This is a genomic window from Rheinheimera baltica DSM 14885 (assembly GCF_000425345.1).
Taxonomy (GTDB): Bacteria; Pseudomonadota; Gammaproteobacteria; order Enterobacterales; family Alteromonadaceae; genus Alishewanella; species Alishewanella baltica.
Map to the genome: position 1 here is coordinate 1 of NZ_KE384352.1, position 110083 is coordinate 110083.

The 110083-nt window shown below is 46.1% G+C and carries 106 protein-coding genes and 1 pseudogene; 96 read left to right on the forward strand and 11 right to left on the reverse strand.

The features are described from left to right. From H595_RS0119775 to pseI, 13 genes are all read left to right on the forward strand, one after another. The coding region (locus H595_RS0119775) for a flagellin (RefSeq protein WP_027672677.1) at positions 1–557 on the forward strand (557 nt) is incomplete at its 5' end. Between the two features lie 496 nt (positions 558–1053). Next, positions 1054–2016 (forward strand): flagellin N-terminal helical domain-containing protein, encoded by a 963-nt coding sequence (locus H595_RS0119780; protein ID WP_027672678.1) that lies wholly within the window; start codon positions 1054–1056, stop codon positions 2014–2016. 64 nt (positions 2017–2080) lie between these two features. Beyond that, positions 2081–2530 carry a flagellar protein FlaG gene (locus H595_RS23655; RefSeq protein WP_156886046.1) on the forward strand — a complete coding sequence of 150 codons (450 nt, stop codon included), beginning with the start codon at positions 2081–2083 and terminating at the stop codon, positions 2528–2530. A 24-nt stretch (positions 2531–2554) separates the two neighbouring features. After that, positions 2555–3955 carry a flagellar filament capping protein FliD gene (gene fliD / locus H595_RS0119790; protein ID WP_027672679.1) on the forward strand — a complete coding sequence of 467 codons (1401 nt, stop codon included), beginning with the start codon at positions 2555–2557 and terminating at the stop codon, positions 3953–3955. A gap of 17 nt (positions 3956–3972) precedes the next feature. Beyond that, a complete protein-coding gene (fliS, locus tag H595_RS0119795; protein WP_027672680.1) occupies positions 3973–4407 on the forward strand; it encodes a flagellar export chaperone FliS in 435 nt (144 codons plus the stop codon). Beyond that, positions 4391–4708 carry a hypothetical protein gene (locus tag H595_RS0119800; RefSeq protein ID WP_027672681.1) on the forward strand — a complete coding sequence of 106 codons (318 nt, stop codon included), beginning with the start codon at positions 4391–4393 and terminating at the stop codon, positions 4706–4708. Before fliS ends, H595_RS0119800 begins: the two co-directional genes overlap by 17 nt. Then, entirely contained in the window at positions 4708–6798 is a 2091-nt protein-coding gene (locus H595_RS23140; RefSeq protein ID WP_051220012.1) for a motility associated factor glycosyltransferase family protein, read from the forward strand. Before H595_RS0119800 ends, H595_RS23140 begins: the two co-directional genes overlap by 1 nt. A gap of 2 nt (positions 6799–6800) precedes the next feature. Beyond that, the gene (pseF, locus tag H595_RS0119810; protein ID WP_027672682.1) at positions 6801–7520 is read left to right on the forward strand and encodes a pseudaminic acid cytidylyltransferase; all 720 of its coding nucleotides are present in this window, start codon (positions 6801–6803) and stop codon (positions 7518–7520) included. A 15-nt stretch (positions 7521–7535) separates the two neighbouring features. Next, on the forward strand, positions 7536–9107 hold the full coding sequence (gene pseG / locus H595_RS23660) for a UDP-2,4-diacetamido-2,4,6-trideoxy-beta-L-altropyranose hydrolase (RefSeq protein ID WP_084153676.1): 1572 nt from the start codon (positions 7536–7538) through the stop codon (positions 9105–9107). Continuing rightward, entirely contained in the window at positions 9104–9787 is a 684-nt protein-coding gene (locus H595_RS0119820; RefSeq protein WP_027672683.1) for a WbqC family protein, read from the forward strand. The genes pseG and H595_RS0119820 overlap by 4 nt, the downstream gene beginning before the upstream one ends. A 20-nt stretch (positions 9788–9807) precedes the next feature. After that, the gene (locus tag H595_RS0119825; protein WP_027672684.1) at positions 9808–10701 is read left to right on the forward strand and encodes a class I SAM-dependent methyltransferase; all 894 of its coding nucleotides are present in this window, start codon (positions 9808–9810) and stop codon (positions 10699–10701) included. Positions 10702–10703: 2 nt separating this feature from the next. Then, positions 10704–11540: a phytanoyl-CoA dioxygenase family protein gene (locus H595_RS0119830; RefSeq protein WP_027672685.1), complete on the forward strand. Its 837-nt coding sequence runs from the start codon at positions 10704–10706 to the stop codon at positions 11538–11540. A gap of 10 nt (positions 11541–11550) precedes the next feature. Next, the gene (gene pseI / locus H595_RS0119835; protein ID WP_027672686.1) at positions 11551–12606 is read left to right on the forward strand and encodes a pseudaminic acid synthase; all 1056 of its coding nucleotides are present in this window, start codon (positions 11551–11553) and stop codon (positions 12604–12606) included. On the opposite strand, the gene pseC is transcribed toward pseI, so the two are convergent. Together pseC and pseB are read right to left on the reverse strand one after the other, a co-directional pair. Next, a complete protein-coding gene (gene pseC / locus H595_RS0119840) occupies positions 12603–13754 on the reverse strand; it encodes a UDP-4-amino-4,6-dideoxy-N-acetyl-beta-L-altrosamine transaminase (RefSeq protein WP_027672687.1) in 1152 nt (383 codons plus the stop codon). The two genes, pseI and pseC, sit on opposite strands and share 4 nt — an antisense overlap. Further along, positions 13751–14752, reverse strand: coding sequence for a UDP-N-acetylglucosamine 4,6-dehydratase (inverting) (gene pseB / locus H595_RS0119845; RefSeq protein WP_027672688.1), 1002 nt, complete (start codon positions 14750–14752; stop codon positions 13751–13753). Before pseB ends, pseC begins: the two co-directional genes overlap by 4 nt. A gap of 200 nt (positions 14753–14952) precedes the next feature. Between pseB and H595_RS0119850 the strand changes: the two genes are divergently transcribed. The 33 genes from H595_RS0119850 (at position 14953) to H595_RS0120010 (ending at position 47628) form a co-directional block, all read left to right on the forward strand. Beyond that, positions 14953–15744, forward strand: a complete 792-nt coding sequence (locus H595_RS0119850; protein ID WP_027672689.1) for a flagellin — start codon at positions 14953–14955, stop codon at positions 15742–15744. 112 nt (positions 15745–15856) lie between these two features. Further along, positions 15857–17320, forward strand: a complete 1464-nt coding sequence (locus H595_RS0119855) for a sigma-54 dependent transcriptional regulator (protein ID WP_027672690.1) — start codon at positions 15857–15859, stop codon at positions 17318–17320. Between the two features lie 107 nt (positions 17321–17427). Beyond that, entirely contained in the window at positions 17428–18537 is a 1110-nt protein-coding gene (locus H595_RS0119860) for a sensor histidine kinase (protein ID WP_084153677.1), read from the forward strand. A gap of 5 nt (positions 18538–18542) precedes the next feature. Continuing rightward, positions 18543–19940: a sigma-54-dependent transcriptional regulator gene (locus tag H595_RS0119865; protein WP_027672692.1), complete on the forward strand. Its 1398-nt coding sequence runs from the start codon at positions 18543–18545 to the stop codon at positions 19938–19940. A 120-nt stretch (positions 19941–20060) separates the two neighbouring features. Further along, positions 20061–20396, forward strand: a complete 336-nt coding sequence (fliE, locus tag H595_RS0119870; RefSeq protein WP_027672693.1) for a flagellar hook-basal body complex protein FliE — start codon at positions 20061–20063, stop codon at positions 20394–20396. 14 nt (positions 20397–20410) lie between these two features. After that, positions 20411–22099 (forward strand): flagellar basal-body MS-ring/collar protein FliF, encoded by a 1689-nt coding sequence (gene fliF, locus H595_RS0119875; RefSeq protein WP_027672694.1) that lies wholly within the window; start codon positions 20411–20413, stop codon positions 22097–22099. Continuing rightward, positions 22092–23126, forward strand: coding sequence for a flagellar motor switch protein FliG (gene fliG / locus H595_RS0119880; protein ID WP_027672695.1), 1035 nt, complete (start codon positions 22092–22094; stop codon positions 23124–23126). The genes fliF and fliG overlap by 8 nt, the downstream gene beginning before the upstream one ends. A gap of 17 nt (positions 23127–23143) precedes the next feature. Continuing rightward, positions 23144–23974 (forward strand): flagellar assembly protein FliH, encoded by an 831-nt coding sequence (fliH, locus tag H595_RS0119885; protein ID WP_027672696.1) that lies wholly within the window; start codon positions 23144–23146, stop codon positions 23972–23974. 2 nt (positions 23975–23976) lie between these two features. Continuing rightward, positions 23977–25323, forward strand: a complete 1347-nt coding sequence (fliI, locus tag H595_RS0119890; protein WP_027672697.1) for a flagellar protein export ATPase FliI — start codon at positions 23977–23979, stop codon at positions 25321–25323. Further along, positions 25320–25775 (forward strand): flagellar export protein FliJ, encoded by a 456-nt coding sequence (gene fliJ / locus H595_RS0119895; RefSeq protein ID WP_027672698.1) that lies wholly within the window; start codon positions 25320–25322, stop codon positions 25773–25775. Before fliI ends, fliJ begins: the two co-directional genes overlap by 4 nt. Before the next feature lie 98 nt (positions 25776–25873). Then, positions 25874–28033 carry a flagellar hook-length control protein FliK gene (locus H595_RS0119900; protein ID WP_027672699.1) on the forward strand — a complete coding sequence of 720 codons (2160 nt, stop codon included), beginning with the start codon at positions 25874–25876 and terminating at the stop codon, positions 28031–28033. A gap of 94 nt (positions 28034–28127) precedes the next feature. Then, the gene (gene fliL / locus H595_RS0119905) at positions 28128–28649 is read left to right on the forward strand and encodes a flagellar basal body-associated protein FliL (protein WP_027672700.1); all 522 of its coding nucleotides are present in this window, start codon (positions 28128–28130) and stop codon (positions 28647–28649) included. Positions 28650–28661: 12 nt separating this feature from the next. Further along, positions 28662–29750: a flagellar motor switch protein FliM gene (gene fliM, locus H595_RS0119910; RefSeq protein ID WP_027672701.1), complete on the forward strand. Its 1089-nt coding sequence runs from the start codon at positions 28662–28664 to the stop codon at positions 29748–29750. A gap of 5 nt (positions 29751–29755) precedes the next feature. Then, positions 29756–30148 carry a flagellar motor switch protein FliN gene (fliN, locus tag H595_RS0119915; RefSeq protein ID WP_027672702.1) on the forward strand — a complete coding sequence of 131 codons (393 nt, stop codon included), beginning with the start codon at positions 29756–29758 and terminating at the stop codon, positions 30146–30148. Next, the gene (fliO, locus tag H595_RS24665; RefSeq protein ID WP_051220014.1) at positions 30148–30678 is read left to right on the forward strand and encodes a flagellar biosynthetic protein FliO; all 531 of its coding nucleotides are present in this window, start codon (positions 30148–30150) and stop codon (positions 30676–30678) included. The genes fliN and fliO overlap by 1 nt, the downstream gene beginning before the upstream one ends. Before the next feature lie 8 nt (positions 30679–30686). Further along, positions 30687–31433, forward strand: a complete 747-nt coding sequence (gene fliP / locus H595_RS0119925) for a flagellar type III secretion system pore protein FliP (RefSeq protein ID WP_027672704.1) — start codon at positions 30687–30689, stop codon at positions 31431–31433. Beyond that, the gene (fliQ, locus tag H595_RS0119930; RefSeq protein WP_027672705.1) at positions 31430–31699 is read left to right on the forward strand and encodes a flagellar biosynthesis protein FliQ; all 270 of its coding nucleotides are present in this window, start codon (positions 31430–31432) and stop codon (positions 31697–31699) included. The genes fliP and fliQ overlap by 4 nt, the downstream gene beginning before the upstream one ends. A gap of 6 nt (positions 31700–31705) precedes the next feature. Then, positions 31706–32479 carry a flagellar biosynthetic protein FliR gene (fliR, locus tag H595_RS0119935; RefSeq protein WP_027672706.1) on the forward strand — a complete coding sequence of 258 codons (774 nt, stop codon included), beginning with the start codon at positions 31706–31708 and terminating at the stop codon, positions 32477–32479. A gap of 15 nt (positions 32480–32494) precedes the next feature. Beyond that, on the forward strand, positions 32495–33622 hold the full coding sequence (flhB, locus tag H595_RS0119940; protein ID WP_027672707.1) for a flagellar biosynthesis protein FlhB: 1128 nt from the start codon (positions 32495–32497) through the stop codon (positions 33620–33622). Between the two features lie 72 nt (positions 33623–33694). Then, positions 33695–35797, forward strand: coding sequence for a flagellar biosynthesis protein FlhA (flhA, locus tag H595_RS0119945; RefSeq protein WP_027672708.1), 2103 nt, complete (start codon positions 33695–33697; stop codon positions 35795–35797). Between the two features lie 10 nt (positions 35798–35807). Then, a complete protein-coding gene (gene flhF / locus H595_RS0119950) occupies positions 35808–37208 on the forward strand; it encodes a flagellar biosynthesis GTPase FlhF (RefSeq protein ID WP_027672709.1) in 1401 nt (466 codons plus the stop codon). Further along, on the forward strand, positions 37201–38079 hold the full coding sequence (locus H595_RS0119955; RefSeq protein WP_027672710.1) for a MinD/ParA family protein: 879 nt from the start codon (positions 37201–37203) through the stop codon (positions 38077–38079). Before flhF ends, H595_RS0119955 begins: the two co-directional genes overlap by 8 nt. Beyond that, positions 38076–38795, forward strand: a complete 720-nt coding sequence (locus H595_RS0119960) for an RNA polymerase sigma factor FliA (RefSeq protein ID WP_027672711.1) — start codon at positions 38076–38078, stop codon at positions 38793–38795. The genes H595_RS0119955 and H595_RS0119960 overlap by 4 nt, the downstream gene beginning before the upstream one ends. Before the next feature lie 52 nt (positions 38796–38847). Beyond that, positions 38848–39219 carry a chemotaxis response regulator CheY gene (cheY, locus tag H595_RS0119965; RefSeq protein WP_205623276.1) on the forward strand — a complete coding sequence of 124 codons (372 nt, stop codon included), beginning with the start codon at positions 38848–38850 and terminating at the stop codon, positions 39217–39219. A gap of 25 nt (positions 39220–39244) precedes the next feature. After that, positions 39245–39997 carry a protein phosphatase CheZ gene (locus H595_RS0119970; protein WP_027672713.1) on the forward strand — a complete coding sequence of 251 codons (753 nt, stop codon included), beginning with the start codon at positions 39245–39247 and terminating at the stop codon, positions 39995–39997. Positions 39998–40012: 15 nt separating this feature from the next. Then, positions 40013–42187, forward strand: a complete 2175-nt coding sequence (locus H595_RS0119975; protein WP_027672714.1) for a chemotaxis protein CheA — start codon at positions 40013–40015, stop codon at positions 42185–42187. 12 nt (positions 42188–42199) lie between these two features. Beyond that, the gene (locus tag H595_RS0119980) at positions 42200–43342 is read left to right on the forward strand and encodes a protein-glutamate methylesterase/protein-glutamine glutaminase (RefSeq protein ID WP_027672715.1); all 1143 of its coding nucleotides are present in this window, start codon (positions 42200–42202) and stop codon (positions 43340–43342) included. Further along, positions 43335–44078, forward strand: coding sequence for a flagellar motor protein (locus H595_RS0119985; protein ID WP_027672716.1), 744 nt, complete (start codon positions 43335–43337; stop codon positions 44076–44078). Before H595_RS0119980 ends, H595_RS0119985 begins: the two co-directional genes overlap by 8 nt. A 5-nt stretch (positions 44079–44083) precedes the next feature. Continuing rightward, positions 44084–45052, forward strand: a complete 969-nt coding sequence (locus H595_RS0119990; RefSeq protein ID WP_027672717.1) for a flagellar motor protein MotB — start codon at positions 44084–44086, stop codon at positions 45050–45052. A gap of 1 nt (position 45053) precedes the next feature. Then, positions 45054–45830 (forward strand): ParA family protein, encoded by a 777-nt coding sequence (locus tag H595_RS0119995; RefSeq protein ID WP_027672718.1) that lies wholly within the window; start codon positions 45054–45056, stop codon positions 45828–45830. Between the two features lie 3 nt (positions 45831–45833). Next, positions 45834–46652 (forward strand): chemotaxis protein CheW, encoded by an 819-nt coding sequence (locus H595_RS0120000; RefSeq protein ID WP_027672719.1) that lies wholly within the window; start codon positions 45834–45836, stop codon positions 46650–46652. A 29-nt stretch (positions 46653–46681) separates the two neighbouring features. Continuing rightward, positions 46682–47176, forward strand: coding sequence for a chemotaxis protein CheW (locus H595_RS0120005; protein ID WP_027672720.1), 495 nt, complete (start codon positions 46682–46684; stop codon positions 47174–47176). 8 nt (positions 47177–47184) lie between these two features. Then, positions 47185–47628, forward strand: coding sequence for a DUF2802 domain-containing protein (locus H595_RS0120010; RefSeq protein WP_051220015.1), 444 nt, complete (start codon positions 47185–47187; stop codon positions 47626–47628). Here the strand turns inward: H595_RS0120010 and H595_RS0120015 are convergent. Together H595_RS0120015 and H595_RS23670 are read right to left on the reverse strand one after the other, a co-directional pair. Further along, positions 47625–47933 carry an EscU/YscU/HrcU family type III secretion system export apparatus switch protein gene (locus tag H595_RS0120015; RefSeq protein WP_027672722.1) on the reverse strand — a complete coding sequence of 103 codons (309 nt, stop codon included), beginning with the start codon at positions 47931–47933 and terminating at the stop codon, positions 47625–47627. The two genes, H595_RS0120010 and H595_RS0120015, sit on opposite strands and share 4 nt — an antisense overlap. A 9-nt stretch (positions 47934–47942) precedes the next feature. Beyond that, positions 47943–50210: a flagellar hook-length control protein FliK gene (locus H595_RS23670; protein WP_051220016.1), complete on the reverse strand. Its 2268-nt coding sequence runs from the start codon at positions 50208–50210 to the stop codon at positions 47943–47945. Here H595_RS23670 and ccmA point away from each other — a divergent pair. Genes ccmA through H595_RS0120070 form a run of 10 tightly spaced genes read left to right on the forward strand, consistent with a single transcriptional unit; the run spans position 50209 to position 58049 of the window. Continuing rightward, entirely contained in the window at positions 50209–50982 is a 774-nt protein-coding gene (gene ccmA / locus H595_RS0120025) for a cytochrome c biogenesis heme-transporting ATPase CcmA (RefSeq protein ID WP_240474958.1), read from the forward strand. The genes H595_RS23670 and ccmA overlap by 2 nt on opposite strands. Then, positions 50976–51641 (forward strand): heme exporter protein CcmB, encoded by a 666-nt coding sequence (gene ccmB, locus H595_RS0120030; protein ID WP_027672724.1) that lies wholly within the window; start codon positions 50976–50978, stop codon positions 51639–51641. The genes ccmA and ccmB overlap by 7 nt, the downstream gene beginning before the upstream one ends. 1 nt (position 51642) lies before the next feature. Beyond that, positions 51643–52380: a heme ABC transporter permease gene (locus H595_RS0120035; protein WP_027672725.1), complete on the forward strand. Its 738-nt coding sequence runs from the start codon at positions 51643–51645 to the stop codon at positions 52378–52380. Then, positions 52381–52581, forward strand: a complete 201-nt coding sequence (gene ccmD / locus H595_RS0120040) for a heme exporter protein CcmD (protein ID WP_027672726.1) — start codon at positions 52381–52383, stop codon at positions 52579–52581. Continuing rightward, positions 52581–53081 (forward strand): cytochrome c maturation protein CcmE, encoded by a 501-nt coding sequence (gene ccmE / locus H595_RS0120045; protein WP_027672727.1) that lies wholly within the window; start codon positions 52581–52583, stop codon positions 53079–53081. Before ccmD ends, ccmE begins: the two co-directional genes overlap by 1 nt. Next, positions 53082–55046 (forward strand): heme lyase CcmF/NrfE family subunit, encoded by a 1965-nt coding sequence (locus tag H595_RS0120050; protein ID WP_027672728.1) that lies wholly within the window; start codon positions 53082–53084, stop codon positions 55044–55046. It begins immediately after the preceding gene. Further along, positions 55039–55611 (forward strand): DsbE family thiol:disulfide interchange protein, encoded by a 573-nt coding sequence (locus H595_RS0120055; RefSeq protein WP_027672729.1) that lies wholly within the window; start codon positions 55039–55041, stop codon positions 55609–55611. Before H595_RS0120050 ends, H595_RS0120055 begins: the two co-directional genes overlap by 8 nt. Then, positions 55608–56069 (forward strand): cytochrome c-type biogenesis protein, encoded by a 462-nt coding sequence (locus H595_RS0120060; protein WP_027672730.1) that lies wholly within the window; start codon positions 55608–55610, stop codon positions 56067–56069. Before H595_RS0120055 ends, H595_RS0120060 begins: the two co-directional genes overlap by 4 nt. Next, the gene (gene ccmI, locus H595_RS0120065) at positions 56066–57259 is read left to right on the forward strand and encodes a c-type cytochrome biogenesis protein CcmI (protein ID WP_027672731.1); all 1194 of its coding nucleotides are present in this window, start codon (positions 56066–56068) and stop codon (positions 57257–57259) included. Before H595_RS0120060 ends, ccmI begins: the two co-directional genes overlap by 4 nt. Before the next feature lies 1 nt (position 57260). Continuing rightward, a complete protein-coding gene (locus tag H595_RS0120070) occupies positions 57261–58049 on the forward strand; it encodes an MlaA family lipoprotein (protein ID WP_027672732.1) in 789 nt (262 codons plus the stop codon). A gap of 21 nt (positions 58050–58070) precedes the next feature. Here the strand turns inward: H595_RS0120070 and H595_RS0120075 are convergent, their stop codons facing one another. The 4 genes from H595_RS0120075 to H595_RS0120090 form a co-directional block, all read right to left on the reverse strand. Then, on the reverse strand, positions 58071–59612 hold the full coding sequence (locus H595_RS0120075) for a methyl-accepting chemotaxis protein (RefSeq protein WP_027672733.1): 1542 nt from the start codon (positions 59610–59612) through the stop codon (positions 58071–58073). A 103-nt stretch (positions 59613–59715) separates the two neighbouring features. After that, positions 59716–60945, reverse strand: a complete 1230-nt coding sequence (locus H595_RS0120080) for an ABC transporter permease (protein ID WP_027672734.1) — start codon at positions 60943–60945, stop codon at positions 59716–59718. Continuing rightward, positions 60942–61691 (reverse strand): ABC transporter ATP-binding protein, encoded by a 750-nt coding sequence (locus H595_RS0120085; protein WP_027672735.1) that lies wholly within the window; start codon positions 61689–61691, stop codon positions 60942–60944. The genes H595_RS0120080 and H595_RS0120085 overlap by 4 nt, the downstream gene beginning before the upstream one ends. Before the next feature lie 2 nt (positions 61692–61693). Next, complete coding sequence (locus tag H595_RS0120090; RefSeq protein WP_037055641.1) at positions 61694–63130, reverse strand: efflux RND transporter periplasmic adaptor subunit; 1437 nt, start codon at positions 63128–63130, stop codon at positions 61694–61696. Positions 63131–63288: 158 nt separating this feature from the next. Between H595_RS0120090 and H595_RS0120095 the strand changes: the two genes are divergently transcribed. From H595_RS0120095 to H595_RS24050, 4 genes and pseudogenes are all read left to right on the forward strand, one after another. Further along, a complete protein-coding gene (locus H595_RS0120095) occupies positions 63289–63930 on the forward strand; it encodes an energy transducer TonB (protein WP_051220017.1) in 642 nt (213 codons plus the stop codon). Between the two features lie 54 nt (positions 63931–63984). Further along, on the forward strand, positions 63985–64563 hold the full coding sequence (locus tag H595_RS0120100; RefSeq protein ID WP_051220018.1) for a sigma-70 family RNA polymerase sigma factor: 579 nt from the start codon (positions 63985–63987) through the stop codon (positions 64561–64563). Next, the gene (locus H595_RS0120105) at positions 64550–65158 is read left to right on the forward strand and encodes a hypothetical protein (protein WP_027672739.1); all 609 of its coding nucleotides are present in this window, start codon (positions 64550–64552) and stop codon (positions 65156–65158) included. The genes H595_RS0120100 and H595_RS0120105 overlap by 14 nt, the downstream gene beginning before the upstream one ends. 154 nt (positions 65159–65312) lie before the next feature. Further along, positions 65313–66488 (forward strand): annotated as a pseudogene (locus H595_RS24050) (serine hydrolase domain-containing protein). 11 nt (positions 66489–66499) lie between these two features. Here the strand turns inward: H595_RS24050 and rlmA are convergent. After that, positions 66500–67303: a 23S rRNA (guanine(745)-N(1))-methyltransferase gene (rlmA, locus tag H595_RS0120115; RefSeq protein WP_027672740.1), complete on the reverse strand. Its 804-nt coding sequence runs from the start codon at positions 67301–67303 to the stop codon at positions 66500–66502. 103 nt (positions 67304–67406) lie between these two features. Between rlmA and H595_RS0120120 the strand changes: the two genes are divergently transcribed. Beyond that, a complete protein-coding gene (locus H595_RS0120120; RefSeq protein ID WP_027672741.1) occupies positions 67407–67730 on the forward strand; it encodes a DUF440 family protein in 324 nt (107 codons plus the stop codon). 90 nt (positions 67731–67820) lie between these two features. On the opposite strand, the gene H595_RS0120125 is transcribed toward H595_RS0120120, so the two are convergent. Both H595_RS0120125 and H595_RS0120135 read right to left on the reverse strand, forming a co-directional pair. Beyond that, the gene (locus H595_RS0120125) at positions 67821–69377 is read right to left on the reverse strand and encodes a peptide MFS transporter (protein WP_037055644.1); all 1557 of its coding nucleotides are present in this window, start codon (positions 69375–69377) and stop codon (positions 67821–67823) included. A gap of 145 nt (positions 69378–69522) precedes the next feature. Then, complete coding sequence (locus H595_RS0120135; RefSeq protein WP_027672743.1) at positions 69523–69828, reverse strand: DUF6170 family protein; 306 nt, start codon at positions 69826–69828, stop codon at positions 69523–69525. Between the two features lie 103 nt (positions 69829–69931). Between H595_RS0120135 and wecB the strand changes: the two genes are divergently transcribed. The 35 genes from wecB to H595_RS24340 all read left to right on the forward strand — a co-directional run. Next, positions 69932–71068, forward strand: a complete 1137-nt coding sequence (gene wecB, locus H595_RS0120140; RefSeq protein WP_027672744.1) for a non-hydrolyzing UDP-N-acetylglucosamine 2-epimerase — start codon at positions 69932–69934, stop codon at positions 71066–71068. Between the two features lie 17 nt (positions 71069–71085). Beyond that, complete coding sequence (locus H595_RS0120145; RefSeq protein WP_027672745.1) at positions 71086–72090, forward strand: SDR family oxidoreductase; 1005 nt, start codon at positions 71086–71088, stop codon at positions 72088–72090. A 46-nt stretch (positions 72091–72136) separates the two neighbouring features. Then, entirely contained in the window at positions 72137–73414 is a 1278-nt protein-coding gene (gene tviB, locus H595_RS0120150; RefSeq protein WP_027672746.1) for a Vi polysaccharide biosynthesis UDP-N-acetylglucosamine C-6 dehydrogenase TviB, read from the forward strand. Between the two features lie 172 nt (positions 73415–73586). Next, entirely contained in the window at positions 73587–76382 is a 2796-nt protein-coding gene (locus H595_RS0120155) for an SLBB domain-containing protein (protein ID WP_051220021.1), read from the forward strand. A gap of 29 nt (positions 76383–76411) precedes the next feature. After that, positions 76412–76834, forward strand: a complete 423-nt coding sequence (gspG, locus tag H595_RS0120160) for a type II secretion system major pseudopilin GspG (protein ID WP_240474959.1) — start codon at positions 76412–76414, stop codon at positions 76832–76834. An 11-nt stretch (positions 76835–76845) separates the two neighbouring features. Continuing rightward, on the forward strand, positions 76846–78543 hold the full coding sequence (locus tag H595_RS0120165; RefSeq protein WP_084153678.1) for a GspE/PulE family protein: 1698 nt from the start codon (positions 76846–76848) through the stop codon (positions 78541–78543). Beyond that, entirely contained in the window at positions 78543–79733 is a 1191-nt protein-coding gene (locus tag H595_RS0120170; protein ID WP_027672750.1) for a type II secretion system F family protein, read from the forward strand. Before H595_RS0120165 ends, H595_RS0120170 begins: the two co-directional genes overlap by 1 nt. Then, on the forward strand, positions 79720–80139 hold the full coding sequence (locus tag H595_RS0120175) for a pilus assembly FimT family protein (RefSeq protein WP_027672751.1): 420 nt from the start codon (positions 79720–79722) through the stop codon (positions 80137–80139). Before H595_RS0120170 ends, H595_RS0120175 begins: the two co-directional genes overlap by 14 nt. Next, complete coding sequence (locus H595_RS0120180) at positions 80108–80494, forward strand: PulJ/GspJ family protein (RefSeq protein ID WP_027672752.1); 387 nt, start codon at positions 80108–80110, stop codon at positions 80492–80494. The genes H595_RS0120175 and H595_RS0120180 overlap by 32 nt, the downstream gene beginning before the upstream one ends. Further along, complete coding sequence (locus tag H595_RS0120185) at positions 80491–81183, forward strand: PulJ/GspJ family protein (protein ID WP_027672753.1); 693 nt, start codon at positions 80491–80493, stop codon at positions 81181–81183. Before H595_RS0120180 ends, H595_RS0120185 begins: the two co-directional genes overlap by 4 nt. Continuing rightward, positions 81167–82057 (forward strand): type II secretion system minor pseudopilin, encoded by an 891-nt coding sequence (locus H595_RS0120190; RefSeq protein ID WP_027672754.1) that lies wholly within the window; start codon positions 81167–81169, stop codon positions 82055–82057. The genes H595_RS0120185 and H595_RS0120190 overlap by 17 nt, the downstream gene beginning before the upstream one ends. Then, positions 82057–83136, forward strand: coding sequence for a PilN domain-containing protein (locus tag H595_RS0120195; RefSeq protein WP_027672755.1), 1080 nt, complete (start codon positions 82057–82059; stop codon positions 83134–83136). The genes H595_RS0120190 and H595_RS0120195 overlap by 1 nt, the downstream gene beginning before the upstream one ends. Continuing rightward, positions 83123–83671, forward strand: coding sequence for a hypothetical protein (locus H595_RS0120200; protein ID WP_027672756.1), 549 nt, complete (start codon positions 83123–83125; stop codon positions 83669–83671). Before H595_RS0120195 ends, H595_RS0120200 begins: the two co-directional genes overlap by 14 nt. Further along, complete coding sequence (locus H595_RS0120205; RefSeq protein WP_027672757.1) at positions 83668–84174, forward strand: hypothetical protein; 507 nt, start codon at positions 83668–83670, stop codon at positions 84172–84174. Before H595_RS0120200 ends, H595_RS0120205 begins: the two co-directional genes overlap by 4 nt. Before the next feature lie 12 nt (positions 84175–84186). Further along, entirely contained in the window at positions 84187–86187 is a 2001-nt protein-coding gene (locus tag H595_RS0120210; protein ID WP_027672758.1) for a secretin N-terminal domain-containing protein, read from the forward strand. 296 nt (positions 86188–86483) lie between these two features. After that, entirely contained in the window at positions 86484–88442 is a 1959-nt protein-coding gene (locus tag H595_RS0120215) for a hypothetical protein (protein WP_027672759.1), read from the forward strand. A gap of 156 nt (positions 88443–88598) precedes the next feature. Continuing rightward, positions 88599–89507, forward strand: a complete 909-nt coding sequence (locus H595_RS23160; RefSeq protein WP_051220022.1) for a Wzz/FepE/Etk N-terminal domain-containing protein — start codon at positions 88599–88601, stop codon at positions 89505–89507. A 12-nt stretch (positions 89508–89519) separates the two neighbouring features. Further along, on the forward strand, positions 89520–92060 hold the full coding sequence (locus H595_RS24500) for a glycosyltransferase (protein WP_051220023.1): 2541 nt from the start codon (positions 89520–89522) through the stop codon (positions 92058–92060). Next, a complete protein-coding gene (locus tag H595_RS23685) occupies positions 92053–93144 on the forward strand; it encodes a glycosyltransferase (protein ID WP_051220024.1) in 1092 nt (363 codons plus the stop codon). The genes H595_RS24500 and H595_RS23685 overlap by 8 nt, the downstream gene beginning before the upstream one ends. A 2-nt stretch (positions 93145–93146) precedes the next feature. Beyond that, entirely contained in the window at positions 93147–94436 is a 1290-nt protein-coding gene (locus tag H595_RS0120235) for a hypothetical protein (RefSeq protein WP_027672760.1), read from the forward strand. Positions 94437–94455: 19 nt separating this feature from the next. Further along, positions 94456–95211, forward strand: a complete 756-nt coding sequence (locus H595_RS0120240; RefSeq protein WP_027672761.1) for a WecB/TagA/CpsF family glycosyltransferase — start codon at positions 94456–94458, stop codon at positions 95209–95211. After that, positions 95208–96173: an NAD-dependent epimerase/dehydratase family protein gene (locus tag H595_RS0120245; RefSeq protein WP_084153679.1), complete on the forward strand. Its 966-nt coding sequence runs from the start codon at positions 95208–95210 to the stop codon at positions 96171–96173. Before H595_RS0120240 ends, H595_RS0120245 begins: the two co-directional genes overlap by 4 nt. Positions 96174–96246: 73 nt before the next feature. Next, a complete protein-coding gene (locus H595_RS0120250; RefSeq protein ID WP_027672763.1) occupies positions 96247–96567 on the forward strand; it encodes a DVU3141 family protein in 321 nt (106 codons plus the stop codon). Positions 96568–96620: 53 nt separating this feature from the next. After that, a complete protein-coding gene (locus tag H595_RS0120255) occupies positions 96621–98381 on the forward strand; it encodes a polysaccharide biosynthesis/export family protein (protein WP_037055650.1) in 1761 nt (586 codons plus the stop codon). 5 nt (positions 98382–98386) lie between these two features. Beyond that, positions 98387–99181, forward strand: a complete 795-nt coding sequence (locus H595_RS0120260) for an ABC transporter permease (RefSeq protein WP_027672765.1) — start codon at positions 98387–98389, stop codon at positions 99179–99181. Then, complete coding sequence (locus H595_RS0120265; RefSeq protein WP_027672766.1) at positions 99178–99840, forward strand: ABC transporter ATP-binding protein; 663 nt, start codon at positions 99178–99180, stop codon at positions 99838–99840. Before H595_RS0120260 ends, H595_RS0120265 begins: the two co-directional genes overlap by 4 nt. Beyond that, positions 99837–100919: a KpsE/RkpR family capsule polysaccharide export protein gene (locus H595_RS0120270; protein ID WP_027672767.1), complete on the forward strand. Its 1083-nt coding sequence runs from the start codon at positions 99837–99839 to the stop codon at positions 100917–100919. Before H595_RS0120265 ends, H595_RS0120270 begins: the two co-directional genes overlap by 4 nt. Then, positions 100912–102720 carry a capsular polysaccharide export protein, LipB/KpsS family gene (locus tag H595_RS23690; RefSeq protein ID WP_051220025.1) on the forward strand — a complete coding sequence of 603 codons (1809 nt, stop codon included), beginning with the start codon at positions 100912–100914 and terminating at the stop codon, positions 102718–102720. The genes H595_RS0120270 and H595_RS23690 overlap by 8 nt, the downstream gene beginning before the upstream one ends. Positions 102721–102734: 14 nt before the next feature. Next, complete coding sequence (locus H595_RS23180) at positions 102735–103877, forward strand: glycosyltransferase family 4 protein (RefSeq protein WP_037055652.1); 1143 nt, start codon at positions 102735–102737, stop codon at positions 103875–103877. Continuing rightward, positions 103874–104935, forward strand: coding sequence for a dTDP-glucose 4,6-dehydratase (gene rfbB / locus H595_RS0120285; RefSeq protein WP_027672768.1), 1062 nt, complete (start codon positions 103874–103876; stop codon positions 104933–104935). The genes H595_RS23180 and rfbB overlap by 4 nt, the downstream gene beginning before the upstream one ends. After that, positions 104936–105856, forward strand: a complete 921-nt coding sequence (gene rfbD, locus H595_RS23185) for a dTDP-4-dehydrorhamnose reductase (RefSeq protein WP_037055654.1) — start codon at positions 104936–104938, stop codon at positions 105854–105856. A gap of 76 nt (positions 105857–105932) precedes the next feature. Beyond that, the gene (gene rfbA / locus H595_RS0120295) at positions 105933–106811 is read left to right on the forward strand and encodes a glucose-1-phosphate thymidylyltransferase RfbA (protein WP_027672769.1); all 879 of its coding nucleotides are present in this window, start codon (positions 105933–105935) and stop codon (positions 106809–106811) included. A 12-nt stretch (positions 106812–106823) separates the two neighbouring features. Then, the gene (gene rfbC, locus H595_RS0120300) at positions 106824–107366 is read left to right on the forward strand and encodes a dTDP-4-dehydrorhamnose 3,5-epimerase (RefSeq protein WP_027672770.1); all 543 of its coding nucleotides are present in this window, start codon (positions 106824–106826) and stop codon (positions 107364–107366) included. A gap of 48 nt (positions 107367–107414) precedes the next feature. Next, positions 107415–109040 carry a coiled-coil domain-containing protein gene (locus H595_RS23695; protein ID WP_051220026.1) on the forward strand — a complete coding sequence of 542 codons (1626 nt, stop codon included), beginning with the start codon at positions 107415–107417 and terminating at the stop codon, positions 109038–109040. 15 nt (positions 109041–109055) lie between these two features. After that, a partial coding sequence (locus tag H595_RS24340; RefSeq protein WP_037055656.1) for a hypothetical protein occupies positions 109056–110083 on the forward strand: 1028 nt, incomplete at its 3' end.

Below are 110083 nucleotides of genomic sequence, written 5' to 3' on the forward strand. Positions count from 1 at the left end.
TGCTTGATGGTACTTACAAGGCATCATTCCAGGTAGGTGCAGACGCGGTTCAAACTATTGGTTTTAGTATGAGAAGCGTGGGTGGTACTGCTGCGAACAGAAGTTTAAGTTCAAACGGTGGATTTACATTGTCAGGTATTGCCAGCATTGCATCGGCGGTGGGTGGACAAACACTGGCAAAACTGGCCTCGGGCATTTCAGCGATTGGTACACCAACGGCAACAACGTTTGCAACGTCGTTCCGTGCAACAAGTATAAGTGTATCAAGTCAGGCGAACGCACAAAACGTGCTGGCAGGTATGGATGCTTTAGTTGCGGTGGTGGACAAAAAGCGGGCCGAGTTGGGTGCGGTACAAAACCGTTTTCAATCAACTATCCGTAACCAGTCAAATATTTCTGAGAACTTATCTGGCGCTAAGTCACGTATTAAAGATGCGGATTTTGCAGCAGAAACTGCAATGCTAACGCGTAACCAGATTTTACAACAGGCCACAACAACGATATTGTCACAGGCAAATCAGCGTCCGCAAGCCGCATTGAGTCTGTTACAGGGCTAATAAATTAATACGCTAAGCGCGGAGTGGTCAGCTAACGAAGATGCCTTCAGCATGGGGTAATGTTGAAGGTATCAATGCAGATTGCACCGTTGAAATAGTGGCAAGGCTAAGTGTGTTTTGTTTTGAAACATCTGATCTAACCACATAGAGTGAAAACCTTCATTTGGTGATTTGGTGCCGACTCCCGGTAGAAATATTTTTTTAAAGTGGTGCCTTCAAGTTTTTAGAAAGTTTTATGTTAGTTAAGTATTTGTTTTGTAGCTATATTCCTTCCTACTTTCCGCCTTTAAAATAAAATCAAAAAAAATTAAAAAAAATCCTAAAGGTTTATCTTGTCTCGCCGATACAAGTTATAGGGAAACTGTATTAGTGACCTTGTATTAACCGGATGGCGGGGTAACCAGCCGGATTAATTCATAAGACTTATGCTGTTTAACTCAGTGGTGGGGTAACCGCTGAAGTACAAAGCAGTAATGTTTAATATTGGAGGCTACATATGGCTTTATATGTCAATACTAACGTGAGCTCGTTAAACGGCCAGCGCCAACTGATGAACAGTGGTACTGCATTAGATACGTCGTTTAAACGTTTATCATCAGGTCTGCGCATTAACAGTGCCGCAGACGATTCTGCAGGTTTACAAATCAGCAACCGGTTAACTGGTCAAATCAATGGTTTGAACCAAGGTATCCGAAATGCTAACGACGGTATTTCATTGGCGCAAACGGCAGAAGGCGCGATGGAAGAAATTACATCATCGTTCCAGCGTGTACGTACTCTGGCGCAGCAAGCGGCTAACGGTTCTAATACTGATACCGACCGTTTAGCTATTCAGGACGAAATTCGTAACCTGATGTCTGAAGTGAACCGTATCGCAAAAGACACCACATTTGGCGGTCAGAATATTCTTGATGGTTCATATAAAGCCACCTTCCAGGTGGGTGCAGATGCTGTCCAGACTATCGGTTTCAGTATGAAAAACGTTGGTGGTACTGCCGCTGGTCGTAGCGTAAGTTCAAACGGTGGTTTTACACTGTCAGGTATTGCAAACGTGGCATCTACGGTAGGTGGCAATACGTTAGCAAAACTGGCGTCAGGCGTCTCTGCTATCGGGACTCCTTCTACCACAACCTTTACTGCATCGTTCAGAGCAACCGGTATTAGTGTATCTAGTCAAGCCAATGCGCAAAACGTATTAGCCGGTATGGATGCGTTAATTGGCGTTGTTGATAAAAAGCGGGCAGAGTTGGGTGCGGTGCAAAACCGTTTTCAATCGACTATTCGTAACCAATCGAATATCGCGGAAAACTTATCTGGTGCTCGTAGTCGTATCCAAGATGCTGACTTTGCCGCTGAAACGGCTGCATTAACGCGTAACCAGATATTACAACAGGCCAGTACGACTATCCTGTCACAGGCTAACCAGCGTCCGCAGGTAGCGTTGTCACTGTTAGGATAAGCTATAGTTATATAGTAAGTTGGCCAGTGTTATACTGGCCAACAGTTTTATTCTGGAGGTTTTTATGACTGTTGAAACTTTAGTTAGCAAAGACCCTCGTCTGGCAGACATTTTGCAAGAAAGAAATGCGCTGAACAAAGTGGCGGTTGATGAGTCTGTAGGGCGTGAAACTTTGCAACAGATATTGGCGGTGAAAACCGTAAAGAATGAACAAGCTGACAACGAAAAAGCAGTAGCGCAGGAAGAGGTCGAGGCTCCCGTGGTAAAATTTGATAACAATCAAATTCGTGACACGTTGGAGCAGATTAATAAAGTGATCCCGATAGCAAACACAAAATTAATCTTTGAGTTTGACGAGCTGGGCGATCCACCAATTATCAAAGTTATTGACAAAACCAGTAACGAGCTTATTCGTGAGATCCCGTCACAAGATTTAGTTAAAGTGGCTCAAGCTTTCAGTGAAATGGCCGATAACTTAACTAAGGCAGGCGCGTTAATTAACTTTCAAGCCTGATAACGAATACAGGAGCATGCTGTTATGGCGGCAATAACTTCAGCGGGTGTAGGTTCAGGGCTAGACCTGGAAAGCATTATCCAGGCTACCGTTAATGCCGAGGATCTGCCTCGGGTTCAGCGTTTTGAAACAACGAAAACCCGCCTGTCTGTTGAGTTGTCTGGTCTTGGTGCTGTTAAGTCCTCTTTGTCTGCTTTTCAGGATATTGTAAAAAAGCTGGCTGAACTTGAAAACTTTACCAAGCGTAGCAATACCATAACGCAACCTGCATCAGGTAGTGTGATTTCTGTCGCATCTAATGATACCGCCACTCCGGGTAACTTTAACATTAAGGTTAACCAATTAGCTCAAGGCAGCCGTGCTACGACTAATGCCGCTTTTACTTCTCCTTCAGATGTTGTTAGTGCGAACGGCGGAAAGTTAACTATTGCTGCAGGTGCGAAAACTTTTGATATTGATATTGCTGCTGGCGCTACCCTTGAGGAAGTCCGGTCTGCAATTAATAATTCAGCAGACAATTTTGGCGTATCAGTCAATATCATTAACACCGGTGGCGCATCGCCAGAGTCTAAGTTGGTGATTACATCAAGTGTTACCGGTGCAGGAAATGACTTAACCATCACCAGTGATACTGCAGAATTAGATAATTTGTCTACGACCGCATTTGCCGGTGGTACACCCGGCCTGACAATTGCAGCAGCAGATATTGCGAAAGACGCAATTATCGAAGTTGATGGCATTGCCATAAACAGTAGCTCTAATGTTTTTAAAGATGCTATCCAAGATTTGACCATCACGGCAACGAAAGTCAGTGAAGGTACAGAAAGCGCAAAGTTAACCGTTGATTACGATAAAAGCGGTGTAGAGAAATTACTCGGCGAGTTTATTGACGCATATAACAATGCTATTGGTACTATCGATTATCATACGCAAGTCGGTGCAGCTCTATATGGCGACTCGTCTATTCGCAGTCTCAGAAGTCAAATGACAAGCTCATTGTCTACCGTTGTATCAAATGCAGGTGGGTTTGAAACGCTTTTTGATGTTGGAATTGGTTTAACTAAAGACGGTACGCTAGAGAAAAGTTCTTTAGTGCGCAGTGTTAGTGATGCGCTGACATCCAATTACACTGGCGTAGGTAAGTTGTTTGCCAGTGAAAATGGTGTGGCAAAAACATTTGAGTCATTCTTAGAGACACACCTTGAATCAAAAGGCAGTTTTACATTTCGGGAAGACAATTTAAATAGATCCCTGAAACAATTAGAAAATGATCGTGAATCACATGATTACAGAATGACTCAGCTAGAGTCCGGGCTGCGTGCGAAATATGCGAGTTTAGATGTATTAATTGCTCAAATGCAAAGTACAGGTAGCTATATTACACAGCAATTGGCATCACTGCCGGGCTTTACCAGCAAAAAATAATCTGAAGGAGTAAACCAATGAGTAGCGCAAAATTAAAGTTTTATCAGAAAGAAGCGACAAAAACGCGGATGGCTGATGCGTCTCCTTACCAAATTATTCAAATGCTTATGGCTGGCGTAATGGACAATCTAGCGTTAGCTAAAGGTGCTATTCAGCGCAAAGATTATGAACTAAAAGCAGCAAGCCTTTCTAAAGCTTCGGCAATTTTTGAGTCATTGCGTTCTTGTTTAGATGAGTCTGTGTCACCTGAGTTGGGCCAGAATCTTTATGCTTTGTACAGTTATATGATTGAACGCTTAATTGATGCGAGTGTTGAAAAAGAAACTACGACTGCGATTGATGAAGTGGCAAGTTTGTTTCGTGAAATAAAATCAGCCTGGGATGAAATCCCGCTAAGTGCACAGCAACAGGCAGAAGCAGAGCGTAGTATGGCACATGCTAACGTTGGATAAATTAGATCAGGCAGAGCAGCTCCTCGCTGCTCTGAAGCAGAGTATTGCTGCTGAAGACTTCACCGCATCGGCACAGCAACTAAACTGCCTAAATGAACAAATAACTCAGCTATTTATAGCACCAACTGACCTTGCCCCTATTAACTATCCTCGGCTGCAGGCTCTATCAACTGATTTTGCGAAGCTAATAGATACGTTGTCGGCACAACGTTACCAAATTAAAGATAGTATCTCGCAACTGCGTGGCGTAAAGTCTGACAACAAGATCACAAGAACGTACAAGATAGAAAAAGACAAATGATGGATGTAGAAAAAAGTCTGGCTGAAGCTGAGTCTGCGTATAGTCAATTAGTTGAGCAAAAACAGCGCGAGCTTGATTTCAATCTAAGCTCTAAACAGACCTTCAACGCTAATATTCGGGCATTTGAGCAGTACTATCCAGAGTTAGCCTCATCAATGAAAGCTTATAAGCCTAAAGCTGGTTTTGAGTTGCTGGTTACCCGCACAGGCATGGGGAATTTCATTCCGCAGGGGCATAGTGTGCCGCTTTATGCTGATGATCCCATTGCTCAGGTTAGCGAACAGGTAAGCAAAAACACAAAGAAAGGCTATTACAGCTACACCAGCTATGGTTTTGGCGGGCACACCACAGATAAACGCATTCATATGCAGTTTATGACAAAGCTTGACAACCTTATTGCTAGTTTAAATGCTGAAAAACCTCAGTTTATAGAGCAACTGCCTGCACATTTTCCCAGCTCAATAATTTTTGGTGTTGGCCTGGGTTACCACATACCCATTTTACTAAAGCAGCACCATTTTGATTATCTGTTCATTTGTGAGCCTGATATTGAGCTATTTTACGCTAGCTTATTTTGCACTGATTGGGCGGATATCATTCATACCGTTGAAAACAATGATGGTGCGTTATTTATACAGGTCGGATTATCCTATAAAGATTTTTTTGATTCATTGCACGGTATAGCGGGTGATATTGGTGCATTTAGTTTAGTTCGGAGTTTTTGTTATCAACATTATCCATCTAAAGATGTAAACCAACTGATTAAATCTTTTTTTGAACGTTATTTTGAATTGCAATCCGGTTTTGGTTTTTACAATGACAACATAGATGGCTTGGCTCATGCGATACATAATATAGAAAACGGCGTGTCATTCTTTGTTGCTGACAGCGAATTAAGAAAACCGTATCAAAAGCTTCCTTTATTTATTGTTGGAAACGGCCCTTCACTGGACTCTTCCGTTGAGTTGCTAAAAGAGGTGCAAGATAGTGCGATTATTCTCGCCGTCGGCAGTGCCTTGGCATCTTTATTAAAGGTTGGTGTTACGCCAGACTTTCACGTAATTGTAGAGCGTACCAAAAGTACCTATGACGTGCTTTTAGATACCTTGCCATTAGAAGCATATAGAAATGTCAACCTGCTAACCGTTGATGTCATGTACCCTGAAATTCCAAAATTGTACAAATGGGCGGGAATGGGGTTGAAAGGCCCTGAATCTGCAACGGTTTTTATACAGCTACAAACATTGAAAAAATATCATCAGGCATTACCGTCACTACCATCTTGTGGTCCGGTTGTGTCAAACACCGCATTGTCGTACGCAGCAATGATGGGATTTGAAGAGATTTATCTTGTCGGAGTAGATAACGGCAGCAGGCAGAATGTTACACACTCAAAGCACAGTTTTTATTATAAAGAAGGGGTTCAGTATCAAAGCCCGTTGGTTACTGGTGCTAAGCATGTATTGCCCGGCAATCTGGGTGAAGATGTGTTGGCCACTGATTTACTGATGATCTCTAAAAATCATCTTGAAGCGATTATTGCTGCTAATCCGAAAAAGTTTTTTTACAACGTTGGGCACGGTGCAAAATTAGAAGGTGCGTATCCAATTACTGAGCAGTCGGTGCTGATTGGTAAACCTATAGAAAATAAATCTCAGATTATAGAACAAATAAAAGCGGATTTTTTTGTTAAAGATCTTGTGCAGTTTGATGTGGCGACTTTAGAGTTTGAACAATTTGATGTGATTTGTGACGATTTAATTGAAATTGGTAGTAGGTCTTTTGATAGTAGAGAAAGTGCCGCAGGCTTACTTAAAAAGCAAGCGCGCTATTTGTTCTCTTATAAAAAAACCAAGTATGCCCATTTGTACTATCTGCTGCGTGGCTCTTTGCTATATGTACATTGCCCTATGTTAACAATGCTGTACTCTTATCAGGACGATGCGTTGACCTTAGGCTATTTTGCCAAATTTATGGCACTGTGGAATGAATATGTTTTAGCCGTGAAAAAAGATTTTAGAGTTAATTATTTGACAACCTGCGGCTATAGTTTGGAACAAGCTATTAGTGAACTAAAGGCTCAGTCCTGACCATGCGTATCGCTGTTATTCCAGCCAGAGGCGGTAGTAAACGAATCCCGCGTAAAAATATTCGTTTTTTCGAAGGGCAGCCGATAATAGCCTGGTCGATACAGGCTGCAATAACTAGTGGTTGTTTCGACAAAGTTTTGGTATCAACCGATGACGAAGAAATTGCCGCAATAAGTCGGCAATACGGTGCTGATACGCCATTTATTCGCCCTTCTGAACTGGCAGATGACTTTTCAGGTACCGCTGACGTTATGCGCCATGCAATACAAAGTGTAAATGCTGCAGCCAATTCTATTATGTCTGCGTCATCAGGGGTGACTGCGGCATGCTGTATTTACGCTACGGCCCCGCTAATTTGTCCAGAAGATATCGGTATGGGATTAAAACAGCTTAACAATGGCTCATGCGATTATGCATTGGCGGTCACGGAGTTTGAGTTTCCCATACAGCGAGCAGTGCGACTGGACGAGAATAACCATCTGGTGATGCTCAACCCGGAGTTTTCAGGAACACGTTCGCAGGATTTAGTGCCTACTTTTCATGACGCTGGCCAGTTTTGCTGGGGAACAGCAGAAGCCTGGTTACACGCGAAACCAATTTATAACGGCATGACAGCGGCAGTTTCTATCGAGCGCTGTCGCGTACAGGATATCGATAACGAAAATGACTGGCAGCGTGCTGAGTTGATGTTTCGCGCCAGTCGATCTCAAAACTCACGTTAGGTACAAGAGGGCATCGTGCTGAATAGGGTGAGCAATTCTTCGTCGGATTTAAACATCGTATTTAGGTTAGATTCAAGTTCTGTTATTGGTTTTGGCCACTTAATGCGCAGTCTGACGCTGGCTGCTGAATTTAAACAGCGCGGAGCAAATTGTTTTTTTATTTGCCGGGACCTGCCCGGGAATAACAGCAGCCTTGTTATTCGCGCTGGGTTTGAACTGCTGCGTTTACCGATTCATCACGTTGCCACAACTGAGTTTGATCAGAGTGATATCAGACATCATGCGTGGCTTGGTACGACATGGTTAAACGATATTAACCAATGCACACCTTATTTTCGAAAGCTAAAGCCGGTATTGATTGTTGTTGATCATTACGCGCTTGGGGCAGATTGGGAAACACGAGCGAAGTTTTTTTGCCAGCGGCTTGCGGTGATTGACGACCTGGCTGACAGGCGACATGAATGCGATTTTTTGCTCGATTATAATTTAAGCGTAAGCCAGCAAGATTATTCAAGCCGGGTTGGAAAGCACTGCTTGCGGTTGTTCGGCGGTAAATATGTGCTGCTAAGGCAAGAGTTTGCTAATTGGCGCTCGCAAAGTATTGCCCGGCGTAAAGACAATACATTGTCGCGTATTCTGGTGACTTTTGGCGCAACTGATTCAGATAATAATTCAGAACAGGTTCTTAAGGTTCTCAATGCTGTAAATCTGCCCGCATTGACACGTATAGATGTTGTTATAAGTTCAAAAGCGCCCTGGTTAGCATCGGTTAGAGCTTATGCAAGCACCATGGCGGTGGAAACACATTTGCACACCGATATCAGTAATATGGCTGAGCTGATAACTGCGGCAGATTTGGCTATAGGCTCCGGTGGCGGCAGTACATACGAGCGACTTTTTTTAAAATTGCCTTCACTTTTAATGCCTATCGCCGATAACCAAATAACACCACTGCAGCGAATGAGCCAAGATGGCTTGTTTGAACTTTTTTATACATTTGATGAGCTTTGGCAGAAGTTGATGAAATATCACACGCTGCCATTACCTAAAGTATCTGCTTCAGTGTTGTTTGGTGCGCCTTTTGTTAGCGCTTTGCTGTTGGCAGAAACAGTGACACTAGCCGACGTAAAGCCTTGGGATGTGCGAAGAAATTACCATTGGCTGCAACAACAATCATTAAGGCAGCAATTTGTTTTGTCAGCCAAGCCTGAGCGCAGTAATCACATTAAGTATTGGCGACATTTACTGGCAGCACCTGAGCAATATGTGTTCAGTATTTTGTCTAACCGCTGCCATGTTGGTAGCCTTGGCGTGAAAAATATTGATGAACAGGCAAAAGAGGCCGAAATTTGGATTTACCTTGGTCATTCGGATGAACGCAACCGTGGAGTAGGCTCTAAAGCGCTGTTATTGTTAGAGGCGTTTGTTAAACAAACTTTGTTGATGCAAAGTATAGTATTACATGTTGCGAAAGATAACACTCACGCGCAATCGTTTTACTACAAGCACCACTATAGGCTTAGCAATACTGCGCTACCCGATGCATTCAAAGGTAAAGATGTGCTGCAAATGAGAAAAAAATTATGAAATGCGCCATTATGCAGCCTACATTCTTACCCTGGAGCGGTTACTTTAATTTGATGGCAAGTGTCGATGTGTTTGTATTTCTTGATGATGCGCAGTTTCAGAAAGGATCTTGGCACAATAGAAACCGCATTCCGTTAAATGGCAAACCGCATTGGTTAACGGTGCCTGTGAAGCACAACACATTGTCACAAAGTATTTTGCAAACCGAAATTAATATGCAGTCATTATGGCGGGAAAAGATGGTGCGACAGCTACAGCAAGTGTATGCCCGACACCCATTTAGCTCTGAACTGATGGCCTTTACGGATGTGATTAATGATACGAGCTACATATCGCTGGCAGAGTTGAATATTGCATTAATTCAGATGGTTAGTAATAGAATTGATATAAACTGTCAGATGCTACGCTCAAGTGAACTAAAAATAAAAGGCGTGCGCACTGAACGCTTGCTGGCAATGTTAAACGCTATTTCAGCCACACATTATTTATCGCCGCAAGGTGCTGAATCTTATTTAACGGCTGACGGTTTTAGTCAGCAAAGTGAGGTTTCGCTGGCTTATCAAACGTTTGAACCGCAGTATTATCCACAGAAAAAGAGCACGGATTTTATACCAAAGCTGTCTATTCTGGATGTTGTAATGAATATGGGGTGGCACGGTGCTAAAACGTATATTAAATGATTCCTCTGGGTGGTATTAACATGAACGATAAAGGTAATTATTCACTTAAACCACATGAAAAGTATGGTTTTTTACAAGTAAAGCCCACGCCGACCGCCGAGGAGATTAACCACTTTTATGCCAACGAGTTTTACTCTGGCGACTACAAAAATTTTAATAATTCCTCGTTGCAGGTTCAGCTTGCCGATCAGCAATTTTGGGAGGGAACCTGGAATGATCAGGCAAAAGTTATTCAGTCTCAATTGGCAAAACCTTTTTGCGAACTTGAAATATTAGATGTTGGTTGTGGTTGGGGGCAGGCTCTATTGCATTTTAAAGGGCTAGGGGCGAGTTGTTATGGTTTTGACCCTGCGGCCGAGGCGGTTGAATATGGCGTTAGCCAAGGATTAAATATTAAACACTGCGGCGTCGAATCGATGGATGTTTTTGCCGGAAAAAAATTCGATGTTGTGATGCTAAACAATGTGTTAGAGCATTTAGCTGAACCGGTAAGGGTGATACAACAGATCCGCCAGCATGTGCTAAAAGATGGCGGCTTGTTAATTGTTACCGTACCAAATGAATTTAATAAGTTTCAGGTTGCTGCTCAGCGCTTGCATAATTTGGAACCCTGGTGGGTAACGCCACCTGCGCATCTGAACTATTTTAGCCGAACGTCCTTGCAAGCCCTTCTAAGCGGCTGTGGTTTTCACAGTGAGTTGGCGGTAGCGTCATTTCCGTTAGAGCTATTTTTGTTAATGGGAGAGAACTACGTTAATGACAGAGATATTGGCAAAATATGTCATGCAAAAAGAGTCCAGTTTGAACTGAATTTACGTCAGCTTGGCGAGGACGATGCGATACAGCAGTTTTATAAAGCATTGGCTGATGCCAATTTGGGCCGGCAAATTACCTGCTATGCCAAGGCGATTTAACTATGGACTCAGTAGAACACTTTTTTAAACACGGCTACGTCGTTGTGCCAAATTTACTGAGCGCCGAGAAATGTGCGTATTTTCGGCGACTACTGGAAAGCAACTATACGGATTACGCCGAACATTACGCAACGGCGTCGTCAGATAAGGGCACCTTGTCGGACAAATCGAATGAGAAGGTTGTATTTAATCTTCATAACAAATCAGTCGATTGGTTTGAGCTGTTTGAGCATCCGCGCATCTTAGCTATTGTATCAGCCGTTTTGCAGCAAGGTTCTTATCAACAAAACGAACCTTATTACCTAAACAATATTTCTGCCCGCTGCCCATTATTAGGCTACCCCGGCCAACAGCTGCACATAGACAGCGGTTTGCCGGGGGTTAATTATTGCCTTAAAGCTAACGTGGTATGGTTATTAGATGATTTTACTGCGTTAAATGGTGCAACACGAATTGTACCTGGTAGCCATAACTGGACGTCTTTTCCTCCCGATGGCCAACGGCATCCGGATGAAGTGTTAATTACCGGCTCGCAAGGAAGTGCGTTAATCTTTAATGCAAATTTATGGCACGGCGGCGGCGCTAATGTAACTGATAATAGTCGCTGGGCATTATTACTCGGTTATGCCAGATGGTTTATTAAGCCGTCATTTGATTTTCTACAAAACACACCGGATGAAATTTATCAGCAGTTAACTGACGCGCAAAAACGATTGTTAGGCTTTCACTTAATACCACCTAAAGATGAGTTTACCCGATTGCGCCGTATTTCTGCGCAGCCAGCGCAACCAGCACCTTATCAGTTGCCACAGCATAAACAGATTTATAAAGGATCGTAAAAGGTTAATTATGACAAACCCTGTTATCACTATCTCTGGCCGTGCTATAGGTATCGATTATGCTCCCTATATCGTTGCAGAGCTGTCAGCCAACCATAACGGCAGTTTGGCGCGGGCAAAAGATATTATCGCGATGGCGAAACGTTGTGGTGCCTCGGCGGTTAAGCTGCAAACGTACGCTGCACATACCATTACGCTGAACTCAAGAAACGAAGATTTTATGATTCGGGGAGGCTTATGGGACGGTAAAAGTTTATACGAGTTATACCAATGGGCACAAATGCCATGGGAGTGGCACAAGCCTTTGTTTGATTATGCCAGGCAACTTGAACTAACCATTTTTAGCTCTCCCTTTGATACCACCGCAGTCGATTTGTTAGAGGATTTAAATGCGCCTGCATACAAGGTTGCGTCGTTTGAAGCCATTGACATACCTTTAATTAAATACATTGCTGCGACTAAAAAACCGATGATTATATCAACAGGTATGGCCAACGCTGAGGAGATTGCTGAGGCAGTCGATGCGGCCCGAAGTGGTGGCTGCGAACAACTAGCTCTGCTGCACTGTGTCAGTAGTTACCCTGCGCCATCATCTGAATACAATCTTAGAACTATTGTCGATATGGCAGAGAAATTTGGTGTGGTATGCGGTTTGTCTGATCACACCGTCAATAATACAACCGCGTTAACTTCTGTGGCATTGGGCGCGGCAATTATTGAAAAACACGTTACGCTGGATCGCAATGCAGGTGGACCAGATGACAGTTTCTCGTTAGAAGAAGCCGATTTACACAGTTTGTGTGAGCAAGCAAAAATAGCCTGGGAAGCACTGGGCCGTATCGATTATTCGCAACAGGCCAGCGAAAAAGCAACCGTAAAATATCGCCGATCGCTGTATTTTGTAAATAACAAGAAAGCAGGCGAGGTAATAAATGCCAATGACATCAGAAGCGTAAGACCGGGGTTTGGTTTGGCGCCAAAATATTATGATTCCCTGATAGGCCGTAAGTTAATTACAGATGTCAGTGCCAATACACCGACAAGCTGGCAGCTAATTGAACACTAAGTTAGCAAGGCCTGTTGTAAGATGTCAGCAACATATTGTTGTTGCTCTGAACTAAGCTCCGGAAACATCGGTAAACTGATAATCCGTTCGTAAAAGTCTTCAGCAGCAGGAAAGTCTCCCCAGTCAAAACCAAGTTGCTGATAATACGGCTGAGTATGGATGGGAATATAATGCACGTTTACGCCGATGCCCGCTGCACGAAGTGCATCAAATACCAACTTGCGCTTGCTTTTGTCGTTAAGGCGAATAATAAATAGATGCCAAGAGCTGAGGTTCTCATCATCCAGTGCCGGTAACCTAAGCGGTAAGTGGGCTAGCAACTGATGATAGTTCGCGGCAAGTAGCTGGCGCTTTTGTACCATTTGTACCAAGCGCATACTCTGGCTTAAACCTAAAGCAGCCTGAATATCGGTCATTCGATAGTTAAAACCCAGCTGCAATTGCTGATAATACCAATCGCCATGGCTGGGTTCAGTCATTAGTTTGTTGTCGCGGCTAATACCATGACTGCGCAATAAACGCATTTTATCTGCCAGTGCGGCATTATTGGTCATCGCCATACCGCCTTCTGCGGTGGTTATAATTTTGACGGGATGAAAACTAAATACGGTAATGTCGCTGTAACGGCAGTTGCCAACCGTTTCATCCTGATACCGAGCACCGATAGCATGAGATGCATCCTCAATGATGCTAAAACCGAACTCACTTGCTAAAAAGCGTATTTGTGCCATATCGCAGCTGGCGCCTGACAAATGCACCGGTATTACGACATTTGGTAGCGTATCGTGGTGACGCGCGTGTTCAAGTTTTTTACGCAGCTTATCAATTGCCATGTTACCGGTGTTTTCATCAATGTCGACAAAATGAATGTCTGCGCCACAATATCGGGCACAATTTGCCGACGCAACAAAACTGATTGGCGAGGTCCAGACTTTGCTGCCAATACCAACGCCCAACGCCAGACAAGCAATATGCAGTGCTGAAGTTGCACTATTTACCGCTATGGCGTGTTGAGCACCAGTAAACTCGGCTAATCGTTTTTCGAAAGCAGGAACTGCGGGGCCCTGGGTTAAAAAATCACTTTGTAAAACCTCAGTGACCGCATCAATATCTGCTTGGTTAATATGTTGGCGGCCGTAGGGGATCATAACATCGCATCCTGATTAAACTGGCGCATCTGCTCTATGGATAAAAAATCTGGATTAGTATTTGATACATACTCATATCCGTGGGGAACCAGGCGTCCGTTTTCCAGCAAGGCATTTGTGGAAAAATCATTGCTGCGGTTAAAAAACTTAATTGCCGGAGCAATAACAAAGTGATCATCGAATTCATGTGTATGATAGGACATATCGCCCGGACACATCATCTCATGCAGTTTTTCACCCGGACGAATACCAACAATTTTTTGCGGTAAGTCAGGTGCCATTGCTGTGGCTAAATCAGTGATACGGATCGAAGGAATCTTGGGAACAAATATTTCTCCTCCAAGCATCCGTTCAAAATTCTTCAAAACAAAATCAACACCTTGTTGCAGGCTTATCCAAAATCTTGTCATATCTTGATGCGTTATAGGGATGTGATCACAACCGTTGTTAATAAGCTGTTGGAAAAAAGGTACCACTGAGCCTCGTGAACCTACTACGTTACCGTAGCGTACCACCGAAAAGCGTGGTCGGCTGCCACCTGTCATATTGTTTGCAGCAATGAATAACTTATCTGAAGCAAGCTTGGTGGCGCCGTATAAATTCACCGGATTTGCAGCTTTATCTGTAGATAACGCGATGACTTTTTCGACATTCGTTTCAATGGCGGCGTTAATAACATTCTCGGCACCATTAATATTGGTGCGAATACACTCTGTTGGATTGTACTCTGCCGCCGGTACTTGCTTTAATGCGGCGGCATGAATAACAAAATCCACGCCATGCATAGCGCGGATTAATCGTTTTTCATCCCGTACATCACCAATAAAATAACGCATACAGCTAGCGTCAAATTTTTGCTGCATTTCGTACTGTTTTAACTCATCCCGAGAATAAATGATTATCTTTTTGGGCTTGTATCGTGTCAGCAATGTTTCGGTATATTTGTGACCAAACGAGCCGGTGCCGCCGGTAATAATGATTGTTTTGCCGTTAAACATAAGCTGACCTCTGGAATCACGTAACTCGTAAAAACGATTATAAATTACCTTAGCATAATCTGTGCCGACACCGCTAAGGTATTAAGTGTAAACGATAATCTATAAAAGTGTACTTCGTTGCGCTTAAATGACGATTAATGGCATTCTAGGGTGGATTTGTCTAAACTATAAACACGTATTTTTATATCACGGGTAGCGTTATGAAAATTAACAATCAAGTGGCAAATGCGTCGTTAAATACTCTGCAACAAGCCCAGCAAAAGCAATCAGAGCAGCTTGCCAGCGGTAAACGTATTAATCGTGCGGCGGATGATGCTGCAGGATTGTTGATTGCTAATCGCTTGAGCAGTGATATCAACGCAACAACGCAAGGCCAGCGCAATTTGTATGATGGTATTGGCTTGGCGCAGGTATACGAGCAAAATCTCAGCAATATATCGACGTCGGTAATGGAAATGCAGCAGTTAAGCGTTGCTGCCGGGAATGGCGCTTACTCAGATGCTGATAAACAAGCGTTGCAGCAGCAGTATGAGAGTAAAGCACAAGAGATTCAGGCGACGATAGATAACGCCAGCTTTGCTGGTCAGCCTCTTTTTGATGGGAATTCGGTGCAGTTTAATACGGGAGGGTCTTTTACCGCATTAAAAACCGGTGATGTTGCTGCTGAATTAACGACACAAAATGTGTTTAGCGCCGATCTTTCCACGCAAGCAGGAGCCGCTGCTGCGGCCGACAGTAGTAAAAATGCACTGGCGTACCTTGACCAGTTGCGTTCAGAAGCGGGTGCGGCTATTAACGGCTTTGCCAGCCAGGCGCGTAATTTAAACAATCAACAAGTTAACGTATCGCAAGCGCGCAGTGGTATTCAGGATGCCGACTACGCTAAAACCAGCAGCGATAAAACAGCAACCGATATTTTAGCAAAGGCCTCAGTCAGTGTGGCGTTACAAGCTAGAATTTCACAACAGCAAGCGCTTAATTTATTGTCTTAGTCACGTCAGTTAACGCTATTTTTTTGACACAGTGTCAAAAAAATAGCGTATTACCTTGCAAGCTGCTTGATGCGAAGTACAATGCAGTAAAAAGTATAATAAAAGCAGCGGTATGTCTATTACTCCTTCACTGTACATTGTTGACGAGCAAAGCGCCCGCAGTAGCCGGTTAAGCACGGTGCTGAGTTTTATTCATGAACCTCACCAAATGCTGACTTACCAGGAATTGCTGATACGACTTAATAGCGATCAGCCGGCGGTTGTGTTGCTTGGTGCGCTTGATAATCAACAGCACGCCGAATTATTACTTCGCTACCCGGCGACGGCATTTTTGTTGTTAGGTGAAACCCTGCAATCGTTATTAGAGTATGGTAATGCGGTGGGGTTGCTAAGTGAACCTTTCTCGTACGCCTCACTTACCCAATTATTGCGCGACAGCCAGCAGTATCACCGATTGTTGCCATTGCAACGTCAGCAAGAGAATACGGTTAAGTTTGATGGCATGGTAGGCAGTTCAGACTCGATGCAACAAGTCCGTTTTCTCATTCAACAGGTGGCAAAAACAGAAGCTAATGTGTTGGTACTTGGGCCATCGGGCACAGGAAAAGAAGTTGTCGCGCGAAATATTCATTTGTTGTCGCATCGTCAGGCAGGCCCTTTTGTGCCTATTAACTGCGGTGCTATACCGGCAGAGTTGTTGGAAAGTGAGTTGTTTGGTCATGAGAAAGGCGCTTTTACTGGCGCGATTTCGACCCGAAAGGGGCGGTTTGAATTAGCGCAAGGTGGCACCCTATTTCTGGATGAAATAGGTGATATGCCTCTACCAATGCAGGTAAAATTGCTGCGGGTATTGCAAGAACGCACCTATGAGCGTGTCGGTGGGACTCAGGCTATAAAAGCAGATGTCAGAGTCGTTGCAGCCACCCATCGCGATTTAGAACAGATGATTTCTGACGGTAGTTTTCGTGAAGATTTATATTACCGTTTAAATGTTTTTCCAATTGAAACACCGGCACTAAGTCAACGCGCAGACGACATTCCGTTATTGATTAGTGAATTGCTTAAAAGGCAAGAAAAAGTCAGCCAGGCAAAAGTTAAATTTACTGAACATGCGATGCAAAGTATGCAGCTGCATGCCTGGCCTGGCAACGTGCGCGAGCTGGCTAACTTACTTGAACGCATGGTAATAATGTACCCGGATCAAGTTGTTGATGTGGCTGAGCTGCCGCTGAAATACCGCCATTTAGATGTAGAAAGTTACATGCCTCAGTATCCTGAAGGTTTACAGGAACGCGATTTAATTAACGAACTGTTTCAGTCGACCGACGATGATAGCGATACCGATACCGATACCGATACCGATGTTGCACGAGTATTCGACATGGATGCACCGCAACATTTGCCCGAGCAAGGCTTGGATCTGAAAGAGTATCTGGCTGAGCTGGAAATCAGGTTTATTTCCCAAGCCCTGGAACGACATGAGTTTGTGGTGGCACGCGCCGCTGAAGTATTGGGATTACGTCGTACCACCTTAGTTGAAAAAATGCGTAAATATAACCTCGGTAAAGACGAGTAAATGTGCTTGTCAGAGAATTGACAAACATAACTATATAAAAAATAACACGATTATACTGGCACAATGCCTGCATTAACCCTACTGAATATGTTGTTTCAGGGGGACTTATGACATCAGTTAATGCTATGCACTTCTCGCCACAACGCTTAAAAGGCAACGGCGTACCCGATGCTGTTTCTGCTGTACGTCCATCACTGCAATTATTAACAACTTCTGCGCTGGACCCGGTGTTGCAGGTATTGCCCGCAGCAGTGATCTTGTTAGATCAGCGTGGTGTGGTGTATCAGGCTAACCCGGCTGCAATTGCGATGCTAGGTGAGCCTCTTGTGGCACAAGCCTGGTTTACCATTATAAGCCGTTGTTTTAGTCCTCGCAGTGATGATGGCCTTGAAGTGTCACTAAAAGATGGTCGCCGGGTTAAACTGCAAATTAGTGCCTTACTAACACATACCCAATATACCCAACCTGGTCAGTTGATCATGCTGACCGATTTAACTGAAACACGAGAATTGCAAAGTCGATTAGGCCATATGCAGCGTTTATCCACGTTGGGTAAAATGATGGCCACGCTGGCACATCAAATTCGGACGCCACTCTCAGCGGCGATGCTATATGCTCAAAACCTGGCTAATCCGCGCGCTACCATGCAAGTGCAGCTGCAATTTCAGCGGAAACTGCAGTCACGCTTGCAGGATTTAGAACAGCAAGTCAACGATATGTTGTTATTCGCCCGAAGCGGCAGTGCGCAGCAGGTCAGCGTCTTTACGCTGCAAAAGCTTAACGAACAATTAAATACTGATATTGAAGCCTTGCTATTGCAGCATCAGGCTAAACTAACGCTAGAGTGCGAAGATGCCTCATTGTGTTTACTCGGCAATGTCACTGCATTAAGTGGTGCGTTACAAAATTTGGTTCAAAACAGCATTCAAGCAGTGAACGGCGAAGCCAATATAACGCTAACGCTAGCACCCAGTCAGAAACACCCTGGTATGTTATCAATTCTGCTGAAAGACAATGGCCCTGGGGTTCCGGCGGCTTTGCAAAAAAACTTATTTGATCCTTTTATTACCGGGCGTGCTCAAGGCACTGGTCTTGGGTTAGCGGTGGTGCAGGCGGTAGCACATTCGCACCAGGGATCGGTAAGGTATATCCCATCAGAGCACGGAGCTTGTTTTGAACTGTTGTTGCCATTACAGCACGAAGATAAGCAGGAGTAATGCATATGACACAACGCATATTGTTAGTGGAAGATGACGCGGGACTGCGCGAAGCGCTGCAGGACACCTTAATGTTGGCGCATTATCAGGTACTTTTAGCTGAAAGTGCAGAAAAAGCCTTGCTGTTACTAAAACAGCACAAAGTGCAGTTGGTAATAAGTGATGTGCAAATGCAAGGTGTATCAGGGTTAGTGTTACTTAAAACCGTGCGAGAGCAGTATCCGCAATTGCCTGTGCTGATGATGACAGCCTATGCTACTGTGCAAGCCGCTGTTGAGGCTATTCAGTTAGGCGCTATTGATTATTTGGCTAAACCCTTTTCATCAGAGGTGTTGCTTAGCACCGTTGGACGTTACGTTAGCTCCGATCCGGTCAGTACAGTTGAGCCGGTTGTCGAAGCGCCTGGCAGTAAACAACTGTTAGCGTTGTGCGCCAAAGTCGCCCGCACTGATGCCAGTGTCATGATCAGTGGTCCAAGTGGGTCGGGTAAGGAAGTGTTGGCACGTTATATTCATCAGTTGTCCGAACGCAGCGGCGGCCCTTTCATTGCCATTAATTGTGCGGCCATACCTGAAAACATGTTGGAGTCGACCTTGTTTGGCTATGAAAAAGGTGCTTTTACCGGCGCTATCAATGCCTGCCCCGGAAAGTTTGAACAGGCACAACAAGGTACTATTTTACTGGATGAAATAACCGAAATGGATTTAAACCTGCAGGCCAAATTGTTGCGTGTATTACAAGAGCGTGAGGTTGAACGTTTGGGTGGGCGTAAAACCATTAAGTTGGATGTTCGCGTGCTGGCAACCAGCAACCGCAACCTAAAACAAGCAGTGGCACAAGGAGAGTTTCGTGAAGATCTGTTTTATCGGCTTAATGTATTCCCATTGGTATGGCCTGCACTAAGCCAGCGTCGGGAAGACATTGTTCCTTTAGCGCAGCATTTATTACAACGGCATTGCAAGCAGGGTGGTCGTAGCATGGTTAACTTAACTGCCGCGGCAAAACAACGTTTACAGCAGTATGACTGGCCGGGCAATGTTCGAGAGCTAGACAATGTAATGCAACGGGCGCTTATTATTGCACAAACCGACAACATTGATGTGGATGACATTATGCTTGAGCTTGCTGACATGCCGATAGCTGAGCCGGTGAACACTGCTGCGTGTCAACCGCTATCAAGCCGCGCAGAACCTATCGAGGAGGCCAACGATTTAACCGAGCATGACGGTACCACGCAGTTTAAGCACAGTGTGCATGAGCAAGAGCACCGTATTATTCTTGCAACCATGAAAGCGTGTGATAATAGACGTAAAGACGTTGCTCAAAAGCTGGGTATCAGCGACCGTACTTTGCGTTATAAATTAGCACGCATGCGCGATGTCGGTATAGAACTTCCTGCCTAAGCAAAAATAAACCCTCTTTCGAGGGTTTATTTTTATAAAAATCAACAACTTAAAACTTGGCATAACTCCTGCTTTATTCACGTTAATCTAGGTCGCAGCATTTTTTTGACAGGTAACGCTATGAATATCAAAGGTCAGGCTCTTTATGCTGAAATGCAGTCACTGGTTGGTCAGGCGCGAGGCGCTGGCACCGAGCTGAAGGTGCAAAATACTGAGCAGGTGAATCCCAGTCAAAGCGATTTTAGTTCTATGTTAACCAGCGCGTTAAGTCAGGTTAATAACCTGGCTCAAGAAACCGGAAGAATGCGTTCTGCTGTCGAAATGGGTGATCCTGGCGTGTCTCTGGCGCAGGTAATGATTGCCAGTCAAAAATCTTCACTGGCGTTTGAAGCCACAGTGCAAGTGCGCAATAAGCTGGTTGAGGCTTATAAAGAAATCATGTCGATGCCGGTGTAACGGAGGAATAAGTTGTGGCTGAGAATCAATCCACCGAATTGGCACTGACTGCAAACGATTATAGCAGTGGTGAAGAACAGGAACAGAAACCGGGCTTTGTTGGCTCACTGGGTGGCATGGATCTGGTACGTCAGATCACACTCATTGTCGCCCTTACAATTTGTCTGGCAATTGCCATTTTAATTATTATGTGGGCGCGTCAACCTGAATTTCGCCCGTTAGGCACCTATGCGACACAAGAATTAATTCAGACGCTGGATCATCTGGACGCCGAGAAAGTGGACTACAAGCTTGAAGGTAATGTGATTTATGTACCTGAAGATGAGTTCCAACGTATCAAGCTGTCTTTATCACGCGCCGGGTTGTCAAAAGATCCCTCAACAGGCACCGAGTTTTTATTACAAGACAGTGGTTTTGGTGTAAGTCAGCGATTGGAGATGGAGCGTTTAAAGCATAGTCGTGAGCAACAGCTGTCTCGCACTATTGAAGAATTACAAAGTGTAGCCCGTGCCCGGGTATTATTGGCCATTCCTAAAGAAAATGTGTTTGCCAGAGTAGAAAAACAGCCCTCAGCAACGGTACTTGTAACGGCCCGTGGTGGTACGGTGATCCGGGATAGCGAAGTTGATGCTATTGTCGATATTGTTGCTTCTGCAGTGCAAGGTTTATCGCCATCTAAAGTAACAGTAACGGATCAAAACGGCCGGTTACTTAATAGTGGCTCACAAGATGCCAGTTCGGCCCGTACCCGCAAAGAATATGAACTACAGCGCACGCGGGAAGAAGAGTATCGTCAGAAAGTTGACTCTATTTTAATGCCAGTGTTGGGATACGGTAATTACACGGCTCAGGTTGACTTACACATGGATTTTACCGCAACTGAGCAAACGCAAAAACGGTTTAATCCTGATTTACCTGCAATACGCAGCGAAATGACAATTGAAGAAAATAGTGTAGGAGGCTTAAGCGGCGGTATCCCTGGCGCCTTGTCAAACCAACCACCGCTAAATTCAACTATTCCTGAGCAAGCTAATGGTGGCGATGCCAAGCCTGTAGTACCGGGACGTAATCACAAAGAAGAAACCCGTAACTATGAGTTAGATACTACTATCAGCCATATTTCTCAGCAAAGCGGGGTTATTCGTCGTTTAAGCGTTTCGGTTGCGATTGATTATGTTGCTGGCGAAAATGGCGAGCCCCAACCTATGGATCAGGCTGAACAAGCTAACATTCGCCGGTTATTACAAGGCGGTATTGGTTTCGATGCGCAACGTGGCGATATGATTGAAGTTATTTCTGTTCCCTTTATTAAAGATGAAGCCGTTGTAGCCGTAGTGCCTGAGTTTTATGAAGAAGAATGGTTCTTGCGGGTTGTTCGTTTGGCTATTGGTGGCTTGATTATTATTGTGCTGATACTGGCGATAGTAAGGCCAATGCTGAAGAAACTGATTTACCCTGAAGATACTAAAGAAGCTTATGATGAAAATGCGCTGAGTGCTGGCCTGGATTTGGGTGACGACACCATTGACATGCTAAGCTCTACTTTTGATGAAAACGCTGTGGGTTTTGCACCCGATGGTACGCTAATGCTACCTGATTTACACGGCGACGAAGATTTATTACGTGCGGTTCGGGCATTGGTCGCAAATGAGCCTGAACTATCCTCTCTGGTAGTGAAAAACTGGTTGGCTGAAGATGAGTAGCATAGAAGCAACAAAGCCTGCTTTTGATGTAGGCAAACTGGACGGTGTTGAGAAAGCCGCCATCTTATTGCTGAGTTTATCAGAAGAAGATGCTGCGCAGATTTTAAAACACTTAGAGCCAAAGCAGGTACAAAAAGTAGGTCTGGCGATGGCGCAGATGACCGATCTGAACCAAGCAAAAATTTCAGCAGTTCATCGGTTGTTTATAGAGCAGATCCAAAACTTCAGCACCATTGGCTTCCAAAGTGAAGAGTTTATTAAACGTGCGTTAACCGCGGCATTGGGTGAAGAAAAAGCAGCAAACCTTATTGATCAAATTGTATTGGGCGGCGGTGCGAAAGGCTTGGATTCGTTAAAATGGATGGATTCAAAACAAGTAGCCAATATTATTCGCAACGAACACCCGCAGATCCAGACCATCGTGTTGTCTTACCTTGAACCGGAGCAATCTGCCGAGATTTTATCGCAATTCCCAGAAAAAGTGCGACTTGATCTCACCATGCGTATCGCCAATCTGGAAGAAGTACAACCAGCAGCATTGCAGGAGTTGAACGAGATAATGGAGAAACAATTTGCCGGTCAAGCCGGAACACAGACCGCTAAAATGGGCGGCTTAAAAGCTGCAGCGGACATTCTGAACTATATGGATACCAATATTGAAGGCCAGCTGATGGACTCTATCCGTGAGCATGACGAAGAGATGGCGCAGCAAATCCAAGATCTGATGTTTGTGTTTGAAAACCTAATTGATGTGGATGATCGTGGTATTCAAACCATATTACGTGAAGTGCAGCAAGATGCTCTAATGAAAGCGCTGAAAGGCACAGATGAAAACTTAAAAGAAAAAATCTTGAAAAACATGTCTAAACGGGCGGCAGAGTTACTGCAGGATGACCTGGAAGCCATGGGGCCAGTGCGCGTGAGCGATGTAGAAGCTGCGCAAAAAGAAATACTGTCAGTTGCACGCAGGCTGTCAGATGCGGGTGAAATTATGCTGGGTGCCGGTGGTGGCGATGACTTCCTATAAGCTGAATGAGACGGCTAATGACAACTGATTCTTTTAAGTATAAACGGCCATTTTCGCCGGATGATGATACTCAAGATCAGCTGCGGCACTGGCAAACGCCTGAGTTGACTGACGAGCGAACATTAAAGACCAGCCGGACTAACGCGTTAAACAAAACCCAGCCAATAGCAAAGACAGTTCGGGCGCTGGAAGAGGACGAGTTGGTTATAAAGCCGTTAACTGCAGACGATATTGAGCAAATTCGGCAGGCGGCATACGACGAAGGTGTTACCGAAGGTAAAGAAGACGGTTTTAGCAAAGGTTACGCAGAGGGACGCGAGCAAGGCCAGCAAGATGGATTCAACCAAGGCCAGGCAGAAGGGAAAAAACAAGGTTTAGTCGAGGGGCAGGACGAACTCAACGCACGCTTAGCACAACTCACCAGCCTGTTAGATCAGTTGCAAAAACCATTGGCGCAGGTGAATGAGCAAGTGCAGCAGCAGTTGGTGCAGTTAAGTCTGGCGATGGCGCAAGCGGTTATTGGCGTAGAGGTAAAAACTAACACCGATGTTGTGTTAAAGGCGATAAGTGAGGCTACAAGCGCCTTGCCGCTGGATGCAACGCAAATGCTAATCAAATTAAACCCTGCAGATATCAATATTGTTGAGCAGTTTTACAGTAAGGATACTTTAAACGAGCGCGGCTGGCAGTTACGCGAAGACCCGGCTATTGAACAAGGCGGCTGCGTTGTCCAAAGCAGTCGTTCCAGTGTTGATAGAACGTTATCACAGCGGTTGCAAGGCAGTTTGGAACATTTTTTACAGCTGCAACAACACGAGCAACCCCAGCCATCGGATGCTAAGGAATAAGCATGTATAGCAGCGATGCACTTAGCCAATTTCTACAGCAACAGCATAGCTATATTCACCGCGCTAAACCTGCGGTGTCGGGCCATTTAGTCAGGGTTGTCGGTTTGACGTTAGAGGCGGTGGGGTGCAGCGCGGCTATTGGACAGCCTTGCAGTGTAGAAACCGCGCGTGGTGACATTATGGCTGAGGTAGTTGGTTTTGCTAACGATCGCATATATTTGATGCCCAAGGACGATGTGTCTGGTGTGGTCCCTGGGGCCAAGGTTACGCCTTTACTCAATTATAAAGGTGTGCCATTAAGTATGAATTTACTTGGACGTGTAATTGATGGTGTTGGTGCGCCGCTTGATGGTAAAGGGCCTATAGCAGCGCAGCACTATGCTGGTAGTAAGGGTAAACCGATAAATCCGTTGCATCGCAGGCCTATTAAGCAACCCTTGGATGTTGGCGTGCAGGCCATCAACAGTATTCTTACCGTTGGTAAAGGTCAACGTATGGGGCTGTTTGCTGGCTCAGGCGTGGGTAAAAGTGTGTTGTTAGGCATGATGACGCGTGGTACCTCAGCTGACGTTATTGTTGTCGGCTTAGTGGGAGAGCGTGGTCGTGAAGTAAAAGAATTTATTGATGAAATTCTGGGCGAAGAGGGTAAAGCCCGGTCGGTTGTTATTGCAGCACCAGCCGATGTTTCGCCACTAATGCGGTTAAAAGGTTGTGAAACCGCGGTTCAGGTGGCAGAGTATTTTCGTGATCAAGGTATGGATGTGCTGCTCCTTATAGATTCTATCACGCGTTATGCTCAAGCGCAGCGTGAGATTGCTCTGGCCGTGGGGGAGCCGCCAGCAACCAAGGGTTATCCGCCATCAGTTTTTGCCAAATTGCCAGCATTGGTGGAACGCGCGGGTAATGGTAGTGGTAGTCAGGGGTCAATTACTGCATTTTATACAGTTTTGTCTGAAGGTGATGACTTGCAGGATCCTATTGCAGATGCATCACGCGCCATACTAGATGGCCATATCGTGTTGTCACGAGCGCTTGCAGACGCCGGACACTTTCCTGCTGTCGACATTGAAAAATCTATCAGCCGTGTTATGCCTGCCGTGACCAGTGCCGAGCATCAGCAAATGGCGCGAAGTATTAAACAGTTATATTCCAGCTTTCAGCAAAGCAAAGATCTTATTGCGATTGGGGCTTACGTGCGTGGCAGTGACCCACAACTGGATAAAGCCATTAGCATGATGCCAAACATCAACCGTTTTTTACAGCAGGGTATGCACGATGTGGTGGCGTACGATGACAGCTTATTGTCGCTTAGCCAGTTGTTACCGGCAGCTCGGAGTAACGGCTTATGATTAACCCACGTTTTAGTATGTTAATTAAAATTCAGCAGGAACGGGAAGAAAAACTGCAGGCACAATTTGTTGCCGCTCAACAGTTTTTTCAGCAGTCTGAACAAAAGTATCAAGGCCTGGCTAATTATCGTACTGAATATATTCATCAAAGTCAGCAACAGGGTAGTGCAGGTTTGCAAAGCCGGCAATATACCCAGTTTGTTAGTTTTATTGGTAAGTTGGATCAGGCGTTGTTACAACAAGGACGTGCGGTAGCGCAAGCAAAAGCCGCCGCAGAGCAGCGCAAGCAAAGTTGGCTTGCCATGCAGAAAAAGCGCAAAGCGCTCGAGCTGTTGGTTGAACGCAGTAATATGGCTGAACTACAGAAGCAATTACAACAAGAGCAACGCAATGCTGACGAATTTGCCAGCCAACAGTTTATGCGGCGCCTATTTACGGCCGAACAAGATTAAAAGTGGCCTGAAAATTGAATGGAATATTACTAATAACGTAACGCGCGCAGTGACACCAGCTTGGAAATAACAGTAACGCTGGTTAACGGGAGAGTGGTATGACGCAAGGCTTACAAATATCAATATTGATGACGGGGACTGATCTGGCCCTGAAGTCTGATAATGCTTGGTCTGGCGCTGACAGTGACAAGCCTGACATCATGTTCGGTGACATCTTGAGCGATGCGGCGCAACCGGCAAAAAACAGCCCGGCTAATTCGGCGCTACGGCAGCTCCCTGCCGGTATCAGTGTGTTATCTGAGATAAGTCAGGCGATACTGGGCGATGTACCTCTTACCGATGATATTAATAGCGAAGGCGCTGGCGCACTCACTGCAAGCATACTTGGGCAAATTGCGCTAAAAGACAGAACACTAGCAGCTGCTAATGCAGCAGCAAAGCCTGATGTAAGCGCTGAAGATGATACCTTGTTGAACAACAGCGAAGCTGATGTTGTGGAACATCTTGCAGAGGCTAGCGATAATTCGAATGAGCTAGCCGATGAAGCCGTGTTAAAGCAAGCCTCCACCGCAGCGCAAGATGCGCAGAACAAAACCCAAGCTACTACTGCGACTCAAACTGATAAAATACTGAGCAATAGCGCACAGCAACAGATTGCTGGCGATAAAACGGCTAAGTTAACCAGTGATGAAAGTGTCAATATGGCAGCAATAGATAGTGCTGCCAATGCTAAGGCAAACCAAAGTAATGCAGTTAATGACGCCGCCGATAATGAAGTAGAACGTCAACAGGCATTATCAGCTGCTAAAACGCAAGCAAATGCCGGCGCGGTAAAGGATAATTTAACGGAATTGCCCAGTGATACTGCAGATAACAACACAAAGAATCACGACACCGATAAATCATTGGTTGACCGCAATGAACTAAAACAGACGTTGGCATCGCTAAAAGGCAAAGTAGAGACACTTAACGCTGAGACGGGTGCAGAGCATAAGAAACCAGTTTCTGCTGCAGATTTAACAGCAACATCGCAACAGACTATTCTATCTGAGTCAGGCACAACAGCCACTTCAGAAAGCGATGCTGTGCAGCAAAGCAAGGCTGCGCAACAGAGCGGCGAAGCACAGCATCAAACAACAGCGTCAACCGTTAGTTCGCGATACGCTCAGCCGCTTATTAGTAAAAACGGCAATTCTGAGTCGGTCTCGCCAATAAAAGTAGAGCAGCGGCTAACTGCTGCATCGGGTGAGCAAGACGCGGCATTGTCTGCACTGCAACTGACCACCGAGCAAATTGGCAGCGAGAACGATTTGCCGTTAGCAGAGGCAGCGATAGATGATGTCAAAAAACCGTCGCTTATCGAGCAGGATACGCCCGGCGCACGCGCTCAAATGCTAAATAGCGCAGAATTAGTTGCTAGCCAGTCGGTTGAAACAAATGCACCGACGATAGCAGCGCAAATAGCTAAAGCCGATGTAGCGGGTCAGGCTGGTACAGAAGCTAAACCAGGCAACAAAGCAGGTGCTGCGCTTAGCGCTGAAGCCAATGTTAATTTATCGGTTGGCAATAAAGCGTCTGAACAATCGGCGCAGCAACAAAATTCGCAGCAGCAACAAGGGCAGCATGGCAACACGGCACAAATATTTGAACAATTGCAAACCGCAGCCGAGCAGCATCAACATAGCGCCGCTAAACTGACATCAGAGCCGGTAACACCCCGCCAGGATGTGCTCTTTGGTAGCAGTTTGCAGGCGGCGGAGTTGCGACAGCAATCTGCCATACAAAAATCAGCAGCAAAATCGCCTGCTGAGCAATTAAAGCAAAGTTTGAACTTGCAACAAACTGATGCAGCCGGTCAGTTGCGTGAGCGGGTTAGTCTGATGGTGCGGCAAAATATTCAGGTAGCAGAAATACGTCTTGATCCGGCCGGGCTTGGCCAGATGCAAATTAAGATAGATATGCAACAAGATCAGGCCTCAGTTCAGTTTGTTGTGCAACAACCACAAGCAAAAGAATTGTTAGAGCAACAGCTACCACGTTTACGCGAAATGCTGCAACAGCAAGGCATTGCCTTAACCGAAGGTAATGTGCAGCAGCAATCTCAGCAACAAGATAGACAAATGGCACAGCGTGATAGCCAAGATGGCAATAGCAGGTCACAGCAAGCCGGTTCAGACGCGTCAGATATTAATGGGCCATCAGAGACTGTGCAGATTACCACCAGTATCAACGAGCGTTTGGTGGATTATTACGCATAAGATAGGTTGCACAGTGAATTTAACCGGCGATGATTTACATTACGCCTTACAGATGAGCATAATAAAGCCAGAATAATTAACGGATAAACCAATTATGGCCGCAGAGAAAGATTTAGTCATCGCAGAAGGTGGCAGTAAAAAGAAATTGCTATTTATCATCGGTGGCGTGGTGTTGCTACTTGTACTAGGTGTAGTTGGCTTTTTGATGATGTCCGGTGGTGATGATTCCACAGGGAATACAGATGCAGGCAGTAACGCTGGAGCTGGTGCAGTAGCCAACGGTACTGAAGCTAAAGGTTCGGCCTTGTATGTGCCGTTACCCAGGCCTTTCGTTTTTAACGTACCTGGCGCTTCACGCGATAGGATGGTGCAAATTAAAGTGCAGCTTTTAGTGCGTGGTAGTAATAATGAGATCATCGCGCTGCGTCATATTCCGCTGATTGAAGGCAGTTTACTGGAAACCTTCAGTGCAGGAAATGCAGATGAAATGGTAACGGTAGCAGGCCGCGATGCTTTGAAAAACAAAGCGTTAAGCGATTTGCAACAAGCAATGATTGAAGTGGTAGGTTCGGTGGTGGTCGATGAAGTCCTTTTCACCGGTTTTGTCATGCAATAAGAGTGAGCAGCCGTGACCGATTTACTGTCACAAGATGAAATTGATGCGCTACTACATGGTGTCGATGACGTTGAAGAAGAAGAAATAGACGAATCCGGCGAAGGCCGGAGCCGTTCTACCATGGAATACGATTTCTCATCGCAGGATCGTATTGTGCGTGGCCGTATGCCTACGCTGGAAATGGTGAACGAACGTTTTGCCCGTCATATGCGAATTAGTTTGTTTAACATGATGCGACGTACCGCTGAAGTATCTATTAACGGCGTACAGATGATTAAGTTTGGCGAATATGTTCACACCTTATTTGTACCCACCAGTTTGAATATGGTGCGGTTCAGGCCGCTTAAAGGCACTGGCCTTATTACGATGGAAGCGCGGTTAGTCTTTATTTTGGTGGATAACTTTTTTGGCGGTGATGGCCGCTATCACGCAAAAATTGAAGGCCGGGAATTTACGCCAACTGAGCGGCGCATCATCCAGATGTTGCTCAAATTGATTTTTGAAGATTACAAAGAAGCTTGGGCACCGGTAATGGATGTGTCGTTTGAATACCTCGACTCAGAAGTTAACCCGGCGATGGCAAACATTGTTAGTCCGACAGAAGTTGTGGTCATTAGCTCTTTTCATATTGAACTTGATGGCGGAGGGGGTGACTTCCATGTCGCGTTACCTTATTCCATGCTTGAGCCAATTCGTGAGCTATTAGATGCTGGTGTACAAAGCGATAAAGAAGATACGGACCTGCGCTGGAGTAAGGCGCTGCGTGATGAAATAATGGATGTAAAGGTAGATTTGACAACCAAAATGATGGATGTCGATTTAACGCTGCGTGAAATCATGGAGCTTAAAGCGGGCGACATTATACCTATTGAAATACCTGAACATATAACCGTGTTAATTGAAGATTTACCCACCTACAGGGCGAAACTTGGCCGTTCACGTGATAATGTGGCACTTAAGATCACCGAAAAGATCAAGCGGCCAGAGTCGGTTAAATCTGAAATGCATGTGTTCACCAAGGGCGGACGTCGGCTCGACAGCGATGCCGATATTTCTGAATTAGAGGCCGATCTGAATTTATCAGATCGTGATAGAAGGTAACGAGAATGGCTGATGATAAAGACACCATGGACGAATGGGCAGCTGCGATGGCAGAAGCTGAAGGCGGTGGTGACGGTGCTGAACCGGTAGAGTTGGAAGAGTTGCGGGATGAAAAAGCCGACATTACTGTAGATGAAAAACGTAAGCTCGACACCATTTTAGATATACCTGTTACCATTTCAATGGAAGTGGGCCGGGCAAAAATTAGTATTCGTAATCTACTGCAATTAAACCAGGGCTCCGTGGTTGAGCTGGAGCGCGTTGCGGGTGAACCTTTAGACGTGTTGGTTAACGGCACACTAATCGCTCATGGTGAAGTGGTTGTGGTGAATGATAAATTTGGTATTCGCCTGACGGACGTTATTAGCCAGATTGAACGGATAAAGAAATTACGCTAATGCGCATATTTATGTTTGTTTTACTGTGCTCGCTGTTGTTACCAGGCTCGCTGCTTGCGCAACAGGCCGTTACCGACACTGACAATAGCGAAAAAATGGCCGATACAGCGCAGAAAGCTGAACCTGTGCCGGCTGAAATACCGCCGGCAGGAGCTGTTATCCCTGCTGAAAACCCCATGATAAAATCGCCGGTTAACAGCGAGAGCAAAACATCTCGGCCAAAGGCGGGTCTTGGTCTTGGAAAAATGGCGTTATCGTTGGCTATTGTCGTCGCTGTAGTACTGGCACTGGGGTGGACGTTCAAAAAATTGACACTACGTATGCCAGGTAGTCGGCATATTAAAATTATTTCTACTATGCCACTAGGCCCAAAAGAACGCTTGTTAGTCATTGAAATGCAAGGAAAACAGCGTGTTTTGGGTGTCACGGCACACAGCATAAATTTGCTATTTGAACTAGAAAATTCATTACCTGAAGAAAAGTTGGCATCAGACTTTCATACACAGTTACAATCTTTGCTGAAAAAATAGTGTGAATTATGTTGCGACTGTTGTTTGTGGTGCTTGCCCTGCTGTTAAGCCCCGATGTTCTGGCTGATAATGGCACCTTATCTGCGGTAACGGTAACGACCGGTGCTGATGGTTCTCAGCAATATAGCGTAACATTGCAAGTGCTGGCATTAATGACAGCACTCAGCTTTATTCCCTCCATTGTTATTATGATGACCAGCTTTACCCGCATTATTGTGGTGTTAGCCATCTTGCGGCAAGCTATTGGTCTTCAGCAATCACCGTCTAATCAGGTATTGATCGGTATAACACTGTTTTTAACCTTTTTTATAATGGCGCCGGTGTTTAAAACCATTAACGACACCGCAATTCAACCGTATCTCAGCGAAGAAATTTCGCCGGTACAAGCATTGGATGCTGCCATTGTGCCGATGAAAGCGTTTATGTTGCATCAAACCCGCACCAAAGATTTGGATACCTTTGCCCAAATTGCGGGGTTAGACGTAGCAGAGCAGCCGCAGGATTATCCCATTACCGTCGTTATTCCGGCGTTTATTACCAGTGAGCTGAAAACTGCGTTTCAAATAGGCTTTATGTTATTTATTCCGTTTTTGATTATCGACTTAGTTGTCGCCAGCGTGCTGATGGCGATGGGTATGATGATGTTGTCCCCCATGATTATCTCGTTGCCATTTAAATTAATGATGTTTGTTTTAGTTGACGGCTGGATATTGGTGATGGGTACCTTGGCAACCAGCTATGGAGTAGGTACATGAGCCCGGAAATTTTTGTCGATGTACTACGTGATGCACTGTTTTTGGTTATTTTGCTGGTCAGTGCCATTATTCTGCCATCCTTATTCGTAGGCCTTATTGTTGCGGTGTTTCAGGCGGCGACGTCAATTAACGAGCAAACATTAAGTTTCTTACCCCGGCTTATCGTTACATTGCTCGCGTTGATGTTCGGTGGCCATTGGTTTACTCAGGTGATTATGGAATACACCCACGAGTTGTTTCTTAGTATTCCTACGATAGTCGGGTAAGTTTCGATGGACTTTCCGCTTAGCATTTTAATGCAAACTATCGCGGATTACTTGTTACCACTATGCCGGGTAACAGGCATGTTTTTGATCATGGCGGGCTTAGGTGTGCGTAATATCCCTATGCGGATAAAAACCGGCTTAGTTGTTATGATTACCTTGATTATTATGCCAACTTTACCCCCTGTGGCTAACCCGAATCTAATGTCTGGACAGATGTTTTTAGAGGTGTTATTGCAGCTGTTGATTGGTTTTGCGTTGGGGTTTATCTCTTTGTTGTTTATCAACACCTTTGTGTTAGCTGGACAATTACTAGCGACTCAAACCGGTCTTGGTTTTGCCTCCATGGTCGACCCCGCCAGCGGTGTCAGCGTGCCAGCCATCGGCCAGTTTTATCTTATTTTGGCGACGTTATTGTTTTGGTTATTTGATGGTCATCTGATCATGATCCAGATGCTGGTATTTAGCTTTGATACTCTGCCAATTAATGGCCAATGGTGGGAAGTGACAAGTTACTGGACCGTCGTTGAATTTGGCGGCTGGATGTTTGCAACGTCACTTGCGATAGCGTTGGCACCGATAGTGTCTATGTTAGTGGTGAACTTATCTTTTGGTATTATGACGCGAGCCGCGCCACAGTTAAATATTTTTTCCATTGGTTTTCCTATAACGATGCTTGCAGGCTTAATTATTTTATGGCTAACGTTGGACACGTTTCTATTTCACTACGACAAACAGTGGCAGCATAGCATTGACTACAGCTGCCGGCTGATTGGCTGTTAACTAAAAGGCACGCTAATGGCAGATGATAGCGCAGAAAAGACCGAACAGCCCACAGCCAAAAAGCTGGAAGACGCCGCGAAAAAAGGCCAAATAGCCCGCTCTAAAGATATGGGAACGGCTTTTGTGTTGATTGGCAGTGCCGTGGCGATATTGGTGTTTGGTAAAATGCTGGCGATGGCTATTTTAGATATTGGTCAGCGTATGTTGCGACTAAACCCTAAAGATATTTTTGAAACTAATTCAATGTTTACCGCATGGGGCGATGTCGGCATGCATGTTGTACCGCCCTTGGCAGGCATGTTTTTGATTATTCTTGTTGCTGCTTTTGTTGGTAACACTTTATTGGGCGGGTTTAATTTTAGCTGGGAGGCAGCCGGGCCTAAAGCCAGCAAAATGAACCCTCTTAACGGTTTTAAGCGCATGTTTGGCCTGCAGGCATTGGTCGAGCTGCTTAAAAGCATTCTTAAAGTGTTGGTTGTCGTGGGGATTGCCTATTTATTGCTGAAAATGTTCTTCTTCGACATTATGGCATTGTCATTGATGAGTGAGCCGAACAACATTGAGTCAGCATTGTATTTTCTGGCTTGGTTGTTTCTGGGCTTGTGTGCCAGTGTATCGGTGATTGCCGTGGTCGATGCACCTTACCAAAAGTGGAATCATGTTAAGCAGCTTAAAATGTCGCTGCAGGAAATTAAAGACGAATACAAAAACAGTGAGGGTGATCCGCAAATTAAAGCCCGTATTCGTCGCACGCAAATGCAAATGTCGATGAAGCGGATGATGCAGGAAGTGCCGAAAGCCGATGTTATTGTAACCAACCCGACACACTATGCCATCGCATTAAAATACGACCAGGGTAAGTTTCGCGCACCGGTGGTGGTAGCCAAAGGTGTAGATGAAGTGGCGATGCATATTCGTAAAATCGCCAATGAACACAAAGTGCCTGTTATTGAATCTCCGGCACTGGCCCGGTCTATTTATTACACCACTAAACTCGACCATCCTATTCCGGAACAATTGTTTTCAGCAGTGGCGCAGGTATTGGCTTATGTTTATCAATTAAAAATGTACAAAAAAGGCAAGGGCAGCCGGCCAAAAACCTTAGCAAAAGAACTGCCAATTCCAGAAGGATACCGCCACTAAGGCTGCGCTAAATAGTATTGGAACATTTCTTGCTTTAATCGAGAATAGTGCCAATTTACTGTCAGGGTTGTCATGCAGTTAGCCAGCTTCTTTACCAATTTCGACCGCTCGAAATTCGCCTTTGCCAAAGGCCTTGGTACACCTCTATTTATTCTTGCCGCATTGGCGATGGTAATATTGCCATTGCCGCCACTGCTGTTGGATGTGCTGTTTTCGTTCAATATAGCGTTAGCGTTAGTGGTGTTGCTAGTCACTATTTACACTATGCGCCCGCTGGATTTCGGCGCTTTCCCTGCCATTTTGCTGGTCGCGACCATAATGCGCCTTGCGCTAAACGTTGCCAGTACCCGCGTGGTGTTGCTGGAAGGCCATGAAGGTGGTGATGCCGCTGGTAAAGTGATTGAAGCCTTCGGCTCTGTGGTTATTGGCGGTAATTACGCTGTCGGTATCGTGGTGTTTTTAATTCTGATTATCATTAACTTTGTGGTGGTTACAAAAGGTGCGGGCCGTATTGCTGAAGTGTCGGCACGTTTTACTCTTGATGCTATGCCAGGTAAACAAATGGCCATTGACGCAGATCTAAACTCCGGGCTTATTACTCAAGAAGAAGCACGGGTTCGCCGTGAAGAAGTTACCAGCGAAGCCGACTTTTACGGTTCGATGGACGGTGCCAGTAAATTTGTTAAGGGTGATGCTATTGCCGGTATTGTTATCTTGGTCATCAACCTGGTAGGCGGCTTATTCATTGGCATGATGCAGCACGACCTTTCCTTTGGTGATGCGATGGAAATATATACGCTATTAACCATTGGTGACGGCTTGGTGGCACAAATTCCTTCGTTGTTGTTATCTATTGGCACCGCAATTATCGTTACACGACAGAATAAGTCAGAGAACATGGGCCAGCAAATGACTGCACAGCTTGGCAATGTTCAGGTGTTGGCTGTTGCCTCAGGTGTATTAACCCTGATGGGTGTGGTGCCAGGTATGCCCCATTTTGCTTTTTTGTCGCTTGCCGCCATTGTCGGGGGAACGGCGTATTTAATGTATAAACGCAGCAAAGAAACTAAAGCTGAAGTGGTAAATCGTAATAAGTCTGACGTGGCGCCGGTTGAGAATAACGTGGTTAAAGAAATTGGTTGGGACGACGTACAAGGTGTCGACACGATAGGATTAGAGGTAGGGTATCGCTTGATCCCCCTGGTAGATAAAACACAAGGTGGAGAGCTGTTAAGCCGGATCAAAGGTGTACGTAAAAAGCTATCACAGGAGCTTGGGTTTCTGGTACCTGCTGTACACATTCGGGATAACCTCGATTTAGAACCCAACACTTATCGTATGACGTTGATGGGCGTTACCAGCGGTGAAGGCGAGCTACGCCACGACAATGAGCTGGCGATAAACCCTGGTCAGGTATTTGGAACCGTTAAAGGGATTGCCACCAAAGATCCAGCCTTTGGTCTGGATGCGGTCTGGATAAGCAAAGATCAGCGTGAACATGCCCAAACGTTGGGCTATACCGTAGTTGATGCCGCCACAGTAGTGGCAACACATTTAAGCCAGATCTTAACAAACCACGCTGCCAGCTTATTAGGGCATGAAGAAGTACAAAACCTGCTTGATATGTTGGCAAAACATTCTCCTAAGTTAGTTGAAGGTTTAGTGCCCGATACATTGGCACTGACAACGGTGGTTAAAGTGCTACAGAATTTACTTAACGAGGGGGTGCCGATTCGCGATATGCGTACCATTGTGCAGACGTTGGTTGAATATGGCGCCAAAAGTCAGGATGTTGACGTGCTGACTGCCGCCTGTCGTATAGCTTTACGTCGTCTTATCGTGCAAGAGGTTGGCGGTAGCCGTAAAGAGATTCCGGTTATTACCTTTGCACCTGAACTAGAGCAAATGCTGCATCAATCTATGCAGGCCGCCGGCAATGACGGCGCAGGTATTGAGCCGGGGCTAGCCGACCGTATCCAGCAATCGTTACAAGACGCGCATCAGAGTCAGGAATTAAACGGTGATAGCGCTGTTTTATTAACGTCAGGAATTTTACGCACAGTCATGGCACGATTCGTGAAGTACACCATTCCAGGACTACGGGTATTGTCGTATCAGGAGATACCCGATGATAAACAAATTCGAATTGTCAGCGTCATTGGCCAGGCAAGTTAGGAGTTAGCTCATGAAAATTAAACGCTTTGTGGCAAAAGATATGCGTACCGCTTTAACTGAGGTTAAAGAGTTTCTTGGTCCAGACGCTATTATTCTGTCGAACAAAAAAGTTGCCGAAGGCGTCGAAATTGTCGCTGCAATAGACCATGAGCCAGCAGGCACAGCCGCTGCGACCCCAGCGACGATGCAGGTTAAGCGTGCAGAACCGCGTTTTACTACCACGGTCGCTGATGATGACGAGGCAGAAACAGATGCTCCGGCAGACTCTTTAAAAGCCTTGTTAGCCCGGCAGATGATTAAGCAACAGGTCAGTGCGCAGCAAACACCATCGGCAAAACCAGTAGCTAAAACCAATACGGTTAATACAGCAAAAGCGCCGCAATTTGAACGTCAAAATTCTGGCGTAGGTGGCGGTATTAGCCAGGTAAACCTGACCGAGTTGACGAAGCAGCAAGAACATCAAGCTAAACTTGTTCAGCAACAAATGGATGCAATGCGCAACGAAATGTTATCAATGCGCCAATTGTTGCAGCATCAGGTATCAGGTTTGATGTGGCAGGACTTAGCTCGCCGTGAACCGGTAAGAGCACTGATTATTGAAAACTTGCAGCAGTTAGGTTTGTCGGAGCAGGTTGCCGATCAGCTTGCCTGTTTTATGCCAGAAGACTCAAATAGCGCTGATGCCTGGGATACGGCATTAGAATTATTAGCTGGGCAGTTAAGTACAACCAATGATGATATTTTACGTCGTGGCGGTGTTGTGGCGCTTGTTGGCCCAACCGGAGTAGGAAAAACTACTACTGTGGCAAAGTTAGCGGCGGAGTTTGCCAAACGCCACGGTGCAGATCAGGTCGCGCTTATTACGACAGACAGTTACCGTATTGGTGCTTTTGAACAATTGGCAACTTTTGGCAGAATAATCGGTTGTCCGGTTAAACAAGCAAAAGACAGTGATGAACTGGCTTTGTTAATCAATCAGTTACAACAACGTAAACTAATATTGATAGATACCGCTGGAATGAGTCAGCGTGATGTGCGCTTAGCGGAAAAACTTGCCAGTCTAGTGCATAATAGTCGTGTCAAAATAAAAAGTTATCTGGTATTGTCTGCCACAGCACAGGCAAGGGTAATGCAGGAATCCGTTGCACATTTTAAACGTATTCCATTGTCAGGTTGTATTTTTACCAAACTTGATGAATGCTTAAGCTTAGGTGAAGTTATCAATGTTGCTATCGCCAATGCATTACCGGTCAGTTATTTAACTAACGGCCAGCGTGTACCAGAAGATATCGCCGTTGCAGAGGCAAAAAAATTGGTACAACAAGCAGAAAAATTACGAATTGCACAAAGTAGCACGGCTCATCAGTGGTACAACGACGAGATGCACCGAGCGGATGGAACCTATGCATAGTCATGAAAATACTGACGATCAAGCCAATGGCCTGAGAAGAATGAGTAAGCAGATGGTAAAAGTAATATCAGTTACCGGCGGCAAAGGTGGGGTAGGTAAAACTAACGTTACCCTGAATCTTGCCATGGCTCTTGCCCAACTTGGCAAGAGAGTGCTGGTGCTGGATGCAGACCTTGGCTTGGCTAACTGTGATGTGATGCTAGGGTTGAGAGTTGATAAGAATTTGTCACACGTGCTTTCAGGCGAAGCAGAGCTGGATGACGTTATTATTGATGGTCCTTTCGGTATCAAAATTATTCCCGCCACCTCTGGCTCTCAAAACATGACTGAACTCGCACCAGCAGAACATGCCGGACTGATCCGAGCGTTTAGTGAATTAAAAACACCAGTTGATATATTGCTGGTTGATACCGCTGCGGGTATTTCCGACATGGTATTGAGTTTTTCCAGAGCGTCACAAGATGTGATGGTAGTGGTATGTGATGAACCCTCCTCAATTACTGATGCTTACGCGCTAATGAAAATATTAAGTCGTGATCATGGTGTCGAAAAATTTAAAATTGTTGCCAATATGGTACGTAGCCTTAAAGAAGGGCAAGAATTATTCGCAAAATTAACCCGGGTAACTGATCGCTTTTTGGATGTGAATTTAGAATTAGTTGCTACGATACCTTACGATGAAAATGTACGTAAAGCTGCGCGCAAACAAAAAGCGTTTGTTGATGCGTTTCCAAGATCGCCGGCGAGCATGGCCGTAAAGAGCTTAGCACTTAAAACGGCAAAGTGGCCGTTACCAGCATCAGCGTCAGGTCATCTGGAGTTTTTTTTGGAGCAATTGGTTCAGCCACAAACTGACCGGGGTTTAGTGTGAATAGCAAAATAGCGGCCTATGGCGGTGTTGACCATATGCAGCAGATGGTCGAACGTCATGCCCCTTTGGTAAAGCGAATTGCATATCACCTGATGGCACGTTTGCCCGCTAGCGTATTGGTAGATGATCTTATTCAGTCGGGTATGATTGGCTTGATTGAAGCGGCGAAAAATTTTGATGGTAGTAAAGGTGCCAGTTTTGAAACCTTCGCCGGAATACGAATTCGTGGTGCAATGTTAGATGAAATGCGAAGAGGTGATTGGACCCCGCGCTCAGTCCATCGTAATGCAAGGCTAATAGCAGAAACAATTGCGCAACTTGAATCTATACATGGCAGAGATATAAAAGACAGTGAAGTTGCTGAAAAACTTGATATATCTCTTGATGAGTACCATCATATGTTAAGTGATATCAGTAGCGGTCGAATTATCGGTATTGAAGACCTTGGGGTGTCGGAAGATGTACTGGTAACGTCTGGTGATACAGACAGCGATAATTTGTATGAAAGCCAGGCTAGTGAGGCTTTTCATCAAGATTTAGCAAAAACAATCAGTAGTTTACCAGAACGAGAAGCATTAGTGCTGTCGCTGTATTATAATGACGAACTAAACTTGAAGGAGATCGGGGCTGTACTTAATGTCAGTGAGTCCCGGATCAGTCAAATCCATAGTCAGGCATTGGTCAGATTAAAAGCCAGAATGCAGGATTGGTTGTAACCTATTCTGAGATAACAGTAATATCTCGTCGGAGGGGATTTTGGATAAGAACATGAAAATTCTTGTGGTAGATGATTTTTCAACCATGAGACGCATAATAAAAAATCTGTTACGTGACCTTGGCTTTACCAATGTATCTGAAGCAGACGATGGCAGTACAGCGTTGCCAATGCTGCAAAACAGTGAGTTTGATTTTGTGGTTACAGACTGGAACATGCCAGGTATGCAAGGGATTGATTTGCTTCGTGCAATTCGGGCCGATGCTAAGCTGAAGCATATACCGGTCTTGATGGTAACCGCCGAAGCTAAAAAGGAACAAATTATTGCAGCAGCGCAAGCTGGTGTGAATGGCTATATTGTTAAACCTTTTACTGCCGCCACGTTGCAGGAGAAGCTAGCTAAAGTATTTGAGCGGATCGGCTAACCGTTACTGACAAAGGAGCGTTGCCATGTCCGCAATTACGGCGCCTTTAATTTCATTAGATCAAGCTAGGGAGCTGGTACAGCTCCTTGAGATGGGTGAAAATGACGCGGCTAATGAGCTGGTGCAGCAACTTGCTGTACCTGGTTCATCAGAGCTTTTTGCCGAAGTTGGCAAGCTAACACGTCAATTACATGACTCTCTAAAAAACTTTCAAATCGATCCTTCACTAAACAATTTGCTTGAAGAAGATATTCCCGACGCTAAAAAGCGTTTAAATCATGTTATTGATATGACAGAGCAAGCAGCAAACAGGACGATGGATGCGGTTGAGTCTTGCCTGCCTATTGCTGATCAATTGACTCAGCAACTCGATAAAATTAAGCCTCAGTGGCAAAAATTAATGCATCGTCAAATGCAGCTTGGCGATTTTAAGATGCTATGCGCGACGTTAGATAGTTTTTTCCAGCAAGCTAGCGGTGATTCAACCACTCTTAATGGACTGTTAACTGATGTGTTAATGGCGCAGGATTATCAGGATTTAACCGGCCAAATATTGCGGCGTGTTATTGAATTAGTGCGAGAAGTGGAAGAGAGCCTGATTGGCTTATTAACCGCTTTTGGCCAGTCAAGTATTATGATGCAAGCAGAAGCCAAACCAGCCAGAAATAAACCTAAAGCGCATGAAGCAGAAGGCCCTATTATTGACGCTGCAGAGCGTGAAGATGTGGTTAGCGGTCAGGACGACGTTGATGATTTATTGTCCAGCTTAGGTTTTTAACAGAGGGGTCTTTGCATGAGTTTTGATATGGATGAGGATATACTGCAGGACTTTCTGGTTGAAGCCGGTGAAATCCTGGAGTTGTTGCAAGAGCAGTTGGTTGAGCTGGAAAACAATCCAGATGATGCCAATTTATTGAATGCTATTTTCCGTGGTTTCCATACGGTTAAAGGCGGTGCTGGTTTTCTGTCATTAACCGAATTAGTTGATGCCTGCCACGGTGCTGAAAACGTATTTGATATTTTGCGCACAGGTAAGCGCCGCGTTACACCAGAATTGATGGATGTTATTTTGCAGTCATTAGATAGCATTAACGCCATGTTTGTTGAAGTACAAAATCGTCAACCTCTGACCCCGGCATCTCAAGCCATACTTGACGCTTTGCATCATTACAGTGAGCCTGAGTCTGCTAGTAATCCAGCTCCTGTGGTATCAGCGCCAGTGCAGCAACCACAACCAGTTCCAGAACCTGTTTCGGCTCACGTAGTTGCAGCTCAAAGCGATAATGTCGAGGACATGACAGAAGAAGAGTTCGATCGGATGATGGACGAACTTCACGGTAAAAAAGGTTCGCCTACTACTGCTGCGCCAGCTTCAGTATCCGAAGCAAGTCAGGCTAGTCCCGTAGCTGGCGATGATATTACCGATGATGAATTTGAAGCCATCCTTGATCAGTTGCATGGCAAGGGGGCTTTTATACCTGACTCTGCGCCAGAGCCTGAACCAGCTAAACCAAAACCAGCAACGGAGACAGCTAAAGCTAAGTCGTCAGATGAGATTGATGACGCCGAGTTTGAAGCCTTACTAGATCAATTACACGGTAAAGGTCAGGCGCCTGTCGCAGCCGCAAAATCAACTCCTGCAGAGCCAGCACCAACGCCAGTGGTTGCAGCAAAAGCGGAACCTATTGTTACTAAACCGACAACCGCCGCACCTGCTGCGCCAGTAGCAGATAAAGCTGCGGCAGCACAGCAGGCAGCTCAAGCGGAAACAACCGTCAGAGTTGATACTAAACGTTTAGATCAAATTATGAATATGGTGGGTGAACTTGTACTAGTGCGTAATCGGCTAGTAAGTTTGTCAGGCACAGTACAAAGCGAAGAAATGAGTAAAGCCATTTCTAACTTGGATGTAGTAACTGCGGATATTCAAGGCGCTGTAATGAAAACCCGCATGCAACCCATTAAGAAAGTGTTTGGACGTTTTCCCAGGGTTGTGCGGGATTTAGCGCGCTCGTTGCAAAAAGATATAGAGTTAGTGCTGGAAGGTGAAGAAACCGACCTGGATAAAAATCTGGTAGAAGCACTGGCTGATCCGTTAGTGCATTTAGTGCGCAACTCAGTTGACCACGGTATTGAAATGCCGCAAGTGCGTCAAAATGCTGGTAAAAAACGAACGGGCACTGTTAAGTTGGCTGCCGCCCAAGCGGGTGATCATATCCTGTTAACCATCCACGATGATGGTGCCGGTATGGATCCGGAGAAGCTAAAAGGTATCGCGATAAAACGAGGCATTCTTGATGTTGATGCAGCTGCTCGTATGTCTGATACCGAGGCGTTTAATCTGATTTTTGCACCGGGATTCTCTACTAAAGAGCAAATCTCTGACATCTCTGGCCGTGGTGTGGGCATGGATGTGGTGAAAACCAAGATTAATCAACTTAATGGTACTGTGCATATTCACTCAAAAATGGGTGAGGGTACCTTACTAGAAATTAAAGTTCCGCTGACATTGGCCATACTACCTACTCTAATGGTCGTAGTTGGCAAGCAGACATTTGCTTTGCCGTTAGCCGGGGTGAGCGAAATATTCCATTTGGATTTAAATAAAACAAATGTGGTTGACGGCCAGTTAACTATTGTTGTGCGCAACAAAGCCATACCCTTGTTCTTCCTCGAGCACTGGTTGGTCAAAGGATCAGATAAAAAGCGTCGGCGCGAGCAGGGGCATGTAGTTATTGTACAAATTGGTACACAGCAAGTCGGTTTCGTGGTTGACTCCTTAATTGGTCAGGAAGAAGTGGTAATAAAACCATTAGATGCGCTTCTGCAAGGTACACCGGGTATGGCGGGGGCAACCATCACCTCAGATGGTGGTATTGCGTTGATCCTTGATGTACCAAACCTGCTGAAACACTATGCGAAGAAATCAAAGATTAAGTTTGATCGCTTTAATAAGATGAAAGCCTAAAGAGAGTAACGTATGGCCATTAAGGTATTAGTGGTAGACGATTCAAGTTTTTTTCGCCGTCGCCTAACCGAAATTCTGGCAAAAGATGGCGATATTGAGATCATCGATACTGCCGTAAATGGCCGAGAAGCTGTGGATAAAGCCAGGGCACTTAAGCCTGACGTAATTACCATGGATGTTGAGATGCCAGTGCTTGATGGCATCTCTGCTGTACGCGAAATAATGCAACAGCAGCGTATTCCTATTTTGATGTTTTCATCATTAACCCACGAAGGTGCTAAAGCAACGTTTGAAGCACTGGAAGCTGGAGCGGTAGATTTTCTGCCGAAAAAGTTTGAAGATATTGCCCGTGATAAAGACGAAGCCGGCCAGTTGCTCAGAGACAGGGTAAAAGCGGTTGCACGTAAGCGGCAGCTTGGCCGAGCCACCTTTAGTAGTTCAATACCAACACGCTCTGATACACCAGCTTCTCCGCGTTTAAGTGAACGGCCTTCACTGACACGTAACAGCTTTGAGCGCCCCAAGCTTAGTGACCGGGTTACAATTCCACCTACGAGAATACAAGCCAGCGGTAAACAATATAAGTTAGTTGCAATAGGAACCTCTACCGGTGGGCCAGTAGCATTGCAGCGAATTATTACGGCACTACCGGCTGATTTTCCATTGCCTATCGTGTTGATCCAGCATATGCCTGCAGCCTTTACTGGCGCCTTTGCGCAGCGTTTAAACTCATTGTCTAAAATTGAAGTGCGCGAAGCAACAGACAATGAGGTATTGCGTCCCGGAGTCGCATATTTAGCGCCGGGTGGTAAACAAATGCTTATTGATGGCAACGAGCGAGATGCCCGATTGCGGATAAAAGAAGATGATTCACCTCGCATTACGTTTAAACCCAGTGTCGATATTACTTTTGCTACTGCAGCAAAGGTGTTTAGTGACAAAGTATTAGCCATTGTATTAACCGGCATGGGCGCAGATGGCCGGGAAGGCGCACGTTTGCTCAAGCAACTTGGAGCGCGCATTTGGGCTCAGGATGAAGCCAGTTGTGTTGTTTATGGTATGCCTCAGGCGATAGCAGCGGCAGGCTTAATGGATCAAGAAGTTAGCTTAAATGATGTCGCATCGCGGCTAATTGCGGAAATTATGCATGGATAAGTTGGCAATAGGTGGTTTTCTATTAGCTGTTTTGGCCGTTGCTGGTGGCTTTGTTATTGAAGGTGGTAACTTAACAACCTTGCTGCATTTCCCTGCGTTCTTAATTGTGTTTGGCGGTACCATTGGCGCCGTTATGTTACAGACACCAGTGAATCAGTTTGTGTTAGGCATAAAGATGTTGCCTTGGGTTGTAAAGCCAAATTTGTTGCCATTAGAGCATACTGCTGAACGTATCGTGCATTGGGGAACTGCAGCACGAGGCAGCGGCTTTTTAGCGTTGGAGAATGATGCACTGTCCGAGCAAGATACTTTTTTGCATCGGGGTCTTAACTTGTTAGTTGACGGCGTTGAGCCTAAAACATTGCAAGATACGCTAGATGCGGAATTAACACTCGAACGTGAACGCTACCTGCGCGGTGCACGCATTTTTGACGCTATGGGGGGCTACAGCCCAACCATTGGTATTGTCGGCGCCGTGTTAGGATTAATTCAAGCGATGACAAATATTTCCGAGCCACAACTGCTAGGGCTTGGTATCGCAACCGCGTTTGTTGCGACTATTTATGGTGTTGGTTTTGCCAACCTTTTATTTATTCCTATTGGCAACAAATTAAAAAGTTTGGTGCATCAACGTACTTTGTATCACGAGTTAATTATCGAAGGTCTGGTTTCTATTGCGCATGGTGAAAATCCACGCAATATCGAGCGTAAGCTGGCCGCTTACCATCCAGGGTAACGTTTATGTACCGGCACAAACAAAAGCATAAGTATGTAGAACAAGAGCAGTTAGACCGCTGGTTAGTGTCATATGCCGATTATATGACACTGATGTTTGCTCTGTTTGTGGTGTTATATGCTATGTCGATTGTAAAAGAAGAAGAGTACGATGTGCTGGCAAACAGCCTCACTCAAATGTTTGAGAAACCTCAGCCCTCAAGTTCAAGTCAACCCGCGCAATCATTGCTGCCTGAACCCGTCGTGCAAAAAGAAATAGCGCTTTATGGTGCGTCGGTAGTGCCGGCTGATATTCACCAGTTGTCTGATGTTGCTAAACGCAAGTTAGGTAGCCCACTGCACTCGGTTGAGGAGCAGCTTACCCAAGCTTTAGCTTCATTGCTGGAACAAGGCGTTGCGAAACTCCAACAAGATGAAAACTGGTTAATCATTGAGCTTAGCAGTGCGCTATTATTCGCCAGTGGCAGTGCGACCACGACACAATCTGCACAGATTGTGCTTAATGAAATTGCGACAGTTATCAATCCAATTGAGAATTTTATTCGCGTTCGCGGCTATACTGATGATCAACCCATTAATAATGAGTTGTTTGCATCAAACTGGGAGTTATCTGTAGCAAGGGCCACATCTGTATTAAGAGTGCTTGAGCGTTCTGGCACTGCATCAGAACGTTTGGCAATAGAAGGGTATGGACAGTATTATCCATTTAATCCAAATGATAGCGTGCAAGGGCGTGCTGCAAATAGAAAAGTTGTGATTGCGATTTCGCGTTATGGTTATCAAGCCAGCAGTACTGAAGAGACAGATGAAACGGCAGCAAGAGCCGTTGAAGCAGATACCTTGCAGCGTCAGTTAGAACAAGTTTCACAGCAAGATGGTAGTATTAAAGTTATTACGTTGCCAGGTGGTGGTATACGTGTCACGACACGTGACGAAAGCCCCGATGTCGAGCCTCCAGAACAACAGGAACCATGAAGTGGTTATTTGGACAGTTGCAAATCAGAAAGGTGGTGTAGGTAAAACCACGACTACCGTCACTTTAGGCGGTCTACTCGCAAAGCGTGGTTTTAAAGTGTTGCTGGTAGATACCGATCCGCACGCGTCACTTACTTACTATTTTGGTATTGATGCAGAAGAACTGGAAGTCAGTGTTTACGATATTTTTATTCGCGGAAAAGATATTACCAGTGAAGAGATTCTGCAGTCATTATGCCCAAGTGGAGTCGACAATTTAGATATTTTGCCTTCCTCAATGGCGCTGGCAACACTGGATCGTTCCTTAGGTGCTAAAGGCGGAATGGGCCTGATGCTCAAAAAAGCGCTGCATAAAATTCGCCAAGATTATGATTATGTGTTGATCGACTGTCCTCCGGTAATGGGGGTTTTAATGGTAAATGCTATCGCTGCGTGTAACCGGATCCTTATCCCCGTGCAAACGGAGTTTTTGGCATTAAAAGGTCTGGAACGAATGATTGCAACGATGGCCTTAATGCGCACTTCAGAGGAAAAAGACTACGCCTACACTATTATTCCTACTATGTATGACAAAAGAACTAAAGCATCACTTGAAGCTTATAAAGAATTAAAATTGAAGTACGAAGATAAAGTGTGGTCTGCTGTCATTCCGATAGACACCAAATTTCGTGATGCCAGTTTAGCCCAGACGCCGCCCAGCGAGTTTGCTTCTGCGTCACGAGGCGTATTTGCATACAACACGCTATTGACGTTTTTATTGCAATTGGCGCCGGAGTAAGGCATGAGTAATTTAATTGCCAGTCAAAAGGTAATGAAGCATTATTTGTCGGCGTTATTGACCGAAGACGCTGAAGCAGACGCAGTGGTGCAGGAAGAGCAAAAAAAGCAGCAGCTTAATGCACTTTTAGCACAGGCTGTTGTTAGCGCGCCTGAGGAAAAAAAGGTTGAAGTTAAACCGCCGGTTGTATTGCCAACGGCAGTAGCCACAGAGACAGATGCGCTTGCGACATTAAAAGCGAAGTTTGCTGCAGCTGAACAGTCACAACACTTACAACAACGGGATGTACCGGTTGCTGAGCGCCTTACTTTAGCGCCGCCCAATGAAACACCTAAGCCAAGTATTGCGGCAGTTTCTCCGGTAGAGAAAGACTATCGTCAGGGCAAATTTCAGGCATTGTTCTTTGATGTTGCCGGCCTTAAAGTTGCGGTACCGCTTAAAGAACTCGGCGGTATTCATCAAATTGCGAAAATAAACAGCCTGATTGGTAAACCAGATTGGTTTAAAGGCGTTATGTTGTATCGCGAGCAGAAAATTAATATTGTCGATACCGCGCGCTGGGTTATGCCAGAAAAATATGACGAAGATTTCCAGCAAAAGCTAAACTATCAATATGTTATTATGCTTGGTAATAGCAATTGGGGATTGTGCTGCGAAACGCTAGTTAATACTTTCGTGCTTGAGCAAGATGATGTTAAATGGCGTGAAGCTGAAGGTAAACGTCCTTGGATGGCGGGTCTGATTAAAAAACATATGTGTGTTTTACTCGACGTTGACGCTATGATTGATTTATTAAACCGTGGTCTGGATATCAGTGCCTAACGGGTAAGGTATTACTACAGGAGTTATGCATGAGTGATTTAACCAAACAATCTGCCAAAAAGAATGCGGCTGCTGATATTGTTTTACAGTGGGTTACCTTCAAACTACAAGAGGAAACTTACGGTATTAATGTAATGCAAGTGCAAGAAGTATTGCGTTATACCGAAATTGCACCTGTGCCGGGCTCTCCGGATTATGTGTTGGGTATTATTAACCTGCGCGGTAACGTTGTTACTGTTATTGATACTCGCTCGCGGTTTGGCTTAGAGCCTGCCGAAGTCACTGATAATAGCCGTATCGTTATTATTGAAGCTGAAAAGCAGGTTATTGGCATTTTGGTCGATAGTGTTGCAGAAGTGGTGTATTTGAAGTCGTCAGAAATTGATACAGCACCAAATGTAGGCACCGATGAAAGTGCACGATTTATCCAAGGCGTGTCAAACCGTGAAGGTGAGTTACTCATTTTAGTTGACTTGAATAAACTGCTCAGTGACGAAGAGTGGGACGAGATAACCTCGATTTAGGAATGGCTATGTGGCTTAGTGTAGTAATACAAACGGCACTATTATTGGTATTGGCTTTTTTTACCTTTTTATGGTGTCGTCGTTATCAGCAAAGCGTCACTAAGCAGTTAAATGAGCTGGAAAAAAGGCTGGAGTATAGCGCTCAGCAGCAACAGCAAAGCCAGCTTGATGTGGAAGAATTAAGAGCCGGTATTATTGGTGTAGGACAACGTGTATTGCAACTTGATGCTGCGTTGACTGAGTTGAATGACCAACTTAACGTTGATATGCAGGCGTTAGCAGACAAGCAACAGGCTTTGCAACTTACTGACCCTGAGTCAAAAATATACAGTAGAGCAATGAAAATGGTGAAATTAGGCGCGGACCTGGATGAGATCATACGTGAATGTGAGCTGCCGCGTGCTGAAGCTGAGTTGCTATTTAATCTGCATCAACAAAATAAACAGTTTTAAGATTTAAGATCAATACGCTGATGTATGTTGTGCCAGTTCTCCGGAAATTTCCCCTGTAATACATACGAAAATGCAATAAGCTCCGCGATTACAATATAAAGCTCAGGAGGAATTTGGTCTCCTAGTTGCAGCTGGCTGAGTAACTGACTCAGTTGGTCATCTTGATGCACTAACACACCGTGTTCACGTGCTACAGCAATAATGTCGTCGGCTAAATCACCATGGCCTTTTGCTGTTATGGTTGGGGCATGCTTGCCCTCATACTGTAGCGCTGTTGCCGTTCTGTTTTTTTTATCTTCCGTCATGACAATGTCCTATACTTTAACCGCGAGTAAGCTATTTGCCCGTGGTAATAGACTATCTGGAATTTTGCCCAGGGTGCAATCGGCAGCACTAATGACAAGGCCTTGCATATTACAGCGATCCGTTAAAATGGGCAGAAATTTATCGGCCAAGAATTTTGCCTGCGGTTGCTCAGTATAAAGTTGCAGTTGAAGCTGTTGTTGTTGCAGTTTAGCGACGACCAGCAATGGGCCGAGTTGCTGCAAATCAAAGCGCATGGTCAGTTGCCATTGTGTTTGTTTTTCACCTGTCTGTTTACCGTCGGCTTCACGTTGTTCAAGCTGCAGCTGGCTATAGACTGATTGATCCCCTTGCTGCATCGGCAGTTGCAGCAAGATATGTTGTTGATTTGTCGCACTGTCCAGTGTCGCAAGCTGGCTTTGCTGCAGTGTGCTGCTGTGGCTTGCTAATTGACGCAGTAATCCGCTAGTTTGTGCCGGTTCTAACGTGCTGATTAATTGTGCCAGCTTTTGGTTAGCTGGCTGCGAAGCTGCAGGCTGTGGTTTTTGTAATAATTGCCCTAAAAGCAACTGTATAGCAATAGCTAAGGTTCCTCCGCTGGTTTGTATGTTGGCATTGCTTTGCAGCGGTTGAAACTGCAGTAAGCTCTGGAGTTGCGCCAGCAGCTGGGGTGGGGGGATCATTTTTTTTCCATCTAACTGGCTTAGTTTAACCTGCTGCAATATTTGTTGTGCAGCTTGCGGTAGCTCGGGTAATACGCTGAGCGGATCCGTTTGTCTGGGGAGCATGGGCAATAAGTGTCGCCAAGCGTATTGTACCAATTGTTGTGAAATGTCATTACTCATGACTTGTTGTGCTATTTGTGTGACGCTAGCCCCTGGAGCCAGACTGACAAATTGCAACGGCCGGTTAGCATCTTGTGGTATCACTGGCAGCTGTAATGCGGTTTTTAGCGGCACAAGCTGTAATTGATAGCTATTACCTTGCTGTTGAAGCTGCAATTGCACAGGCGCTGAACTAACAGATTGCAACTGCGATAGTTGGCTTGGCGTCAGGTTGATTTTCAATGATGTTGCATTAGGTTGAAGTGTACTTAGGTGTCGTAAACTTAACGACTCGTCAGAGACTTGTGGTTTGGGTTGCAACGGTAATACTATGTTTTTATCTTGGGCAACCAGCTGCAATGTCACCGTTGCTGATGACTGAGCTGATTTATCATCTGCTATTGTTGCAATTCTCGCAGGCGAGCGCAATTGCAACTGATTAAACCATTTAACCAACTGCTGAAGTAAGACCGCTTGCTGCGCTTTGTCAATAACGGTACCGGTGAATGGTTGGCCTTGTATTGCCGGCAACACAATATCTGCCGTTATCTTCTGGTTATTGCTGTGAAGTTGTAGTTGCACATTCAGGCTATCACTTAATCTACCCGCAGATAACAGCTTGGCAACTGATGTTGAAGACAAAGCTAAAGGCGCTAAGCCGGGTAACTGAATCAGTTTACCCGTAACGGGCGTTTGTATTTTTGCTGAGACTAAGGTGCTGCTGGCATCTTTGCTTTCAGTTTGCACCGTACCGGCATTAACCTGATTATTATAAACCGCCACTAACAGCTGGCGCAGCTGTGCGGCGGGTAAAGGCAAGGTAATTGCTGTGGTGGCTTGTTGCACGTTAAGTAAAATACGCCCGTCTGATTGAGGCTGAAACTGAACCTGTACTGCTAAAGCGGGTTGTTGATTGCTGAGCTGTGAGCGGTTGACTATTTGTAATTGCTGAGGGGAAAGTAAACTTAGCTGAGACGGCTGCAGTGCACTTAGCTGCTGTGCTGATAACGCACTTAGTTGGCTAGATGATAGCGTACTTAATTGACTAGCAGTCAAAGTGGTTAACTGTTGCGGTAATAGGGTGCTTAGCTGTCGTTGTGTTAATGCGGCTATCTGATTGTTGCTCAGTTGCTGGAGTGAGGCGCTGTTTGTCACTTGCTGAAAAGTGTTAACCGGATTTAGCGAGAAATTGTCACTGTTTAACGTTGTTTTAGTGGTCTGTGACAGAAGATTGCCAGCGTTAACGTTTTGCATCAACTTTTGCAAGGCATCATTTGCTGACATGGGTAAGCTAATGTGCAACGCACCTTGTGGCGAGGGTAATTGCAGACGGAATTGTCCTTGGCTCAGTTGCTGGATTTGGCCTTGATATATTTGTGCCACAATCAGTTTTAACGCGGCAGTGTCAGGCTTACCCGACCCCGTCAGCTGCAATAGTGTATCCAGATTAATCATGGTTCATATTCTTACCCAATTTCCATTGCTCTTGCGTGTCACTGCATTCGTATTATGGCGTCAATATGCTAATATGCGCCCAATTTTTATCATCGTCGATAGCCAGAGCGTAGTGATTACACCACAACCTTTTCCTGTTAACCCCGGTCAGTTAATACTGCAGGGTACTGCCTTAAGCTGCATACGCCAAGACCGTGTGTTGTTTGAACAGCTTAATGTCAGTGTGCAAGCTGGTGAGCTAGTGCAGATAGCCGGTAAAAATGGCGCTGGCAAAAGCTCTTTGCTGCGCATTCTTGCGGGTTTAGCTCAACCAGATGATGGGCAACTAGGTTATCAACAGCATAGTTTGTCAGACGTCGCAGCTGAGTATGCCGCTAATTTATGTTATATCGGCCATCAAAGCGGAATTCATGAGCAATTAACGGCGCTTGAAAATATTAGTTTTTGGCGGGCAGCCTCTGAGGTGGATCAAGCTGACGATTTTGCTTTGCTGGCCAAGTTAGGTTTGGCAGGGTTAGAAGATATACCTTGCCGTATGTTATCTGCGGGCCAGCAAAGGCGAGTATCCTTAGCTCGTTTATGGTTTACACGGCGCCAGCTGTGGATTTTGGATGAACCTTTTACCGCGTTAGATCAATCAGCTATTAACATGCTGCAACAACATTTTGTTGAACATTTACAGCAGGGTGGCGCCATCGTTATTACTACACATCAGGCGTTGAGTGTGTCTTTTCCCCACCAAACTACACTGGAGCTGGCATACCGATGGTAGTCTTAGTTAGCTTTATTCAGCGTGAGCTTAGGCTGTTGGCAAGGCAGAAAGCCGACTGGCTAAATCCACTGCTGTTCTTTGTTATTGTATTAAGCTTATTTCCGCTGGGTGTTGGGCCAGAAGCCAATTTATTACGTATTATGGCGCCAGGTATTGTGTGGATTGCAGCATTGCTTAGCGTGTTGTTGGCAGCTGAACGTTTATTTAAAGATGATTATCGTAATGGTGTTATTGAGCAGCTGGTTGCAGCCCGTCAGCCTCTGCTAAGTTTCGTGCTGGCCAAATTACTGACCAATTGGTTAAGTACAGGGTTGCCATTGGTGCTGTTATCACCCGTCGTTGCCCTGTTATTAAATATTGAGACGGCAGGTTTTGTCGCAATGTTACTGACATTATTACTTGGCACGCCTTTGCTTAGTTTACTCAGCGTAATGGGGGCTGCGTTAACGGTATCCGCCGATAAGGGCGGTATTTTGCTAGCACTGTTAATTTTACCGCTGTATATTCCGCTGTTAATTTTTGCCAGTGCGGCAATGGAGGCGGCAGCAATGAATATGCCGTATCATGGTCAGCTAGCGATTATGCTAGCTATGTTGTTGTTTGCGATGGCACTGATCCCCATGGCGGTGATCAGTGCTTTAAAACTGAATGTGAGCTGATATGTTTAAGTGGTTGCATCCTTTTGCCAAGCCTGAAACCGTATATCATCTGTGCGGTCGTTTTTATCCCTGGTTAATATCAGCAGGCATACTGTTGTTATTGTTAGGAAATATCTGGGGCTTAGCGTTCACACCGCCCGATTATCAGCAGGGCGACAGCTATCGTATTATCCACATTCACGTACCTTCAGCCATTATGTCAATGGGAACCTATTCCGCTATGGCTATCGCGGCCTTTATTGCGTTAGTCTGGCAAGTAAAAGTGGCGCAGTGGTCAGTTTTAGCTATTGCCCCTGTGGGCGCAATTTATACTGCTATTGCACTTATTACCGGCATGGCTTGGGGTAAGCCCATGTGGGGTACCTGGTGGGTGTGGGATGCCCGTCTAACGTCAGAGCTTATTTTATTGTTTTTGTACCTTGGTGTTATTGCATTAAGTGGCGCTTTCACTGACCGGCAAACGGGTGCTAAAGCCGCCTCTTTGCTTGCAATCGTAGGTGTTATTAATCTACCGGTGATACATTTTTCCGTTGAATGGTGGAACACTTTGCATCAGGGCGCGTCTATAACGAAGTTCGCTAAGCCATCGATTGACCCAAGTATGTTATGGCCATTACTTATTAGCATACTGGCGTTTAAGGTGATTATGCTGGCATTGGTGTGTTTACGTTTGCGCACCGCTATTTTGTTAAACGAGCAGCACCGACCTTGGGTAAAAGCTATGGCAAAGGGGCAATAGATGTATTTTCAATCACTAGCCGATTTTTGGCATATGGGAGGCTATGGCCTTTTTGTCTGGTTATCTTTCGCTAGCACCTATGCGTTGCTGGCAGCATTAATCGGCTATAGCCATTATCAACAGGCACAATTTAAGCAGCATCTGAAAAACAGGCTGGCAAGAGAGCAGCGCGTTAAACAGCATCAGGAGCAAACACAATAATGCATCCAAGACGTCAAAAACGCCTCATCGCAGTCGTTCTGGTTATTAGCCTGTTAGCGAGTGCTATCGGTGCCATGTTATATGCACTGCAACAAAATATTGATTTGTTTTATACGCCGTCACAATTGGTTGATGGGTTGGGAAAAGATAAGATTAAACCCCAGGTTGGCCAACGCCTGCGTATTGGCGGAATGGTTGTTAATGGCTCGGTAACACGTGATCCAGACTCGTTAAAGGTGAGTTTCGACTTGGTTGATACCGGACCTATCGTTCGTGTGACTTACGAAGGGATACTGCCAGACTTGTTTCGTGAAGGCCAGGGTATCGTCGCACAAGGTGTGTTGATTGACGACACCACTATTGCTGCCAGTGAAGTGTTAGCGAAACACGATGAAGAATATATGCCACCAGAAGTTGCTGAAGCATTGAAAGGTATTAAGCATGTGCCACCATCGCAGCAAGGGGCAGCTAATGCAACATCGACAGAAGGACGTTACTAGATGATCGTTGAAGCAGGTCAGCTGGCTCTTACCTTTGCCTTTGCACTGTCCTTATTGTTATCTACTGTACCATTGTATGGCAGTTTTACCGCTAATCAACGTCTGTTGCTGTTAGCGAAACCATTAGCTTTTGGCTTGTTTATCTTTAGTGCTGTGGCAATGGCCGCATTGATATACGCCTTTTGCACAAGCGACTTTACCGTCATTAATGTTGCGCAAAACTCCAGTTCAACCTTACCCTGGTATTATCAAATCACCGCTAGTTTTGGTTCTCATGAAGGTTCAATGTTGCTGTGGGTGTTAATGCTATGCGGCTGGACGGCACTGGTAGCACAATTTTCTAAGGCGCTCCCCTTGTTACTACAAGGCCGGATCCTGGGGATTTTGGGACTCATTAGCGCCGGCTTTATTGCCTTCTCATTATTTATGTCTAACCCTTTTGCCCGCAGTTTGCCGTTTTATCCGGTGGAAGGGCGTGACTTAAATCCGCTGCTGCAAGATTTTGGCATGATAATGCATCCACCTACATTGTACATGGGCTATGTGGGTTTTGCAGTCGCATTTGCCTTTGCTATTGCTGCGTTAATGGGCGGGCGTTTTGATAGCGTCTGGGCGCGTTGGGTAAGGCCTTGGGCGCTGGCTGCATGGTTGTTTTTAACCCTCGGTATTATGCTTGGCAGTTGGTGGGCATACAACGAACTGGGGTGGGGCGGATGGTGGTTCTGGGATCCAGTTGAAAATGCGTCTTTTATGCCTTGGCTTGCCGGTACAGCGCTAATACATAGTCTGGCAGTGACTGAAAAGCGTGGTACCTTTAAAAGCTGGACAGTGCTGTTGGCATTGTCCGCTTTTGCACTAAGTTTAGTTGGCGCGTTCTTAGTGCGCTCCGGTGTGCTGGTGTCGGTGCATTCTTTTGCCACCGATCCGGGGCGCGGTCTATATTTGTTGGCGTTTTTATTAGTGGTAATTGGTGGCTCATTGCTGCTTTACGGTAGCAGAATGAACTCGGTGCGAAGTCAGGCGCGGTACCAGCTGTTTTCTCGTGAAATGCTGCTGTGGGGCAATAATATCTTTTTGCTGACTGCCTGCTTGATTGTATTTTTGGGCACCTTATTCCCGTTATTTCATAAAGAACTTGGTTTAGGTTCAATTTCCATAGGTGAACCTTTCTTTAATCAGATGTTTTATTACCTTACCATTCCTTTTGCTTTGCTGTTGGGGCTAGGGCCTTGGGTGCGATGGAAGCAACAGCAGGTTATGCCGTTAATCCGGCCTTTAGCAATGGTTGCCGTAGCAGCACTTATTGTCTCACTTGGCGTGTTGGCCAGCATGCAAAGTGTGCAAGCAAACCTTGCTTTATTAGGCATGTTATTAGGCGCCTGGGTTGGTATCTCAGCGCTTGCTGAGGTTATGTTGAGGCTGCGCCAGTTTGGTTCAATTAGTAAAGGTATCACTAAGTTAAATGCCAGCCACTACGGTATGACATTAGCGCACATCGGTTTTGCAGTATTGGTTATCGGTGTGGCAATGACTAAAACCTATACTACTGAGCGTGATGTCAGAATGCAGCAAGGTGATGTGGCAACGGTTGCTGGTTACGAATTTACACTTACCGAAGTATACGAGCTTAACGGCCCTAATTATGGTGGCCAGGCGGCAGAGCTTGATGTGCGTAAAGATGGCCAATTTGTTACACATTTACACGCAGAAAAACGTTTTTACCGTATTCAACGGACGATAATGACCGAGTCAGCGGTGCATGCCAGACTGAGCAGGGACCTTTATGTTTCTTTAGGCGAAGAGCTACCTGGTGATGCCTGGGCACTGCGCATCCATGTTAAGTCCTTTGTTCGTTGGATTTGGTTAGGTGGCGTTTTGATGGCATTAGGCGCGTTGCTGGCGCTGTGTGATAAACGCTACCGCCGTAAACAGACTCAACGCGAGCCTGGAGCTGAGCATGCGTAAAGTACTGTATTATTTGCCTCTGTTCGCTTTTCTGGCGCTGGCGCTGTTTTTACTTAGCGGTTTGTTTTCAGATCCCCGTGAGCGTGACTCTGCCAGCCTGAATAAAGCCCTGCCAGAGTTTGCCCTGGCCGATGTTATGCAGCCAGATAAAATCTGGACGCCGTCTGAGTTGAAAGGTGAAACCTATTTGCTGAATGTGTGGGGCACCTGGTGTCCAACCTGCAATGCCGAACTGGGTTATCTTACTGAGTTACGCCAACAGGGCGTTAAAATTGTCGGGCTGTACTATGAATTACCACGCGATCCGGCATTTGACGCACCATTTAACCTTGCCGAATTACAAAAAGACGTACAGCAAAAATTGCAGCAACAAGGTGATCCCTACCAGTTCAATATGTTGGATATTGACCGCAGTCTGTCACTTGATTTAGGCGTTAGCGGTGCACCGGAAACCTTTATTGTTGATGCTGATGGCATAATCCGCGCGCATCATATTGGTGACATTAATCCATTGGTATGGCGCAGCAAATTGGCACCGATTTACCAAGAGTGGAGGAAACCATGAGCCGTTTAGCTTGTTTACTCATACTCCTGTTTAGTGTAAATGCGCTGTGTCAGGAAGTGTTGTCGTTTGACACTGATGCTCAGCGCCAATTGTATCAAGACCTCACAGCAGAGCTACGTTGCCCGCAGTGTCAGAATCAGAATATTGCCGACTCTAATGCTGTCGTCGCGGTTGATATGCGGCAAAAAACCTACCAGCTTATTCGCGAAGGGCAAGACCGCCAGCAGGTTGTCGATTATATGATTAATCGCTATGGTGATTTTGTGCATTATTTGCCACCAGTCAATCGGTATACCTTATGGTTATGGTTGTTACCATTACTTATGTTACTCGCGCTGTTTGCAACGGGAGTTTATCGTCGTTCGCGGCAAACTTCTGCATTAGAGACCCCGGAAGTTAACACCTCAGCAGTTGAATTAGATCAGCTAATTGCACGTTATCGGAGTAAAAAACCATGATCTGGCCTTTGGTTATCGCCAGCTTTACCATGCTGTTGTTGACGGCGCTGTGTTTATTTTGGCCACGTCGTGCCACAGAGCTACCACAGCAAACCCCGGCACAGCTATTCGAAGAACGGTTGCAGTTACTGGCATTAGCGCGAGATAGCGGCGAGCTTGCCGAACAAGATTTTGACAGTGCTGCACAAGAGCTTAAAAGTCAGTTTCTGCAGCAGCAAAGTGTATCGTTAACGCAAAATCAGCGTTTTGGCCGCCTGCCGCTTGTCTTACTATTGGTTGTTGCTGTTATTGTCGGTGGTGTTTACAGTGTCAATGGCCATTATCGTCAATTGCAAGATTGGCAGCTGGCACAGCAAAATTTGCAGGCCTATGGCGAGCGAGCACTACTAAACCAAGGTGAGCCGTTATCAGAGCAAGAAATAGATTGGTTTGCGCTTGCGCTGCGTACCAAGCTTGCTAACGAAGGTGATGATGCTATCGCCTGGATGCTACTCGGCCGTATTCGTATGTCGCAAGGAGCAATAGAGCAGGCGATAGACGCATTTGAACGTGCATTGCAGCTTACTCCAGAGCGTACGCCGTTACTATTAAGTTATGCACAGGCCCTTATTTTACAAGCTGACGATAATCGGCTGGCATTAGCCGGACGTGCTGTTGCCAGAGTATTGAGCAAAGAGCCGCAAAACAATGATGCCTTGTCGTTAATGGCGCTTATTGCCTACGAAAAAGGGGATATGGAACAAGCTAAGTCAGCCTGGCAGCTACTACTTGGGCAATTACCATCTACTGATCCGCGTTATGCAGCAGTACAGCAGCGATTAGCTGAAATGGGTGTTGAGGTGCCAGCCGACGGTCGGCAAATTACCGTGCAGTTGTTTGTCGACCCTGCGCTTAAGCAAGCTAACCCAAATGCCAGCCTTTTTTTGTTTGCCAGAGCAATTGGTGGTGCACCACTGCCATTGGCAGTGCAGCGCATCCCCTTGCCTGAGGGCGAATTAACCTTGGTATTAACTGAGCAGATGGCGATGCAAAGTGGCTGGAGCCTGGCCAATGCTGACAGCGTTGAGGTTGTGGCGCGGATGTCACAATCCGGTACCGTAGAGCAGCGCCCGGGCGACATTCAAACCGTATCGGAAGCCTTAAGCTTTACTGAACCCGCCTTAACAATTTCTCTTAGTCTGGAGCCATGATATGCCGTTTTCGTTGTCTAAATATGGCCTGATTGGCGCGGCCCTAGTGCTGTGCGGTTGCGCCAGTAAACCTGCTGATACCGTGCAAGCGGAAGCCGATAATATGAGCGCACATTATGCTGACAGTCGCGATCCGCTTGAAAATATTAACCGGCCGTTGTGGGATTTTAACTATGATATTTTGGATCAATATCTATTGCGACCAGCAACGGTAGGTTACATGACAGTGGTACCCAAACCCGCTCGAAAAGGTTTGGTAAACGCCGCTAATAATCTGAATGAACCCGCCAGTTTTTTAAACAGTACTTTGCAGGCAAAACCTAATAGTGCAGCAATTAGTGCGGGTCGTTTTCTGGTAAACAGCACGCTTGGCATATTTGGCTTGTTTGATGTAGCCACTAAAATTGGTTTAGCTGAGAAAAGTGAAGACTTTAGCCAAACACTTGCAGTGTGGGGCGTTGGTGATGGTGCTTTTTTAATGATCCCAGCGCTTGGGCCTTCGACTGTTCGCGATACCACGGGCACAGTGGTTGATAGTTTGTATTTCCCGCTGGCGTTACTCAACACTCCGCTAAGTTTGACTCGCGCCGCGATAGGGGCACTGGACGCACGGGAGCAGCTTATGTCAATGGAAAGCTTGTTAGAGGAATCACTGGATCCTTATGCTTTTATTAAAGAGTCTTATTTTCAGCGCCAGCAGTTTAAAATATACGACGGTAATCCACCACAGCCGCCTGAGCCTGAGATTGACGAAGCAGCGTTTGACGATTTGCTGGATGATCTAGAGTAACAAAACCGGGTAAAACCCGGTTTAGCGTTTAAAACCAATACGAAAACCACCCCAGTGCCTGCCATTAACAAAAATAGGCACTGATAAGTCGTGTAAAATCTCTCCGGTATCACGTTTGTATGTCTGTAAAAGCATGGATTCGGTATGACGACCGCAACGGCTGCCGGTGCGGTCGTTAAAAATGCGTTTAGTCCGATTTTGTAATAAATCTTTGTCATAGTTACCGCTAAGTGGCAGGCTGAATTTTTCATTATGAGTCGGGAAATAGCCTTTTCGGTCAACGGCGCCAGCATAAAGAATATTAGTTTGCCGGGTTAGAATAGGCTCTTGAATCGTTGGGAAGTGTCTGTCGGTAAAGTCATCATAGGCGGTGTGATATTTTGCCGGATTACTGCCAGTAATTAATTGATACTTTTCTGCGAATAAAGACTCTGCATTTAACTGACCGTTTGAAATAGCTTGGGAGAAGAGTGCGCCAATCGCCTGTGCAGCGTGTTGTGCTTCTGACAATATCGGGCTAAAAAAGGTGTGCTCACTTAACGTATTCAGTTCGCGATAGATACTTTCAGTTTCTTCAGATAGCTCAATAGCCTGTTGAGCTACAGATTGGCCTTTCTCACCTATGCTCTGTAGTGAGTGACTAATACTCGTCACTGACTGTGTCAGTTCTTTACTGGTGTGCTGTAAGTCAGCGCTAACTTGTTCAATATTAACCAAATCAATTGATGATGCGCTAATTTGGCTATTAATATCGGTAACACCAATAGCAACCTGCTGTAGTTCTTGTTGTACCTGGTCGCCAGCCTGTTGAAGCTGGGTCATTTGTTTTGCTGTTTGTTGGCTTTGTTCTCGAATATCAGACAGCATGGCGGCAATGTCATTTGTTGCTCTGGCCGTTTTACCTGCCAGTGCTCTTACTTCGTCAGCCACCACGGCAAAGCCGCGGCCTTGTTCACCAGCACGTGCAGCTTCTATTGCTGCATTTAACGCAAGTAAATTGGTTTGCTCTGCAACGTTATTAATAACCTCTGTAATCCGCTGAATGTTGTCACTGCTGCTGCGCAATTTCTCCAGTTGAACGGCGGAATTACTAACGGCACTAACCAAAGCAGCAATATTGGTTACGCTTCTTTGTAATAGTTTATCGGCTTGTTGTGATGCACAAGCTGTGCTTTGTAAATTATTGCCAATACTTTGCAGTGCGTTGTTAAGTCCGCTGCCGGCATTAGCGAGTTTTTCACTAACGCCGGCAATATTTCTACTGTCCTCACTACTTAGCTTAATCTCTTTAATCAAGCTATCGATAAAAAACGATACCTCCGCGGCGCCAATGGCCATAGTCGATGTGGCTTGGGTAATATTGTCAGCGGTTTGTGCCAGGTTTTCATCCTTATTATCTGTAATGATTAGCTCGGGTTGTCGAGGCCAGTAGCTAAAGACTAATAACAACGATGCGCCCAATACCAAAGGAAGGATAATCGAGGACGTTAAAGCATAGCTTGCGGCTTGCAGCAGGGTGAATATCAACACAAACAACGCGGGTCTTAGCGATACTTTTCGCATAAATATATCCTAACACTGCAAAATTGATTCTTTTTGCAGTATTAGCAGTTTGTACAGGGCTGTCAATTACTTATTAATCGCTAAAGACTAAAGTCTAATCGTATTACTCATAGCGCAATGCGTCTATTGGTTGCAACTTTGCAGCTTTTGTCGCGGGATAATAGCCAAAGAATATGCCAATAAGGCAGGAGAAGCCGACACTCATTAACACCACATAAGGGTCTATAATGGCGGTAAATCCTGTAAAATATTGCATGCTTAAGCTGGTAATGACGGCTAGCGTAACACCAATGATGCCACCGATACCGCACAGTAAAACGGCTTCAATGAGAAACTGCTTCATAATCACTTTAGGCTCTGCACCCACGGCCATTCTTAAACCAATTTCCCGTGTGCGCTCCGTAACAGACACCAGCATGATATTCATAATACCAATACCTCCTACCAGCAATGACACGGAAGCCACAGCGGCCAGCAAGCCATTAAAAATTTGCAATGTTTGAGAGCGTGTTTCTATCATCTCAGCTAAGTTTCGAATACTAAACGGTGTTTGGCCATCGGTTGCGCGCAGGCGTTGACGCAGCAGGCTGTCCATTTGCTGCTCCACTGAAGCCATATCCCGTTCGTCGTGCACTTGCACAATAATGCTACGAACGGCTTTGGGGCTGGACAACGTCATGCCTGAGATACGTTTGCGCACCGTATCAAGCGGCATAAAAATTAAGTCGTCCTGATCATTACCCTGCGTATTTTGTCCTTTGCCTTTAAGCACACCAATAATCGTTACCGGGAGCTTATTTACCCTAACAGTTTGGCCAACAGGGTCGCTTTGGCCGAATAGCTCACGCTTTACTGTTTCACCAATGACGGCGACCCGCCCGGCACTGGCAAGTTCGGCGTCGCTAAAGGTACGGCCTTCAGAGAGCGTCCAACTTTGTGCCTGGTAAATACTGTTGGTCACGCCATGAATATCGGATGACCAGTTAAGATTACCAAAAATAAGTTGGCCATTGGCACGTAAGGTTGGTGCGGCGACGTTCACCTCAGGTATTTGTTGTTCTATTGCCAGCGCATCTAGTTCTGTTAATCCCTGACTACTGCCACTGGACTGGCGCGCTCCACCTGAAAAGCGTCCACGGGAAAACACAACAAACACATTGCCGCCTAAGCTTTTAATTTGTTGGTCTACGTCATAACGTGCGCCGGCACCTAATGCCAGCATAATAATTACGGCGGCGACACCGATAATAATACCCAACATGGTAAGTATACTGCGCAGTAAGTTTACCTTCAGTGCCACCCAGGCCACTTGCAACAAGGTTATGCTATTCATTCCAGTGCCTCAGCCAAACGTTGTTGACGAAAGTGAGCTAGGGCTGTTTGAGCACATGCCGGTGTTGATCGTTTATCAGAAACCAGTTTGCCATCACGAAATACTAATTGTCGGCTGGCAAACTCTGCGATGTCAGGCTCATGCGTCACTAACACCAGTGTTTTACCTTGTCGATGCAATTGTTGAAACAGCTGCATGATTTCCAGCCCGGTTTCAGTATCTAAAGCCCCGGTGGGTTCGTCAGCTAATAATAAGGCAGGTTGATTAACCAATGCGCGCGCGATGGCAACACGCTGTTGCTGGCCGCCAGACAGCTGTGACGGTTGATGTGTCGTTCTACTGCCTAAACCGACTAACTCCAGGCATTCACGCGCCTGTGTTAGGGCTTGTTGTCGTGGGGTATTGTTGTACAGCATCGGCAAAACCACGTTATCCAGTGCACTGGTTCGCGGTAGCAAGTTAAATTGCTGAAAGATAAAACCAATGTATTTATTACGCATCTGGGCCAATGTCGCCGCTGGCAAATGCGTAACATCTTCGCCTTGCAGCAGGATCTGACCACAGGTCGGGATATCCAGGCAGCCAAGCATATTCATAAAAGTTGATTTTCCCGAGCCTGATGGGCCCATTACGGCGACAAATTCACCAGTGTTAATCTGTACATCGATGCCTTTAAGTGCGCGAAGTGTCTCAGAACCCATCTGGTAGTGTTTTTCCAGCGCTTTAGTTTGAATTACGGCTGCCATCGTTAATCTACTCTTGTGGCACGGACAATAACGGCATCACCTGCCCGTAGTTCGCTACTGAGTAATTCACTGTACTCATCGTTTGTCAGGCCAATACGTATTGTCACTGACTCGGGTTGGCCATCGGCGTTTAAGCGCCATAGTTGTGCAGCAGTGCCAGCAGTGCCCTGAGCCCGCTTTGCACGGCGTTGTTCATTAAGCTCGAGATACTGTTGGTATTGTTGCTCAGTTAGCACTTGTTGCATGGCGTTTTGCAGCTTTTGTCGCTCCTTGGCCATGATTTGTCGCATGTCGGTCATAGGGTTATTTGTCAGCTGAGTTCTGGCCTGTTGCTGGCTGGCGGCAAAGTCTTTATACAGTTGTTTTACCGCATTACTGCTGTCACCACTGAGCTGTAACTGAGTAATCACTTCTGCTGCCATATCAGTTCTGGCGGCGGGTGTTGCTGCTATACCAGCAGGTTTAAAGCGTAATGCCGCATTGGGTACACGCAAAACATCGTTTTGCTGGCCGCGAACAATATTCAAGTTTGCTGTCATACCCGGCAATAGCAGTTGTTGCTGATTGGGTGCATTGATAATGACTTTGTAGGTTACAACATTATTGGTGTTAGTCGCGGCTTTACGAACTTGTGCAACATCGCCGCGAAATTGACGTTCAGGGTAGGCATCTACCTGAAACCGCACCGGCTGGCCTTGCTGTATTTTACCAATGTCGGCTTCATCAACATCGGCTTCTATCTGCATTTGCGACAGGTCCTGAGCAATAGTAAATAATGTTGGCGCCGATAAGCTGGCAGCAACGGTCTGCCCAATATCGACTTGTCGGTCAATTACCGTGCCGTTGACCGGCGAACGTATGGTGGTGCGGTCTAAGTCCAACTGAGCTTGTTCTTGCTGTGCTTTACGTTGCAGTAGTTGTGCATCGGCGCTCTGAATTTGAGCCTTTGCCAATGAAACTTGTGCTTTAGCCGTATCAAAAGCCGCTTGTGCATTATCCAGTTCGGTTTGGTTGGTTAAGCTTTTAGCCATTAATTGTTGCTGGCGTTGAAATGCGCGATCTGTGCGGGCCAGTTCTGTTTCTGCTTTTAGGTGTGTAGCGTGTTGTTGTGCCAGGCTGGCTTTAGCCATTACAACGTCGGCGTCAGCTTGTCGTAACCTTGCAACATAGGTTCTGTCGTCAAGCTTCGCAATAGCTTGTCCCTGCGCAACATCGTCGTTAAAGTCGACATAAAGTTCTGTGATGAGCCCTGACACTTCGGTACCCACTTCAACCGTAACGACGGCTTTAGTGGTGCCTGCGGTATTAACTACACTTTCAATTGCACCGCTATCTACCTGCTGTGTTTGATAGCGAACTTCAGGTTGAGCGGGGCTGATATTAAACCAGGCTAGCAGCGCGGCAATACACACAACAATAATACTAATTCCGTAACGCACCTAAATCACTCCATAAACTAATTACCACAACACTATAACCAGCTGCAGCCCTGGCTTACAGCGAGGTTGGGTAAAGGTTATGTAAAGGCAAAAAATATTTAACCCCTTTTTAGCTGGTCATTCGTCTAATTAATAATATGGCAATCAAGGAGTAGACTATGACGTTACTAACCGCTACGAATTTACCGCAAAACCCCGCCTTAAAACTGATGACCGCGGGGGGCGCAGCATTAACCATTACTTTTTTACTGTTTGCCGCCATGCAGCAACTTATTAAAGCCGATGCGTTGCAACGACAGGAAGTAACTGAGTTTGGTCCTATCCAACTGTTTACGGCACCAGAGGACAGTGAGGTAGAGGTTCGGCCACCGATGCCAAAGCCGCCTGAGCCGCAAAACAGAGATATTCCTAAACCGCAACCATTAACGGTTGATCCCTCCAATATTGCCCCCGGTTTAATTACGCTGGGGCCGGTGACCTTACCCAGCAGTGCAGGCCCGATATTGCAGCAATCTCAAACAGATCGGGGGGCTGCACCCTTGGTTAGGGTTGAGCCGCGTTACCCTGTTGACGCCGCGCGTGATGGCATAACCGGTTGGGTGCGTTTAGGCTTTAGTATTGATGAAAGCGGCGCAGTAACCGATATTTCCGTGTTAGCGGCAGAACCGGCAAACGTGTTTAATCGCGAGGCGACACGGGCACTGCGACGTTGGAAATACCAGCCGCAAATGGTTGAAGGCAAACCAATTAAACAACATAACATGCAAGTTCAGCTCGATTTTAGTTTACAGAACGATTAGTCTGAAAAAAACAGCATAGATAACCTCACAGGACTTAGATAAAGGAGCAGTACTATGGCGTTATCCTTTTTCCTGGCAGGGTGGATGGGTGCTGAAGAAACGGCAGAGCAATTGTTCTGCCGTTACCAGGACAGCAGCAATGTCACGTATTTGCAAAAACTGTTTGCCATGCATGGTAGCGACTTATATCACTTTTTACTGCAGCAATCGGACCGTACTCTGGCGGAAGATATTAGCCAACAAGTGTGGTTAACGTTGCTGGAGCAGCCCGGCAGTTTTCGTGGTGCCAGTAGTTTTAAAACCTGGCTGTTTAGCATAGGCCGTAACGGTTTGATTGATGAATTAAGGCGGTTAAAACGCTGGCAACCCGAGGCGTTGTTAGATGATATGTATACGGATGGTCATTGTCCCGAGCAGCAATTGTCGCGAGCAAAGCAACAATTGCAATTAGGTAAGCAATTGCAGTTATTGCCATTTTTTCAACGTGAAGCATTAATGTTGCAGTTGGAGGGATTTTCGATTGCGCAAATAAGTGACATAACACAGCAACCTGACGAAACTATTAAAAGCCGTTTGCGATACGCCAGACAATTTCTACAGCAGCTAGCCGGAGTGTCAGATGACAACGCCTGAACAGTTTGAGCGAGACTTACAACAACAGTATCAACATGAAAAAGCCAGACATGCCGCTCCGCCGCAGCTTAGCGAGCGTATAATGCAGCGAGCAAAACCACCGGTATCACAGCGGTGGTGGCCGGCCTGGCGAAATATGCAGTTGGCTTTAAGTAGTGCTTTTGTTTTGGTATTGGGCTATTTGTTATTGCTTCAACAGCCGTCGTCGCCGTTGTACTATCAAATTGTAGTCACCAGCGATTCCCAATATCGTGAAGTGCAGCAACATCGCATAACAGTTCAGAAGGAACAAGCCTTAGCAATGCTACCGGGTGATGCCAGTAACGCTTACCAGCAATATGTCGAGACTGCACAACGCAATGATGCATTTCATACTCAAACTGGCTTATTACGGCAAAACGCAGAGCAATGGCAAATTAGCGTGTGTAACGATTTGCTGTTAACAGTAGACAGGCAGTTGCTCGCTCAATTAAATGTGGTGCCAACGCCTGATGATTTTCAATTACAGCAGTGGGTTGAATTTGTCAGTAACGACGCCGGCCAGCTTGTTGCTATTCGTCCTACGAGCACGGTATTACAATGCCCACAGGCTTAGTATTACCAGCAAGCCAGGGTGCCAACAGGTGGGGTGCGCTTGGCAATTAGGGGTAAAGCCCCTACAATACCGTACTGCTTTACACCATAACAACGGATAATAATTTCAAGTGAAGCCGATTTTTTGTGTTGTATTAGGCTGTTTATTCAGTGTTATGTTTCAGCCTAATCTTGCAGTAGCGCAAGCTAATGATGCTATAGCCGTCTCTGGCAACGTCGTCTTGCAGGCGGATGATATTCTTGCGCCAATAATCAGTGACTTTGATACGTATTATTCCGGTAAATTAACGGAACATGACATTCCTGGTGCGGCTTACGCCATCGTCAGAGGCAATAAAATTATTGCTGCCGCCGGTTTTGGTGTGCGACAGCTTGGACAAACTGAGCCGGTAGATCCCTACACCGTGTTTCGCATTGCGTCGGTGTCTAAAACCTTTGCCAGTGGCTTGTCCAGTATTTTAGCAGCATAAGGCCACTTTAGCTGGGATGATAAACTAACCAAGTATGTTCCCGGCTTTTCGTTCAAATCTAAACGTTACAATAATCAGCTGAAGCTGGAGCACCTTCTGTCGCAAAGCACAGGGGTTATGCCCAATGCTTACGATAACCTGATAGAAGCCAACGTGCCGCTGGAAAAAATTCTGCCGCAATTTAGTAAAATTGACCCCCTTTGCGCGCCAGGCCAATGCTACGGTTATCAGAATGTGCTGTTTAGTTTAATTGAACAGGTCATGCTTAAAACAACGGGAAAACCTTACGCCGAGTTATTGCAGGAACGCATATTCACCCCTTTGCAACTGCCTACGGCGTCTGTGGGGCTGGATGGGCTGTTTAGTACTGAAAATCGTGCTATGCCGCATGTGAAAGCGCGCGGCAAGTGGTACCCGACAAAAGTTGCAGAGAGCTATTATCGTTTTGGCCCGGCAGCCGGTGTCAATGCCAGTGCTATCGATTTAGGCTATTGGCTGATTGCCCAGCTGGGACACAACCCGCAAGTATTGTCACATGATGTACTGCAAAATATCAGCAAAAAAAGAGTTAAAACCCGGCGTGATTTACGCCGCAGGGAATGGCGCCGATATTTAACCGATGCGCATTATGCTTTAGGCTGGCGGGTATACCAGTTTGGCCAGGATCAGCTGATGTATCACGGTGGTTGGGTGCAGGGATATCGGGCAGAAATTGCCTATTCGCAAGAGCATCAACTTGGCTTGGTGATGTTGATGAATGCAGAATCTAATTTAATCAATGAATTAGGCACCTATTTTTGGTCAGGCGCATTAACCGCTATTCACCAGCAGGAACTCGACGCCAACACCACAGACAATTGAGTTTACGCCAATCAGACCGGCGTATTTTCTTGATACAAATCAAGTGAAAATTCTACGCTAATTGCTGGTGTGCTAGCGGCAAACTGCTGTTTTTGCACTGGGCTAAATTTCCATGCTAACGGCACCATTTGTATTAGTGCTAATACATCTTTCTCTTGGCTAAAAGGCAATTGATAACGTAAAGATTGCCGGCTCAAGTGTGTAAAACCCGGTATTGTCGCAATAGCATCGTCGTGTAAACGAACGTTTTCATACACCGCGTGTTTAATTTCTACCAGATGCTCAGGTCCGGGTGTTACCGTTAACAAGTGCCCCGCGGGCTTAATTAAACGCTGCAGCTCTTCAGGTTTAGATGGCGCATAGATACGCAATATCCCGTCAAAGCTATGATCTGCAAATGGAAGTTGGTATGCGCTGGCCACACTAAACTTAATAGCCGGGCACGCTTTAGCTGCAAACTTAATGGCGCTTTTTGATATATCAACACCGTAAATATCGCAACCAGGTAGCGTTTGCTTTACGTGATTAGTGTAATAGCCTTCACCACAGCCGATGTCGAGTAAGGTAGTGGGTGACAGACTGGCCCAGATAGTGTTAACCGCTTGTGCTAGCGGCGCGTACCAACCCGCTTGCAAAAAATCCCGCCTGGCTTGCATCATCTCTTTGTTATCACCCGGATCTTTAGACTTTTTATTTTGCACCGGCAGCAAATTAACATAGCCTTCGCGGGCAATGTCGAAGCTATGGCGTTGTGGGCACTGATAGTGTTTATCGTGCAATGACAGGGGCTGTTGGCAAAGCGGACACAGATACATAGTTATTTCTGCCTGGAAAAATGGCCGACAGTGTAGCAGCACAGCGGCCTTTTCGGCAAAGGCTTGCTATACTGGCGGCAATTGCGAATGAAGCGGAGCAGGAATGCAAGAACTGGAGTTGTGGACGCTGGACGAATTATGTGACCATGCGTTTGATATTTTTGAAGAATTAGCTGCCGAAAGTTTGTCAGCACAAGATTATGCCTTGTATCAGCAGCATTATGAAACGCGCGGCTACGCTGATTTAACCCTGCCGGGTGAAGACTGGGTCGATATTATGATGCAAGATTTAGATCCCGAGTTACATTTTGAAGCACAGATTGGCTTAACCGGTGAAGCGGGCGAGGCGGATATGGTGCTGGCGCGTATCCTGCTTAGCCGGGAAAAATATGAATCACTTTGCCACGCGCAGTGGCGCGGTCAGTAATGTGTGCACTGATGTTTGTACTGATATTTGTAGTTAGGCGAGTAATAAAAAAGGTCAGCATTTGCTGACCTTTTTACTTTTAGTGTTAACTTAATGCACGCCGTGCATCCGCTTTTTCAGCCATGGGCTAATCAGCAACATAAACACACCAAAACCAACGCCAACGTAGAACAAGAAGCTAAACAACTCGGTGTAAGCACCCAGCGCTTGCGTCACGTTAGCAACTTCGCCTGCATTGGTATCAATAGCCGCTAATTTGGCTAACTGTGTTGCCAGGAGTTCTGAATACGCAGTGGCAAGGAACCATGCGCCCATCATTACGCCAACCACCTTAGGTACGGCTAACTTCGTTACGGCAGACAAGCCCACAGGAGACAAGCATAGCTCACCCATAGTGTGTAGTGCATAAGCCAGAATTAACCACCAGGCAGCCACATAACCCGCTTCGTTAGGATGTGTCGCGCCATAAACCAGTGCACCAAAACCTAAACCTGCCTGAATAATACCCAAGGCAAATTTTACCGGCGTGCTTGGCTCCAGCTTACGTTTAGCTAGTGCAATCCAAAGCCAGGCAAACAGAGGCGCCAGCGTAATAATAAAGAATGCGTTGAGTGAACCAAACTGTCCTGCAGTCGCTTCATATCCAAATACGTTTCTATCTAAAACGCGGTCGGCATACAGTGTCATTGATGACGCTGATTGTTCAAACAATGCCCAAAACACCACGGTAGACATCGTCAGCACAATTAGAACGATCATTCTGTCACGTTCTTCTTTAGTACATTGCGAAGTAATAAACCAAATAATACCGACGAGTACTATAAAAGACATGCCCAGCAAAGTGGTGTGCACAACAGGGTTGTATTGAACCAGTTGCCACATAATAGCTAAGGCAGGCAGGGTGGCTAAGTAAATAAACCACTCTTTATTTATGCCAGCAAACACTTTTTCTTTTAACAGTGCAGGATTCGAAGGTTCAGCATAACCGTACAGGTATTTCTGGCCGGTTAAAAACACCACTAAACCAATAACCATACCAATACCGGCCAAACCAAATCCGTAGCCCCAGCCATAAGTTTCACCTAAATAGGTTACTGACAAGGTCGCGATAAATGAGCCCAGGTTAATACCCATATAAAAAATGGTAAAACCAGAGTCACGGCGTGCGTCTTCTTTGCCATACAGCTGACCTACGATGGTTGAAATATTCGGCTTTAAAAAGCCCACACCCATAATAATCAGTGCCAGTGAGAAGTAAAACACCTGTATCGCTTGGGTATCCTGCACTACAACACCATTTTCGGTGTAGGCTTGAAAGCCTTCATAGGCTAAACCTAAGTGCCCAAGACACAACAATATTGCACCAAAAGTGACAGCCTTTCGCATACCTAAATAGCGGTCAGCCAACATGCCGCCAATAACTGGCATGGCATACACTAAGCCTGCATAGCTGCCTAATACGTCTAAGCCGCCAGCGTCGCTAAACAAGTGATACTTTGTTAAATAGAGTAACAGCAGGTATTTCATGCCGTAGAACGAAAAGCGTTCCCACATTTCAGTGAGAAAGCACACATAGAGCCCGACCGGATGGCCGAGAAATTGCGGTTGGTTGGCAGGCGCCACCGCAATAGTGCTGGATTCTGTCATGGATTCCCCAATTTTATTAGAATATATGCCCGGCATGCGTAAGCACCAAGCTGAGCCGATTATGCAGATGAAACGCCATGTTGTCACCCACCCTCGTCTTACAATGGCGCTTTAATGAGCATAAAAGCATTAAATTAATGCTGGTCTAACCTTGTTGGGGGAAAAACTGTTGCCGTACCTTAACAAAATAACGCCGGCTTAAAGCAAAAGTCAGAGGACGCATAATAAGTGGATACAACACCACCAGTAACACGGCGTAAGCGGCAATGTCCCAGCCGGTGCTACGGGCAATGAGCAAAAATAAGGGGATCAGGATCAGTAGCTTTACAATATTAAGGGTGATTTTTGTTGGTACCGGCAGCATATCGGTAGCACGTCGGATCACGTCCATGCGCTCTGCAAAGTTCAAGCCGGCTAATTCGGGAATGTTTTTACTATTAAAAAATAACATCGTTAAATCCTGTAGTTCAGCAAGGCGCAGTTTACCTTTTCGCTCTATCGCTTTAAAAGGGCTTTTGGTAAGCTTTACGGCATTAGTGCAATAAGGATCTGCAATGATTAAAGTTCTTAGTGTGTTTGGCACTCGGCCAGAAGCAATAAAGATGGCTCCACTGGTAAACCTGCTTAAACAACAAGCAGATATCGATAGCCGGGTGTGTGTAACGGGGCAGCATCGTGAAATGCTAGACCAGGTATTGCATCTCTTTGATATCGAACCAGAATATGATCTGGCCATTATGAAAGCCGGGCAAGATCTATACGACGTTACCACCAGTATTTTGCTCAACATTAAACCGGTGTTACGTGATTTTAAACCGGATGTTGTGTTGGTGCACGGTGACACCAGCACCACCTTTGCGGCGGCATTGGCCTGCTATTATGAAAAAATTGCCGTCGGGCATGTTGAAGCGGGCTTACGTACCGGCAATATTTATAGCCCCTGGCCAGAAGAAGCTAATCGCAAGCTAACTGGTGCCATTACACGCTTTCATTTTGCGCCAACGACTACCTCAGAACAAAACTTGCTAAAAGAGCAGGTAGATCCGGCGCATATTTTTGTTACTGGCAATACCGTTATTGATGCGCTGTTGGAAGTGGTTGCTAAAATAGAGTCTGATCAGGTACTCAGTGACAATTTCGCCAAACAATTTCCTTTTGGCCAAGATGGTCGCAGGTTAATACTGGTAACAGGGCATCGTCGTGAGAGTTTTGGTAGCGGTTTTGAAAATATTTGCGCTGCGTTAAAGCACATTGCCCAGCAGTTTCCAGATTGCGATATCGTTTATCCGGTGCATTTAAACCCGAATGTACGTGAGCCGGTATACCGTTTGTTGTCTGATGCCAGCAATGTACATTTAATAGCGCCACAGGATTATCTGCCGTTTGTGTACCTTATGAGCCGCAGCACGCTGGTACTGACAGACTCTGGCGGTATTCAGGAAGAAGCACCTTCTTTAGGCAAACCGGTATTGGTGATGCGAGATACCACAGAGCGGCCGGAGGCAGTGCTAGCCGGCACAGTAAAACTGGTGGGCACCGATACCCAGTCCTTAGTAAATGAAGTGACTAAGTTACTGACTGACAAAGCGTATTACGATAGTATGAGCTTCGCACATAATCCGTATGGAGACGGCAAAGCCTGTCAGCGAATTATTGATGCTATTAGAACAAATGCTAGCGTAGTTCAATGACAAACAGAGCGGGGAATATGGATATTCTACAACACCTAAGTGCTAAACCTAAACGCTGGCTCATTACCGGTTGTGCTGGTTTTATTGGCTCCAACCTTTTGGAAACATTGCTAAAAGCTAACCAAATAGTTGTTGGGCTAGACAACTTTGCCACGGGTCATCAACGTAATCTTGATGAAGTACAGCAACTGGTAAGCCCACAGCAGTGGGCTAATTTTAGCTTTTATAACGCAGATATTCGTACACTAGCAGACTGCCAGCTGGCGTGTAGTGGCGTTGATTATGTGCTGCATCAAGCGGCATTGGGGTCGGTACCTCGTTCAATCAACGATCCTATTACCACTAATGACACCAACATTAGCGGTTTTTTGAACATGTTAGTGGCTGCGCGTGACGCTGGTGTTAAACGGTTTGTCTATGCGGCGTCCAGCTCTACCTATGGTGATCATCCCGCGCTGCCTAAAATGGAAGCGAACATTGGCAAACCCTTATCACCTTATGCCGTTACTAAATACGTCAACGAACTGTATGCCGATGTATTTTCCCGCTGTTACGGTTTTCACAGCATTGGGCTGCGGTATTTTAATGTCTTCGGCCCGCGGCAAGACCCCAACGGCGCTTACGCTGCAGTTATCCCGAAATGGACTGCCGCTATGATTGCCAATCAGGCTGTGGTGATAAACGGCGATGGTGAAACCAGCCGTGATTTTTGCTTTATCGCCAATGCAGTGCAAGCCAATATTCGTGCAGCATTGGCCAATATCGAGCAAAGCGATGTGTTTAATGTGGCGCTTGGCGATCGCACGACCCTTAATGAGCTGTTTAACGCGATTAAACAAAGCCTGGCAGATAATAACGTGGCATACGATCAGGCCCCACACTATGGCGATTTTCGCGCTGGTGATGTGCGCCACTCTCAAGCTGATATTAGTAAAGCCAGAGAGACGCTGGGCTATGACCCATTTTACCGTATTCACGATGGCATAAAACTGGCCATGCCATGGTATATTCAACAGCGCTAACCTGACAACTTACAACAACGTAAATGGACTTACACAGGATTTAAGTATGAAAAATATTGCAGACAGTCAAATTGCCGTGATTGGCTTAGGCTATGTAGGTTTGCCGCTTGCCGTTGAATTTGGCAAGCACTATCCAACCATTGGCTTTGATATCAATAAAGCTCGGATTAATGAATTAAATCAGGGCCAGGATCACACGCTCGAAGTCAGTGTTGACGAGCTTAAACTTGCCGACAAGCTGCAGTATAGCTGTGAGCTTGACACTTTACGTCAAGCCAATGTGTTTATTGTCACAGTGCCAACACCCATAGATAAACATCGCCAACCCGATTTAACACCGTTGATTAAAGCCTCGGAAACGTTAGGCAAGGTGCTAAAAGCGGGCGATGTCGTTATTTATGAATCAACTGTTTATCCGGGGGCGACAGAGGAAGACTGTATACCGGTTATCGAACGGATATCAGGTCTAACTTACAATGTAGACTTCTTCGCGGGTTACAGCCCAGAGCGTATTAACCCGGGTGATAAAGAGCATCGTGTAACCACTATTAAAAAAGTCACCTCTGGCTCAACGCCTGAGATTGCTGACTTTGTTGATGCATTGTACGGTAGCATTATTACCGCTGGCACGTATAAAGCCAGCTCTATTCGGGTGGCTGAAGCAGCTAAGGTGATAGAAAATACCCAGCGCGATTTAAATATTGCACTGATAAACGAACTAGCGGTGATTTTTAACAAGTTAGGTATTGATACCGAAGAAGTACTACTGGCAGCCGGCACCAAATGGAACTTTTTACCGTTTAGGCCAGGCTTGGTTGGCGGCCATTGTATTGGTGTTGACCCTTATTATCTAACGCACAAAGCACAGGCCATTGGCTACAACCCGGAAGTTATTCTGGCGGGTCGTCGTATTAACGATAGCATGGGCCGCTATGTAGTTAGTGAGCTGGTTAAGGTAATGATCAAGCGCAAAATTCAGGTAAGTGGTGCCAGGGTACTGATGATGGGCCTAACCTTTAAAGAAAACTGCCCGGATATTCGTAATACCAAGGTTGTCGATATGTTAGCTGAGCTCAACGAATACGGGGTACACGCCGATGTATTTGACACTTGGGTAGATGCTGATGAAGCCCAGCATGAATATGGCATTACGCCAATTTCAAGCGTTGAAACCGGCGTTTATGATGCCGTAATACTTGCCGTAGGCCACCAACAATTTCGGCAAATGGGCCCAGAGGGTTTACGGGCTTTGTGTAAGCCAAATGGCATTATTTACGACTTAAAATACTTGTTGCCAATAACAGCAAGTGACATAAGATTGTAACCGTTTATTTTCTATCCATAACCGGGTTTATAACACCTGGTTATGGTATCAGACTGCATAATACTGTCGATAAAAGGGTAAAAAAACGGTAGAGTAGCGCCTTAATTATGTCGTTGAACCACGTTATCTTCCCAAGACAACACGCCAGACAGCAGGATCACGGAGCTTGAATGTGAAAAGAGTATTTTTGTTGCTGACTTTAGTTGCGGCATTGTTTTGTATTGAGGCAGCAGCACAAGTTATGTCGCCATCTCCGGCGATGTTAGAGCAGCTTAAAAAGTTGCCGCTTGCTGAGCAAGAAAAAATAGCCCGTCAGTACGGTGTAAACCTAGACGCCCTTAATGTGGCAACTTCTGCCAATGCAACTGCAGATAATAACAATCAGCCTTTAGAGCCGCAAACACAACGTGTCAATAACCGGAAAACTGAACAGCCAGATTTAGAGCAGGATAGTGCAAAAGTCGAGCGTTTTGGTATGGCCATGTTTGATGAGCAAAAAAGCAATTTTGTTTTGCCATCGTCTATGCCAGTACCTGACAGCTATCAGTTAGGCGCCGATGACACCTTACTATTGCAGCTTTACGGTAAGGTAAATCAGCAGTATGAACTTATGGTGAGTCGCGAAGGCGATGTGCATATCCCTGAGCTTGGCAATATTTTAGTTGCGGGGTTAACCTTTCCAGAAGTTAAGCTGCTGATTAAAGATCGCATTAGCCAAGCCATGTTAGGCGTTAATGTCGCAGTGAGTATGGGCAAGCTGCGAACCATCAATGTGTTTATTGCCGGTGAAGCCAAGTATCCTGGAACCTATAATTTATCTGCGCTGTCCAGTGTTACCCAAGCGTTGTTTGCTGCAGGTGGTGTTAGCGATATAGGGAGTTTGCGGCAAATTCAGGTTAGGCGGCAGGGTAATCTGGTTGCCGAGTTTGACCTATATGCTTTGCTGTTACAGGGCAATGCTGCCGGCGACATTCTACTGCAACATGGTGACGTGGTTTTTGTCACGACATTAGCCGGTATGGTGCAGGTTGAAGGAGAAATTCGACGTCCGGCGCTGTTCGAGATTAAACAGGGGGAAACCGTTGCAGACGTATTGGCGATGGCCGGTGGTATTAAAGCCGATGCCTACGCCAATGCTGCCATATTGGAGCGGTTAAATGCTCAACGTCAGCGCGAGTTACTGGATCTTAATCTAACGACAAAGCAAGACCTTAACCGCGCCGTTAAACCAGGCGATTTTCTTAAAGTTAATGCGGTCTCGCCCAGAGTAAACAACCAAATTGCTTTATTAGGTGCTGTAGTTCGCCCAGGCACTTATGCTTATCAGTCAGGTATGCGGGTTAGCGATCTTATTCGTTCGTTGTGGGGAGATTTACACGCTAGTGCCGATCCAGATTATGCGTTAATTTTGCGTCAGCCTAATCTGGCTGAACCCGAGTTTACCGTATTGCAATTTAGCGTGAGTTCAGCGCTTGGAGCCACGGGTTCGGCAGCTGATGTGGCATTGGCACCGGGCGATAAAGTGTTGGTGTTTAATTACGCTAATGATACGTATCAACGCCAGGAAATAAATCGCTATTTTGCTAAACAATATCTTAAGCATCAGCAGTCAGCACAGCAAAATATCGGCAGCATGCAAGACTTTAACCTGTTGGTAGAGCAAGTGTTGTCGGACACATCATTACAACAGGGCAAACAAGCGTCTTTTATCGCCGACATCAAAATTCGCGATAACCTGTCAGCTAGCCAGCTAGTTGAACGAAAACCCGATTTTACGCCGCTGTCTATCGAAGAATTGCGTTATGAACAACAAGATTGGTTAAAGGGAACGTTTGAGGATTTTCTGAGTCAGACGCTGCACGATAAAGCGTTAATGCAACTGACACCGCACCTGACAAGACGAGAGTTGCTTTATCCGGTGTTAGTGCAGCTAAAAAAACAAGCCAGAAATGGCAAACAGCCTAATGTAGTCAGTATAACTGGTGACGTTATCGTGCCAGGTGAGTATCCCTTGGCGGAAAATACCGATTTAAACCGGCTAATTATTGCTGCTGGCGGTGTTAAAGCCTCAGCAAATTTACAGCGGGCTGAACTTACTCGCTACTGGCGCGATAACACGTTAAATGAGCCTTTAGAGGTGACGCATCTGGATGTGTCATTAGCTGACGTGCTAAATGGCAGTGAAGTTGTTACTTTGCAAAGCCGGGATAATGTAAACGTATTTGCCCGTGCGGATTGGAATCAAGCACGTATTGTTGAGATCCGTGGCGAAGTAAGTTTCCCCGGGCGTTATCCTGTGCGAAACGGAGAGACATTATCGTCAGTCATTGCGCGCGCAGGGGGCTTGAATAACGGCGCTTTTATCGAGGGTGCAGTCTTTACCCGTGAGATGATTAAAGAGCGCGAAAAACTGCAAATGAATAAACTGGCTGAGCAACTAAAAGCCGATGTTGCCATCCGTGCTTTGTCGGCAGAGAAAAGTCTGGTTAATCCGGCCGATGCGATTGCGATGGTGAACGAGTTACAGAAGCAAGAGCCTGTTGGCCGTTTTGTGGTTGATTTGCCCGCCATAGTGTCTGGTAATGATAGCGCCGACCTGGAAGTAGAGCATGGCGATATACTCTATGTACCACGTAAAAATACCGCAATTACTGTGGTAGGCGAAGTACAACATGCTAGCAGTCATCGCTTCAAAGACGGTATGAGTCTGGAATATTATCTGGAACAAGCGGGTGGGTTTCGTAAACGTGCCGATGAAAGCGGTATTTATGTTATCCGCGCTGATGGCTCGGTCATGTTGCCATCCAGTAATCGTTGGTTTGCGGTAACGAGTGAGCAATTAACACCTGGTGATACCATCGTTGTGCCACTGGATACCGAATATAAAGACAGCCTGAGTTTGTGGACCCAGGTAACGCAAATTTTCTATCAGAGTGCTGTCGCGCTGGCCGCTATCAGTTCACTGTAGTAAACGATGTAAATATCACAGGAGTTAATGTGTTTATTAAGCAAGCTAATACAAAAACAAAGCATAGCGGTTTTACCCTGATAGAACTGCTGATTGTAATGGTGATACTGGGCTTACTGGCGTCATTGGTTGCGCCAGAAATGTTTTCTAAAGTGGATTCGTCACAACGTAAAACCGCGGTTGCGCAAATGCAAATGTTACAAACTGCACTGTCAGCGCACCGGCTGGATACCGGTACCTATCCGGCGGATTTAAATGGCTTGCGCCAGTCAGACAATACCCGTTGGGACGGCCCGTATTTGCCTAAAAACGTGCCGTTAGACCCTTGGGGCAATGCCTATGTTTATCGCTTTCCTGGCTCTGGTGAAATACAACCTTATGATTTATTTAGCTATGGTGCAGATGGCAGAGAAGGCGGTGAAGAACTCAACGCTGATATTTTCGTCGAATAACAGGGCGAATTATGTCAAGTTCAGTCTCATCAACACCTAATACGGCACTTAACGGTGGCATTGCCGCTTATTTGCGTGGTCGCGAAATCATCAGTGATGAGCAGCTACAACGCGCGTTAGACTATCGCCGTCAGTTAGGTGGCCGTGTTGAGCATATACTGGTTAACCTTGGCGTTATGCAGCAAGAAGAGCTGGCACCTGTCTATGCTGGCTATTTGGATTTACCCCTATATGTGCACGATGCTACCAGTGTAAGTTTGCCAGTTGGTTTTTTTGCCCAGCTTGATTTAGAGCAGGCAATAAAGCATAAGGCCTTGCCGTTTAAACAAGACGATAGTCGTATTTGCCTGGCAGTCACCGACCCATTCCATCTACCGCTATACGATTTTTGGGGTCGTTACTTTGACGACGTTCAGGTTAGCGTGTGTCGTCAGGCTGATTTTGATGCGCTGCGGGTGTTTTTACAGGCAGAGCAAAGCCAGGACGTGCATGGTGAAGGACAAAGCCTTAATGAATTAGAGCGCTTGCGTGAGCTGGCTTTTGGCGCGCCAACCGTTAATCTGGTAAACAACCTTATTGTGCGCGGTATAAAACTGCGTGCATCTGATATGCATTTAGAGCCATTGGCGGGACGTTACCGTGTAAGGTATCGTGTTGATGGTATGTTGCACGCCGGTGATACTATTCCAATGGACTTGCAGCTAGGCGTTGTCTCAAGGATAAAAATACTCTCTGGTATGGATATCGCAGAACGACGTAAACCACAAGATGGCAAGATTGAAACCAGTGTTGCCGGCAAAGCACTGGATATACGGGTGTCGTCATTGCCGCTGGGTGAAGGTGAAAGTGTGGTAATGCGTTTTCTGGTAAAAGACGCAGTACGGTTTGATCTTAAAGCCGTTGGCTACGAGCAGGATTTAATCGATCATATTAGTAAAGATCTTACCCGTACTACCGGGGTCATCCTAATGACCGGACCGACTGGTTCGGGTAAAACTACCAGCCTGTACTCATTTTTATCGCAGTTAAATCAGCCACACGTAAAAATTATTACGCTTGAAGATCCTATCGAATATCAGTTGGATGGTATCAATCAGGTTCAGGTAAACTCAGACATTGGTTTTGACTTTGCCCGTGGTTTACGCAGTATTGTGCGGCAAGATCCCGATATCATCATGGTGGGTGAGATTCGCGACCATGAAACTGCCCGTATTGCCATGCAGTCTTCATTAACCGGTCACTTAGTATTTAGCACCGTGCATACCAATGATGCCCCCACCACTTTTACCCGTTTACTCGATTTAGGTGTAGAAGAGTTTTTGCTTAATGCCACGGTCATTTCGGTTATGGCACAGCGTTTAGTTAGAACGCTATGCACACATTGTAAAGCCCCCGAACCCGATCAAAGCCGTTTGCTTCAGCTAACCGAATTTAAACAACTCCTTCCCGTGTTAGAGGGTGAGGTTAATATGTGCCGCGCGGTAGGCTGCGAAAAATGCGGAGGTTCAGGTTACTTTGGCCGGATGGCCATTTTAGAATATTTGCCCAATAACGAAGAAATACAAAGTTACCCTAAAGATCAGCGGTTTATGCCATTGGTAAATAGTTATCGGCAAAAACATAACCTGCGCACCTTAAAGCAGGATGGCTTGCTTAAAGTGCTAAAAGGCACAACAACGCTAGATGAAGTGATACGGGTAGCGGGCTAATGCAAATTTGGCAATATGAAGCGCTGGACACAAATGGTGGCCGTGTTAAAGGCAGGGTGAAAGCACAGTCTAAAGTTGCCGCCTTGCTGGCGGTAAGCCAGCAGCAGCTCACCCCCCTAACGGTTGCACCGCTGCAGGTTGCTGATGGTTTCTTTAAACGTATATCCGCCTCAGAGCTGGAACAATTAACCTCAGAGTTGTCTATTTTGCTGCGTAACGGGGTGCAGTTGGACAGAGCGCTGGAAATGATGGCGCAGGCTAACCCCAATGCCACCATTGCCGCCTTGCTGGCTGATTTAACCGAGCAAGTTCGAGCCGGTACGCCGCTGTATCAGGCCTTTAGCCGTTATAGCCGGTATTTTGACAACCTGTATTGTGAGATGGTGCGTATAGGCGAAGAGTCAGGCAAACTGGCCGAAACATTAGAGCGGTTAACACAAAACCTAAAATTCCAAAATGAACTCCGTAGCAAGGTAACGCAAGCATTGGTTTATCCGGGCTTTATTCTGGCGGTTTGTTTGGTGTCATTATTTGCCATTTTTAACTTTATTGTCCCCAGCATGGAAGGCTTGTTTAGTAGCCGGGATGATTTGCCTGCCTATACGGCGTTTTTATTATCTTCCAGCGCTTTTGTGCGTGAAAATCAGATGATTATCCTCGGAGTATTTGTAGCCTTTATTTTGTTAGTGCTGAGCAGTAGCCGCAAGCCCTGGTTTCGTAAAATGCTGTTAGCGGTCGCGGTTAAAACACCGCTTATTAGCAAGGGGCTACTACTGAGCGAACGTATTCGTTTCGTTTCTGCCATGCAACTAATGCTGCAAAGTGGGCTTCCACTATCGCAATCCCTGCACTTTGCACAAGGTGTGTTTGTTAACCCTGCTTTTAGTTTACAAGTACGGCGGGTTAAAGACGATATCGGCCATGGAAAAATGCTGTCGCAGTCTTTAGCCAGCACCGATTTGCTTGAGCCGGTAATGATGTCGCTGATTAAAGTGGGCGAGGAAAGCGGCAAACTCGAAACGGTGTTTGCAGAAATTAACCTGCGAGCCCGCTGGCGCTTTGAACAATGGGCGTTGAAGCTGACCAGTATGTTAGAGCCGTTACTTATTATTATTATGGGCGGCCTGGTAGGGTCCGTTGTTGTCACCATGCTGCTTAGTATAGTTTCAACCTCTGATGTCCCGTTGTAGCCGCTCGCATGCTGCGGGCTTTACGCTGATAGAGCTGCTTATTGTCATGGTTATAATGTCAACGACGCTGGCATTAATTATCCCTTTCACAGCAGAGCAAGTTGATAAGCAGCAGCAACAAGTAGAGCGGCAAAAGATAATCTTGTTTTTGCAACGCGCCCGACAGCTGGCATTTTTTAAAAGTGAAGATGTCACACTGACCTTTGCCGGTAAGCAAATTGAAGCAAAAACAGCAGATACTCAAGTTAGTTTTGCGTTGGAATATGTCAGTTTTACCGAAGAAAAACAGCTGGTTTTTAGTCCCGGATATCAGCGAGCGGAAATTGAGCTGGCTGCGGTCATTAATTACAATCGATGGACATTGCAATTAGCAAATGAAGAAACACGCTGGCTTAACGTTAATTGAAGTACTGATTGCCGGTTTGTTGCTGGCAATGGCACTGGGTGTAGCCTCAGTTGTATTTCAACAGAATGACCTGCAGCAGCGTCAGGCTGAACGTATTCTGTTGCGTGCGTCGCAACTGGATTCCGTGGTTAATCGCATTCGCTATGAGTTACAACAAGGCGCAGTGCAGGGAGAGTGGACTTTGTCAGATATGCCTTATGCATGGCAGGCTAAAGTTATCCGCAGTGCGGCTGTCGCTGGTGCTTATGATGCCGAGTCTGGCGGCTTGACTGAGACAAATCAACAAAAAAGCCTGTATCAGGTAGATGTAAGCAGTGGCGACAACCCCTTATATAGCTTTCAGTTAACCCTATGACAACACGCAACGGCTTTACCCTAATAGAAATGTTAGTATCGCTGGTTATCCTTACCAGTATTATGCTTTTATCTTCAGAGGCTTATCGCTATTTTGTTGTGCAACTTAATCAGCGTCAGGATAGTTTTAATACCGTGTCGGAACACTTTAAGCGCTTAAAGTGGTTGCAGCACCAAATAGCCTCTACCAGCATGTATTATGTCACTACTGTTGAGGGTAAAAAGCAGTTGCTGTTTAGTGGCAGTAAAAACGCATTATTGTGGGTAAGTACCACCTCGGTAACAAAACCTGGTACGGGGTCTGTGTCAGCTATGGCTATCGAAGATGGTCATCTACGTTACTGTGAAAAAGTACTCGATGAGACGTTTCTTACAAAAGCCAATATTAGCCAGCAGGATGTATGTAGCGAATTTTCACTGAATATTGTTCCTGCTACAGCATTAACACTGGAATACTATGGATGGCTCGATTTAACCGCACAATTGTCTCAAAATCCAATTAACCCGGTAATGAACGCGGCTAGTACTGCCACGTGGCAGGATAAATATTACAGCAGTGAAACCGGCACCTTACCGGGTCTAATTAAAATGACCGTAAAAAACGATACTTCCAGTCAAGAATACTGGGTCCAACTCCACGGCCTAGATCCGGCAAAAGCAGGGTATTTTAATAATGCAAGCAGCGGTTAAACAACGCGGTGTCGCGCTGATATTGGTGTTAATGCTTACCGGTGTGTTATCAGCGGTGGTCATTTTACAGCAATACCGGCTTAAGCATCGGTTGCAACAGGCGGAGCAGATATCGTCCTACATCACAGCGCAGTTAAAGGTCGTCAGTGCCCGAGAGCAGTTAGTTTATGCCCTTAGTACCAGTGGGCTATGGTTTTATGGCAGTCAGCCCAATGTCATTACGCAAGCCGGCATGCCGCCGGAGTTTAATTTTTATGGCAGCCAATTTACGCTTGATGAGGTACAGGTTCGTATTACCGATAGCTCAGGTATGGTATCGTTATTGCCGTTTGAACCAGAGAGCTGGTCCACGGTGTTTAAATATGCGGGTGCGGCTGATCCACAGCGCCTGACGGATGAGCTTGCGGACTGGATTGATCCCGATGATTTTATTCATCTTAATGGCGCCGAACGTTTCGAGTACAAGCAAGATGGCTGGCCCCGAAACGATATACCGCAAAGTATTGATGAAATTGCTATGCTACGCAGCATGACACCCCAGCTTTGGCAGCGTGTAAAAAAACATATTGTTTATATTGGTGCCGGGCGGTTAAATCCAGTATTTGCTCCCGACGGTATGTTGCCGCTGCTGTATGGTGAAGAGCGAGCTGAAATGAAGCGAAGCGAACGTCAGCAAGGTGAAGTACAAAGCGAAGCTTTAGGGGGGGAAACGGGCTCAGAACCTTATCCGTCAAGGAATCTCTATATTGAGCTTAGTAGCCGCAACGAGCAAGCCGCGTACAAAGAGTCTTTCCTGTTGGTCAGAGGCGTAGGAACACCAGAATTTAGTTATATCACGGCCTACAGGTCGGGTTATGGGGATAGTGAATTTTAATGAAACACATGATAGCCAGGCATTTTAGTGCACAGTGGCTTAAAGATGCACAGCCAAAGAGCAAACGTTGGACGTTCAAGGTTATTTATCTTGCAAAATCAGATTATGTTGAAATCAGTAAAAGTATTAAAGCAAACTGGACGGAGCTGCTTTATATCTTAAAAAACGAACTGGCGATGCATCAACTGCAGTATGAAAAAGTGCTGTGGCGTATTCAGCGCAAGCCAGATCATACCTTTCGCTTGCAGTTTGTCTGTATCTCACAACAGGCCTTGCAAGCTTATCAGGGGCAATTCGTTTTGCTGTATCCTGAAACCTGGCTTGCTAAGCAATGTTTACAACCTGAACAGCTTTATCTCATCGATTCTAGTGATAAATACTGGGCCTATGTTGCAGCAGATGGCACTGCACACTTTACCGATAAAAAAGGGCTAATGGTTAACCCTGAGCATTTTTTATCTGCTATCGGTGCCACTGACGACAAGGCAGAAACGTCAGCTCAGGTGTTAAATATTAAGAAAGTAACCCTGGAACAGCCGATATTGCCAAAGTGGTATGACTGGGCAGGTATGCTTTACTATCGTGCACCGGCAAGGCAGTTTTCAGTTACGGGTTGGAAACCTTATCTACTGCTGGGCCTGACATTAAGCGTAATCTATGCGGTAGTGCTTAGTGCTGGCTTGGCCTTATATCGCGATCATCTCAAAGAAGATGTTGCACAGCGTCAGCAAGATGCAGAAGTCGTGTTATTGCAACGCCAAAAAACCGAAGATTTAGTTGCGTTAGTGAGTCGCTATACCCCATTGTTAGAAGGTTCAGCCAAATACAGTAACCTGCTGATGTTTTTATCAGAGCAGTTGCCTGCAGGCACAGAGTTACGTCGTAGTCAGTTAAACGAAAATGTTGCGGTTATTCAGGGAATAGCCCCCTCTGCGACTGAGGTGTTAGCACAGCTGGGTAATTCGCCACTCATCACTGAAGCCCGTTTTGACCGCCCAGTGCAAGCTGAGAGGGACGCAGAGTCTTTTACCATCTCATTTATTTTTAACTCGTTGGAGGTCAAGGATGCAGGAAATTAAACCTTGGCATAAGTTGTCTCTGCTCGTTATTGCCATAATGGTGTTGTTAAAGTTTGTGCTGTTGCCTTGGCAGCAATGGTTGATAAATAACGCTGAGCAAATCGCTTACTATAAAGGTTTGCAGAGCAAATTGCAGAACACCCAACTGCGTGCTGACACGTTAAAGCAACAAAATGAGGTTATTGTCGCTGATTATCAGCAACTGATGACAAAATTGCTGCCAGCCAGCAGCGATAACAACATTGATGTGCTGCGCTACGTGGAAAGCAAAGCAAAACAATATCATTTAAAAATTAATAACCGTGCCGTGGGTGATTTTCAGCAAGCGCCACTTCCTGCTTTGCCTATTACAATTACACTGCAGGGCCATCCTGAAATGATATTGGCGTATTTACAAGATGTCGAAACAGGGACTCCAAAGGTAGTTATCAGCAACATGTCAATCATAAAACCGGGCTTGAGTGTGCAGTTCGTCAACATGCGTTTAGACGCTATCGTGCTGCTCGCACCTGCTGAAGGAGAAACGGCCATATGATTAAGCTATTTTTTTCCCGCGTCATTTTACTTTTTTTAGCCGCGTTGGTATTGCATGCATTTACGATTATGTCAGCGCTTATCCCAGATAAAAATGCCACTTCAGCTGATGGGGTAGACTATAGCAGCCCGTCTTCAGCACCGCTTGCACGTAGGGATTTTGACGCGATACAATTTGCTAATGTGTTTAATATTAAGCCGTTTGTGCAACCAGAGGTGGTAGCTGCACCACAAAACAGTCCGCAAGACATTTTGGCAGAACAATTAAAATTGTTGGCAGTAACTTTTAACGGTACGGAATTTCAAGCGGTAGTTGCCGTGCAACAGCGTGACAAATCAGACATTAAAACGGTCAAAGTAGACGACACTGTTGCCGATTTTAAGGTTACCGAGATTACTAAGTTCCAGATACTTTTGACAACAAACAAAAATGAATTAGTGCAATTGGATTTATTTAAATCGGTTGCAAATGCGCAGCGCCTTAGCCAGATTAAAGAAAATTAAAGGTTAGTATCAATGAATATGTTTACCAAGAAAACCCTGGTGTTAGCCTGCTCAGCCGTGTTGATGGCCGGTTGTGCCAGCACTCCAGATGAAAAAGATAAGCCGCTTAAAGCCTCTGTTGATGTACCTAAGTCCTTTTTACAAAAAGAGACTTCTAAAACAGCACAAAATCAGTATGAATTTGAAGAAAAAGTGGCAGCAGAGACGGGCACTGAACAAATTCAAAGCATGGCACAGTTAAAAACCGGTAGTCCGTTGCTGCTGGAAGCGCCCAAGTTTGCCTCAGACCAACCAATGAAAATTGCGGTTAATGAAATGGAGTTACCGCAGCTGGCACACTATGTTTTCGGCGAGCTGTTAAAGCTGGATTATATTCTTTCTGCAGATGTTGAACGCATGCGCGACCGTGTCGCGCTAAATATTCAATCCGACATTACGCCACAACGATTGTATTCACTTACCACTGAGTTATTGGCAAAGCAAAATGTAGAAGTGTATAGCAAAGATAACATTGTCTTTGTTAACAAACAAAGTAACGCCTCAGCGAACCGCTCCGTTGGCATTGGCCGCCGGCTGGCTGATATGCCAGCCATGGGCGACGATATTATTCAGCTGGTGCCTTATACGTTCAACTCCGCCCGCTCTATTATGCAAATTACCAATAAGCTAAGTAAAGCCACTGTGACGCCGGATAACAGCAATAGACTGTTGTTGGTTGAAGGCAGCCGGGCTGACGTAGAACGTGTATTGCAAGTGGTTGATATGATGGACGTACCGCATGCCCGTGGCCGTGATATCCGCTTAATTACCATGACCTATTTATCACCAGATGAGATGCTGGAAGAAATTAACAAACTAATGGGCGCGGAGGGCATAAATACCACTGAAGACGTATTGTTAGTGCCGCTTGGCCGCTTAAATGCCGTTGTTGTTTACGCGGCTAATCCGACACTGGGTAACCGGGTGTCGATGTGGGCGAAAAAACTGGATGTAGCAACCGGCGGTGAAAACGAGCGTTATTTTGTTTATCGGCCAGATTACGTCAAAGCGGCAGATTTGGCTAAAAGTATCTCTATGTTAGGTTCGGGTGGTGCAGGTGAGAGTTCGTTGCCTGCAGGTGCCCCGACGAGTAGGGGGAGCGGAGCTCAAGACAAAAAATTCAGTATGTCTGCTGATGAAAAACAAAATGCCATTATAGTACACGCCACACCGAGTAAGTTTCAGGAAGTATTGGCATTACTAAAGCAGTTGGATCGCCTACCTGGGCAAATAGCCCTGCAAGTGGTGATTGTTGATGTTACGTTAGAAGAAAACGAAAAGCGCGGCATCGACTGGACATACAATTCAAACGCCAATGCGGCGCGCAGCGCTACTGGCAATCTCATGTCTGGCACTGGGTTAATGGCATTTAACGCTATTAGCGGTGATTGGACGATGAATTTTAATTTGCAAGATTCGCAGAAAAAAACCAATCTGTTGGCGCGACCTTATTTAGTGGTGCGTGATGGCGAAAGTGCTACCATTAACGCTGGCGATCAAATTCCTATTATCACCCAAACCAGCAGTAATGATACCAACCCGGATGTAATTCGAAACCAGGTGCAATATCGCTCAACTGGTATTTCACTATCGGTTACGCCGACAATTAATGCCGATGGCCTGATAAGCCTGGAAATTTCCACAGAGTCGTCTAAAAGTGATGTAAATTCGTTATCTAATATCAGCTCTCCCATTATTACAACTCGCAGTGTTAGCACCAGCATACTAGCAGGTAGTGGCCAAACGGTTGTGTTAGGTGGCTTGATTAATGAAAATATCGACGACAACGAAAATAGTGTACCATTGCTCGGCAAAATCCCATTGCTTAGACATCTCTTCACGTCTAAGTCAAAAGGGAGTAATCGGCAAGAATTAATGATCCTAATTACGCCTAGGATTATCAGTGAATCGTCAGAGTTAGATGAGCTGGGAACAAAGCTTTCAGAGATGTTTAGCTTTCCTGTTAATCAATAGGAAATTAATTGTTAACGTTTTTGCTTAATCTTTGAGCAAAAACAGGTATTTAATTTGTTTTTTTTATTGACTCTGTTGTTGCTAGGTCGCTATGATTACGGTCGCTGGTTTTCGGATGGCGACTTTTGCAGGTGGTGAACGCATGCAAGCGCCTACTGTTGTAATAAGTCGCAGAATGTTAACCACACTTGGGGTATGATTGTGTATAGCTAGAAGGCTTATGCAGCATACTCTGGGACACGTGTTCCAATGGAAACTATGAACAGGTTTCCAAAAAAATAATTTGGAGAAATGGAATGAAACTAATGAAAAAAACCCTGGTAAGCGCAGCCATTCTGGCCGGTCTTGCCTCGGCAAACGCGTATGCTGGTACTGAAGCTTGTTTCGAATACTCAAGCTCAGCTGCTGACGTATCTTTAGCTGACCGTTGGTCAACTATCTACACTGGCGCAACGTGTAACTACACTGTTGCTGGTGATGAATCTACTCAGCTGTTCCCATCTCAGCCAGTATTAATTGCGCAGGAAATCACTAAAGACAATACTGTTACGTTAAACGTTCCAGGTTTTGGTATTCCAGGCTCTAGCGTAGTTCAAGTAAACCCTACTGCACTGCGTCACGTGTTCTTTGTTCCAACAACTAACATTCCTGGTGGTTCACGTTTTGAAGTTGAATTGACTTCAAACGCAAACGGTGTTTCTTTTGAAGACAACCAGCTGTATTTCGTATTGTTAAAAGCCAACCTGGCAACTGACGGTACTACAGTAACTAGCTATTCACTTACTAACGTTGCATCTACCGATGGCGCGGTTAACGGTGAAACTCAGTTAACGTTCGTTGTTGATGCTACTACAAGCATCAGTGCTGGTAGCCGTCTGTTAGTAACTAACAGATCAATCAACCCGCAATCTTTCACTACGTTGCAAGAAGCTGCTGATTTCCTGGACACTTTCACTAAAGCGTCTGGTGGTCTGAATATCGCTCTGCAAGATAACGACAACTGTAATGTTCCAGTAGTGAGCATTGCTGTTACTTCAGCTGAAACAGATGCTGGCCGTGATATCGAAGGTGGTGTTACTTCTACTCCACGTATGTTGATTGAATCTGTAGAACAGTTCACTGGTCTGCACAACACTATGTCTACTGGCGTTAACGCGTATTCACTGGTTGGTGAAAACGGTACTCCAGCTAGTGGTACAGTTGATTCACTTGACCCATCACGTCTGACTGAGTTCGACTTGAATGTTGCTGGTGATTACGTGCGTATGCACGGTGTTGACGAAGTTCACTACAACAAAATCTTCCGTAACCGTCGCGACGTATTGCTGCCAGGCGAGCAAGATCTTGATGTTTTCGTAAACATTCAAGCAACTGACCGTCTGTTACTGGATCCAGTAGCGTCTAAAGACATCAAAGCAGCTCGTTTCTTAGTACGTGACCGTGCTCTGCAAGGTTCTGTAACTGCTGACTTGAACTGGGAAGATACGGCTTACTGTTTCACTACTACTAGCCGTGCTACACCAACTTCTACTGGTACTTGTATTGCTACTTGGAGCCATTTAGATCTGGCACCAACTTCAGTATTCTCTTACTACCTGGACGATTTCTTCATCAACGCTGGTGGTCTGAAGACTCACACGTTCTCAGTAGCTGAAGACGAAAATGGTACTGATCCGGTAACTTATGTTGCAGACCGTATCATGGGTTATTCTTACGACATCGCTATGGACTGGGGTATCGAGTTTACTGATGCTGGTCTGAAAGACAAGAGCTTAGCTCGTTCGTGTTCAGTAACTGTTCCTTCACACAACATCACTGTGAACGGTACTCAGCTGAAAGTGCCTTATGTATTTGACACTAACAGCCAGTGGGTTCGTATTGCTAACGAGCACGCAGAAACTGCTGAAGTTTACTTCGACATTTTCGGTGAAGAAGGTTCAAACGCTGTTCAAACTGAGAACGTGTACTTAGGTACTATCCCAGCTAACTCAGCTAAAGTGTTCTTCGCAAGCGATGTTATCGATATCGCTCGTGCAGATGGTTACGACCATACACAAGCTCCAGGTGCTACTACTAACCGTGGTCAGCAAGCTACTACGCGTCACACTGTTACTTTCTTAGTAACTGCACCTAGCGACAAAGTGCACGGTGTGTCTGTACAGAATATCCCAGGCGGTGTTGACCGTGTGATCCCTGTACTGCGTAACCATGACGAGACTAAGCCAGCTGATCGCGCAGCGATTTGGCAGCAGTAATCTCAATTGACTAAATAGTCAGGTAAAAACCCCCGCTCTGCGGGGGTTTTTTTATTGGCAAGCACACCAAGCCTTGCTAGCATAGCCGGCTTTGTAACATCATCGTTTGATAAAGTAACTTATGCCGCTGACTAGCAGCGAGGGGTAGCTGTTTTCATGAATATTCACTCCAACCATCAATATGAACTTAACTTAGCTGATATTTGGCAAATACTGTGGCGCGCCAAATGGATTTTAATTGGTGTGGCGCTGGTTACGGCCGTCATGTCTGTGGTGTTTGTGCGCCAATTGCCCAACGTCTACGAAGGTAAAGCGGTACTTGCTGTGGTGAGTAAGGGTGGCTCGGGTTCATTGGCTCGATTAAGTGGCCAGCTTGGGGGTATTGCCTCCTTGGCGGGCATTAACTTATCAGATAACGGCGGCGATCAATCCAAACTGGCTTTGGAAATTGCGAAATCACGTGATTTTATCAGCCGTATGATTAACGAACAAAATATGCTGGTACCGTTAATGGCTGCCGAAAACTGGGATCCACAAAGTGATACCTTAAGTTACGACACCAGCAAGTACCAAGATGGAAAATGGGTACGCGAGGTAAAGTATCCTTTTACCACTGAACCCTCCATGCAAGAAGCTTTAAAAGCATTTAACGATATTTTTCACCTGCATCACTCAAAAGAATACGGCACCGTGACCTTAACGTTTCAACATTATTCGGCAACGCTTGCGGCGCAATGGGCCAATGCGTTTGGTCGTATGTTGGATAATGAAATGAAACAACGCGACATCCGTGAAGCACAGCACAGTTTGCAGTACTTGCAACGCCAGTTAGAGACGACGGAACTGGAAGCACTGCGCCAGGCACTGTATCAGCTGATAGAAGAGCAAAGTAAAACACTCATGCTAGCAGAGGTCTCGGATGAATATGTGTTTAAGCTAATCGATCCGGCAGTTCGCGAACAATTGCCAGCATCCCCTAAGCGTGCGTTTATTGTCGTGTTATCCATATTATTAACTCAATTACTTACCTGTTTTGTTATTTTGCTGGTTCGGCTTAGGAAGTAGCGGACCTATTTAATGGCACTTAAAAAAAATATAATCGCCAACTACTTAGGTACTGGCTACAACCTGCTAATTGGCATTGTAATTTTGCCTTTGTACCTTGGGTACATGGGCGCAGAAGCTTATGGTTTAGTCGGCTTTTTTACCTTGATGCAGGTATGGTTGAATATCCTTGACCTAGGTTTGAGCCAAACACTAAACCGGCAAGCTGCTGCAGCCTCCGCAACACCAAGTGGCTACGCCCATTTTATGTCGGTGTTAAAAAGCTTTGAGCTCATATTCTTTGGACTGGCGTTAATCACCGTTGCAGTGGTATTTTCCGGTAGTGCATGGATGGCCGAACATTGGTTTGAAGCCAAGGTGTTAAGTAGCGACGATATTTGTCATGCTTTGCAGTTGATGGGCATTATTATCGCACTGCGCTGGCAAACCGCATTATATCGCAGCGGCATTTTGGGTTTTGAATACCATGTTTGGAACAATCTGGTTTCTGTTGGTTATGCCAGTTTTCGTTTTATCGGTTCTTTGCTGTTAGTCGTCTTTGTTAGCAATGACATACTGCATTTCTTTTACTATCAACTGTTATTGGCAGTATTAGAGTTTATTGTGTTACGACTAAAGCTCTATGCCATTTTGCCTGGTAATTTAGACAGACGTTGGCGCTTCGACTTACTGGCCGTTCGAAAAGTAGCGCCCTTTGCGCTGGGTGTTGCTTATAGCGCCGCGCTATGGGTCGCCGTTACGCAACTCGATAAACTAATGTTGTCTACATTACTGCCGTTACAGCAATTCGGCTATTTCTCATTAGTTACGGTTATTTGCAGTGGTTTGTTGCACATTACTTATCCGGTAAGTGTTGCTATTCAACCTCGTCTAACCGCCTTAGTGTCGCAGGGTAAAATAGCTGAAATGCACTTGTTATACCGCCGAGCTACACGCTTTGTTGCTGTAATGAGTGGTGCTGTCGTCGTCGTAATGGTGGTGTACGCTGAGCCATTATTGTTTGCCTGGACCGGAGACAAAGCCGCCGCTGCCTGGGGAGCGCCGGTATTGGTGTGGTTTGCATTGGGTAATGCCATGCTCACCTTAGGTACTTTCCAGTACTTTTTGCAGTTTGCTTTCGGTAGCATGCGTTTGCACGTCGTGGGGTCTACCATTGCGGCTGTGCTTCAAGTACCCATTATTTTTTACGCCGCCGTAAACTACGGTGCTGTTGGCGCCGGTTTGGCATGGTTTGGCTTTCGTGGTTTGTTTTTTATGGTGTGGCCACCCATAGTGCATCATCGCTTTGCTCCTGGTTTACACTGGCGCTGGTTACTGACTGACGTACTCCCTGCTATTTTAAGCACAGCAGCGTTAATTTTACTGTTGCAGAAATGGTGGCCAGTGGCGATGGATAACAGTCGCTTCAACCTTATTCTACATATTGCCTTCATATCGTTAGTCACACTGATATTGATGCTGACAATAGGTTTTATTAGTGAATATTGGCGTAAAACAGGCCGGTTGCCGGTAATGCCCTCCGGTGTGCCGACAGAAGCTGAAATAGTATCGCAGTGGTCTGATCAAGAGCCTACCGTAAGCATATGCTGTATTACGTATAATCAGGCCAGTTATATTCAGCAGACATTAGATGGGTTTTTACGGCAAAAAACGGGTTTTGCCTTTGAAATATTGGTACATGACGATGCCTCAACTGACGGCACCAGCGATATTATACGACAATATGCCGCGCGTTACCCAAGCCTGATAAGAGCTGTTTTACAAACGGATAATCAGTTTAGTCAGGGAAAGCAAGTATCGCCTAATTTTGTCTGGCCTTTGGCGAAAGGGCGTTATATTGCATTGTGCGAAGGTGACGACTTCTGGTTTAACGAAAATAAACTATCCCGGCAAGTGACGGCATTAGACAACGCATCCGATGCGGATATTTGTTTTCATCCTAGTATCGACTTATTTCCGGATGATACTCAACAGCGAGCTTGTTATTTAGGCAGTAAAGCCCTTAGGGTAAGCTATGCAGATGTTATTCGCGGTGGCGGCGGCTATATGCCAACGGCGTCGATACTGATACGTTCAGCCGTGTTAAAGCACTTACCTAATTGGTTTTCATCGGCGCCAGTAGGCGATTATTATTTGCAGATGCTGGGTGTTCAAAAAGGGGGAGCGGTATATTTGCCCCACGCAATGTGTTGTTATCGGCGTAAAGCAGAGAACTCCTGGACGTTGTCAACCAAAGGCTGGACACAACAACATGTGGTGAAGGTTGCGCAGGCCCATATTCATGTCTTATCACAGCTATGTTTGACCAGCGCGACAAACCACGTCGCAGATTTTGACTATGCCAAATCGCGAGAGTTGATGCTCGCGGCCATTATGGCAGTAAGATCATCCCATTTTTCTACAGCGAAAACGCTGATTGAGCAAAGTTGGCAATGTTACCGTTTTGCCGGTTGGCGTCAGCCGGTGCTATATCTGGCAAGGCACAACCTTAACTTGCTGCTAAAAGCAAAATCCTTATTTAATGTACCTAAGCCAGAGGTAGCTGATGAGTGACGGTGCAATTACACAGCTACTGGTTGTGATGGAAAGCTTTGTAATGGGCGGTGTAGAGCGAGTTACGCTGCGCTTGCTGCAAGCATTACAGCAAGCACATCCTGAACTGAATATTACCGTTGCAGTTCAGCACAATAGCGGCGCTTTGGCGTCAGAGTTCAATCAAACGTTACAAATAGCGGAGTTGCCCTCTGGTACTTTTGCCCAAGGCAAGGCAATACGTCAGCTAGCACTTACATTACATAGCCAGCTAGTGTTGTTTACTAAAGGGGGATTATCGCGCTATCAGCTTTTTTTACCACGTGGTGTGCGAAGCGTTGTGGTGCAGCATGTGCCATTGGCGCTGCCAGGCTTATCAGCTGGCAAAAATGCATTGCGACGCCTGATAGCAGCGGTATGCTATCGACTGGTGGACAAAGTGGTCACGGTGTCTGACGGATTAAATCAGGATGTTTGCAATGCACTAAGACTAGTGCCCACTAAAGTTAAAACAATATATAACCCGGTGCTTACAAGTAGCGTCAATGCGCTTGCTCGTGAAGCGCTGCCTGCGTCTATGTTGCCGTTACCGGCTTATTTTCTTTGTGTCGGCCGGTTAGATTTTCAAAAAGGCTACGACATGTTGCTGCAAATCTGGCAGCAGCCTCAATTGCAACAACAGCACGTTTGTATTATTGGCGATGGCCCGCTGAGTAACACCTTATCTGAACAAATTGCTCAACTAGGGTTGTCAGATCGTGTGCATTTGCTGGGGGCCGACAATAACCCTTACCGCTATATGCAGCATGCAAAGGCATTGTTATTGCCTTCTCGTTTTGAAGGTTTACCCACAGTACTGGTTGAAGCGGCCGCACTGGGCACGCAGCTGGTTGCTTTTGATTGCCCACATGGTCCAAAAGAACTGCTTAATGCAGGCCGCGATGGCTATCTTGTCGCACCAGGTGATATTTCAGACTTTGCCACTGCGGTAGCGGCTATTGCACAGGGGCAGAATAAACCGCTACCAGACGTTAGCGCTTTTTTCGCCGAAGCTGCCGCCAGCAACTACTATCAGCTGTTTACCCAATTGTGTAACGGTCGTTAACGATGCAGCGCATAAATGTGTTTCGTTCAGCACTGATGCCGGTAGCTTTAATTTTACTGTTCTTGTGTTATTGGCCTACCTACATTGTGCCAGGCTTACCAGTTGATGCTTTGCAAAAAGCGCACTATGTGATGGTGGCGTTGTTTGCTGTTTTAATTGGCTGGTTAAATGGCGCCCGGTTAGTGATGCCCAAACTGGCGTTACTTTATCTTTTACCGTTAGCGGTTTATTTGCTGGTGTTTCCACAAATCCTCGCGGTTACCACGTTTTTCCATGTTGGTTTAATCCTAAAAGTATTCACTTTTAGTTTATTTATTGTGGCGTTGTATTCTGTGTTGCGTAAAAGCTTTAACGTTGACAACACGCCAAGCCTGACACGTTTATTTTACTTAATCTTATTGCTGCAGCTAATGTTTGTTGCACTGCAGCTGGTGTTTGGTGATACCACTTGGTTAGGCTGGTGGAACCACAAAGAGGTCGTGACACCCTGGGGTAAAAGGGCGCCTGGTACTTTCGACTGGGTCTATTCAACGTGTTATTTTTTAACGTTCTTTATTCCAATGTTATTGCTTAACAGTGTCAGGTCCCGGTATAAATTTTTTAACGCCGTACTGCTGGGCGCCGTAATGATTGTCATTTTGCTATCACAGTCTAAAACCGGTTATCTGGCAACGGTATTGGTGTTTTTATATTTGCTCATTTTTATGTGGTTTAGTGGCGCTGTAGGCGCAGGCAGAATTGCACTTTTGTACCTTTTAATGGCAGTGTTTTTGCTTCTGGTTCTGTTATATTCTGGCATCGAATTAGAGTACATCAGTAATTTTATTGATATGGTCACCCGGGGCAGTACCGATGGGTCAACTTATACCCGGTTGTACCAAACCAAGCTGGCGGTTGGTGAGGGCTTAGCCTACTGGTTTCGTGGCTCGCCAGACGTATTGCGTGGTGTTGTAATAGAAAACGCCTACTTGGATTATTTATTTCGCTATGGCATTTGGGGCCTAGTACAATATTTACTGTTTATTGGTTTACTGGTCTTATTAAGCGGTATGGTAGCGTATCGTGCAGTGCAGCAAAGTAATGCTAAGTTAATACCAGCTCAAACGGCAGTTATTGCATTATGTTGTCATATTTCTATGGTGGCTTTAGCCTTTTATTCGCTTAGTGCAGCGACGGCTGATGCATATAAATCGTCAATGTGGACTTGTTTTGTTTTTACCTTGACGATTTTTGTTTATCATTACGCACTAAAATCTGTGCAGCCGGTTTCTGGGCAGAATACATGTGGTTAACTAACGGGCGTTTTACGCAATGAATTTCACCAATCTGCAATTGCTGGAACAGCGCATTTGCACTAAAGAGCACTTTATTGCGCTAATGCAGCAAAGCACGGAGCCGGTGACCACCAGCTTTGTTAACCCGTTTTCGGCGAAAGTGTTAACGCAACAGCCAGAGCTAATTCAAAGTATCGATCATTTTTATGTCGATGGTGGCTTGTACGTAAAGTTGTATAACCTGTTTAACCGCAACAAGCCGAAGCTAAATCGTTGCAGTTTCGATTTCTCTTCTGTTGCCACCGACTTTTTTAACTATTGCCAAAGTACGGGGATCAAAATAGCCCTGGTCGGCGCTAAAGATAGCGAAATCGATGCAGCCATCAATAATATACAGCAGCGTTACCCCAAGCTAAATATTGCTTATTCACGCCACGGCTATTTTAACGACGAACAACAGCGGCAACAGTGTTTTGCTGATATTACCGCTAGCGGTGCTACTGCGCTTATTTGTGGTATGGGAACGCCGCATCAGGAGAAGTTTATTCTCGCCGCGCGCCAGGCTTGCCCCACATTGCGCTTTTTAACTACTTGCGGCGGGTTTCTAACCCAGTCTGCGCTGGATATAGATTACTGGCATCCGGTAATGAATCGCCTGGGCCTGCGCTGGTTACAGCGCGCAGTGCAGCATAGCCACGTGCGGGATCGTATTTTACGCGACTACCCCTTGTTTATCTGGCATTACTTAATCTACGCGCTCAGGCATCGAAACAAACAAAGGCCATCGGCATGACAATGTATCCGGCAGCGGTGCTGCTTACCGGGGCCACAGGTTTGGTAGGCTCGGCATTACTTGCGCAGCTAAACGGTCATTGCCGTGTATTTAGCTTAGGTCGCAGTAAACCTGCATTATGTGAAGCGCATGCCACAGCTGCCTTTGGTGATAATACAGACTGGCTAGCGTCAGCTCAGCCCTTGTTAGCCCAAACCGATGCCATAGTGCATTGCGCAGCAAAAGTGCATGTTATGCATGATACCGCCACCGACCCGCTGGCAGCGTATTGTGCAGTTAATACTGACGCTACGCTGTTACTGGCGCAAGCCGCAGCTAAGGCGGGTGTAAAACGTTTTGTTTTTATTAGCACCATCAAAGTGAATGGCGAATATACCGAAGCGGACCGGCCGTTTACCGCCAGCGATAGTGTAGAGCCAACCGATCCCTATGCCTTATCAAAATGGCGTGCAGAGCAGTCGTTACTGCTACTGGGCCAACAAACCGGTATGGAAATTGTCATTATTCGTCCGCCTATGGTTTACGGCGTTGGCGTTAAAGCGAATTTTCTGGCGTTATGTAATGCAGTACGCCGTGGCTTGCCAATGCCGTTTGCTGGCATTAACAACAAACGTAGCATGGTGTCGGTGGCCAATCTTACCAGCCTCATCATATGTTGTTTAACCCACCCGGCAGCACCGGGGCGGGTATGGCTGGCCAGTGATGGTGCAGATTTGTCAAGTGCCGAACTGGTTAGGCTAATGGCGCAAGCCATGAATGTACCCGCACGGGTATGGTGGGTGCCTACGTGGCTTATGCACGCGGCGGCCACCGTGTTGGGTAAGGGCGAGCAATATCGACGTATAGCGGGTAGTTTGCAGCTGGATATTAATGACACCTGTCAGCAACTGGGCTGGCAACCACAACAAACACCACAGCAGGCGTTGCAACAATTGCTGAAAAAGCCAGCATCTGGTGGCTGAAAGCAAATAGGTGTTTGGTAAAGTTTTTTACTGATGTTACATTATTAAGAATTTATAAAGGATGATAAACGCGATGAAGTGTTCTTTACTTACTGCCGTTTCAGCCGCCATATTATTGGCCGCGTGCAGCCAAACCGCTGTGCCGGGGCGAATTATAGCCCCTCAGGATGTTGTAAGCTACGACGCGTTAAATTTGTTAACCCCTTTAACACCCGGCCAAAGTACCCGGTTAGCTTCGTCGCCCTGGGGCAATAATATCAACGTTGTTTTACTGCAAAAATACCGTGCAGCCACAGGCTTTGACTGTATGCGGCTAAAGCTTGATAGCCAAACAGCCTTGGCGTGCCAAACGCCAGACAACCTGTGGGTGGCTGAGCCCACATACATTCAGTAAGCTCCCTTACGGTCGCAGGCAAGTAAACTTCAATTTTCAGGAATGGCATAAATATGTGTGCAGCAAAAAATACAGTGTTCAAACGTGGCACAGCAATGTTTGTTACCTTAGCCGCGGCGTTACTGGTAACGCATAGCGTAATAGCGCAAAGTTTTGCTGATTTACCCAGTAATCAGCGTGCTGCAGCGTTGCAATCAAGCCAGGTACAGCAGCTATTAAACGATAATCAAAATAGCACGCCAACACTGGCAACACCGCAGCAAAATACCAACTGGCAGGTAGGCCGCTATGGCCCGGTACAACCTGGCGCAGCGGATCAAAGTGAGGCGGGTAGCATGTTGCCCTTTGGCGCCGATTTATTCAGCGGCGGCTTTCGTGGCTTACGCTCAGATGGCTTAAACCCAGATTATAAAGTGTTACCTGGCGACCAAATTACGCTACGTATTTGGGGCGCGGTAGAAGTTGACCGTGTGCTGCCGGTAGACGCGCAGGGCAATATTTTTATTCCCGCTGTAGGGCCGGTTAAAGTGATGGGTACCAGCCACCAGCAGCTTGATAATCTGGTGCGTAATGCCGTGCGTCAGGTTTATCCAGACAACGTACAGGTATATACCAACTTACAAGGTGTGCAACCTATAGCGGTATTTGTAACTGGTTATGTGCGCTTGCCAGGCCGTTATGCTGGTGTGCCCGCTGATTCTGCCTTATTTTTTCTTGATCAGGCCGGTGGTATCGACAATACACTTGGCAGCTACCGTCAAATTAAACATATTCGCGATGGCGAGATTGTACAAAGCCTCGATTTATACCAGTTTCTGTTGCACGGCCAATTGGTCCATTCACAATTTAAAAACGGCGATACCTTATTGGTAGAACAGCGTGGCGACGTTGTGCAGGTAAGCGGTGATGTAGCCCGCAGTTATCAGTACGAGTTAATTGCCACTGAAACAGCTACCGACTTAGTGAACCGGGTGCAGTTAAAACCAGGTGTAACCCATGTGCTGCATCGTGGTATTAATGCAACAACCCCGTATTCAGATTACCTGCCACTGCAAAACTTTGCCGCTGTAAGTCTTGCCAATGGTGACGAGCTGGTATTTAGCGTTGACCAGCAAATTAGCAACATCGTAGTGCAGGTAGAAGGCAGCTTTTTAGGTCAGTCGCGTTTTATTGTGCCGCGCCATGCCAGCTTACAACAAGTGCTAAACAATATCGCTGTTGACCCGGCCATTGCCGACATCAGCAATATTTCGTTACGCCGGGTCAGTATTGCTGAGCGGCAACGGGCATCGTTATTAGAGTCGTTACGCCGCTTGGAAACCACCTATTTAGGTGCGCCGTCGTCTACGGTGGAAGAGTCGGCTATTCGGGTGCGTGAAGCAGAGCTTATCAGCCAATTTGTACAAAAAGCGCGTCAGGTGCAGCCTAATGGCCGTTTAGTAGTGGCAGACGATAGCGGCGTAGCCGATATTCGTATGCAAGATGGTGACATTATTACCATACCTGAGCTAAGTGACGCTGTGCTGGTAAGCGGCGAGGTATTTGTGCCGCAGTCAGTGGTGTTTAATGCTAATAAATCACTGAATGATTATATTGCGGCAGCAGGCGGTTATAGCCAACATGCTGATAAAGGCCGTATTTTAGTGGTGCGCCCCAACGGTGAAATTCGCCTGGCAGACGATGTTGAAATTCGCTCTGGTGACGAAATTCTTATTTTGCCTAAAGTGAGCAGTAAAAATCTGGAGCTTGCCTCGTCTATCAGTCAGATCCTGTATCAGATTGCGGTGGCAACCAAAGTTGCACTGGATCTATAACAGCGATGACCATAGAGGTTAACCGCAGTTCGTGGCAGGTTACGCTTGATGTGTGGCGTGCCATGTTCTTACGCGAAATTGTCTCACGTATCTCTGCCGACCGGCTTGGCTGGGTGTGGCTATTAATTGAACCTGTGCTGCACATCGTGTTGTTTGTTGCCATACGCCAATTAATGGGCCGGGTACGCTTTATTCCGGGCGCCGAGTTTGTACCCTGGTTTGTGGTGGGCATGATGGGCTTTTTCTTGTTTCGCCAGGCCATAACCCGCTCTATGGGCGCCATTAATGGTAACAAGGCCTTATTTGCTTATCGTCAGGTACAGCCGTTAGATGCCGTGCTGGTGCGCTGCTTTATTGAAGGGCTGTTAAAAACCCTGGTACTGCTGTTGATAGTAGGTGGTGCTACAGTACTGGAATACCATATTTTACCGCATGATTTACTCGGTGTTATTTTGATATGGGGCTTTATTTGGCTGCTGGGTACTTCTATTGGCATTGTGCTGTCGGTACTCAACACCGTAATGCCTGAAACAGAAAAAGTGGTTGGCCTTATCATGCTGCCGCTGTACTTTTTATCCGGCGTTATGGTTCCTATTCAGTTTTTACCACACGCGCTGCATCCTTATTTACTACTTAACCCCATTACGCATGGTATTGAGTCGTTGCGGCATCAATTTTTTGAGCACTACCAAACCATTGCTGGCATAGACCTGATGTACATGGGGCAGTGGACCTTGTGCTGCTTTTTTCTAGGCTTGTTACTGCACTTGCGTTATCGCATCAGGTTAATTGCAAAATGATCGAAGTAGCCAATATATATAAACGCTACCATGGTTTGCACGGTGGCGACTGGGTGTTAAAAGATGTCAGTTTTAGCATACCACCCGCAACCAGTGTTGGCGTGCTTGGCCGTAATGGTGCCGGTAAATCAACCCTATTAAGAATGCTGGCCGGCATGGACAGCCCTGACAAAGGCACTATACAGCGTAACTGCCGTGTGTCTTGGCCTATTGGTTTGGGTGGCGGTTTTCAAAGCAATATGACCGGCCGGCAAAACGTTAAGTTTGTTGCCCGGGTTAACGGTGGCGAATCTGATATGGAGCGCATTATTGCCTTCGTACAAGATTTTGCCGAAATTGGCCGGGCCTTTGACCAGCCGCTGGCAACCTATTCCAGTGGTATGAAAAGCCGCTTAGCATTTGGCTTGTCACTGGCATTTGAGTTTGATGTGTATTTGTCAGATGAAGCCACCAGTGTTGGCGACGCCGCCTTTCGGGATAAAGCCACTGAAGCGTTTCGTAGCCGCATGGGTAAAAGCAGCATCGTGATGGTGTCACACAGCACCGGAATATTACAGGATCTATGTCAGGCGGGTTTATGGCTACACCAGGGCAAGGCATATTGGTTTGACGCATTAGACGATGCCATAACGGCGTATCACAAGAGTATTGGTAAATGAAACAACAACTAAAAGCAAAAGCACATTGGTTAGTTGCGGCAGCAGCTTGCGTTCTGGCGGTATTTTATTGGGGCGCTCTGGCTACCGACCGTTATATTTCTGAAGCCAATATCGTGTTGGAATCGCCTGAGCTAGCACCAAGCTCATTTAATTTCTCCTCATTATTGTCGGGTACCGGTGGTTCAGCGGATCTGTTGTTGTTAAAAGATCACTTGCTGTCAGTAGATATGCTGAAAAATCTGGAAGCAAAATTACAATTACGCCAGCATTACAGCCAGCCAAGTATCGACTGGTTAAGCCGTTTAGACAGCGATGCACCCATTGAGCACTTTCACGACTATTATAAAAAGCGTATTTATGTCGCCTTCGACGATTACGCTGGCTTGCTGCGTATTCGCGTAGCCGCGTTTTCACCTGAGATGGCAAAAGCCATTGCCGATGCGTTGTTAGAGCAAGGCGAAGCGCATATGAACGACATGGGGCGTCGTTTAGCCGAAGAGCAAGTGCGGTTTATTGAAGGCCAGGTGAGCATTTTAAACCAGCGCTTAATGCAAGCGCGCGAAGAGCTGTTATCGTATCAAAACCAGTATGGCTTAGTGTCGCCAACGGCGGCAGTACAAAGTATTGCCACCATAGTGGCACAACTTGAAGGGCAGTTAGCCTTAACTGAAGCGCAGCGTAAAGCTGCTCTGAGTTATCAAAGTTCGGCCTCACCAGAATTAAAACGGCTTAACGCCGAAATTTCGGCATTAAAACAACAAATAATATCAGAACAAAACCGCTTAGCCGCAGACGACGGTCAGGCGCTAAACCGCGTGTCAGCTGAGTACGAAACCATATCACTACGGGCTAAATTTGCCCTGGAGCTATATTCAAACACCTTAATTGCGCTGGAGAACACCCGCATCGAAGCCTCGCGCAAATTAAAACAGGTGTCGGTGCTACAATACCCCACCACGCCAGAATACGCGGTTGAGCCAAAAAGGTTAAAAAACAGCATTGTATTTATTGTTATGACGCTTTTATTGGCCGGTATTGTTCATCTGTTGCTGTTAATCATCAGAGATCACCGTGACTAAGCAACATACCGCTGCGGGTGAAACGCCGTTTTTCACCAGCTTGCCGTCAACCGTATTACAGTGTTTAACGGCAACTGGTGTTTTGCCTGTGCTAAAGCACAGGCTTACCCCTGCGTTACGGACTGAACTGTACCACCCCATCAATAACCAGCACCACCAGCAAGCTCGCGAGCTCATAACGCAATGGCAGCAGCAAAACTTGTCCGCCATGCCGGGGCACCCTGCATCCTGGCCACAGCATGACGATAACGAGCGATTTTCATTAATATTGCTGCATCAGCAAAGTGAGCGTGAGCTGCATCAGCTTATTGTGTTGGCAATAGGCACTGGTGCAGGGGATTGGGATGACGGTAGTGACAAATTTAGCCAACAACTGGTGGTTTACAGCGCTAAACCATTAAGCAAGCTGGCGCAGTATCGGGTTAAGCGTAAATGGCCGTTGTTACAATTGCACTTTGTGTTTAGTGGCCACCCTGGCTACTTATTACGTCAGGCTGATAATATTGTCAGCGATGGAGGCTGGTTTACCCTTGAAGCCATTCTTGCCGGACGTAATGTACAGCAAAGCCACGGCTCGGTGTTTACCGCGCTTTGCAACAGTAGCGGCGACGAACGTCAGGCCCTGTTAGAGCGTTTAGTGCACCAATTATGGCAAGTACATGCTGATATTCTGTTACCCGAAACGGCAAGTGCTGCAGTAAATGGCAAGCCGGCTGTTGCGGCAACTATAGCAGAGTTATTCAATTGGTTAGCATTGCAACAACAGCAACTTAGCCGGCTTCCGCCCACCTTTTATGTACACCGTATGGCACGTTTGTGGCGCCCGGTGTTACGGCGCTTTGCGCCTTACAGCAAAGTTCATTTTGTTCGCCACGCCCGGCAAATTCCTGCAGGCAGCCATGTGTTGTTATGGGGGCGGCGCGAGCTGGATAGCCCAGCTCCGGCAGATCTAAACATTATTCGTATTGAAGACGGTTTTATTCGCTCCGTTGGCCTGGGCGCACAGTTTGTCGCACCGGTATCCTTGGTGTTTGATCATCAGGGCATTTATTTTGACAGCACGGCCGAAAGTGAATTAGAGCAGCTGTGTAATCAGGCTACGTTCAGCGACACCTTGCTAAAACGTGCAGAAGCCTTGCAGCACGCTATCGTCGCGGCAAATATTACCAAATATAATACCGGCCAGGGTAGTTGGCAGCGGCCGGCGGGTAGGCGGGTAGTGTTAGTGCCGGGGCAGGTTGAGTCTGATGCATCAATTCGCTTTGGTGCGGCAGATATCCGGCATAATTTGGCACTGCTTAAAGCCGTGCGGGCTAACTGCCCAGATGCTTATCTGTTGTACAAGCCGCACCCGGACGTCGTGGTTAAAGCGCGGGCGCAAGGTGATGGTGAGCAATTAGCCGGGCAATATTGCGACGAAATAATAAGTAATGTGGGTATGGCGCAGTTACTTAGCCAGGTAGATGAAGTACATGTGCTTACCTCATTAACCGGGTTTGAGGCGTTATTACGCGGTATACCAGTGTATTGTTATGGTCGGCCATTTTATGCGGGCTGGGGCTTAACGCAAGATCAGGTATCGCAACTGCGGCGAGAACGTACGCTTACCCTGGCGCAATTAGTTGCCGCGGCACTGATCTTATATCCGGTGTATATCTCTCCGCTAACGGGCTGTTATACTTCACCGGAAAATATTTTGAACGAGTTAGCATTATTGCGTACTAAGCGGCAATTCAGCCTGGCTGACTTAAAACGGCGCATAATGCGTACCGCAGTAAATCTGTTGGTTAAACCCACTTAAGCGAAGGACAAAGCTTGCAACATATTGCGCTGGTTGGCACAACCGCAGATGCGAAACTGGGTTTTCGCGCAGAACTGATAAAAGACCTTGTGGCCCAGGGGCATATTGTTTATGCCTTTGCCGGCGACTACACCGACAAAACCCGCAGTGCAATTACCGCGCTGGGGGCTATTGCCGTGCCATATCATATCAGCCGTTTTGGCATGAACCCGCTGCAAGACATTTACACGTTAGTGCAGTTGATTTGGCTATTTAAAAAATACCGCATCGATTTAAGTTTCTGTTACTTTGCCAAGCCGGTTATTTTTGGCACCATCGCAGCCAGGTTAGCGGGCGTGCCACGCCGGGTTGCTAAAATTGAAGGCCTGGGCCGTATTTTTACTATACCGGCCACCGGTGATACCCGCCGCGCCAAACTGCTGCGTTGGGTACAAACCCAGCTGTATCGTATTGCCTTGCCGTGCTGTGAAACCGTATTTGTACTTAACCCCGACGATGAGCAAGACCTCATCCGCAGTAATAATATCAAGGTTAAACGTTGCATTAATTTGGGTGGTATTGGTATTAATTTGTCGGATTACCAGCCATTTACGCCAAAGGGTAGCATTCGGTTCATTTTTGTTGGGCGGTTATTACCAGAAAAAGGCATTGGCTATTTTATTGAAGCGGCAAAGATCCTGCGCCAACAAGGTGCTGCGGCTGAGTTTGTCGTTTTGGGTGAGCCTGACAACGCCCCCGGCGCGATTAATCGCTCGCAGTTACAACACTTGGTAGAGCAGGGCACTATTTTTTATCCGGGCCGGGTGCTTAATGTGGCGGAATACCTTAAGCAGTCGCATGTGTTTGTGTTGCCGTCATACTATCGCGAAGGCGTGCCACGCAGCACCCAGGAAGCCATGGCAGCAGGTCTGGCGGTTATTACCACTAACGTGCCAGGGTGTCGCGAAACCGTAATAGACAATGAAAACGGTTTATTAGTACCGCCGCACGACGTTGACGCGCTGGTTGCCGCCATGCAAAAACTGGTGACTTTCCCGGCATTAACAGAACAAATGGGCCGGCGAAGCCGCGCGCTTGCCGAGCAAAAATACGACGTACGAAAAATAAACGCTATTGTTATTAACGCTTTAGCACCAGAGGATCCCAACAAGGCATGAGTAAAACGTTTTTAGTAACTGGCGGCGCGGGTTTTATTGGCTCGGCAGTGGTGCGCCATCTTATTCATGACACCCCGCATCAGGTTATCAACGTCGACAAGCTAACCTATGCCGGTAATGTAAATTCGTTAAGCGATGTTGCCAATTCTGCCCGTTATAGCTTTTTACAGGCCGATATTTGCGATGCCAAAGCCATGGCGCAAGTGTTAGCGCAGTATCAGCCCGACATCGTCATGCACCTGGCAGCCGAGAGCCATGTCGACCGTTCTATTGACGGCCCGGGCGATTTTATTCACACCAATATTGTCGGTACCTATACCTTGTTAGAGGCTGCTCGCGCGTATTGGAGCGGTTTAACCGGCGAAAAAAAAGCCGCCTTTAGGTTTCACCATATCTCTACCGACGAAGTATATGGCGATTTACACGGCACAGATGACTTATTCACCGAAACCACACCTTACGCGCCTAGCAGCCCGTATTCGGCCAGTAAAGCCGGTTCTGATCATTTAGTTCGGGCCTGGCTGCGTACCTTTGGCTTACCTACCGTTGTTACTAATTGTTCTAATAATTATGGCCCGTTCCATTTCCCGGAAAAGCTGATTCCGCTAATGATATTAAATGCCTTAGCCGGCAAGCCGTTGCCGGTATATGGCGATGGCAAACAAATACGTGACTGGTTATACGTAGAAGACCATGCCCGTGCGCTGGTTACAGTGGCTACGGCGGGCAAGGTCGGCGAAACTTACAATATTGGCGGACACAACGAAAAGCAAAACATTGAAGTAGTGCAAACCTTGTGTGCACTACTGGAAGAGCTGGCGCCGAATAAACCACAGGGCGTAAAGCATTACAAAGACCTGATTACCTACATTACCGACCGCCCGGGGCACGATGTACGTTACGCCATTGATGCGAGCAAAATAGCGCGTGAGCTAGGCTGGACACCAGCAGAAAATTTTGAATCAGGTTTACGTAAAACCGTGCAATGGTATTTAGCTAACCCAAGCTGGTGGCAAGCTATTCTGGATGGTAGCTATCAACAGGTGCAGGGCAACTAAATGCGTAATATTGTATTACTGGCACCTAATGGCCAGGTGGGCTTTGAGCTAGCGCGCAGTTTGGTGGGGTTGGGCAAACTACATTGCCTTAGCCGCGCTGATATTGATTTTAGCAATATTAATATGCTGTTAGCACGCATTGCCCAGTTACAGCCCGATATTATTGTTAATGCTGCAGCGTGGACAGCGGTAGATAAAGCTGAAACAGAGCAAGACGGCGCCTATTTGCTTAACGCAACGTTGCCGGCGGCATTAGCAACGCTGGCGCAGCAATCTAATGCCTGGTTGGTGCATTATTCCAGCGACTATGTTTATCCGGGCACCGGCAGTAATGCCTGGCAAGAACACGATACTACTGCGCCATTGTCGGTGTATGGCCAAACCAAATTAGCCGGTGACAGCGCCATACAGCAGCACTGTGCAAAGTATTTAATCTTTCGCACCAGCTGGGTGTACGCCGCGCGCGGTAATAACTTTATGCGCACCATGTTAAAACTGGCACAAAGCCGTGAAGCCCTGCAAGTAGTGTCTGACCAAATAGGCGCCCCTACACCGGCCCGGCTTATTGCCAATATTACCGCACTTTCGCTGCAGCAAGCCTTGCAACGCGGTGAGGCGCTAAGTGGTGTGTATCATCTGGCGCCAGCAGGCGAAACCAGCTGGTATGGTTTTGCTGAGGCCATTTTTACGCTGGCCCGCCAGCATGGGGTAATGCTGACACTAGCGCCGGAAAAGTTGAGCGCCATTGGTACAGCCGATTATCCAACAGCCGCAAAACGGCCGGCAAATTCCAGGCTTTGTCTGACAAAAATACAGCAGACATTTAATCTGCAAATGCCCGACTGGCAAAGTCAGTTAGCACTAACATTTATTGAGTGGCGTAATAATACTCAGGTTGATAACACAGTTATTTGCCCTTAGCACAGTGTCGCAGTAAACTATCGCGTTTTATCGTCGCTAGCAGACAGGCACAACACGCAGGCATAGCAGGAATAGTATGGCTCAAAAAGGTATAGTATTGGCAGGTGGCGCTGGTAGCCGGTTACATCCCATTACGTTGGGTGTGTCCAAACAGTTGTTGCCAATTTATGATAAGCCAATGATTTATTACCCAATTTCCGTGTTAATGCTATCTGGCATCCGGCAAATATTGATCATCAGTACGCCAGAAGATCTGCCGTCATTTAAAAAGTTGCTAGGCACTGGCAGTCAGTTTGGTGTGGAATTTGAATATGCGGTGCAACCCTCGCCAGATGGCTTAGCTCAGGCGTTTATTATTGGTGAGCAATTTATTGGTAACGACCGTGTTTGCTTAGTATTGGGTGACAACATATTTCATGGTCAGCATTTCACCGGGCAACTATTAAAAGCCGCGCAGCAAGAAAATGGCGCCACGGTGTTTGGCTATATGGTAAAAGACCCCGAGCGTTTTGGTGTGGTTGAATTTGACAGTGCCGGTAAAGCTTTGTCAATTGAAGAAAAACCCAAACAGCCAAAATCTAACTATGCGGTAACCGGCTTGTACTTTTATGACAACGACGTGGTGGAAATTGCCAAAGCTGTTAAGCCTTCAGCACGTGGTGAATTAGAAATTACCTGTGTTAATAATGCCTATCTGCAGATGGGTAAGTTACAGGTAGAAAAACTAGGCCGTGGTTTTGCCTGGCTAGATACCGGCACTCACGACTCGTTATTGGAAGCATCACAATATGTGCAAACCATTGAGCACCGCCAAGGCCTTAAAATTGCCTGTTTAGAAGAAATTGCCTGGCGCAATGGCTGGATCAGCGACAAAGACATGTTACGTATAGCCCGGTCATTAAGTAAAACCGGTTATGGCCTCTATTTACGCCGCCTGCTGGATGGCGGCTTTTAACGGAGCAGTAAAGTGCAGGTAACTAAGACATCCCTGGCCGACGTGCTACTGTTAACGCCCAAAGTGTATGGCGATGAACGCGGACATTTTTTTGAAAGCTTTAACCAGCAAAGTTTTAACCAGCTAATTGGTGACGTTAATTTTGTGCAAGACAACCAGTCACGCTCGGCAAAGGGTGTACTGCGTGGCTTGCATTATCAAATACAGCAACCGCAAGGCAAGTTAGTTAGGGTATTGCAGGGCGAAATATTCGACGTAGCGGTAGATTTAAGGCGCAGCTCGCCGCAGTTTGGCCAGTGGACAGGTGCAACACTGTCGGCAAATAATCAGCAGCAAATGTGGGTTCCACCTGGCTTTGCCCATGGTTTTTTAGTGTTGTCAGACACCGCCGACGTGTTATATAAAACCACTGACTACTATGCGCCACAGTTTGAGCGGGCTATTCGCTGGGACGACGCAGCGCTTGGTATCGTCTGGCCAAACGTAGAGCGGGTGATTTTGTCAGAAAAAGATCAGCAATCAGTCGCGTTTTCTAACGCAGAATATTATGGCTAACGAGCAAAAAACTAACCCGAAACTTTGGGCTAAAAGCAAAGAGAGTTTATGACAGACATTTTTTTTCTTGGTTGTGACACCAGCTGGCAGCTGTTGCAACTAGCAGTATCACCACAGCTAACCGACGACAGTCGCTTAACAACAATGCCGTACACTGCGCTGGATAACAGCTTGGCGGCGGGCACTGCGGTAACCGTGTTTTACAGTTTACCGCAGGTTGTTGTAGCCGGGCAGTTAGCTAATTTATCGGTGACTGACGCCTTAAATGCCTGGCAACAAAGTACTCAGGCACTGCTACAAACTCAGCGCAAACATCGGCGTCAACTTAAGCTTATTTGTTTAGATGACGCGCTGCAAAACGGCTTAGTGCAAGTAGACAATGACAAGATTGTTAGCATGTTAGCCAATATGCCTAAGCCTGCTGCGCCGTCTTTGCTGGCACTAATGGCCAAAGAGGCCATTCAGCAAACGGCAGAATTAACTCAATTAGCCGATCTGTTGCATGCCAGCAGCCTGCCCACGCAATCGAGCCCTGCTATCGTAGAAAGTTATGCAGAAAGCTGTGTAGAGCATTGGTTTAGCGAATACCGTGCACTAAAACAAAGCCAGCAGCGCATGCCACAGCTAGAACAACAGCTGCAGGAATTTAGGCTGCAACTGGAATTAGTGCAGCAAGAACTGGAAGTGGTGTTTGCAGAAAAACAGCAAATGCAGCTTAAATTAACCCCATTACAGCGCGAGTTAGAGCAACAAACCGCTGCACTGACTAAGGCTAATGCTGACAATCAGCAACTGGCAGCAAGCCTGACTGCGTCGCAACAACAAGCCGACAACACTAAGCAAGAAAACGAATTACTGCTGTTACAACTGCTGCAAGTGCAAGAAGAGCTGGAAAAATATTACCTGCAGTATAAGCAGCAACAAACCGCACTACAAAAAGCGGATGCGCAGTTAGCGCAACATAAACAAGAGCAGGAACAAAACAGTAAGCATCATCAACAGCAGTTGGAACAGCTGAATAAACAGCATCAACAGCAGTTAGAACAGCTAAATAAACAGCACCAACAGCAGCAAACCGAGCAAGCTAGAAACTATCAGCAGCTGCAACAGCGCAGTAACCAGGCAGAGCAACAGCATACTGAGGCCTTGCGCCAGGCCACTGCGCGTCACAACAGCCTTAATGTACTGCAAAAACAAGCCGAACGAGAGCTGGTAAAAGCACAGGCCGAAATTGAAAAACTGCAACGCCAGTTAGCCGGTGCCAGTTTAAGCGGCCATCAGGCCATGGCAGAATTAAAAACCGTTAAAAGCTCTACCATGTGGAAAGCCATGGCACCGGTGCGCAAATTAAGCAGCGCAGCCAAGAAAAAGCAGCTGCAATTACAAAAAGACATCAGCCTTATTAGAAGTTGCGCTTTGTTTAACCAAGACTGGTATTTACAAAGTTACCCAGACGTAGAGCAGTCGGGTGCCGATGCCATAGAGCACTACCTAAAATACGGTGCCAAAGAAGGCCGGGCGCCAGGGCCAGATTTTGATGGTAACTGGTACCTAAGCCATTATCCCGATGTAGGTAGCAGTGGTATTAACCCGCTTATTCATTATATTAAGTTTGGCCAGATAGAAGGCCGGCAAACATCGCCTAAGCTATTACAGCTTAAACAAAAGCCTTAAAGGATGTTAACTCCCATGCAGTGGTCTTCAATACCTTCAGTAAAACAGCTTATTGCCATCGGTGCCGGCACCGGTGACGTATTGTCTCAGTGTCTAACTATACCGGCAGATTCGGTTACTGTTTTTGAGGCTGACGCCACATTGGCGCAGCAGCTTGCTAAGCAGTTTGCTGGCAATAAAGCGCTAAACGTAAAAGCGCACGTGGTATCAGATCAGGCAGGTACGGCGGTGATGTCATGCTTTAACCTGGCACAGTGCAATGCCTTAGCCCCGGCTACGGCGCTTTTAGCCGAGCTATTTCCCGGCCTTAAAGCTTTGCCGGGAAAAGAAGTGCAAACGCTGGCGTTAGCTAACGAGTTAAATGCCAGTAAACTGCATGGTCAGCAAAATATGTTGTTATTAGAGCTGCCAGCACAGAATTTGGCCTTGCTCACCCATCTGGCCGAGACCGATATACTGCAACATTTTAGCCATTTGGTGGTGCAGCATAGCGAACAGCCGTTGTACAAATCAGCAGCGCCGCTTAACGAGTTAACGCAGTACCTGGCAGCTAATGGTTTTGAACTTAGTGAAACCGACAATTCAGATGCCGATTTCCCATTACTGCGGTTTTATCGTGATGCGCAAGCGCAGCAACTAAAGCAGGCTAATCAGCGCATTGCCGAGCTTACCAGCCTGCTTGAGGCAGAACAGCAACAGCGACAGCAAGCCAAACAGCAGCATGATGAAGCACTTAATGCACAGTCTACTACCCAAGCTGAGATAACAAAGCAGCTTGATGCGGCGAAGCAACAGTTAGACGCAGCAAAGCAGCAAGCGGAGCAGCAAAAGGCCGAACTGGCTAAGCAGTTAGAAGCAGCCAAGCAGCAATTCGCTACAGAGCAGCAGCAAAGCGAGCAAGCTAAAGCTGAGCTGAAAAAACAGTTTGACGCTGGTAAACAACAACTGGACTCTGTTAAACAGCAAGCCTCAGCAGATAAGCAGCAGGCTGAGCAAGATAAGACTGAATTGGCTAAACAGTTAGAAGCCGCAAAGCAGCAATT

Coding starts and splice junctions, on each gene's coding strand:
- H595_RS0120085 (WP_027672735.1), bottom strand. CDS start 61,691: ATGGCAGCCGTAATTCAAACTAAAGCGCTGGAAAAACACTACCAGATG.
- H595_RS0120215 (WP_027672759.1), top strand. CDS start 86,484: ATGAAACTAATGAAAAAAACCCTGGTAAGCGCAGCCATTCTGGCCGGT.
- rlmA (WP_027672740.1), bottom strand. CDS start 67,303: ATGTATCTGTGTCCGCTTTGCCAACAGCCCCTGTCATTGCACGATAAA.
- H595_RS0120185 (WP_027672753.1), top strand. CDS start 80,491: ATGACAACACGCAACGGCTTTACCCTAATAGAAATGTTAGTATCGCTG.
- H595_RS0120190 (WP_027672754.1), top strand. CDS start 81,167: ATGCAAGCAGCGGTTAAACAACGCGGTGTCGCGCTGATATTGGTGTTA.
- ccmE (WP_027672727.1), top strand. CDS start 52,581: ATGCATCCAAGACGTCAAAAACGCCTCATCGCAGTCGTTCTGGTTATT.
- H595_RS0120175 (WP_027672751.1), top strand. CDS start 79,720: ATGTCCCGTTGTAGCCGCTCGCATGCTGCGGGCTTTACGCTGATAGAG.
- ccmD (WP_027672726.1), top strand. CDS start 52,381: ATGTATTTTCAATCACTAGCCGATTTTTGGCATATGGGAGGCTATGGC.
- H595_RS0120095 (WP_051220017.1), top strand. CDS start 63,289: ATGACGTTACTAACCGCTACGAATTTACCGCAAAACCCCGCCTTAAAA.
- rfbB (WP_027672768.1), top strand. CDS start 103,874: ATGAGTAAAACGTTTTTAGTAACTGGCGGCGCGGGTTTTATTGGCTCG.
- H595_RS0119855 (WP_027672690.1), top strand. CDS start 15,857: ATGTCTATTACTCCTTCACTGTACATTGTTGACGAGCAAAGCGCCCGC.
- H595_RS0119990 (WP_027672717.1), top strand. CDS start 44,084: ATGTACCGGCACAAACAAAAGCATAAGTATGTAGAACAAGAGCAGTTA.
- H595_RS23670 (WP_051220016.1), bottom strand. CDS start 50,210: ATGATTAATCTGGATACACTATTGCAGCTGACGGGGTCGGGTAAGCCT.
- H595_RS0120015 (WP_027672722.1), bottom strand. CDS start 47,933: ATGACGGAAGATAAAAAAAACAGAACGGCAACAGCGCTACAGTATGAG.
- H595_RS0120035 (WP_027672725.1), top strand. CDS start 51,643: ATGTTTAAGTGGTTGCATCCTTTTGCCAAGCCTGAAACCGTATATCAT.
- H595_RS0119800 (WP_027672681.1), top strand. CDS start 4,391: ATGCTAACGTTGGATAAATTAGATCAGGCAGAGCAGCTCCTCGCTGCT.
- H595_RS0120060 (WP_027672730.1), top strand. CDS start 55,608: ATGAGCCGTTTAGCTTGTTTACTCATACTCCTGTTTAGTGTAAATGCG.
- H595_RS0120240 (WP_027672761.1), top strand. CDS start 94,456: ATGAATTTCACCAATCTGCAATTGCTGGAACAGCGCATTTGCACTAAA.
- H595_RS0120170 (WP_027672750.1), top strand. CDS start 78,543: ATGCAAATTTGGCAATATGAAGCGCTGGACACAAATGGTGGCCGTGTT.
- H595_RS0120265 (WP_027672766.1), top strand. CDS start 99,178: ATGATCGAAGTAGCCAATATATATAAACGCTACCATGGTTTGCACGGT.
- H595_RS0120165 (WP_084153678.1), top strand. CDS start 76,846: ATGTCAAGTTCAGTCTCATCAACACCTAATACGGCACTTAACGGTGGC.
- H595_RS0119850 (WP_027672689.1), top strand. CDS start 14,953: ATGAAAATTAACAATCAAGTGGCAAATGCGTCGTTAAATACTCTGCAA.
- H595_RS0120050 (WP_027672728.1), top strand. CDS start 53,082: ATGATCGTTGAAGCAGGTCAGCTGGCTCTTACCTTTGCCTTTGCACTG.
- flhA (WP_027672708.1), top strand. CDS start 33,695: ATGCAGTTAGCCAGCTTCTTTACCAATTTCGACCGCTCGAAATTCGCC.
- fliD (WP_027672679.1), top strand. CDS start 2,555: ATGGCGGCAATAACTTCAGCGGGTGTAGGTTCAGGGCTAGACCTGGAA.
- H595_RS0119820 (WP_027672683.1), top strand. CDS start 9,104: ATGAAATGCGCCATTATGCAGCCTACATTCTTACCCTGGAGCGGTTAC.
- H595_RS0120105 (WP_027672739.1), top strand. CDS start 64,550: ATGACAACGCCTGAACAGTTTGAGCGAGACTTACAACAACAGTATCAA.
- H595_RS23685 (WP_051220024.1), top strand. CDS start 92,053: ATGAGTGACGGTGCAATTACACAGCTACTGGTTGTGATGGAAAGCTTT.
- H595_RS23655 (WP_156886046.1), top strand. CDS start 2,081: ATGACTGTTGAAACTTTAGTTAGCAAAGACCCTCGTCTGGCAGACATT.
- fliN (WP_027672702.1), top strand. CDS start 29,756: ATGGCTGATGATAAAGACACCATGGACGAATGGGCAGCTGCGATGGCA.
- pseC (WP_027672687.1), bottom strand. CDS start 13,754: ATGATCCCCTACGGCCGCCAACATATTAACCAAGCAGATATTGATGCG.
- H595_RS23695 (WP_051220026.1), top strand. CDS start 107,415: ATGACAGACATTTTTTTTCTTGGTTGTGACACCAGCTGGCAGCTGTTG.
- rfbD (WP_037055654.1), top strand. CDS start 104,936: ATGCGTAATATTGTATTACTGGCACCTAATGGCCAGGTGGGCTTTGAG.
- pseF (WP_027672682.1), top strand. CDS start 6,801: ATGCGTATCGCTGTTATTCCAGCCAGAGGCGGTAGTAAACGAATCCCG.
- H595_RS23160 (WP_051220022.1), top strand. CDS start 88,599: ATGAATATTCACTCCAACCATCAATATGAACTTAACTTAGCTGATATT.
- H595_RS0120100 (WP_051220018.1), top strand. CDS start 63,985: ATGGCGTTATCCTTTTTCCTGGCAGGGTGGATGGGTGCTGAAGAAACG.
- H595_RS0120000 (WP_027672719.1), top strand. CDS start 45,834: ATGAGTAATTTAATTGCCAGTCAAAAGGTAATGAAGCATTATTTGTCG.
- H595_RS0120010 (WP_051220015.1), top strand. CDS start 47,185: ATGTGGCTTAGTGTAGTAATACAAACGGCACTATTATTGGTATTGGCT.
- rfbA (WP_027672769.1), top strand. CDS start 105,933: ATGGCTCAAAAAGGTATAGTATTGGCAGGTGGCGCTGGTAGCCGGTTA.
- fliO (WP_051220014.1), top strand. CDS start 30,148: ATGCGCATATTTATGTTTGTTTTACTGTGCTCGCTGTTGTTACCAGGC.
- H595_RS0119830 (WP_027672685.1), top strand. CDS start 10,704: ATGGACTCAGTAGAACACTTTTTTAAACACGGCTACGTCGTTGTGCCA.
- H595_RS0120235 (WP_027672760.1), top strand. CDS start 93,147: ATGCAGCGCATAAATGTGTTTCGTTCAGCACTGATGCCGGTAGCTTTA.
- pseB (WP_027672688.1), bottom strand. CDS start 14,752: ATGTTTAACGGCAAAACAATCATTATTACCGGCGGCACCGGCTCGTTT.
- fliI (WP_027672697.1), top strand. CDS start 23,977: ATGTATAGCAGCGATGCACTTAGCCAATTTCTACAGCAACAGCATAGC.
- ccmA (WP_240474958.1), top strand. CDS start 50,209: ATGGTTCATATTCTTACCCAATTTCCATTGCTCTTGCGTGTCACTGCA.
- pseI (WP_027672686.1), top strand. CDS start 11,551: ATGACAAACCCTGTTATCACTATCTCTGGCCGTGCTATAGGTATCGAT.
- H595_RS0120055 (WP_027672729.1), top strand. CDS start 55,039: ATGCGTAAAGTACTGTATTATTTGCCTCTGTTCGCTTTTCTGGCGCTG.
- H595_RS0119860 (WP_084153677.1), top strand. CDS start 17,428: ATGACATCAGTTAATGCTATGCACTTCTCGCCACAACGCTTAAAAGGC.
- fliS (WP_027672680.1), top strand. CDS start 3,973: ATGAGTAGCGCAAAATTAAAGTTTTATCAGAAAGAAGCGACAAAAACG.
- H595_RS0120120 (WP_027672741.1), top strand. CDS start 67,407: ATGCAAGAACTGGAGTTGTGGACGCTGGACGAATTATGTGACCATGCG.
- H595_RS0120270 (WP_027672767.1), top strand. CDS start 99,837: ATGAAACAACAACTAAAAGCAAAAGCACATTGGTTAGTTGCGGCAGCA.
- H595_RS0120125 (WP_037055644.1), bottom strand. CDS start 69,377: ATGACAGAATCCAGCACTATTGCGGTGGCGCCTGCCAACCAACCGCAA.
- H595_RS0120260 (WP_027672765.1), top strand. CDS start 98,387: ATGACCATAGAGGTTAACCGCAGTTCGTGGCAGGTTACGCTTGATGTG.
- H595_RS0119985 (WP_027672716.1), top strand. CDS start 43,335: ATGGATAAGTTGGCAATAGGTGGTTTTCTATTAGCTGTTTTGGCCGTT.
- fliH (WP_027672696.1), top strand. CDS start 23,144: ATGACAACTGATTCTTTTAAGTATAAACGGCCATTTTCGCCGGATGAT.
- H595_RS0119900 (WP_027672699.1), top strand. CDS start 25,874: ATGACGCAAGGCTTACAAATATCAATATTGATGACGGGGACTGATCTG.
- wecB (WP_027672744.1), top strand. CDS start 69,932: ATGATTAAAGTTCTTAGTGTGTTTGGCACTCGGCCAGAAGCAATAAAG.
- H595_RS0119975 (WP_027672714.1), top strand. CDS start 40,013: ATGAGTTTTGATATGGATGAGGATATACTGCAGGACTTTCTGGTTGAA.
- H595_RS0120135 (WP_027672743.1), bottom strand. CDS start 69,828: ATGTTATTTTTTAATAGTAAAAACATTCCCGAATTAGCCGGCTTGAAC.
- H595_RS0119780 (WP_027672678.1), top strand. CDS start 1,054: ATGGCTTTATATGTCAATACTAACGTGAGCTCGTTAAACGGCCAGCGC.
- H595_RS0120145 (WP_027672745.1), top strand. CDS start 71,086: ATGGATATTCTACAACACCTAAGTGCTAAACCTAAACGCTGGCTCATT.
- flhB (WP_027672707.1), top strand. CDS start 32,495: ATGGCAGATGATAGCGCAGAAAAGACCGAACAGCCCACAGCCAAAAAG.
- H595_RS0120070 (WP_027672732.1), top strand. CDS start 57,261: ATGCCGTTTTCGTTGTCTAAATATGGCCTGATTGGCGCGGCCCTAGTG.
- tviB (WP_027672746.1), top strand. CDS start 72,137: ATGAAAAATATTGCAGACAGTCAAATTGCCGTGATTGGCTTAGGCTAT.
- H595_RS0119970 (WP_027672713.1), top strand. CDS start 39,245: ATGTCCGCAATTACGGCGCCTTTAATTTCATTAGATCAAGCTAGGGAG.
- fliG (WP_027672695.1), top strand. CDS start 22,092: ATGAGTAGCATAGAAGCAACAAAGCCTGCTTTTGATGTAGGCAAACTG.
- H595_RS0120195 (WP_027672755.1), top strand. CDS start 82,057: ATGAAACACATGATAGCCAGGCATTTTAGTGCACAGTGGCTTAAAGAT.
- fliE (WP_027672693.1), top strand. CDS start 20,061: ATGAATATCAAAGGTCAGGCTCTTTATGCTGAAATGCAGTCACTGGTT.
- H595_RS0119865 (WP_027672692.1), top strand. CDS start 18,543: ATGACACAACGCATATTGTTAGTGGAAGATGACGCGGGACTGCGCGAA.
- H595_RS23140 (WP_051220012.1), top strand. CDS start 4,708: ATGGATGTAGAAAAAAGTCTGGCTGAAGCTGAGTCTGCGTATAGTCAA.
- H595_RS0120205 (WP_027672757.1), top strand. CDS start 83,668: ATGATTAAGCTATTTTTTTCCCGCGTCATTTTACTTTTTTTAGCCGCG.
- ccmB (WP_027672724.1), top strand. CDS start 50,976: ATGGTAGTCTTAGTTAGCTTTATTCAGCGTGAGCTTAGGCTGTTGGCA.
- H595_RS0120080 (WP_027672734.1), bottom strand. CDS start 60,945: ATGAATAGCATAACCTTGTTGCAAGTGGCCTGGGTGGCACTGAAGGTA.
- H595_RS0119825 (WP_027672684.1), top strand. CDS start 9,808: ATGAACGATAAAGGTAATTATTCACTTAAACCACATGAAAAGTATGGT.
- H595_RS24500 (WP_051220023.1), top strand. CDS start 89,520: ATGGCACTTAAAAAAAATATAATCGCCAACTACTTAGGTACTGGCTAC.
- H595_RS0120200 (WP_027672756.1), top strand. CDS start 83,123: ATGCAGGAAATTAAACCTTGGCATAAGTTGTCTCTGCTCGTTATTGCC.
- H595_RS0120075 (WP_027672733.1), bottom strand. CDS start 59,612: ATGCGAAAAGTATCGCTAAGACCCGCGTTGTTTGTGTTGATATTCACC.
- fliQ (WP_027672705.1), top strand. CDS start 31,430: ATGAGCCCGGAAATTTTTGTCGATGTACTACGTGATGCACTGTTTTTG.
- H595_RS0119955 (WP_027672710.1), top strand. CDS start 37,201: ATGCATAGTCATGAAAATACTGACGATCAAGCCAATGGCCTGAGAAGA.
- fliL (WP_027672700.1), top strand. CDS start 28,128: ATGGCCGCAGAGAAAGATTTAGTCATCGCAGAAGGTGGCAGTAAAAAG.
- flhF (WP_027672709.1), top strand. CDS start 35,808: ATGAAAATTAAACGCTTTGTGGCAAAAGATATGCGTACCGCTTTAACT.
- ccmI (WP_027672731.1), top strand. CDS start 56,066: ATGATCTGGCCTTTGGTTATCGCCAGCTTTACCATGCTGTTGTTGACG.
- H595_RS0120180 (WP_027672752.1), top strand. CDS start 80,108: ATGAAGAAACACGCTGGCTTAACGTTAATTGAAGTACTGATTGCCGGT.
- fliR (WP_027672706.1), top strand. CDS start 31,706: ATGGACTTTCCGCTTAGCATTTTAATGCAAACTATCGCGGATTACTTG.
- H595_RS0120210 (WP_027672758.1), top strand. CDS start 84,187: ATGAATATGTTTACCAAGAAAACCCTGGTGTTAGCCTGCTCAGCCGTG.
- H595_RS0120250 (WP_027672763.1), top strand. CDS start 96,247: ATGAAGTGTTCTTTACTTACTGCCGTTTCAGCCGCCATATTATTGGCC.
- cheY (WP_205623276.1), top strand. CDS start 38,848: ATGAAAATTCTTGTGGTAGATGATTTTTCAACCATGAGACGCATAATA.
- fliJ (WP_027672698.1), top strand. CDS start 25,320: ATGATTAACCCACGTTTTAGTATGTTAATTAAAATTCAGCAGGAACGG.
- H595_RS0120245 (WP_084153679.1), top strand. CDS start 95,208: ATGACAATGTATCCGGCAGCGGTGCTGCTTACCGGGGCCACAGGTTTG.
- fliP (WP_027672704.1), top strand. CDS start 30,687: ATGTTGCGACTGTTGTTTGTGGTGCTTGCCCTGCTGTTAAGCCCCGAT.
- H595_RS0120005 (WP_027672720.1), top strand. CDS start 46,682: ATGAGTGATTTAACCAAACAATCTGCCAAAAAGAATGCGGCTGCTGAT.
- H595_RS0119980 (WP_027672715.1), top strand. CDS start 42,200: ATGGCCATTAAGGTATTAGTGGTAGACGATTCAAGTTTTTTTCGCCGT.
- H595_RS0120255 (WP_037055650.1), top strand. CDS start 96,621: ATGTGTGCAGCAAAAAATACAGTGTTCAAACGTGGCACAGCAATGTTT.